Here is a 112,768-nt window from a genome sequence, read left to right on the forward strand (position 1 = left end):
GTGCGTCACCCACCGACGGGACACCGGAAGCCACCCTCGCATTGCTCGACCGCGAACTCCCCGGTGTGGCGGAGGCGATCCGGCAGCGCGGCACGGCGAAATTCCCGCTGGCGGCGCTGAGTCGCGGCGTGGCGGGGCTGGCCGGGCGCTCGGTGGTGGTGAATCTGCCGGGATCGCCGGGGGGCGTTCGCGACGGCATCGCGGTGCTGGAACCGCTGCTGGATCATCTGCTCGCACAAGTCGCCGGAGGTGGAAGTCATGACAACGGCTGAGGCCATGGTCCGGCTCGCCCGGATCAGCGACCAGCCGCTCGACCCGGCGGAGGTCGAGGAGGCGGTCAGCGGACCGCACTACGGCGGGGTCGTGGTGTTCACCGGGAAGGTCCGCGACCATGATGGCGGGCAGGCCGTCTCGGCCCTGGAATACTCCGCGCACCCGCAGGCGGAACGCTTCCTGCGCACCGTCTGCGCGGAACTGGCCGCCGCGCACGGTTTGCCGGTCGCGGCCGTGCATCGCGTCGGCTCGCTGGGCATCGGTGACCGCGCGATCGTCGTCGCGGTGGCGGCGGCGCATCGGGGCGCGGCGTTCGCGGCGTGCTCGGAACTGGTGGATCGGATCAAGCACGAAGTCCCGATCTGGAAACGCCAGTTGTTCGCCGACGGCCTGTCCGAATGGGTGAACGCCTGCGGTTGACCTGACCGTGACATGAATCTCATGACGAATCAACACGACCGGGATAGCGTGTCGGCGTGGGAACCGACCAGGTCTTGCTCCACCGGTTCGTCATCTCGCAGCTCACCGCGGCCGGCGTCGACCGCGACCGGCTGCTCCGGGAATCCGGGTTGCCGGAGTGGACCATGGCGGGCGACGACGTGCACCTGCCCAGCCAGACGTTCTCCCGGCTGTGGGAGATCGGTGAACACGAACTCGGCGATCCGGACGTCGCCCTGAACGTGGCGAGCCGCTACGAACTCACCTGCCTCGGTCTCTACGACTACCTGTTCTCCTCGGCCCCGACGCTGGGCGCCGGATTGGCGACCTGTGGGCCGTACGTCACGGCGGTGACCACCAACCATCGGTTCGACCTGGTCGCGGAGAACGACGACGAGGTCACCCTGTATCTCGACATGATCGACGGGGAAGGCCGGGGCCGGGATCTCACTCAACTGTGGGGCCTGTGCGCGGTGCTCAGCCGCGCGCGGCGCGTGGTGCGCGAACCGCTGGCCCCGTCGCGGGTTTCGCTGCGCCAGCGCGCGCCCGCCAAGACCGACACCTTCGTCGAGGTATTCGGCACCGCCGCGATCGAGTTCGACGCGCCGGTGGACGCGATGACCTTCCGCGCCTCGGATATGGATCTGCCGCTGACCACCAGTGATCCGGTGCTGGCCGGCATCCTGCGGCCGTTGGCCGCGGCCCTTCCGCCCCCGCCGCCGCTGGCCACCGCCTGGCCGGAGCGTGTCGCGGCCGCGCTGGCGGACTGTCTGGACGAGGGCGACGCGTCCCTCGAGCGGGTGGCGCGCAGGCTGGCCACCAGCCCCCGCACGCTCCAGCGGCGGTTGCGAGAAGCGGGCACCACTTGGCGCGCGGAACTGGATCGGGCACGCGGCACGCGGCTGATCGCCGCGACGGCCACCGGCCCGCTGAGCCCGTCGCGCCAGGCCGAGATTCTCGGCTACTCCGACCCGGGATCGATGCGGCGAGCGGCCCGGCGATGGTCGCTGGCCACCCCCGCGTATCGCGCCGAGTGGGTGGAGCGGACGTTCACGGCCTGATGAAACGCGCGGCGATCGACCAGAACGTCGCGTCCTCGATCGCACGGAAATCCCAGCTGTTGGCGATGGCGTGGGTCTCGGCGACGATCGCGGGAACGTCGAAGTCCTCGCGGCTGGCGGTGCCCTTGGCCTCCAGCGCCTCGATGACGTACGCGGTGGCGCTCTCCATGGAATCTGACACGGGTAACTCCCATCGGTCGCAGAACGATTCGGTCGGTCACGGATGGGCTGCCGAGCGGCGCCGCGGGCGGCAGTACGCTCCCAGTGCCCGCGGACCGGCGGACACGCATTCAGTCTCATGAAAAGACTGCTCTGTCACCAGCACCGAACGCGACATGTCGCGAACAAACGCGCCAATCTGGCGCGCGTTCAGTGCGGTGTATAGCGCCACACGCCGAGCATGCTCTGCGCGTCGAGTGGTTCGGCGTCGTCGTGCACGATGTCGTGCAGCCGCGCCAGGGCCGTGTCGGTGCGCAGGCCTGCCCCGATGAGCACCAGCTGCGCGCCCCGCGCTTCGCCGCGCGACCAGCCGCCCGGCTCGAAGATGATGTGGCGGCCGACCATGTGCAGGACGAACTTCCTGCGTTCGTCGGCCACCCCGAAGGCGGCGAACCCCTTGGCCCGGAACAATCCCGGCGGCGGGTCCTCCAAGAAGCCGATCAACTTGCGCGGGTCGAGCGCTCGTTCACTGGTGAACGACACGCTGGCGTAGTCGTCGTGCAGATGACGGTGCCCGGCGTGGTCGTCGTGGTCGTGCTCGACGAGCAGTTCGTCGAAACTCAGCTGCTCGGCCACCAGCGGTCGGGTGCGGTGCGGTTGGTCGAACAGCAGCCCGGGATCGATCCGGCCGTAGGTGGTCGCGTACACCGGCACCGAACCGACCAGCGCCGCGACGTCCTCGCGCAGCCGTTCGAGTTGCTCGGGCGCGACCCGGTCGGCCTTGTTGACCACGACCAGATCGGCCAGCCGCAGATGCGTGCGCAGCTCCGGGTGGCGGGTACTGCTGCGCGGGAACTCTTCGGCGTCGACCACCTCGACCAGGCCGCCGTAGCGCAGGCGGGGATTGTCGCTGCCGACCACCATCCGGATGAGGCTGCGCGGCTCGGCCAAGCCGCTGGCTTCCACGACGATCACGTCGATTCCGGCCTTCGGCTGTGTGAGCCGGGTGAACAGCTCGTCCAGCTCGGTGACGTCGACCGCGCAGCACACGCACCCGTTGCCGAGCGAGACCATGGCGTCCACCTGCCCGGCGACCAGCATCGAATCGATGTTGATCGCCCCGAAGTCGTTGACCACCACCCCGATCCGCGTCCCCCGGTTGTCCCGCAGCAAGTGATTGAGCAGCGTGGTCTTTCCGGAACCGAGAAACCCCGCGACGAGCACAACAGGAATCCGGTCAGCCATTCCGCTCACCCTAGTGCGCCGCGGGAAAGACCCGACGCCACCCTCGAGGTGGTGAGGATGGCGTCCGGCGGGTTCGGTGTGCGGACTATTTCGAGGAGCCCAGCAGCGTGCCCGCCAGGCTGTAGCCGAGGTTGATCAGCTCCGTGGTGATCGCGTTGTCGTCCAGGCCCAGCATCTTCGCCAACGGCATCAGCAACTCCATGATCGAAGCGTTGCCCCCGGCGGTCCCGGGTGACTGCTGCGCGTTCGGCGTGCCCGGCGACTGGGTTCCGGAGGTGCCCGGTGCATTCGGCGCCGCGGGCGTGCCCGATGACTGTGGTGTCGCGGTGCCGGGCGCGGGCTTCGGCGTCGAGGTGCTCGGAACGGACTGCGCCTGCGGCACCGCGGGGGCCGCCGGACTCTGCGGCACCGCCGGAATCGTCTGCGCTTGCGGCACCACCGGGTTCGTCTGCGCCTGGGGAGTACCCGGATCCGTCTGGCCCTGCGGCGTTCCCGGCGCCACCGCGGGACGGTCGAGCGACGTACCCTGCGGAGTGGTCTGGCTTGCCTGCTGATCCGGTGAGATACCCGGCTGCGGTGCGCCGAGCAGGTAACCGACCACTCCGGTGGTCAGCGCGATGGCGTGCTTGAGCTGCCCGTCGGGTGTTTCCAGCAGCGCCGCGTCCTCGGGATTGGCGCCGTTGCCCATCTCGAGGAAGACGAGCGGAACGGTGGTCAGCGCGGGCCCGGCGATGTCTCTGCGGGTCTGCAGACCGTCCACAACGCCGCCGTAGTCGGCGGGCGGGAAGCCCGCGTCGCGGTACGCGTCGCGCACCGACTTCGACGCGGTGAGGCCCGCTCCCGACTGGACCTGATCGACGATCGGATTCGGGATCGGCAACTCCGGAATGATCAGGTGGAATCCGCGATCCTGCGCGGGCGCGCTGTCGGCGTGGATGCTCACGGCGACGTCCGCGCCGGACTGGCTCGCCGCGCGGGCCCGGTCGTCGACGCAGCCGCCCCAGTTGATGTCGTCCTGGCGGCTCAGCACGACGTGCGCGCCGAGTGTCTCCAGCGACGTCTTGACGACCTGGGCGACGTTCCAGGTGATGGTGTGCTCGGGAACGCCGTTCATCGTGGTCATGCCGGTGGTCTGGCAGTCCTTGGTGCCGCCGCGGCCATCGCTGACCTGTCTTGCCAAATCTTGGGAATGGTTCGACCCCTGATGTCCTGGGTCGAGGTAAACGGTCTTGCCCGCGAGCTTTTGCGACATATCCAGCGCCGACGGAGCCGCCTGTGCGGTGACCGGGAGCAACCCGGACAGCGTCACCGTTACCGCGGCTGTGACGGCGGTACAGATCCCTGCCTTGATGATGCTTGGCTTCATAGTGCGGTCGGTGCTCCGGAACGGAGCACCCCTCCCTTCCCACTTGTAACACCAAACCCAGTAGTCAACTCTGGCAACGTGTGTATCAGCAAAGCAAGTTGCGTGATCGAAGTGTTACAGCATGCGCGACGCCCGGCCGTCCGGCTCGTTCGGCAGTTTGCGCAGAGGTAGCAGAGCGTAATGCATCCGGCTGTGCGCCACACCGAACGGCACGCGGAAATAGTCGGCGACTTGCTGAGAGCCATGGTCACGCTCGATCCGCTCGGTAATCCCCGCGCGATAGAGCGGAGGTGGACAGCGGGTAACCGCGCCCTCGGAAGATCGTCGGCCAGTCCGTCGGCGAAGCGGGACGGGACTCGACCCGTTCGTACCATCGCCCTACCGCGCCGCGACCGGGCGATCGAGACGACATTCCGCGCCGGATTACCGGATTCCATGCACACCGCTCGGTCGGTTCTGGTATTCCTTGCCGCGGAGATGCGGGGATCTCCCGATTCGGCCGCGGCCCGCGGGGAGCACGACGACCGTGGGCGCGGCGGTAGTACAAGTCAAGGAGAACCGGTATGCGTGCAAGCGCACTCCTCGCCGCGGGAGCCATGAGCTGCGCGGCGACTCTGCTCGCCGTGGGGACGGCGGCGGCCGAGCCCGCGAACACCATGACGCACGACGGCGTCTACTTGGTCGGCGTCGACATCGTGCCCGGAATCTGGGAGGCGCCCGGCACCCCCGATCCGGCCTACGCCTGCGATTGGCGCAGGCTGTGGAAGGTGGAGGGCGACAACACGAACATGCAGTACATCCTCGCGAACAACTACACCCGGCTCGGTCCCGTCCGGGTGCAGATCAAGCCGACCGACGTGGGGTTCAAGACCGAGAACTGCGGGCCGTGGCGGTTGCTGCCCACACCGCCGCCGACCGGCTCGTTCGGCGGCTGACCGCGCGGCGCATCCGGCCGGGCGGCGTATTGACTCGTGTTCAACAGAGGCTAGGGTCAGCCGCATGACGCGGAAGAGGATTCTGATCACCGGCGCGAGCGCGGGCCTCGGGGCCGCCATGGCGCGCGACTTCGCGGGCAAGGGCCGCGATCTCGCGCTGTGCGCCCGCAGGCAGGACGCACTCACGGCGCTGCGCGACGAGCTGGTCGCCGCGCACCCGGAAGTCACCGTCGCGGTACGCGCCCTCGACGTGGACGACCACGCCGCGGTGCCGATCGTCTTCGGCGAGCTGCGCGACGAACTCGGTGGCCTGGATCGTGTGATCGTCAACGCCGGTATCGGCAAGGGAGCGCCGATCGGCAGCGGACGGGCCGACGCGAACCTCGCGACGGCGACGACGAATTTCGTCAGCGCGCTGGCGCAGGCGGAGGCGGCGCTGGAGATCTTCCGCGCGCAGCAGGCCGGCCACCTGGTGCTCGTCGCATCGATGAGCGCGGTGCGCGGACTTCCGGGCAAGAAAGCGGCCTATTCGGCGAGCAAGGCGGGCCTCGCCACGCTGGGCGCCGCACTGGCCACCGAATTGGCGCGGTCACCGATCGCCGTGACCACGCTGTTGCCGGGTTTCATCGCCACCGACATGGCTGCCAAGGCGGGTGACGCGCGGATGGTCGCGCCCCTGGACAAAGGCGTCGCATCGATGGTGGCCGCCATCGAGAAGGAGCGACGACGAGCGTGTGTGCCCGGGTGGCCCTGGCGGCTGATCGATCTCGCGCTCCCCCACCTGCCCGACGCCCTGGTGGCACGACTGAGCTGACCCGGCCGACGCTCACTTGACCAGCGTGAACTGCATGACGTCGATGCGGCCGTCGCGGAATTGCCGCGCGCATCCGGTCAGATACTTCAGGTACCGCTGATAGACCTCTTCGGACGCGAGGGCGATCGCGCGGTCCCGGTGCGCCCGCAACGCCTCGGCCCAGCAGTCGAGGGTGCGCGCGTAGTGCGGCCGCAGCTCCTGGATCTTCTCCGTGCCCAGTCCAGCGCGGCCGGCCAGGCGCGTCACCTCGGCGGGGTGCGGCAGCTGTCCACCCGGGAAGATCTCCCGCTTGATGAAGATGTGGAACAGCGCGTCTTCCCGGGCTACGGGAATGCCCATGCGCCGCAGGTCTTTCAGCGTGTACGCGACGATGGTGTGCAGTAGCATCCTGCCGTCCGGCGGCAGCATCCGGTGGCATCGTTCGAAGAACGTCTCGTAGCGGGAACGCCGGAAGTGCTCGAAGGCGCCGATACTGACGATGCGATCGGCTTCGCCGTCGTACTCCTCCCAGCCTTGCAAAAGCACTTGCGCGCCCGCGATGCGCTCGCGTTCGATCTTGTCCGCGACGTACTCGTACTGGTTGCGGCTGAGCGTCAGCCCAACGACCTGCGCGCCGTAGGCGGTGGCGGCACGCAGCATGGTCGAGCCCCACCCGCATCCGACGTCCAGCAGGGTCATCCCCGGCCGCAGGTCGAGCTTGCCGAGCGCCAGATCGATCTTCGCGCGCTGCGCTTGCTCTAGCGTCATGTCGGGTCGCTCGAAGTAGGCGCAGCTGTAGGTCATGGTCGGGTCGAGGAACAGCGCGTAGAACTCGTCGGAGAGGTCGTAGTGGGCTTGCACTTGCCGATAGAACGGCTGGAGTCCGGTCATCGCGTTTCTCCTGTTCATCGGGTTCATGAGCTGATACCCGCCATCCGTCGCCGCGTTTCACCCGCCGCGGACCGATACGGAACCGATGCGCAGGTCTCCATCCGGCAACGGGGCAGGCCGGCGACTACCCGCGAAGTAATCGACTCCACGACCGGCGACGGGCAAGATCACCGCCATGATCGATGAGACCGGCACCAAGCTTTTCCACCAGACCATGCCGTTCACCGAACGCCTCGGCATCGAGGTGCTCGCCCACGGGCCCGAGCTGGTCCGCAGCCGCCTGGCCTGGGACGAATCGCTGTGCACGCTGGGCGGCATGCTGCACGGCGGGGTGCTGATGTCGCTCGCCGACGCCACCGGCGCGGTCTGCGCGTTCCTGAACCTGCCGGAAGGCAAGCAGGGCACCACCACGGTGGAATCGAAGACGAATTTCCTGCGCGCGGTTCGCTCCGGGCATGCCATCGCGTCGGCGGCGCCGTTGCATGCCGGACGCTCGTTCATCGTGGTGGAGACGGTGATCCGGGACGACGCGGACAAGCTGGTCGCGAAGGTCACCCAGACCCAAGCGGTGCTCTAGCCGACGGCCACCGGGACCCGCTCGCCCGCCGCCGCGCGGGCCGCGGGCCACACGCGGGCCAGTTCGAGCAGTTGCCGCAGCTCGGCGTCGAAATCCGCCGCGGGCACCGGAAGCCGGGCCGATGTCGATCCGATCGGCGCCGCGCCCACCTGTCGCGCGACCGCCGCGCACGCCAATTGCTGCGCGTAGTCGGTCATCGGGCATCCGGACTCGGCCGATGCACCGTGCGCCGGGGCGTAGCGGCCCAGATGCAGCAGCGCGTCCTGGATCTCCACCGTCATGCGCAACAGCTGGGTCCCCGGGTCGGCCTGCTCGCCCACGGCCGGCCGCAGCACGATCTCCGGGACGGCGGTGGTGAGATCCCGCCACAGCGGGCGCAACCTGCGGCACGATCGTCCTGCTCGATCGAGTTCCGCCGTGGCCAGCAGCGACCGGATCAGCGGAATGGCGATCACCGTCGCGTCGATCGCCAGACAGATGGTGACCGTCGCTTCGATCCGGATCAGATGCGTACCCCAGCGCTGCCATCCGGTGACGGCACGCACCGTCGACAGCACCAGGTTCACACCGAAAAGTGTTGCCGCCCAGATCATCATGGCGCACACGAGCTTCTCCGCCAGGCCGATGCCGCCCGCCCGCAGCTCACGGAGGCACATGCGGGCCAGCAGCGAGACGTTCACCAGCAGCGGGAGACCGAAGGCGGTCCAGACCACCAATCCCTCGGCATCCAGGGTCAGGTCGACGAGTCTGCCTTCCTGCCGGGCCGCACTGCCCGCCAGCAGGATCGCGCCGGTGGCCGCGGCCGCCAGCACGCAGCAGACGCGGTGCCTGCGCCGTACCGCCGCCGGGTCCACGTCGAAGGCCCAGATGCGGACGATCCCTTGCAGGCACATCGACGCCATCACCGTGCAGCCGAGCGAGAGCTGATGGGCGAGGCTCGCGATGCCGGGTGTCATGGTGCAGCGATACAGCAGCAGACTCAGCAAGCCCCACAAGAACAGCTGATTCAGCAGCTTGTCGACGATGGTGTCGCGTACCAGCAACCACCGGCCCGCGAGCACGGCGGCGACGAAACCGATAACCGGCCACGCGACGATTCCCGAGATCGATGACGACATCGGCCGGCCTCCCACCCATGAAACTGTCCCCGCCGAACGATACCGTTGCCGCGTGTTCATGACCGTGCGGATCGAGAATCGGCAGCAGCCCCATTTGTCCGCTTTGCGCATTGTCGCCGCGGCCAGAAGTTTGCCACTTCGATCGCCGGATGCCACAGTCGAGCGCCGCGCACCGAATGCGGAAACAACGCAGAACATTTGGCCGTTCGCCTGTGGACGTTACGCTGTATCACATAGAGTTTCGGTGACGATACCCACCTCCGACACGCACCTCCCGGCGAGTGCGCCTGCTCTTCGTAGCCCGCGAACGCGGCTCCCCCTCATGCTCTGCCCGCCCGTTCGTGCGGCAAGAACGGAGATTTCTGTGCGCGATGAACCACGATCAGCTTTCCGGACCGAGCGAATCGATGGTGCATCGATCGAAATAGACATCGCCGCCGCGGCACTGCCGAGGCACCGCCGACCATTCCGGCCGCGATCCACCGCCCCGAGACCGGGGGCCCGCGCGGCGACCGCGACCGGGGCGCCCTCGGTCGAGCGGCGGTACCGCCTTCCCGAAGACAGCGCACTAGCGGATCTATGCGTCACGGCGTGACCGTGCTGGGGAAACGGAAGCGATGAGCAAGCAAACTGCCGGAACAACTGAACTAGCCGTGCGCCCGGCCGGGACGGACACGATGAACACCGCGCTGCGCGATCGTCTGATCGACGCGACCGTCGAGGTGGTGTCGACCGAGGGTTTGCACGCACTCACCGTCCGCCGCGTGTCGCGCATGTGCGGGGTCTCCACGATGGCGGTGTATTCCAACTTCGGCGGCATGCCCGGGCTGATCCGGGCGGCGGGCTCCGCCGGATTCGCCCAGCTGGCCGAGCGGATGAACGCGGCCGGGGTGAGCGAGGAGCCGATCACCGATCTGCTCGTGCTCGGCCTGGTGTTCCGGGACGAGGCCCAGCGCAGGCCGGAGCTGTTCCAGCTGATGTTCGGCACCGGCACGCGCATCGACATGAAGATCAACCGCGGCAATGTGCTCGTGGCCGGGCACGATTCGGAGTTCGAGCACTACGCGGAGACCTTCGACCACGTGGTCGGCGCGGTGCAGCGCGCCCAGGACGCGGGACTGATCAACACTCCCGACGTCCGTTCGGCCGCGGCACAGCTGTGGATGGGACTGTTCGGCTTCGTCCAGCTGGAGATGGCCGGCCACCTGGGCGACGACGGCCTACTCGAAGTGCTGGTGCCCGCGATCGTGAATCTTCTCGTCGGTATGGGCGCCGAACTGGAGACCGTCGGCGCCTCGGTCCTACTCGCGGTGGAGCGCTTCGCCGAAAAGTTCGGCGACTGAACCCCGCGTAAATCGGGTACCGGTCAGAACGGCAGCCGGGACCGGAACCGCTGGGCGCGTGCCATCGCGCGCTCGGCGGCGCTTCCGCGCGGCGGCATCAGGCCCAGTTGCAGCAGCATCTCGGTCAGGTCCCAGGTGGCCTGGCTGCGCCAGATCAGCCCGGAGCGGAACTGCCACGCGTCGATGACCAGCAGGTCGATTCGCTTGCCGGTCGGGCCGAATCCGGGCGGGTCGATCGGGCCCAGATGGGTGCCGGTCATCCGCCACGGCACCAGGGCGATCCGGTTGTCCGCGGCGAGCGTCGGCGGGAACGGGTTGGCGTAGGCGACATCCGGGAACGAGCGCACCGTGTCGGTGACGAATTTCTCCACACCCGCCCGCCCGTGTGCCGGGGCGTCCAGCGAGGGGTCGTGCCAGATCGTGTCCTCGGTGACGCACTTCGCGACCGCCGCACCGTCCCCGCTGTTCCACCCGGCGATGTATCGCTCGGTGAACTCGAGCAGCCACGCCGGGCTCTCGATGGGTTCGGCCTCCGCTTCGATACGGAACTGCCCGGTGTTGTACGGATCCACGCCCATCGCCTTTCGCCGGTGCGTATTCGACGAGCCATCGTAGCCACGAATGAAGCACGTGCTCAACACTTCCGGCGATTCGGCGCCGAATTCTGCGGAATAACATCGGAATAACGATGTAATCCGGCGGGTCCAGCCGGGTCATAACTGTGTAATAACAGGAGAATAATATCGTCATACCCGCCCTGAACTGCATTGATGACGGGTCTGCCATTACCTACCGCGCAATGCTTTTCGGTCGGCGATCGCACGATTCGTTATTGACCTTCGCGAATCGGGCCTCCTACCATGGGTGGACACTGACCTCCTACCGCGGAACCACTTCACCTCCGGACGACGTCGTAGCCGAACAGGTATACCAGCGTCGCGATTCCGGTTGTCTCCACGCTGATTCGACGACGCCGACGTGAAAACGCCTGCGATTTCGAATACCTGAGCACCAGGGGATTTTGCATGCCCAATGTAGCAATTGTCGGTATCGGCTGCCGTTTTCCGGGCGGCATCGAGGGGCCGGACTCGTTCTGGGATCTCGTCGTTCGCAAGGGCGACGGGATCGTGGAGGTACCGGCGGATCGCTGGAATCTCGCGAAGTTCTACGATCCGGACCCGGACGCGCCGGGCCGGATGTACACCAGGCACGGCGGATTCCTGACCCAGTCGCTGTGGGAGTTCGACGCCGAATTCTTCGGCATCTCCCAGCGCGAGGCGTCGATCATGGATCCGCAGCAGCGGCTCCTGCTCGAAGTCGCCTGGGAGGCGCTCGACGACGCGGGGATGGCGGGCCGGGTCGGCGGTCGCGAGGTCGGCGTGTTCGTCGGCGGCTTCATGAACGACAACGCGCTGGTGCGCAGCGGTTCGGTGTCGCGGGCCTCGATCAACAGCCACAGCCCGACCAGCTCCTCGCACACGCTGCTGTCGGCCCGCATCGCGTTCCTGCTGGATCTGCTCGGACCGACCATGACCATCGACACCGCCTGCTCCTCCTCCCTGGTCGCACTGCACCAGGCGATGCTGGCGCTGGAGTCGGGTGAATGCGAGACGGCGATCGTCGGCGGCGCCAATGCGATGCTGCGGCCCGAGGCGTTCATCTCCATGTGCAAAGGCCGGTTCCTCGCGGTCGACGGCCGCTGCAAGTCCTTCGACGCGGCGGCCGACGGCTACGGCCGCGGCGAGGGCGCGGGCGCCGTGGTGCTGAAGCCGCTGGAGGCGGCGGTGCGCGATCGCGACCGGATCTACGCGGTGGTGCGCGGCAGCGGCGTCAACCAGGACGGCCGCACGCTGGCGATCCCGGTGCCCAACCCGGCCGCGCAGGAGGCCTTGGCCCGGCGGGTGCGCCGGTTGGCGGGCATCGACGCCCACGACATCCGCTACGTGGAGGCGCACGGCACCGGCACACCGGTCGGCGACCCGCTCGAGTTGGCCGCCTTGGGCGCGGTGTACGGCGCGGTCGACGGCCGCGACGAACCGTTGCCGGTCGGTTCGGTGAAGAACAACATCGGGCACACCGAGGCCGCCGCGGGCGTCGCGGGCGTCATCAAGGCCGCGCTGACGCTGCATCACGGCGTCATCGCTCCGCAACTGCGGCTGGACAACCCGAACCCCGAGATCGCGTTCGACGAACTGCGGGTACGCATTCCGCTGGAGACCGAGCCGCTGCCGAACGACGACGGCCGGGCCGCGGTGGCGGTCAACAGCTTCGGCTACGGCGGCACCAACGCCCATGCGATCCTCACCCGCGCGCCAGAAGCGCCCGCCGAGCAGTCCGCGCGCGGGCCGATCACCGTGTTGCCGCTGTCGGCCCGCAACGAGACCGCGCTGCGCACGATGGCCAACCAGCTGCACGACCTGACCGACACCGCCCCCGTCGACGCGGTGACCGAGGCGGCGTGGGTGCAGCGCGCGCACCACCCGCTGCGCGCCGCGTTCGCCTACCGCGACACCGACGATCTGCGTTCCCAGCTGGCGGATTTCGCCGTGGGCGCGGGCAAGCCGCCCGCCCGCGCGCTGACCGACGGATCCACCCAGCCGGTGTTCGTGTTCAGCGGCATGGGCCCGCAGTGGTGGGGTATGGCCCGTGGTCTGCTCGAGGCCGACGGGCATTTCGCCGCCGCGGCGCGGGCGATCGACGAGATGTTCCGCGAGATCGCGGGATGGTCGATCGTCGAAGAACTCCTGCGCCCGGAAGCGGAGTCGCGGATCACCGGGACCGCGTACGCGCAACCGGCCAACTTCCTGGTCCAAGCCGCGCTGGTGGCCGAACTCGCCGAACTCGGCATCCACCCCGCCGCGGTGGTCGGCCACAGCGTCGGCGAAGTCGCCTCGGCCTACGCGTCCGGCTCACTGTCGCTGCGCGACGCGCTGCTGGTGAGCTATCACCGCGCCCGGTTGCAGGCCACCACCGCGGGCACCGGCGGCATGCTGGCCGTCGGCCTGTCCGAAGAGCAACTGGACGAGCGCCTCGCGGGCGTGCCGGGCGTCTGCGTCGCGGCGATCAACAGCCACACGGCGGTGACGCTGTCCGGTGACCCGGCCGAATTGGACCGTATCCGAGCCGAACTCACCGAAGAGGGCGTCTTCGCCAAGGCGCTGCGCGTCGAGGTGCCCTACCACAGCCATCTGATGGACCCCATTCTCGGCGACCTCACCACGGTGCTGGCCGGCCTCGCGCCGCGACCAGCACAGGTGCCGATCTGGTCCACCGTCACCGGCGGTGAACTGTCCGGGCCCGAGTGGGACGCCGAGTACTGGTGCCGCAACGTGCGCGAGCCCGTGCGGTTCGGCGCGGCCGTGGACAGCCTGCTCGACGCGGGCCACCGGGTCTTCCTGGAGGTGGGGCCGCACCCGGTGCTCAGCGGCAATATCAAGGAGGCGTTCGTACGCCGCGGTCTCGACGGCGCGGCGATCAGCACCCTGTCGCGCAACGCCGACGACCACGACAACCTGCTGCGCGCGGTGGGCGAGCTGTACCAGGTGGGCGGGCTGGACATCACGCACGCGCCCGGCGCGGCGGAAACGCCTGCCGCGCATCTGGATCTGCCCCGCTATCCGTGGCAGCGCCGCACGCTGTGGACCGAGGACCCGGCGATCGAGGCGGACCGCGTCGGCGCCGTCGACGGCTACGTCATGCTCGGCCAGCGCACCGCGGCGTCCGCGCCGGAGTGGGAGGTCGAGCTGTCGGTGGCCGCGTTGCCGTGGTTGCCCGACCACGTCGTGGACGGATCGGTCGTGCTGCCCGGCGCGGCCTATCTGGACGCCGCGCTCAGCGCCGTCGCGGTGCGGACCGGTCATACCTCCTTCGGGCTGGAGTCGGTCCAGTTCGTCGCGCCCTTGGTGATCGGGCAGCACGACGTGCCGGTATTGCGTCTCACCGTCGAGGAGACCACCCACCGGTTCACCCTGCGCTCGCGCGCCGCCACCGCGACCACCTGGACGGTCAACGCGCACGGCAGGCTGATCGAAGCGGACGTCGACGCGCGCCGCATCGATCTCACGCCGGCGGCGGACGCGGTGGAGGTGAGCGCGGCGACGCTCTACGACGGCCTCGCCGCGCACGGCCTGGCCTACGGGCCGAGCTTCCGGCTGATCACCGACGCCCGCGTCGGCGCCGATTCCGTGCTGGCCCGGCTCGATCTCACGCCGCTGGCAGGTAGCGCGCCGAGCCTGCCGCACCTGGCCCATCCCGCCGCGGTCGATGCCGCGCTGCAGTGCTTCGCCGCCCTGTACGCCCAGACCGCGCGCGGCGCGAGCGTGGTGGTGCCGTCCTCGGTCGCCGGTGTCCGCTGGACCGGGCCGCTGCCCGAGCAGGCCGTGGTGCTGGTCCGCCGGGTGGACGGTGATCCGCTCTGCGCCGATATCACCGTCGCCGCACCGGAAGGCGCTGTGGCGCTGACGCTTTCCGGGGTGCGGTTCGCCAGTCTCGCGGCCGAGCCGGATCTGCACGAGCAGCTCGACGGCCTGTTCTACGAGCCGGTGTGGTCCATCGTCGACGACACCGCGACCGCCGACGAATCCGCGGGCGGCGAGGAGTTCCTGCTTGTGGTCAGCCTCGGCAGCACCGTCTCCCAGCGCGCGAAGGAAATCGCCAGCGCCCGCGCCTCCTCGGAGATCCTCACGCTGGAACCGGAGGAGGCCGGCGCCTCGGATCGCGTCCTCGCCGCCCTGCGCGCCGCTCATGAGCGGCCCGGCGTGACGCGGGGCAGGCTCGTGGTGGTGTCCGGCACCGAGCTGGACGCGGTGCCCAACGCCTACGGGCTCGCCCTCGTCGCGAAGGCGGTCGGCGAACTGGTGGTCGGCGAGGAGGACGACGCCACGGCGGTCGAAGTGCGCGCGGTGGTGGTCACCGAACAGGCGTTCTGCCTGCCGATCGACACATTCGCGCATCCCGCGCAGGCCGCGCTCACCGGCGCCCGGCGCACCCTGCGCAACGAGCAACCCGCGGTGCACTGGCGGTTGGTCGACACCGAACCGGCCACGCGTGCCGCGGACATTGTCGAGCAGGTGTTCGGCGACGGACGCGCCGACGAGGTCGCGTTGCGCGCGGGCGCGTGCTGGGCGCTGCACCTGCGCAAATCCCTGCGCGAGCACCTGGCGGTCTGGGACGAGGCCGCGCCGCTGACCGACCCGGAAGGTTCGTTCCGCTTGGAGATCGCGCGCTCGCGGCTGCTGTCGGATCTGGCGTGGCGCGCGGTCGACCGCGTGGCGCCGGGCCCCGGCGAGATCGAGATCCGGATGGACGCGGTGGGCCTCAATTACAAGGACGCGCTCAAGGCGCTCGGGGTGCTCACCGAAAAGGAGCTGGCCGGAACATACTTCGGCACCGAACTGGGCATGGACGGGTTCGGCGTGGTCGAGCGGGTCGGCCCCGGGGTGACCGAGGTCGCCGTCGGTGACCAGATGTCGGTGTGCGCGAGGGACCTGGTCCGGCGGCACGTCACCCTCCGGCCGGACGAGGGCGCCACGATGCCCCTCGACTATCCGGACACGGTGCTCGACCCGTGCCACTCCAGCTCGGTGCTGCCCTTCCTCACCGCCGAATTCGCCTTCGGCGACCTCGCGCACCTGCAACCGGGTGAGACGGTGCTGGTCCACGGCGCGGCGGGCGGCATGGGCATGGCCGCGGTCCAGGTGGCGGTGCGCCTCGGTGCGCGGGTGATCGCGACGGCGGGCTCGGACGAGCGCCGCGCGGTGGCCACGGCGGCGGGTGCGCACGAGGTGGTCAACTCGCGGTCGATCAGCTTCGTCGACGACGTGCTCGCGCTGACCGGGGGACGCGGCGTCGACGTGGTCTACAACTCCTCCCCCGGTGAGATCCTCCAGCAGAATTTGCGGGTGGCCGCCGAGTTCGGCCGGGTCGTCGAGATCGGCAAGGCCGACATCTACGGCGGCGGCGCGATCGACCTGCGCCCGTTCGACCGGAACCTGTCGTTCTTCGCCGTGGACATGGACCGCGCCCTGGCCGTGCGGCCCGAGTTGGTCCGCCGCGCGGCACGCCGGGCGATGGACGCCCTGAACGACGGCACCTACGACTACCTGCCCTACACCGCGTTCCCGCTCGCGTCGACCGCCGAGGCGTTCGAAACCGTGGTGCGATCCAAGCAGATCGGCCGGGTCGTGCTCGATCTGCGCGAACCGGAACCGACCGTGCTGGCCAAACGACCGAGTCTGCCGATCGACGCGCAGGCCAGCTACCTGGTCACCGGCGGTTTCGGCGCGTTCGGCCTGGCCACCGCGCGCTGGCTGGTCCGCAACGGCGCGCGCCGGCTGGTGCTGGCCGGGCGCAGCGGCGCCACCACGGACGCGGCCCGCGCCGCGATCGCCGAATTCGACGCCGCCGGTGCGGAAGTCGTCGAGGAACGCCTCGACATGTCCGACTACGACGCCGTCGCGGCGCTGGTCGAGCGCATCCAGGCGAGCGGGCGTCCGCTGCGCGGGGTGTTCCACGCGGCCGGTGTGGTGAACAACCTCGAGGTGCCGCAGATCACCGCCGGGTCGCTGGCGGAGATCTTCGGGCCCAAGGTCGCGGGCGCGGTCAACCTGGACACCGCCGTCACCGCCGCCGACATCGAACTCGACATGTTCGTGCTGTTCTCCTCGGCGAGCAGCATCGTCGGCATCTCGCCCCAATTCGGCTATGCGGCGGCCAATTCGGTGCTGGACATGATCGCCGCGGCCCGCCGCGCCCGTGGCGCCGCCGGGCTGGCGGTGAACTGGGGCTTCATGAGCGGGGGCGGCGGCATGGCCGACTACGAGGCGGTCAGCCGGTATGCGGAGATGACCGGCTACCGCTCGGTGGACATGGACGTGGCCACCGATCTGCTCGGCGAGTGCCTGCGGCTGGACCTGCCGCAGATCGTGCTGTTCGACGTGGACTGGAGCCAGTGGGCGCTGGCGCATCGCCCGTCCACCCGCACGCCGCGTTTCGCCGACCAGGTGGCGGCCGCGGGCGGCGGCGCGTCGGGCGCGGGTGCGCTGCGGGCGGAAATCCTCCAGCTGGGTCTGGAGCAGCGCGGCGAGGTGGTGGCCTACCTGCTCGCCGAACAGCTCGCCGCGGTGCTGGGCGTCGACGCCGAGACGGTGGACCTCAACACCCCGCTGCCCGAACTCGGCATGGACTCGCTGATGGGCATGGAGTTCGGCGCCCGCGTGGTGCAGGTGCTCGGCACCCAGCTGTCGGTGCTCGCCGTGATCGGACTGACGTTGCGCGGGCTCGGCGCGCGGATTGCCGAGCAGATTGCCCAAGAAGAAGAGCGCGCGGCGAGGAGCGAGGACGAATGACCGACAACAACCCGAGGGAGCTGGCCCGCGCATTGCTGGCCAGGCACGCGGGCGGCGAGACCGGCGCCGCCGCGCCCGCGACCGACGGCGCGCGGACCACGAACGGATCCGCGACCGCGACCACCGCCAACGGCCACAGCGCACCGCGCGGGGTCGCCCACACGTCCTTCCGCGACCACCCCGGCGTGCTCGAGGCCGGGCAGCGGTTCGGGCGGTTCGACGCCTGGGTCGAACAGGTCGGTCTGGTCAACCCGTACTACTTGCCGCACGAGGGCGTCAGCGGTGCGGTGACCAGGATGGCCGACCGGGATGTGGTGAACTTCAGCAGCTTCGGCTATCTGGACCTGGCCGCCGACCCGCGGGTGCGGCAGGCCGCCAAGGACGCGATCGATCAGTACGGCACCTCCGCCGCCGCGGTCCGCATCGTGGCGGGCGAGCTGCCGATCTATCGTTCGCTGGAAGCCGAGATCGCCCGCGTCTACGACACCGAGGCAGCCCTGGTGACCGCCAGCGGCTACCTCACCAATGCCGCCGCGGTCGGATTCCTGCTCGGCAAGCGCGATCTCGCGGTCTGCGACGCGCTGATCCACCACAGCGTGGTCTCCGGCACGGAGTGGTCGCGCTGCAAGCGGGTCTCGTTCCGGCACAACGATCCCGAGTCGCTCGAGACGATCCTCAAGATGTCCCGGCGCAGCTTCGACCGGGCCATGGTGATCATCGAGGGCCTCTACAGCATGGACGGCGACGTGGTCCGGCTGCCCGAGATCATCGAGGTTGCCCGGCGCTACGACTGCTCGATCATGATCGACGAAGCGCACTCGTTCGGCACGCTCGGCGCCACAGGGCACGGGGTGCGCGAGCTGTTCGACCTACCCGGCGACGCAGTGGACGTCTGGATGGGCACCCTGTCCAAAGCGCTCGGCAGCGTCGGCGGTTACCTCGCGGGCAACCGGGAACTGGTCGACGGATTCAAGTACGTCGCGGGCGGGCTGAGCATGTACACCGCCGCGCCCGCCCCCTCGGCCATCGGCGCCGCGCTGGCCGGGCTCGAGGTACTGCGCGACGAGCCGGAACGGGTGGCGCGGCTGCGGCACAACAGCGAGTACTTCCACCGGCGTGCGAAGGAATACGGGTTCGACATCGGCGTGTCGGAAGATTCCCCGATCATCCCCGTGATGACCGGCGCCGACGAACCGGCCGTGCTGGCGGCACTCGCCATGCTGCAACGCGGCTTCAGCGTGAACGCCATCACCCACCCGGTCGTCCCCGCCGGGGAAGCAAGGCTGCGGTTCTTCATCAACTGCAGGCACACCGAGCAGCACATGGACCAAGCGCTGGCCACGCTGCGCGAGGTGCTCGACGGACTCGCGGACACCGCGGGACAGCAATTCACTCTCGCCCATGAGGAGCAGCACTCGTGAAAATTCCCATCAACCGATCCCTCCTCCGAAAAGCGGTGGTCCCCGGGGTGGCCCTGCTGCTGATGGGCTCGCTGTTCATTCCCGCGCGGTCGGCGCTGCTGCCCACCTACGACGAGGCGGGCGGGCCGATCGCGAGCAAGTTCGACTTCACCGCGATGCCGATCGCGCTGCCCAAGGGCCTGCCGACCGACCGCAAGATCCGCGAGCTGCGGGAGCCGTACAAGCACCTGTCGGCCTGGATCTCCTCGGTCGGCGCGGCGATCGCGATGAACGACTTCGACGGCAACCGGCTGGCCGACGACCTGTGCGTGGTCGATCCCCGTTCGGATACGGCCTTCCTCACGCCGACGCCGGACAGCAACACCGGCCGGTACGAACCGTTCGTCCTCGACCCCGCGCCGCTGCCCGTCGACTCCTCCACCGTCCCGTCGGGCTGCATCCCGGGCGACTTCAACGGTGACGGCCGGATGGACGCGCTGGTGTCGTACTACGGCCGTACGCCGATCCTGTACCTGCAACGTGCCAACGCGACCCGACTGGATGCCAAGGCATTCCGCCCGGTCGACATCGTCGCATCCCCGAACACCCCGGACGGGCACTACGAGGGCGAGCGCTGGATCACCGCGGCGGTGTCGGTCTCCGACTTCGACGGCGACGGCAAGCCGGACATCTACCTGGGCCAGTACTTCAACGACATGGACGTGCTCTCCGAGGAGGGCCAGCTCGCGCTGTGGATGACCGACTCACTGTCCAACGCGCGCAACGGCGGTAAGGATCGGATCTTCACGCTGGCCTCCGCCACGTCGGGCAACGAACCGACCGCCGACTACCGCGAGGTGGCCAACCCGTTCCCGATCGGCATGGACACCGGATGGGCGCTGGCCGCCGCCGCCTCCGACCTGAACGGCGATCAGCTGCCGGAGCTGTACGTGGCCAACGACTTCGGGCGCGACCGCCTGTTCGTCAACCAGTCGACACCGGGCCGGATCCGCTTCGGTTTCGCCGAGGGCGAGCGCGGCATCACCGAGCCGAAGTCGTATGTGATGGGCCATGATTCGGACAAGGGCATGGCCGCTGACTTCGGCGACCTGAACGGCGACGGCATGCCGGACCTGTTCGTCAGCAACATCGCCGTGCGCTTCGCGCTGATGGAGGGCCACTTCGCCTTCTACAACACCGCAAAGGACACCGCCGACGCGGCGCGTCAGCTCGCCGAGGGCGTCGCCCCGTTCAAGAATCGCGCCACCGATGTCGGACTGGCCTGGGAGACCTGGGGCTGGGACGCCAAGATCGACGACTTCGACAACGACGGTCGCAACGAGGTGGTCCAGGCCACCGGCATGATCAAGGGCGACACCAACCGGTGGCCGCAGATCCAGGAACTCGGCACCATGAACGACAACCTGACCAAGTACCCGTGGTCCTGGCCGATCATCGGCGCGGGCGCCGATCTGGCGGGCAGCAATCCGGTCGGCTTCTTCAGCCGCGGCGACGACGGCAAATTCGCCAACCTCACCCATGCTCTCGGCATGGACACCCCCGTCCCCTCCCGCGGCATCGCAGTGGGCGACACCTCGGGCAACGGCGCACTGAGCTTCGCCGTCGCGCGCCAATGGGGTGATCCGACCTTCTACCACAACAACAAGGCAGGCAACGGCCGGTTCCTCGGCCTGAAGCTGTTCAAGCAGCCCTGGGACGGCACCGCGACCACGAACACCATCGCCGGGCTTCCCACACAGGGCGTTCCCGCGGTGGACGCCCAGGTCGAGGTCCGCACGGCGGACGGCCGGTTGCTCACCAGCCACCTCGACGGCGGCAGCGGGCACACCGGCAAGCGGGCCACCGAGGTGCACATCGGCCTCGGCGACGTCGACCCCGCCGCCCCGCTGAACGTCGTGCTCCGCTGGCGGGAGACCAACGGCACCCCGCACGACCAAACCCTCCAGCTCGCGCCGGGCTGGCACACCGTGAACCTCGCCTCGGACGCGCAGGAGGTCAAGCAGCGATGAGCGACAACGACAAGAAGGATCCGGGCGAGGCGAAAGCCGCGTCGAACGGTCATCACGAAACCCCGGCGGCCGACGGCAACGGCAGCGCCGCCCACGGCGGTCCCGAGGGCAACGGCGTGGCCACGGAGAACAATCCGGCCGCCACGGCGGGTAACGGCAACGGGACCAGCGTTACGGCAGCCGAACGCATCTCGGCCGTACAGCGCTCGGGCACCGAGTTCGCCAAGGAATGGGTGGAGAAGCCCGCGCCGACCAAAGACCCCCGTTACCTGGCACTGCGCAACTTCGCCATCTCGATCACGATCTTCAACCTGATCGGATTCCCGCTGCTCGGCTTCGAGCAACCGTTCCTCTGGCCGTTCATCGCGCTGGCCACCGCGTACTCCACCGAAATCGGGCTGGAAGTCCTCGCGGCATGGGCGTACAAGCGGCCGCCCGCCTTCCGGGGCCGTGGGCCGCGTGGGCTGTTCGAATTCCTGCTGCCCGCGCACATCACCGGTCTGGCGTTCAACTTCCTGACCTTCGCGCACGACAAGCTGTGGCCGGTGATCTTCGGCATCGTCGTCGCGGTCGGTACCAAGTGGGTGTTGCGCGCCAAGATCAACGGCAAGATGCGCCACTTCATGAACCCGTCGAACTTCGGTGTCGTGGTGTGCTTCCTGGTGTTCCCGATGATCGCGGTGGCGCCGCCGTACCACTTCACCGAATACATCACCGGCCCGGCGGACGCGCTCATCGTGCTCGGCCTGCTGATGTCCGGCACCATGCTCAACGCCAAGCTGACGCTGAAGATGCCGCTGATCATGGCGTGGGTGGGCGCGTTCGCGCTGCAAGCCATCGTGCGCGGGCTGATCGAACCGAACATCTCGATCCTCGGCGGCCTGAGTGTGATGACCGGCCTGGCGTTCGTGCTGTTCACCAATTACATGGTCACCGACCCGGGTACCACGCCGTCGGGCAAGAAGCAGCAGATCATGTTCGGCGCCTCGGTCGGCATCATGTACGGCGTGGTCACGGCGCTGCACATCTCCTACGGCCTGTTCATCGCGCTGGTCGTCGTCTGCGGCGCTCGCGGAGTCTACTGGTGGGTGCGCGGCATCGCCGAGTGGTGGGGGCAGCGCGGCGCGCCGCCCGCCGTGGAGCAGCCCGTGGTGGCCGACGACCTGGATGCCGACATCGCACGCGAACCCGAGCCCGCGAAGGAGGCGGCCCGCTCATGACCGGCAGCGCCGAGCCGCGCCGGCCCAAGACTCCTCCCCGACGATTGGAGAACTCCATGCCCTCGCCGTTGGGTCCGCTGCGCGCGGCCCTCTTCGTCCCCAGTCCGGCCAGCGTCCGCATGGTGCTCAGCGGATTCGAGCAGCCCGACCAGCACACCGCGCTGGAGCTCGAGCAGGTGACCATGCACCTGGTCGGCGGCATCGACTCCGCTGTCCGCAGCTCGGATAACGACGAACTGATCGCCGCGCTGCTCCAGGTGCCGCCGAAGTACCGCGGGTTCGCCTACGAAGGCGCGGCGGTCGGCCTCACCGCGATCGACTCGCTGTCCCCGGGCAGGCGCGCCGCCGATCTGATCGACGGCCCCGCCAGTGATTACGCCCTGACCATGTACGTGGGTGTCGGCCTCGCGATGGCCAGGATCCCGAAGCTCCGCTGGAAGAAGCTGTTTCCGCAGCACCCGCTGTTCCGCTGGCTGGCCATCGACGGGTACGGCTTCTACAAGGCGTTCTTCCAGATGCAGCGCTATGTGCGGGACAAGCACGTCGAGACCCGCTACCCCGGCTGGCTCGGTGACCGGGACAACTTGAAGCGCATCGCCGATCAGGGCATGGGCCGCGCGCTGTGGTTCATCGGCGGCGGCAATCCGGCCGGTGTCGTGCGCCTGATCGGCGAGTTCGACCCGAAGCGGCACGCCGATCTGTGGAGCGGCGTCGGCATCGCCGTCACGTTCGCGGGCGGCGTGGAACCGGCTGCCATGGCGGAACTCTGGGATGTGGCCGGTGAGTTCCGGCCGCAGCTGTCGCTGGGCTCGGCCATGGTCGCGCGCATCCGGCAGCAGACCAACAGCGTCAACGAGCACAGCGAGGCGGCGGCGCAGGTCTTCTGCGGGACCAGCGTCGCGAAGACCGACGCGTTGATCGAGAGTTCGCTCGACGACCTGCCCGACGACGGCACCTCCGGCACCTACCTGCTGTGGCGGGATCGGATCGCCGATATCGTCACCGCGAGCCGAGCCTGAGGGTCACGGGATGGCACGGGTCAGGGACTGGGTCGGCAAGCACGTCATCGTCACCGGCGGATCGGAAGGGATCGGCGCCGCGGTGGCGGAGGTCTTCGCGCGGCGTGGCGCGCAGGTCTCGATCATCGCGCGCCGGAAGCTTCCGCTGCGCGACACCGCGAAACGATTGGGTGCGGACTGGGCCGCCGCGGACGTGACGCGTCCGGACCAACTCGATTCGGCCATCGAGGAATTGGAGCAGCGCAACGGGGCGTGCGAGGTCATCGCCTGCTGCGCGGGACTCACACTGCCCGGACGGTTCCTCGAAGTGGACGCCGGGGAGTTCGAGGTGCAGATGTCGGCGAACTATCTCGGCGCGGTGCACGCGGTGCGCCGGGTGCTGCCGGGGATGGTGCAGCGGGGCGGCGGGAAGATCCTGCTGGTCAGCTCGACTTCGGCGTTTCTCGGGATCACCGGCTACACCGGTTATGGACCCACCAAGGCGAGCATCCGGCAGCTGGCGTTGTGCCTGCGCTACGAGGTCGAGCCGAAGGGTGTGGACGTCACGGTGATCTATCCGGCCGACACCGACACGCCGGGGCTGGCGATGGAGAACCAGCGAAAGCCGGTGGAGACCAAGGCGATCACCGGGTCGATCGAGCCGATGTCGGCCCAACGGGTCGCCGAGGCCGCGGTGCGAGGAATGGAACGCGGGCATCACCACATCGCCCTCGACCCTCTGACGCGGTTCTTCATGGCCTGGGCGAACCTGCCCGAGGATCTGGCGCGGCCGTTCATGCGCCGCACCATCGCGAAGGCACTGCGCGGCAACTGAACTCCGACCACGCGAAAGACCCGCTCACCCATCCGATCGGATGGGTGAGCGGGTCTTTCGCCATGTTCACCCGATGATGACGACCACGCAGGCCGCGATGAAGAGCACCTGAACCAGACCCCGCAGCGGCAGCGGCATGGTCTTGATGCCCAGTTCCGCGCGAGCGGCGCGGATGTTCGCGGGGAACAGGGCCAGCAGCAGGGCGATCAGGCAGGCCGCGGCCAGGTCGGCGGTCGCCGGGATCAGCACGCCGACCGCGCCCGCCAATTCCAGGACGCCGGTCAGCGTCACCAGCGCGGACGCGTTCGGCAGCCGCGGCGGCACCATGGCGATCAGGGCGTCGCGGCGTGGCTGGAGGAAGTGCGCGCTCGCCGTGAGGACGAGCATCGCGGCCAGCCCGAGCGCGGTCGCGTGCGCCCACGAATCGAGCCAGCCGTTGCCGGTCAGCCAGCCGATGAGCCGGGCGAGTGCGGTGACGGCGACGAGGACAACCAGCGGGGCCATCGGATCTCCTGTGCATCGAGAGCAAATCTTGACAGTGGAAAGATTAGGCGCGCCGCCGCAAACTTGTCAATGTCTAGATAATCGGTCACCATCGAGGGATGGCGAAGGACGGCTATCACCACGGAGATCTCCGGGCGGCGCTGCTGACCGCGGCCGCCGAGCGGATCGCCGCCGACGGCGTGGACGCGCTCTCGCTGCGCAACCTGGCCCGGCACGCGGGCGTCTCACACGCCGCGCCCGCCCACCACTTCGGCGATCGAGCCGGTCTGCTCACCGCGTTGGCCACCGAGGGTTTCGAGCTGCTGGCCGACCAGCTCGCCCGAGCAGGCGAGGACTTCCGCGAGGTCGCGGTGGCATACATCCGCTTCGCGCGCGAGCACCCCGGGCACTTCGACGTGATGTTCCGGCACAGCCTCTTGCACGCGGAGGACGCGGCTTTGCGCGCCGCGCGCGAACGGTCCGCGCTGGCGCTGCGCTCCGGCGTCGCGGACCTCCAACCGGGCCACCGTCACGACCGGCAGCAGGCGACCCAACTCGCCGCATGGTCACTGGTGCACGGCTTCGCTTCACTGTGGCGCGAAGGGGCACTGCATAATTCATCACTGGCCGCCGATTCCGATCCGGAGGCCGTGGCCCGCAAGATGTTGTCCACTATCCGGTTCGACTGACCGGAAACCGGCTTGCGCCGAGCCGCCACCGTGCTATCCAGAGACCCGGAAGGAGCAGGCGGCCACTCCCAGCTGCCATCGACACATGGACATCCACGCCTACCCGACCGAGGCGACCACACCGGTGGACCTGACCGAAGCACACCGGATCGCCGACCACCACTTGGCCAACGGCGACTATGCCGATCGCGGAATCAGCTACCACCTGACCGAGTTCGACACCTGCTTCGTCGCCGTCGCCACCTTCCCCCGCCCGCCGCAGGCCGATCCGGCCAGCCCGCCGGTGATCGTCGGCGGTTCGGTCTGCGTCATCGACAAGCCCACCGGCGCGATCTCCTACTGGCCGACCTACCCGGCCGACCTGGTGGCCGACCAGTACGCGACCGCGCTGCGAGACGGTCGCCTGGTCGTCGAGGACGACTGGCCGGACGACGACGAGCCGCCCTCGGCGTGACCGAGTCGTCCTGACCATGGATGACTTCCTGCGAAGTCCGCGAGAATTCTCCGCCGGGCGCCGAGACGCGCTGCGACAACGTCCCACAGGCCGGAATCGTTGCCGCCATTGACAATTGAAACCCGTCCTACAACCATGATCAACGGTGCCGGCCCGGACCGGACAAGCGTCAGGCGTTCGAACCGATCAGCCGCGGGAGGCGGATTTCTCCATGGGGGGCAACGAGTCCGACGAGGATACGCGCGAGACGGAACAACCTCGGCAGCAGGACTCCGGCCAGCGGAGAAGCTGGTTCCGGCGTCACTCCGGGACGATTCTCACCACACTGCTGTTCCCGATCGTTTCCGGGTTGATCGTCTTGGCGGTGGAGAAGTTCACCGATGACGACGACACCGCCGCTTCGACGTCGGCCCAGCAGACGACCCGCGGCGACAGCCCGGAGGACCGCTCGCCGGCTTCCACCACATCAGCCGCCCCGCCCACGTCGGCGACCGCATCGCCCAACGATGTCCGATGGTCCGGCACGATCAATCTGACCTACCTGGATCTGGACTCCGTCCCGCCCCGCGTCCTGCCGAGCAACAATGGCGCGAGCACCTGGGTCAGCTACGACCGCAACTCCTCCGGCGGATTCTCCGCAGCCACCCTCTACGGACTCGGCGGCGGATTCTTCACGACGAAGCCCACCATCGCCCTGTGGACCACCCCGGATCGGCCCACCCGCCAGCAGTGCTCGGACCTCGTCGCCACCCAAGGCGCCGAAACCCTGCCCCTCGCCACCGGCAGCGCCTACTGCGTCAAAACCGCGGCAGGCCGCACCGCTTTCATCACCGGACTGTCCGTCAGCAACGCCGTGCACGCCTACACGGCCTCGGTAACCGTCTGGTCCGCCACCCAGTAGAGACGTCCGCACTGATCTCGGCAGCGTGAGTACCAGGCCGCGCGGCGGCGCGTCCGGCGTGGTTCAGAACGCGGGCTGGGCGAGGAGGTCCGGGTCCGGGGTGGGTTCGCCCGCGTCGGGGACCTCGGTGCCGCGTAGCGAGGTGCCCGCGGTCTCGCGCAGGTAGTTCCAGGCGACCAGGCCGATCAGGGAGGCGCCGACCATGTAGAGGGCGGGGAACAGCGTCCAGCCGGTCGCCTCGATGACGGCCTCGTTGATCAGTGGGGCGGTGCCGCCGAAGACCGCGGTGGAGACGTTGTAGGCCAGCGCGAAGCCCGCGTACCGGACATGGGTCGGGAAGATCGCGGGGAAGGTGGAGCTGATGGTGGACAACTGCGGCACGTACAACAGTCCCAGCACGACGAAGCCGATGATGGCCCACGCGGTGCCCTGCCCCATCAGCCAGTACATCGGCACCGCGAGCACGGCGAGACCCATCAGGGAGAACAACCACATCGGGCGGCGGCCGACACTGTCGGACAGCCTGCCGAAGAACGGCAGCACCACCATCATCACCAGCTGCCCGAGCAGCATCATCGCGGTGGTGGCCGACTCCCCCATGCCGATGGTGTTCTGCAGATAGGTGGGCTGGTAGGTGAGCAGCGTGTAGTTCACCACGTTCAGCGCGACCACCAGTCCGGCCAGCGTGAGCGTCTCGCGCCGGTAGGTGGTCAGCACTTCGCGCAGGCCACCGGCCGGACGCTTGTGCTCGGCGACTTCGGTGAACACCGGGCTCTCCTCCAGCCTGGTACGCAGGTACCAGCCGGTCAGGCCGAGCGGGATGGCGATCAGGAACGGGATGCGCCAGCCCCATTCGTGCATGGTGTCCGAACCGAGCGCGAGCTGGAAGGCCAGCACGGTCGCGGAACCCCCGACGAAGCCCGCGAGCGTGCCGAACTCCAGAAAGCTGCCGAGGAAACCCCGTTTGCGGTCGGTCGCGCATTCGGCGAGATAGGTGGCGGCGCCGCCGTATTCGCCACCGGTCGAGAAGCCCTGCACCACGCGCAGCAGAATGAGCAGAACCGGGGCCAGTACACCGACGGACGCGTGGGTGGGCAGTACGCCGATGGCTCCGGTGGCGGCGGCCATGAGCAGGATCGTGGTGGCCAGCACGGCTTTTCGGCCGATCCGGTCGCCGAGCGGTCCCCACACCATGCCGCCGAGCGGCCGTAGGACGAACGAGATGGCGAAGCCGAGCATGGTGCCGAGCGTGCCCAATTCCCCCGGGAAGAAGGCATCGGTCAGGTAGGTCGCGGTGGCGGCGTAGACGCCGTAGTCGAACCATTCCGTCGCGTTGCCCATGGCGGAGGCCGCCACGGAACGCCGCAGCGGGAAACTCTCCGATGTCCGGTCGGTCACGTGCGCGTCCTCTCCAGTCCGTCCACGGACCTCGGTTCGTTCCACCTCGGGCTACGAGAACCGAAGGTGTGGCACGAAACAGACCGTTACCCAGGATCAACCCCCGGCAAACAGTCCCTGACCCGGGAAACACCCCGAAGCGGTCGCGCTGACCTGCGACTAAGCGGACAATTGTGATGTCAGTCACAGCAACTCGCAGCGGCCGCGACTATCGCCCGGCTCCGCGGCCGACACCGGCCGCCCGCCGATCAGCGGCGCGATCACTCCCGGCCGAGCATGGCGGCGATACCGGCCGCGACTTCACGCGCCAGCGCACCGTCGACGGGAGCGTGCCGACTCAACAGCCGATACCACATGGCTCCGAACGCGAAATCCACCACGAGATCCAACGGCACCACCTCGGTGAACTCCCCGTTGTCCACACCCCTTCGCAGCAGCGTACGCAGCGTGGCGCGCCGTGGCCCGATCACGGTCTCCTGCAATCGCTCGGAGAGCACGGGATCACGCTGCGCATCGGCCATCAGACCGACCAGCGCCTGCCCCGTCAGTTTGCGGGCGAGTTCGTAGGTCGCGGTGAGCAGACTTTCGACCTCCGCGAGCACGTCGGCGGACTCGGCGCGCACCAGCAACGCCGGGTTCTCCTCGGCGAGCTCGACGAGCGCCTCCATGAGCACCGAGGCCTTGTCCGGCCACCAGCGATACACCGTCTGCCTGCCCGCGCCCGCCGCGTCGGCGATCGCCTTGATCGTCAGGTCCTGATAGCCGTCGCGTGCGCACAGTTCCAAAGCGGCCCGCAGGATCGCGCGCCTGGCGTCCTCACTGCGCGGACGGCCACGGGTTCCGGTCATGCGGACACTTTACAAGACACCGTGACTCGATTATATTTCGAGACACAGAGCTTCGAAATTCAGGAGGATGTTGTGCGCAACCGAGTCGTCATCGTCGGCGGAACGTCGGGCATCGGCCTGGCCGCGGCGCGCAGGTTCGCGTCCGGAGGGCACGACGTGGTCGTCGCGGGTCGTGACGCGAGCAAGCTCGAGGCCGCGCTCGCCGAGCTCGGCGAGAACGTCACCGGCCGGACCGTCGACGCGCGTGACGAGGCCGAGCTGGCCCGGTTCTTCACCGAACTCGGGCCGATCGACCATGTGGTGGTCACCGTGACCGGACCGTCGGGCACGACGCCGTTCCGCGAACTCGCACTCGACCATCTGCGCGAGCACGTCGAGGGCAAACTCCTCGCGCACACCGCCGTGGTGCAGGCGGCGCTGCCCCATCTGGCGCAGCGCGGTTCGATCACGCTGGTGTCGGCGGCATCGGCGGGCGGCTCGATGCCGACCACAGCGGCGCTGGCCGCGGTGAATTCGGCGGTGGAAGCGATGGTTCCGGTGCTGGCCGTCGAACTGGCGCCCCTGCGTGTGAACGCGGTCTCCCCCGGCGTGATCGACACCGAATGGTGGAGCTTCCTGCCCGACGGGGCGCGCGCCGAGGTCTTCGACTCGATCGCCGCGACCACACCGGTCGGGCGCGTCGGCACCGCTGACGACGTGGCACAGGCGATCGAATTCCTGGTGGGGAATTCGTTCACCACCGGAATCGTGCTGCGCGTCGACGGCGGCGCGCGCTTGGGAGCGCCGAAATAGGTGCTACAGCGGCGTCACGTACGCGCCCGCGATGCCGCCGTCGACCAGGAACTGCGACGCGGTGATGAAGGAGGAGTCGTCGCTGGCGAGGAAGGCGACGGCGGCGGCGATCTCCTCCGGTTCGGCGAACCGGCCGAGCGGAACGTGTACCAGACGCCGTGCGGCGCGCTCGGGGTCCTTGGCGAACAGCTCTTGGAGAAGAGGGGTGTTCACCGGTCCCGGGCACAGCGCGTTCACCCGGATGCCGTTGCGGGCGAACTGCACTCCTAGTTCCCGGCTCATCGCCAGCACGCCGCCCTTGGAGGCGGTGTAGGAGATCTGCGAGGTCGCCGCGCCCATCACCGCGACGAAGGAGGCGGTGTTGATCACCGAGCCCTTGCCGCGCTCGAGCATGTGCCCGATGGCGTACTTACTACAGAGATACACGGAGGTGAGGTTGACCTCCTGAACGCGCCGCCACGCGTCGATGCCGGTGGTCAGGATCGAATCGTCCTCCGGCGGGGAGATGCCCGCGTTGTTGAACGCGATGTCCAACCCGCCGTAGGTGTCGACCGCGGTCTGGAACAGCGCCTCGACCTGCGCTTCCTCGGTGACGTCCACCTGGACGTACCGTCCGCCGACCTCCTCGGCGGCCGCTTCGCCGCTCCCGGCGTCGATATCCGCGACCACGACCTTCGCCCCCTCCGCCGCGAAGCGGCGGACCGTGGCCAGACCGATACCGCTCCCGCCGCCGGTGACGACGGCGACTCGATCCTGTAAGCGCTGCAACGTATCTCCTGTCGGATGGGCGGGTGTCACTGCGTGGCGAGGAAGACGTTCTTGGTCTCGGTGAAGGCCAGCGCCGCGTCCGGGCCGAGTTCGCGCCCGAGCCCGGACTGCTTGAAACCGCCGAACGGCGTCCAATACCGCACGGACGAATGCGAATTCACCGACAGGTTGCCCGCCTCCACACCGCGGGCCACGCGCAGCGCCCGCCCGACGTCCCGGGTCCAGATCGAGCCGGACAAGCCGTAATTCGTGTCGTTGGCGATGCGCAGCGCGTCGGCCTCGTCCTCGAACGGGAGCACCGCGACCACCGGGCCGAACACCTCCTCGGTGAGCACCCGGTCGGTCGGAGCCCCTGGCAGCACCACGGTCGGTGGATACCAGAATCCCGGTCCGTCGGGCGCGCTGCCGGTGAACGCGACTTCGGTGGACGGCTGCACGAACGCGGCGACGCGCTCGCGGTGCGCGGCCGAGATGAGCGGACCCATCTCGGTGGACTCGTCGGACGGGTCACCGACCCGCACACCGCGCACCGCGGGTTCCAGCAGTTCGAGGAAGCGGTCGAACACGCTGCGCTGCACCAGGATGCGGGATCGGGCACAACAGTCCTGCCCGGCGTTGTCGAAGACGCCGTAGGGCGCGGTCGCCGCCGCCTGCTCCAGATCGGCGTCGGCGAAGACGATGTTCGCGCTCTTGCCGCCCAACTCCAGCGTCACCCGCTTCACCTGCCGCGCGCAGCCCGCCATGATCTGCGTGCCGACCTCGGTGGAGCCGGTGAACACCACCTTGCGGACGGCCGGGTGGGTGACGAAGCGCTGCCCCACCACCGACCCCTTGCCGGGCAGCACCTGGAACACGCCCTCGGGCAGGCCCGCCTCGAGCGCGAGTTCGCCGAGCCGAAGGGCGGTCAGCGGGGTGACCTCGGCGGGTTTCAGCACGACGGTGTTGCCCGCGGCGAGCGCGGGCGCGAAGCCCCACGCCGCGATCGGCATCGGGAAGTTCCACGGCACGATCACCCCGACGACGCCGAGCGGTTCGTGGAAGGTGATGTCGACCCCGCCCGCCACCGGAATCTGGTTTCCCAGTAGACGTTCCGGCATCCCGGCCGCGTAGTGCAGGACATCGCGGACGTTGCCCGCTTCCCATCGCGCGTTGCCGATGGTGTGCCCGGAATTGACCACCTCGAGCCCGGCGAGGTGCTCCAGATCCGACTCGACCACCTCGGCGAACCGGCGCAGTAATCGCGCCCGGTCCCCCGGCGCCACCTCCCGCCACGCGGTCGCGGCCTGCTGCGCGCGGGCGATGGCGGCGTCGGTCTCCGCTTCCCCGGCGAGTTCCACGGTGGTGACCACCTGCTCGGTCGCCGGATTGACCACCTGCGCTGTCGTCACCGCTCGCGCTCCCTTCCATAAGTCTCCGCCGCTACCACCAGTGCCCGGACCAACCGGCGATCGGTGACGTCGGCCTCCGGGTGCCACTGCACACCGACCAGGTACGACCCGTCGGTGGATTCCACGGCCTCGATCGTGCCGTCGGCGGCGTAGGCGGTGGCGGTCAGGCCCTCGGCCAGCCGGTCGACGGCCTGGTGATGGTGGCAGTGCACCTTCAGCTCAGGACCGGCCAACCGGGCGACGCGGCTGCCCGCGATCGTCAGCACCCGGGTGGCGGTGTACCCGCCCTCGACGCCGGAGTGCTCCTCGTGACCGACGACATCGGGCAGGTGCGGGATCAATGTGCCGCCGAGCGCGACATTCGCCAGTTGCAGGCCGCGGCACACCGCGAGAATCGGCAGGCCCGCGGCCCTGGCCAGCTCGAACAGGCCGAACTCCGACTCGTCGCGGTCCGGCCTGGTGTAGCCGGGTATCCCCGCCGAAGAGACACCGTAGCGAGCGGGATCCACGTCCGCACCGCCGGTCAGCACCAATCCGTCCAGCCGCCCCACCAGCTCGGGACGCGCGACGCCCGCGGGCGGCAGCAACACCGGGATGCCGCCCGCGGCCACCACCATCTCGACGTAGGCGTGCGGCAGGACCGCGCTCGGCAGATCCCACGCGTTGAACCGGGTCCGCTCCACATAGGTGGGCAGGCCGATCACGGGACGGGCTCCCGCGACCTCAGAGTCGTTCGAAACCACGGATACGCTCCCAGTCGGTGACCGCGGCGTCGTAGGCGTCCAGTTCGACCCGCGCCGCGTTGCGGTAGTGCTCCACTACATCATCACCGAAGGCCGCGCGGGCCACCGTGCTGCCGGAGAACAGCTGGGCCGCTTCGCGCAGCGTCCGCGGCACCCGGGGGCGTTCGGAGTGGTAGGCGTTGCCGCGGAACTCCGGCTCCAGCGGCAGCCTGCGATCGATGCCGTGCAGTCCCGCCGCGATCAGGGCGGCCACGGCCAGGTACGGGTTCACGTCGCCGCCGGGCACCCGGTTCTCGAACCGCAGCGAATGGTCCTCGCCCACCACGCGGATGGCACAGGTGCGGTTGTCCCGCCCCCACGCGATCGCGGTGGGCGCGAAGCTACCGGCGGCGAACCGCTTGTAGGAGTTGATGTTCGGCGCCAGCAGGTAGGTGAACTCGCGCAGGCAGTCCAGCTGGCCCGCGATGAAATGCCGCATCAGCGGCGACATGCCGTCCGTCCCGTCACCCGCGAACACGGGCTTGCCCGCGTCGTCGCGCAGGCTGAGGTGGATGTGACAGGAATTGCCCTCGCGCTCATTGTATTTCGCCATGAACGTCAAGCTGCGCCGCTCCTGGGCCGCGATCTCTTTCGCGCCGGTCTTGTAGATGCTGTGGTTGTCGCAGGTGACCAGGGCTTCGTCGAATCGGAAGGCGATCTCGTGCTGGCCGGGATTGCATTCCCCCTTGGCCGACTCGACATACATTCCGGCGCCGTCCATCTCCTTGCGGATGCGGCGCAGCAACGGTTCGATCCGCCCGGTGCCCAGCATCGAGTAGTCCACGTTGTACTGGTTGGCCGGCGTCAGCCCGCGGTACCCGGCGTTCCAGGCCGCCTCGTAACTGTCGTCGAACACCAGGAACTCGAGTTCGGTCCCGACGAACGCGTGCAGGCCGCGCTCGGCCAGCCGCTCCAGCTGCTCGCGCAGCACCTGACGCGGCGAGGCGGGCACGGGCCGTCCCTGCGGCACCACGTGCTCGACGTCGCACAGCACCAGCGCCGTACCCGGCCACCACGGCGTCGTCCGCAACGTCCGCAGATCCGGTCGCAGCACGACGTCCCCGTACCCCGTCTCCCAAGACGACAGCGCGTAGCCGTCGACCGTCGTCATGTCGACGTCCACCGCGAGCAGGTACCCGCACGCCTCGGTGGCGTGCTCGACCACCTCGTCCAGGAAATAACGTGCCGCGCAGCGCTTTCCTTGCAGTCGCCCCTGCATATCGGTCATCGCGACCAGCACCGTGTCGATCTCGCCGGTGTCGACCCGGTCCCGCAATTGCGCCACACTCAGCATCCCGCTACGCATCCACGACCCCTCTCGGCACCAACCGTGCTCACGCTAGAGCAAAACGGACACCTTTGTGAGGCGACACCCGAATCTCGTCCGCACGGCGTACCGGTGCGGGATCAGGCCAGCTCAGCGGCACTCGCCCGCGCGAGCGGGGGTCAGGACAACGGCTTGCGGAGGGCGGCGGAGAGGACGGACGGGCGGCGCGCCATCACCGGCGGGCGCGCGCCACGGATCGGCCGTCCCAGCCACATGCGGGCGAGCAGGGCCGCGAAACTCAGGTGGCCGCTCAGCGCCGGACCGGCGAAGGCGAGCGACCACCGGGTCCACGTACCGGCCGGGGGCAGCTCACGGCCGGTGAAGCGACCGGCGAGCCAGTCGACCATCACCGGCAGCGCAAGGAACTGCAACAACAGATGGGTGCTGAGCCGATCGCGCAGGTAGCGCACGTGGACGCCCGCTTCGACGTAGCGCGCGACGTGGCCGTCGACGTCGGCGGCCGCGATCACCTCGTCGTGCACGCCTTGCAGCACGAGCATGGGCATGGCGGGCGCCCGGCGGCCGGGGTGGATGTCGTCGAGGATCCGCCGCAACCCGTCCTGCGCGATCATGGCGGCGAGGCCCGCGCCACTGTGTTTGTCGATGTCGCGCCGGGCGAAGCGATACAGCAGCGGGAACGTCGCGGTGGTCTCGGTCTCGGCCAGCCAGCCCAGATACCGCGCGTCCAGGTGGGCGCGCAGCATGCGGTCCAATTCGGGGTACCCGCGGCGCAGTCCTGCGGTGAAGACGGCCGCGAATCCCGCGAAGAGCGTGCCGTTGAGCCGGACGAACGCGGCCGCCGGATCACCCACCGGCGACCCGGCCACCGCGCCGACGACATTCAACTCGGGCGCGTACTCGGCGGCCGCCTCCGCGGCCCAGGCGGTGGCCAATCCCCCGCCCGAATATCCCCACAGCGCAACGGGTGTAGCCGGATCCAGACCCAACGGCAGGAAGGCGATGGCGGCGCGGACCGCGTCCAGCGCGCGATATCCCGGCTCCCTGGCCACCCCGAACCGGCCGGCCGTTCCGCCGTGATCCGGAACCGACACCGCCCAGCCGCGCGCCAGGGCGCTGACGATCAGCGGCAGTTCGAGCTGCGGAATCGAACCGGCCGCCCGCGCTCCGCGCCGAAGCGAATACGAGGGCAGGCATTTCGAGGCGACCGCGTCGATCGCGCACTGGAAGGAGACCAGCGGGCGCGGCTCGGCCGGATCCGCGCCCCACGGCAGCAGCACCGTGGTCACCGCGACCTCAGGCACTCCATGCAGATCACAGGTGCGATAGAGCAACTGCCAAGCCGAGATACGCTGCGGCACGAGACCGAAGAATCCGATCTCCACCGCGCGCGTGCGGACGATAGCGCCGGGGCGCAAGCGCCCGACCGCGGGCGGTGGGACGTAGAACGGATCGTCTTCGGGCAACATCGGCCGATGCGAGCACACCGCAGGCTCCGGCGGCACCGGGCCGCCGTCCCATTCGAGCTCCACACTCATCCGGTTTTCCTTTCCGACGGCACGGCCGTGATCGCGGGCGCCGCCGTGCCGACGACAGCGGGGTGGCCCGTATTCCACCCAACCAATGCGGCGGCCGGAAAAGAATTGGCTCGCACGCCAATCAAGCGCTCGCGAATTCTCGCGTCGATGCAGTGACAGCGTGGCTCACAAGCTGCCGTTGCCGCCGATCATCCACGGGTTGAAGGTGCATTCCAGCGACGGGTGCGCGACCGGATCCAGCGCGTGCAGCACGATCGAGGCCGCCCGCGGGGAATACATCATCGTCAGGTGGTCGGACATATCCTGCTCGCACCCGTCCTGCAGTGTGACGTTGTCCACCGTCGCGTCCGGACCGGCCTGCAGGAATGTCCATTGATAAGGGTTGGTGACCTCGTCGTGCCGGGAGCCGATCGCCGTGTACGCGACGCCGGGCACGGTGTCGCCCTGCGCGTTCAGGCCGGCGTAGAACGACGAGCCCACCGCCTGCTGGATATTGGCGATGCCGACCAGCGGCTCGTAGAACCCGAGGATATCGACGCCCAGGTTGTTGATGATCCGGCCCAGCGTCGCCATGCCCATGAGCGAGGTGCCGTGGTGGGTGGCGCCCAAGCTCACCAGCTTGCCCACTTTGCCCTGACCGCCTTCGAATTTCAGATAATGGTTGGCGACCGTGCCACCCTGCGAATGCCCGACGATGTCGACGGCTTGCGCGCCGGTCCCGCCCAGCACCCGATCGATGAAGTCCCGCAACTGCACCGCCGAATCCTCCATCCGCCCCACACCGAAGCGCCCGGGCAGGACCGGTCCGAGCCCGCCGCCCTGCATCAGGCCGGATCGCCCGAAGTTGAAGGCGAACACGCAGAATCCGGCGCGCGCCAGCCGCGGCGACAGGGAGGAGAAGGTGTCGTAGGCGTTCAACCAGGTGCCGTGCAGCAACACCACCGGCCGCGGGTGTTCGGCGGACGGCGCGCAGTTCCAGCGGTTGGCGCCGGGCGGAGCCGCGTCGGGATGAGTCAGCCCATAGCCGAAAGCGGCCAGATACGCCGACAGCTCCGGGCCTTCGCCGGACGCGTCGGACGCGACGCTGGTCGCCCATCCCGACGAACTGCCTGCGTCCACGATCGCGCGCGGCTGCCTGCCGTCCGGGGCGGGGTTCAGGCCCGCGCTGATGTAATCGGCGAGGGCCTGCTGGGTCGGTTCGATCTCCTCTTGCGCGTGCGCGATCCCGCCGCCGAGCGCGGTAGCCATTGTCACCCCTGCGATCACCGCGGCCCCGAGAATCGTCTGCCGAGCGTTGTGCATCATTGCCAACATCGAGTTCACTTCCATTCGCACCGAACGAACGCGACCCGGCGGTGCGTCGAGCACCGCCCCCGAATGTATCCCGCGCCACATTCGGAGGAAGATGTGATCGGGGCCATATCTACGAGCCGCTTTTCGAATGTAGGGCGCTCTCCGGGCCGGTGTCACTGCACCTGGAGGAGAACATTCCATCCGGAATATTGGCGCGCGAGCCAAAATTCGGGCGACCGCGCCCGTAGCCTTGCCGCCGTTTGTGTGGTCGGAAACAATCGGCCCATGTCCGTCGTGTTGTCCCCGGTGGCCGGAGACGCCCCGCTCGTCGCTCGGTTGCTGACTCGCTGGCCGCAGATCGCCGAGCGCACGCTCGACGCGGGTCTGGGCACCACCCCTCCGGCCGCCGACTTGCCGGAGGGGCACTTCACAGCCGAAGTGCTTCCGGCGATCTACGCCTGCGGCCGCGCAGTGCTTCAAGCGATCAGTGAGCAGCGCAGCTTCACCCAGGCCGAGGTCGCGACGTTCGTCGCGCCGGTGGCCGAGCGGCACGCCGAGGACCGATTCCCCTTGCCCGTGCTGATCGAGGCCATTCACGGTTCCGCGCAGTTGGTGCTCCAGGAGGCGGCCTCGCTGGCCTCCCGCGAAGAACTCGACGAACTGGTTTTGATCGTCAGCAGGCTGCTCGACCTGCTCATGCAGATCAACATCACGGTCGTGGAGGTCTACACGGAGGTCGAGCAGTCCATCTACAACGCCGAACGGGAGGCGCGCCGCGCGCTGTGCTCGGCGCTGCTGCACGGGCTGCCCGCCGCGGAGCTGGCGGCACGGGCGGACACCACGCTGGCCGAGCACTACACGGTGCTCGCGATCCACCTCCGGCCCGGCGACCAGCCGAGCACGGTCGCGACGCTCGTCGGGCGGCGGCGCATCCGCCTGCTGCACCGCGCGCTGGATGCCCTCGGGGGCACCACGACATTGGCCACTTTCGACGGCTGGACCGGAATCGCGTTGCTGCCCAGCGCTTCCGACGCCGAACTCGACGACACCCGCTACCACCGGCTGGCCGAGGAACTGACCGAACACTTCGGGGCGCCGGTGTTCCTCGCCGAATACGCGTCCGTGCCGCAGGACGCCATCGCCCGGACCGCGAAGGAAGCCACCGACCTCGCCGAACTGGCGCGGCTGCTCGGCAAGCCCGCGGGCGTCTACCGGCTCGACGACCTGCTGCTGGAATACCAGCTCACCAGACCGGGTACCGCGCGCGCACGGCTGGCCGAGCGCATCGCCCCCATTCTGGACAGTCCGCACCTGCTCGAGGCGCTCGACGCGCACCTGCGCCACGGCTCCGACCGTAAAGCCGCGGCGGCCGAGATTCACGTGCACCCCAACACCTTCAGCTATCGCTTGCGCCGCGTCGCCGAACTCACCGGCGTCGATCCCACCGATCCGCACGACTCGCGGTTACTGGCGGCCGCGCTGACGATTCAGCGCCTGTATCCCGTCCGGCCGACCGGTGAGGGCAGGTCCTAGCCGGAAACTCGCTCGCGCCCCGCGCCGGTCGTGGCTACCGTCCGAGGCATGGGAGACGAGCACGGGTCGATCGAGGAAGGCGGCTATCTGCTGACCGGTCGATCGCTGAGCGAATACCGGGCCATGTTCGCGCTCACCGGCGACGACCTGCGTGGCGAAATCCTCGACTGTCCCGGAGGCGCCGCGAGCTTCGCGGCGGAGGCGGCCGCGCTCGGCGCGCGGGTGGTCGCGGTGGATCCCGTCTATCGGCTGCCCGCCGCGGAGCTGACCGCTCTGGCTGCCGAGGAACTCGAGCACAGCACATCCCACACGACCGCCGCCGCCGACCGCTACGTCTGGGATTTCTACGGGGATCCCGACGGCCATCGGCTTGTGCGGGAAGCCGCCGCGGCCCGGTTCGCCGAGGATCTGCGGGCCAACCCGGGGCGCTACCGCTTCGGCCTCCTGCCCGCGCTCGATCTTCCCGATCGCGCCTTCGACCTGGTGCTGAGTTCGCATCTGCTGTTCACCTACGCCGACCGGCTCGATTTCGACTTCCACTTGGCGACGCTGCGGGAACTGGCGCGACTGAGCTGTGGCGAGGTCCGGGTGTTCCCACTCGTCGACCACGCGGGCGGGCCGCTGGACGACCTGCTCGATCGCCTCCGAAAGGCGTTGCACACCGGAGGAATTCGAACGGATATCGCCGAAGTGGATTTCGAGTTCCAGCGCGGGGCGCGCTCGATGCTGCGATTGACCGCGGCCTGACAGGGCCCGAGCACACCAAGTCGCCGCCGCGCTCCCGGGCGTCGACCGCGGCACCGCCATCACAGTCCTCACCGGCGCCGGGCTCATCACGCGCGGCCGCGTCGTCGCCGCGTTCGCGGTCCCATGTGAGCGCCACCCGACCTGGCCCGAGAGGGCGAACCTGTGTTAACTTCACTGTGAATGGCAGTTAACTTAGCTGATCGGAGAGGGCTATGAGGTCCGCCGTCATCGTCGATGTCGTCCGTACACCGTCCGGTAAGGGCAAGGCAGGCGGCGGCCTGTCGGAAGTGCATCCGGCCACCCTGCTGGCGGGGGTACTCGCCGAACTCGTCGCCCGCAACGACCTCGATCCCGCGCTGGTGGACGATGTGGTCGGCGGATGCGTCACGCAGAGCGGGGAGCAGGCGTTCAACATCAGCAGGACCGCCGCGCTGGCCGCCGGGTTCCCGGAGTCGGTGCCCGCCACCACGGTGGACCGGCAGTGCGGGTCCAGCCAGCAGGCGGCGCACTTCGCGGCGCAGGGTGTCATCGCGGGCGCCTACGACATCGCGATCGCCTGCGGTGTGGAGTCGATGAGCCGCGCGCCGATGTTCTCCAACGGCCAGGGCAAGGACGCCAACCGTGGCCCGCTCGCGCACCGGTACCCGGAGGGCTTGATCCAGCAGGGCATCGCGGCCGAGGTGATCAGCGCCCGGTGGAAGTTCGATCGCGCCGCGCTCGACGAGTTCGCGGCCCGCTCGCATCGGCTCGCGGCCGAGACCGCGGCGGCGGGCGGTTTCGACAACGAATTGGTCGCCGCGGGCACGCTGACGGCCGACGAGACCATCCGGCCCGCCACCACCGGCGAAAGCCTCGCGAAGCTGCGGCCGGCCTTCGTCGACGATCAGTACACAGCGCGCTTCCCCGAGATCGAGTGGTCGATCACCCCGGGCAACTCCTCGCCGCTGACCGACGGCGCCTCCGCCGCGCTGATCATGAGCGAGGAGGCGGCGGCGAAGCTCGGTTTGCGCCCGCGCGCCCGCTTCCACTCGTTCGCCGTGGTGGGCGACGATCCGCTGCTCATGCTCACGGCCGTCATCCCGGCCACGCGCAAGGTGCTGGATCGCGCCGGACTGAGCATCGACGACATCGACGCCTACGAGGTGAACGAAGCGTTCGCGCCTGTGCCGCTGGTCTGGCAGCAGGAGGTGAACGCCGATCCGGCCAAGCTGAACCCCCGTGGCGGCGCGATCGCCCTCGGCCACCCGCTGGGCGCCTCCGGCACCCGCATCCTGTCGACGCTGGTCAACCACCTGGAGCAGACCGGCGGCCGCTTCGGCCTGCAGACGATGTGCGAGGCGGGTGGTTTGGCCAACGCGACGATCATCGAACGCCTCGGATGAGCGCCCGCACGGCACTGGTCACCGGCGGGTCGCGCGGAATCGGCGCGGAGGTGGCGCGCCGCCTGGCGGGCGAGGGTTATCACCTGACGCTGGCCGCGCGCACGCCCGAAACCCTCGAGCAGACCGCGGCCCGCCTGCGCGAGGAGACGGGCGCCGAGGTGCACACCGTGGTCGCGCAGATGACCGACCTCGAGCAGGTGCGCGCTCTGGCACAAGCACACGAGGAACGCTTCGGTGGGATGAACGTGCTGGTCCTGAGCGCGGGCACCGGCACGGCGGGCGCCGTGGCCGACCTGCCCGCGAAGGCGTACGAGCGCATGCTCGACGTGAATTTCCGCGCGCCGTTGACACTGATCCAGGCGGCGCTCCCGCTGCTGCGCAAGAGCGCGAGCACCGACCGCGAGCGCGGCGCGAAGATCGTCGCGCTCGCGTCGATCACCGGCGTCGCGGGGGAAGCGGGCCTCGCCGCGTACGGCGCGACAAAGGCGGCGCTCATCTCGCTGTGCGAGACGGTTTCGCTGGAGGAGTCCGGGAACGGCGTCGGTGCGACGGCGGTGTCTCCCGGTTACGTCGACACCGACATGACCGCGTGGAAGCGGGAGGTGCTCGACCGGTCCGCGATGCTCACCACCGGTGACATCGCCGAGATGGTGCTGGCGATCACCCGGTTGTCCCGCAACGCGGTGGTGCCGAACATCGTGCTGTCCCGCGCCGGTGACCAGCTGTGGCGCGCTTGAGCACCGTTACCGGACAGCGACCGAAGTGCGGGTCCGTCACCGGAAGTAGCGCGCGAATCCGCGTTCGGTGAATTCCGATTCGTGCCGGACAATTCGACGCTGAATTGTCCGACACGATTGTGGCGATTACGCGTAATCGCCGCCCGGCATTTACCGCCGAGAATTAGCCCGGCGCCTACCGAAACCCAGCGGTAGGCGCCGGTGGCGCATCAGAGGTAGGCGCCGCACACGGGCCAGGCGCCCGGACCCTGGGTCGCGAGCACGTTCTCGGCGACGCGGATCTGCTCTTCGCGGCTGGCGCCGGAGGGGCTGCCGGAGCCGCCGTTGGCCTCCCAGGTGCTCTGGGTGAACTGCAGGCCGCCTGCGAAGCCGTTACCGGTGTTGGTGGACCAGTTGCCACTGCTCTCGCACTGCGCGACGGCGTCCCAGTTGTGGGCCGACGCGGTGGCGGTCGAGAGGCCGAACGGCACGGCGACGAAAGCGCCGATGGCCGCGGTGAAGCCGAGAACACGAGTGGTGAATTTACGGTTATGCGACATGAGATTTCCCGCCTGCGCCCACCGGCTCGGCGAATATCGCCGCGCCCCTGTCCCCAGGAAGGTTGTGGACACTCGAACCGCGGGACAGGGTTTCCGGCGTTCTGCGATTCGAGCTCGATCTCGGTGTTGCCCCGAGCCGTCACCGACGTTAGCGGAGATGTCGCGGCAGATCACGTTCGAATAACGCGCCGCTACGTTTGACCCCTGGTCGAGACTCCCCGCCATTCCCGCAGGTCGATCAGCGGAAAATACGCCATATCGAACGCGCGTAATGCTTCCGTTATGTGTTCGAGATCACGATTAGATCGTGAAACGAGTCGCATTTTCCCAGGTCCACGACTTGCGGTAGTAGGCAGACAACCGTCGCACGGGCCACCCAGGCGGCTTCAGCGACCGACCCGTTATCTTCCATATCGACCACTTTCCGCGCCGTGTCCGATGCGACGACGGCGCGGCGCGGAAGCGATCCGTGACCTGGGTACGGGGCCTCCACGCATGCATCGCACGATCGCGGACGCACTCACCCCAACCTCGCGAAAACGGCGCGGACCAGGCGTTATAGGCGTGGACCGCGGAGAAGAGAGCGTCTTCGCCTCCGCGGCCCCCGCCTAGGCACACACCGACGGTTCGCCACCCCGGCACGACAGCGGCTGGAACCACTGCCGTAGGTAACGACTCGGACTACTTTCCGTGCGCCCGCAACTGGTAGAGCCCCTCGGTCTCCGCGACGACCACACCGTCGGCGTCGGTCACCACCGCACGCAATGTGAAGTCGGATTTGCCGTTCGCGGCCGCCTCTTCGCCGATGCGCGCGATCTCCTCCTCCGTCAGCGTCGCCTCCGCGCGCACGTCGGTCTTGGCCGGCTTGCGGAAGAAGATGCGCAGGTCCTTCACCAGCGGATAGAACGCCGAGTTGTCGAAGGTCGCGACCGCGATCGCGCCGCCGAGGATCTCGGCGACGGTGAACAGCACACCGGCGTACATCACGCCGAAGTGGTTGCCGTTGCCCTCGGCGGGCACCGAGGTCGCCGCGAAACCGCGGCGCACCTCCACCGCTTGCACGCCCATCTTGTGCGCGATCGGGATGGTGAATTCCAGTGCCCCGTTGACGATGTCCTTGAACGGAGGAGTTTCGACGTCGCTCATCGCAATCGTCCCTTCACGCCGGAGGCGGCCAGCACCTCGTTGTCTCTGCCACGGCCACCTGGGTGGACCTCACCGAAGCGTATGCCCCCCGGTCCGCGCACCGACAAGGTGTTGGCGCTGCGCCAACACCGTCGGTCACCCCGATCAGAGGCTACGGGCGATGATCTCCTTCATGATCTCGTTGGTGCCGCCGTAGATCTTCTGCACCCGGCTGTCGGTCCACATCCGGGAGATCGGATATTCGGTCATGTAGCCGTAGCCGCCGTGCAGCTGGAGGCAGTCGTCGGCCACCGACATGGCGCGGTCGGTAGTCCACCACTTGGCCATGGCGACGGTCGGGATGTCCAGTTCCCCGCGCAGATGCCGCGCGATGCAGTCGTCCAGGAAGACGCGGGCCACCCGGGTCTCGGTGGCCGCCTCGGCGAGGGTGAACTTGGTGTTCTGGAACGCGAACAGCGGCTTGCCGAAGGCGTGCCGCTCCTTCGTGTAGCGCAGCGTCACCTCCAGCGCGGCCTCCATCCCGGCCACCGACCCGACGGCGATGATCAGCCGCTCCTGCGGGAGCTGCTGCATCAGCTGGACGAAGCCCTGGCCTTCCTGCGTGCCGAGCAGGTTCGACACCGGAACCCGGACGTCCTCGAAGAACAGCTCGGAGGTGTCCTGCCCCTTCTGACCCACCTTGTCCAGCACCCGGCCGCGCCGGAAGCCCGGCCGGTCGGCCTCGACCAGAACCAGCGAGATGCCGCCCGCGCCCTCGCTGGTGTCGGTCTTGGCGACCACGATGATGAGGTCGGCCTGGCTGCCGTTGGTGATGAAGGTCTTGGAGCCGTTCACCACATACTCGTCGCCATCGCGGATCGCCTTGGTCTTCACGTTCTGCAAATCCGACCCCGTGCCGGGCTCGGTCATGGCGATCGCGCCGACGACCTCACCGCTGGCCATCTTCGGCAGCCACTGCCGCTTCTGCTCTTCGGTGCCGTAGTGCAGCAGGTAGTGCGCGACGATGCCGCTGTGCAGCGTGGCGCCCCACGAGGTGTCGAACGCCTTGGCCTGCTCTTCGATGAGCACGGCCTCGTGCGCGAAGGTGCCGCCGCCCCCGCCGTACTCCTCCGGGATCGACGCGCACAGTAGGCCGAGCGCGCCCGCCTTGGTCCAGAAGTCACGGTCGACGTGGTGCTGCTCGATGAACTTGTCGATGTTCGGCGTCAACTCCTTCGCGAAGAACGAGCGGGCGAGCTCGCGCAGGGCGTCCAGGTCGTCGTCGAGCCAGGCGGACCGGTAGGTCGTCATCGGGTGTGTCCTCGCGAAAGTCTGATACTGACAGTTACGGGTACAGTGTGTACCAATCGACTGCCGGGTACAAGGTGTACCACTCGATCGGACGGCGGATACGCTGAGCCGCGTGGCACGACAACCCTGGGTGGACACCGCCGACGCACGACGGTCCACCAGCAACCGGCCAGGCCGGGACGAGCGTCGCCGCGCCATCGTGCGAGCCGCGATCGCGGCGATCGAGGAGGACGGCCCGCACGCGCTCACAGGCCGGATCGCCGATCGGGCCGGATTGGCCCGCACGCACGTCTACCGGCACTTCGCCAGCAAAGAGGAACTCGACCTCGCGGTCGCCCGGCACGCGCACCGGGATCTCACCGAACGAATTCGCGCGCAACTGGCCGTGGACGGCACACCGCTGGACATCATCCGCGCGCCTTTGGCCCAGCACGTGCGGTGGGCCGCCGAGCATCCCAATCTCTATCGCTTCCTCGTCGGACGCGACTACCGGCGCGGCCGCAACGAGCCGCGCGTCGGCGGAAGCGCTTTCGCCGCCGAGATCTCCGCGGCGGCGGCACGCTACCTGCCGGATTTCGGGGCCGACCCGCTGGCCGCGGACCGGGTGGTGGTCGCACTGCTCGGCTTGGTCGACGCCTCGGTGCGCTGGTGGCTGGAGCACCACGACACCACCGAGACCGCCCTCGTCGACCGCCTGACCACCGAGTGCTGGTTGCTCATCGACAACCGCCTGCGCGACCTCGGCATCGCGATCGACCCGCGAAAACCACTGCCGGGCAACTGAACCGGAACGTCGCGAGATCGTCCGGTCACCGTGCGGCAGGGACCACTTCGCGCGTGATGGCGTGCACGAAATCGGGGAGATCACCCGGGTTACGCGAGGTGAGCAGCGTCCACCCGCCCTCGGTGGAGCGCACCGCCGCTTCGTCGACCCAGTCGGCGCCCGCGTTGACGATGTCGGCACGAAGCGAGAAGTACGAGGTCAGTGTCTTACCCGGCACCAGCTCGGCGTTCACCAGCAGCCAGGGGCCGTGACAGATCGCGGCGATCGGCTTGCCCGCGCCAGCGAACTCCTTGGCCAATTCGATCGCCCGGTCGGTGACCCGCAACTTGTCCGCGTTCACCGTGCCGCCGGGCACGACGAGCACGTCGAAATCGTCCACCGACACTTCGTGTAACGACGTATCCGGTTGCACGACGGCGTCTTTCTCCGTGTCGTGCTGATACGTCTGCACCTCTTCCCGCTTCGGCGCGGCATGGGTGACCCGCGCGCCGCGCTTGCGCAGTTCGTCGCGCGGCACCAGCAGTTCGTCCCGCTCCACCCCCGTGTTCGAGGTGATGATCAGCACGCGCGTTCCATCCAACTGACCGGTCATGAGCGACTCTCCTTTCGACTCGGGTCGGTCCTCTTTCCGGCATGCCGCGCGAAGGCCGGGCTAAACCTCGCCGGCGGCGCGGTCCGCGTCGTCTTCCGGCGGCAGCAGCGTGCTGGAGAGATGCTCCTGCGCCAGCCTGCGCAGCGCGGCGAGCAGGGTGTCGCCCAGAATCGTTCCGACGATGGCGGTTTCGGTCATCCGTTCCAGGCCGGGTTGGTTGCGGACCAGGGCGATATCCGTGGCGGCGATGGCTTCGCCCGCGCCCGCGTAGTCGTCCATCGCGGCGACCACGTCGTCGTGGCCGAGCATGCGCAGGGCGGCGCAGACGTCCACGAGGGTGCCGCGCGCCGGGCTGTCGTCATGGATCCGCCAGCCGCGCCGGTCCAGCAGTGCCGCGACGTCCTCCGCGGCGGCCTCCCGCTGCTCGTCACCGACCTGCGACCTGCGCCCGCCCAGCGCATACTGCACATGGCCGAGCGACTCCCGCGCCGACAGGCTGCCGCTGTCGAGCGCCGCGAGCAGTTCCTTCGCCGCTTCGATGGACACACCGCCGATGTCCACCAGCGCCCGGATCAGCCGCAGCCTGCTGACGTGGGCATCGCTGTATTCGGCCTGATTGCGATGGGTTCGCACACCGGAGGGCAAGAGCCCCTCGCGCACGTAGTACTTGATCGTCGCGGAGGGGACGCCGCTGGCGCGGCTGAGCTCGGCGATCCGCATCGGACTCCTCGGACTGGGTCGGCTTGTTGACAGCTGATAGTACAGCTATCCATAATTGTTACTGATAGTAGAACTATCGATAGTTTGAGTTCCTGAAAGGTCTACGTGTCGTGACCGCCCTCTTACAGCGTTTCCCCGCACTCTCCTGGCATCGGCCGCTGATGCTGCTCGCCGTGGCGATGGCGCTGCTGGTCGTCTGGTCGATCGGGGGAATGATCATCGACGACCGCACCCTGACCGGGTTGCCGATCTGGGCCAAATCCGCCAAGTTCGCCCTTTCGGTGCTGATCTACGCCGTGACCTGGGCGTGGTTGTTCGCCCAGCTCACTCGATGGCGGCGCATCGCATGGTGGGCGGGGACGGTGGCGGCGCTCGGCCTGGCCGTGGAACTGATCGTCATCACCACCCAGATCGTGCGGGGGACGACCAGCCACTTCAATTTCACGACGCCGTTGAACGCGGCGCTGTGGAACGTCATGGGTTCGTCCATCGTGGTGGTCTGGATCGCCACCCTCATCGCGTCGGCGGCGTTGTTCGCCGACCCGGCTGCCGACCCGGCCCGCAACGCGGCGATTCGGTGCGGCGCCGCGCTCTCGCTCGCGGGCGCCGCATTGGGGGTGCTGATGGTGCGGGCCACGCCCGAGCAGCGAGCGGCGGGCGGTTCGATCAGCGGCGCCCACACCGTCGGGCTTGCCGACGGCGGCCCCGGACTGCCCCCGCTCGGCTGGAGCACGGCGGGCGGTGATCTGCGTATCCCCCATTTTCTCGGAATGCACGCCTTGCAGGTGATTCCGCTGGTGCTGCTCGCCCTCGAGTACGGTTCGCGGCGGATCCCGGCCTTGCGCCCGGCGCGGACCAGGCGAACGCTCGTCGTAACCGCCGCGGCGACCTACGCGGCGGTGCTCACGGTGCTGACCTGGCAGGCGCTGCGCGGGCAGTCGGTGGTCCATCCCGACGCGGCCACCCTGGCGGCTTTCGCTGCGACCGCTCTCGGTGCGACGGCGTTCACGGCCACCGCGCTGCGACCGAAACAAATTGCGGCGCAAAGCTTTCCGGCAGGTGCGAACCGATGACGGAACTGCTCTTCGATCTCACCTTCTGGTTCGCGGCGCCGTTCTGGGCACTGATGATCCTCGCGCCGACATGGCGGAGGACCGCCGCGCTCGTCGCCTCGCCGCTCATCTGCCTCCCGCCCCTGATCATCTACGCGGCCCTGGTCGTGCCCGAGTTCGGCGCGTTCGCCATGGCGCTGATCCGTCCGGAGCTGTCCGGCCTGCGGGCGGTACTCGGGGAAAGTTCCGGGGCAGCGGCGGCATGGGCGCACTTCGTGGCCTTCGACCTGTTCCTCGGGCGCTGGATCTTCTCCGACAGCCGCACCCGCGGCCTGCCATCGCTGCTGATCAGCCCGCTGCTCGTGCTCACCATCCTCTTCGCGCCGCTCGGCGTCCTGCTCTACCTGCTCATCCGATTCACCACGACCCCGGCGCCCGGCCGGACCGTCCCCATGGAGGCATGATGGAAACCCTCATCGTTCTGCTGACCACCCTGCTCGCGTTGCGCACGGCGGGGGCCCTCGGGGCGCGCCGGTTCGCCGCCTGGCCCACCTGCGCCGCCTACGCCCTCGGCGTGATGCTGATCATGACCGGCACAACGCATTTCCTGCCGGAGGCGTTCGCCGACTCTCCCGTTCCCACCCACGGCGATCTGCTCCCGATGGTGCCGCCGGTCGTGCCGTTCCCCGGCGCGATGGTCTACCTGACCGGCGTCCTGGAACTGCTCGGCGCGGCGGCCCTGTTCCGCACCCGCACCCGCCGGGCCGCGGGGCTGGGGCTCACGGCCCTGTTCGTCGTGATGCTGCCCGCCAACATCTACGCAGCCGTCTCCGACATCCCGTTCAACGGCGCACCCGCGACACCGCTGTGGGCACGCATTCCGGAGCAGGCGCTGTACATCGGCGCGGCGCTGTGGGCGGCCGGTGCCCTGCGGTCCAGCCGGCGAGGTGACCGTGACCACGGCCTTTCCGCAGGGAGCGCTCCGGAGAACACGGTGGCCTGACGGCACAGCGCCATACCTAGCGGGAGGCACCATCGATTGACGCGTCATCGAAAAGCATTGCCTTGGTGACGTTTCGACTCCCGGATGAGCGAGAGACGTTACGGCGCAATGAATGCCGTGGCCGCGGATGGGTACAACAAACTAGTGAGTGCTTCTAAGTATTTGGGCGTGCTCGTCAGCGCGCTGGCGACCGCTGTCGCAGTGTCCGTCTTCGCCGTACAGCCCGCCGCAGCCGAGGCGGCGCGCGCGCACGTGGTCGGGCAGGTTCCGCTCGGCGGCGCGGTATCGCAGATCGATGTCTATTCGCCGTCCATGGATCGGGTGGTCACCAATCGGGTGATCCGTGCGGCGGGGGGCGGTCCGGCGCCCACGCTGTATCTGCTCACCGGTATCGGCGGTGGGGTGGACGGGATCTCGTGGTGGGACGACACGGACGTGCGTGAGTTCTTCGCCGACAAGCGAGTCAATGTGGTGATGCCGGTCGGTGGCGCGTTCAGCATGTACACCGACTGGCGCGCCGACGATCCGGCGGTCGGACGAAACCGGTGGCAGACCTATCTGACCCGGGAACTTCCGCCGACCCTCGACGCCGAACTCGGGACGACCGGACGCAACGCGATCGCCGGGGTGTCGATGAGCGCAGGCTCCGCGATCGACCTCGCGATCCAGGCGCCCGAGGTGTACGACGCCGTCGCGGCCTACAGCGGGTGCCCGTGGGCCGCGGACGCCGCGGGCGCGGCGATGGTCACCGCGCAGGTCATCCGTGGCGGGGGCAACCCGGGCAACATGTGGGGATCGCCGGGCGACGCGCTCTGGCAGGCACACGACGCTTTCGCCAATGCGAGTGCGCTGGCCGGGAAAACCATCTTCTTGTCCGCCGCTTCGGGCACTCCGGGCGCGATAGATCGCGGCCTGCCCTTCCCCCCGATCGAGGCGATCGCGAGTTCCTGCACGGCGGCCTTCGCCGACCGTCTCGAGGAACTCGGGCTACCGGCGATTCACGTCAACCGCTCGGAGGGCTCGCACACTTGGGGACAATTCGAGACCGACCTGCACGACTCCTGGCCGCACCTGGCCCCCGCACTGGGCGCATAGGGATTCTCTCGAGCCGTCGAGCGCTCCCCCTGCTACCCACAGGGCGGAGCCCCGACGACGCCCGTCTTGCCGGACAGCACGCGAGGCCGAACCCCGTCACGCCCGGAATCCGAGGGCGGGCAACATCGTCCGACAGCGTTATTCGCGGCGGTCTCGATGCCCGCCGTCGAGCCTTCCGGCGTCCGAGGGCCGACGAGGGCTGCGCATCCGGACCGCCAGAACCATCGCCAGACCGCAGGTGACGAGAAGCGCCGCGACGGCGAAGGTCCACTGCGTACCACGTGCCACCTGCTCCGGCGCGGCGACGGTGACATCGCTCGCGCCGACCGCGAAGGCGAAGACCGCTCCCATGACCGAGGCTCCGGTGATGAGGCCCAGGTTGCGGGAAAGGTTCAGCATGCCCGACACCAGGCCGCGCTGGTGCGGCGCGACGTCGTTCATGACCAACGTGTTGTTGGCCGCCTGGAACAGCGCGTAGCCGCAGGTCGTGATCATCAGCGGCAGCACGTATCCGATGACCCCGGCGGTGGTGGGCAGCATCGCGAGCGAGGTCGTGCCGCCGATCACGGCGCCGAGCCCGAGCACCACCATCGGCCCGGCGCCGAAGCGATCGGTGGCGCGCCCCGCGGGCACACCGGTGAGGGCGGACACCGCCGGACCGGCCGACATCACCAACCCGACAACGGCGGGAGCGAGATGCAGGGCACGGGCGAGATGAAAGGGGCCCAGGACAAGGGTGGTCATGACGACGGTCGAGACCAAGGCGCTCGTCGCCAGACCGGCGGAGAGGACGGGGTCGCGGAACAGGCCGAAGGTGAGCAGCGGGGCGTCGGCCCGGCGCTCGGCCACGACGAACAGACCGAGGCACACCGCGCACGCACCGAGCAACCCGATACCGAGCGGGCCGAACCTCCCGTCGATCGTCATGGCCGTGGCGTAGGCGCCCAGGGTGAGAGCCAGCAACAACGTGCCCAGGATGTCGAAACGCGACCGCCCCGGTTTCTTCTCCGGCGCGGACACGGTCAGCGCGCGGTTCGACAGGGTGATCGTGAGCAGCCCGAGCGGCACGATGACCAGGAAGATGGCGCGCCAGCCGAAGGCGGCGACGAGGATTCCGCCGAGCGAGGGACCCAGCGCGGTGCCCACCGCCGACATCGTCCCGAGCAGACCCATGGCGCGGCCGGTGCGGTCCTTCGGGACGGTTTCGCCGACGAGGGCCATGGTCAGCGCCATCATGCACGCGGCGCCGACTCCTTGCAGCGCCCGAGCCGCGACCAGGACGGCCAGGGTCGGGGCGAGACCGCACAGCAGCGTCGCGCCGGTGAACACGCCGATGCCGACGAGCAGCAGCCGTCGTCTACCTGTGATGTCACCGAGCCTGCCCGCGCCGACGATCAGCGACGTGGTGGCCAGCAGATAGGCGATCACCACCCACTGCACCTGGTGGAAGGAAGCGCCGAACGCCACCGCCATGGTGGGCAGCGCGACATTGGCGATGCTGATGCTCAGCGACGGCAGCAGCATCGACAGCGAAAGCGCGAGCAGCGGCCGGGGCGCAGGCTGAACGGGCGATGTCCGCACGGGTGGTTGCGCTGGTTTCACGACGATGACCTCTTCGATCGGGGGTGTCCCCTTGGACGCTAGGTCCCGCCCTCACCTGGCGGAAGGCGCACAAATGGAAAGCCGATTGTGCACCGAGCGCCATGTCACGAACGAGCTTGTGCGATCGTGTGCGCATGGCTCGGCCCGATCTGAACTTGCTGATCACTCTGGATGTCCTGCTCGAGGAGGGCAGCGTCACCCGGGCGGGCGAACGGCTCGCGCTCAGCCCGTCGGCGATGAGCCGCCAGCTGGCGCGGTTGCGCCGGGCCACCGGTGACCCGCTGCTCGTGCGGTCGGGTCGCGGGCTCACGCCCACACCGCGCGCGGTGGAACTGCGCGACCGCGTGCGTGACCTGGTTCGGGAGGCCGAACAGGTGCTGCGACCGGCCGGCGCGCTGGATCTGGCCGGGCTGGCCAGGACCTTCACGGTGCGGAGCAGCGACGGCTTCGTGGAGCGGTTCGGCCCCGAATTGGTGGCCGAGATCGGCCGCGCCGCCCCGGGCGTTCGGCTGCGCTTCGTGCAGAAGACGAAGAAGGACACCGGTCCCTTGCGCGATGGCAACGTCGACCTGGAGGTCGGAGTGATCGAGCGCGCGCTGCCTCCGGATATCGCGAGCACTTTCCTGTTCGCCGACCGGTTCATCGGGGTGGTGCGCAGCGAGCATCCGTTGCGCACGGGGGTGATCACGACGGCCCGCTATGCCTCCGCGCGGCACGTGCACGTCTCACGGCGCGGCCTGGACGAGGGCTTGGTCGACGAGGCTCTGCACCCCACCGGACACCGGCGGGAGGTCGTGACGGTCGTGGACGGTTTCGGCGCCGCTTTGGCGCTGGCGAGATCCTCGGATCTGGTCGCGACGGTTCCGGAGCGCCACACCACGGTCCTGCGGCGCGGGATGCACTCGTTCGCCCTGCCCTTTCGCGCTCCCGAGGTGACGGTGTCGTTGCTGTGGCACGTCCGGTTCGAGGCGGACGCGGCGCACCGCTGGCTGCGCGGCCGTGTGCTCGAGGTGTGCCGGCGACCGGACGGCACGGGAGTGGAGAACGCGGTGCGCGAGGAATCCTCGTCCTGATCGTCGTCACAGACCTTCGTCGCGGGGGTATCGCGGGGCGAGCCCGGCCCGGTCGCCGAGACCGAAGTTCATGACGAGATCGTCGGCGACCCGGACCAGCACATCGCGCCCCTCGACCGCGGCCGCCCACTCCATCGGCAGTCCCGAGACGCCGTGCACTGCGCCGATCAGATTGCCCGCCACGGCGCCGGTGGAATCGGAGTCGCCGGAGTGGTTCACCGACAGCAGCAGCGCCGCGCGCACATCGCCGGTCCTGGCCGCGTGCAGAGCGCAATACACCGCGATGGCCAGGCACTCCTCCGCGATCCACCCCTCGCCGACCTGCTCCACCCGTTCGGCGGAGACCGCCCCGTCGGACAACTCGACCGCCCGGGTCAGTGCTTCCACGGTTTCCGCGCTCGCGGGATGGGCCCGAAGCTGGTCGACCGTCTCGCGCACCGCGATCGGCAACTCGATACCGGTCACCACGCGATCGATCAGTGCGGCGAACGCGCCCGCGGCCAGATATCCGGTGGGATGTCCGTGGGTCAGCTGCGCGGCCCGTGCCGCTGTGCTGAACGCCTGGTCCGGCCCCACACCGGCCAGCCCGAACGGCGCGGACCGCATCACCGTGCCGCAGCCCTTGGAATGCGCGTTCACCGGACCGGGTTCGCCCAGCGGCGCCGGCGCGAGGTATCCCCGCGCTTGCTGGTTCAGACCGGACATACACGCGTTCCCCGGTGCGCGCGTCGCGTACAGGAAGGGCAGACTCGCCAGCCACCCGTCGACGTGCGGCGCCGGCTCCTTTTGACGCTGGGTCTGCAACCAGCGCAGATACGCTCGGCGCAGCGCGGGCACCGGATCGGCGCCCGGCTGCGACCGCAGCAATCCCTCCGCGGTGAACAGCGTCATCTGGGTGTCGTCGGTGATCTGCTGCGGTGCGTCCACGGCGTGCTGCGGCAGGAAGCCCGTCACCCCGTCGTCGCCGTAGCGTTGCCGGATCTGCTCCAGCCGCAGGAATTCGATGGGCCACCCCAGCGCGTCCCCCACTGCTCCGCCCAGCAGAGAACCGCGGACCCGATCGAAGATCGTCGTGTAATCCACCACGAGACATCATCTTCGCGCATGCGGAGCGCGGTCCACCACCGGTGCGGCTTATTCTCGAACGCTCATCGGATCCGCGCGACGTGCCGCGAAGATCCGCCGTCCGAGCACGCCTTGCCGGGGTGCGAACAGGTACACGGCCGTGAAGAACAGTCCCTGGACCACCACGACCATGCCGCCGGGAGCCGTATCCAGGTGGTAGCTCAGGTACAGACCCGCCACCGCACAGGTCACCGAGACGGTGGGGGCGATGATCAGCATCCGGCCGAAGCGGTCGGTGAGCAGGTAGGCCGTCGCGCCCGGGATGATCAGCATGGCGACCACGAGGACGACGCCGACCGCTTGCAGGGCGACCACGGCGGTGAGGGCCAGCAGGCCGAGCAGTGCCGTGCCGAGCAGCCGGGGGCTGAGGCCGATGGCGTGCGCGTGCGTGGGGTCGAAGGCGTACAGGGTGAAGTCACGGCGTTTGAGGACGAGCGCGGCGAGGGTGATCGCGGCCAGGATCACCACCTGGATCAGCTCGGCGCGGCTCACACCCAGCAGATTGCCGAACACGATGTGGTTCAGGTCGGTCTGGCTCGGCGTCACCGAGACGAGCACCAAGCCGAACGCGAACAGCGTCGTGAAGACGATGCCGATGGCGGCGTCCTCCTTGATCCGGCTGGTGTCGCGCACCACGCCGATCAACGCCACCGCCAGGAACCCGAACACGATCGCGCCCACCGCGAACGGCAGCCCGAGGATGTAGGCCAGCACCACCCCGGGCAGCACGGCATGCGAGACGGCGTCCCCCATCAGCGACCACCCGATCAGCACCAGCCAGCAGGACAGCACCGCGCACACCAGCGCCGCTGTCACGGTGGTGGCCAGCGCACGCACCATGAACTCGTAACGCAAAGGGTCGATGAATATTTCGGTCCAGCTCATGCGTCCGTCCCACACTCGGCCGGGCTCACACCCGGTTCATCACATCCAGGCCGAACGCCCTGGCCAGGTTCTCCGGGCGCAGCACCGCATCGGGGCTGCCCTGAGCGAGCACCGTCCGCATCAGCAGCACCGCCTCGTCGGCGAGGCCGGGCAGGGCGTGCAGATCGTGCGTCGACACCAGGATGGTGGCGCCGTCGGCGGCGAGCTCGCGCAGCAGCGCGGTGATCGTGGCCTCCGAACGCTTGTCGACGCCCGCGAACGGCTCGTCGAGCAGCAGGACCGTCGCGCCCTGCGCCAGCCCGCGCGCGACGAAGGCGCGCTTGCGCTGCCCGCCGGACAACCGGCCGATCTGCCGGTCGGCGAGATCGGTCAGTTCCACCCGGTCCAGCGCCTGCGCGACGGCTTCCCGATCGGCCCTGCGCGCCCGACGGGTGATACCGAGCCGCCCGTACCGCCCGGTCATCACCACATCCCGCACCGAAAGCGGGAAAGTCCAATCGACGTCCTCGCTCTGCGGGACGTAACCGAGAATCCCCGCACGGCGCGCCGTCACGGGGGCGCCGCCGTCGATCCGCACCGTCCCCCGGTCGGGCCGGGCAAGACCCATGATCGTCTTGAACAAGGTGGATTTGCCGGAACCGTTCATCCCGATGAGACCGCACACCCGCCCGGCATCGACGGTCAGGTCCACATTCTCGAGCGCGGGGACCTCGCCGTAGCGGACGGTGACGCCGCGCACCTCGATCGCGGGCGTGCTCATGGGCGGTGGCCCGTCAGCGCGGAACCGATAGTCTGCGCGTCGTGCCTGATCAGCGCCAGGTAGGTCGGCACGGGCCCGTCTGCCTCCGACAGCGAATCGACGTACAGCACGCCACCGAACGCCGCGCCGGTGGCTTCGACCACCCGGCGCATCGGCGCGTCCGACACCGTGGACTCACAGAACACCGCAGGCACCCGCTGACCTCGGACGAAGTCGATGGCCGACGTGATCTGCTGGGGCGTGGCCTGCTGCTCGGCATTGACCGCCCAGATGTACTTCTCGGTGAGTCCGGCGTCGCGGGCCAGGTAGGAGAAGGCGCCCTCGCACGTGACCAGAGCGCGCTCGTTCGGCGGTAGGGCGTTCAAGGTGCCGGTCAATTCGTCGTGCACCTTGCGCAGCTCGGACTTGTACCGCTCCGCGTTGGCGCGGAAATATGCCGCGTGAGCAGGTGCGAGTTCACCGAACGCGCGAACCATGTTGTCGACGTAGATCTGGGCGTTGTGCGGCGACATCCACGCGTGCGGGTTCGGTTTGCCCTGGTAGGCGTCCTCGCGGATCGGCAGCGCGGCGACGCCCTCGCTCACCACGACGTGCTTCACCCGCAGGTCGGAGACGAACTGGGCGAACCACGCCTCCAGATTCAATCCGTTGTCCAGGATGAGATCCGCTTTGGACGCCTTCTTGATGTCGCCCGGTGTCGGCTCGTAGCCGTGGATCTCCGCACCCGCCTTGGTGATCGACTCCACGGTCAAGTGCTCGCCCGCCACGTTCCTGGCGATGTCCGCGAGCACCGTGAACGTGGTGAGCACCACCGGCCGGTCGTCGGCGTCCGCCTCCGGCGCGGCGCAGCCGGTGAGGGCGCCTGCCATGGCGCCCGCCGCCATTGCCGCCACCCATCGACGCGGAGACCGAGCGAGCACGCTGCGGAGCCGAACCTTCATGCACAGAGATGATAAGTTCGGCGAGCCTAACTTACAAGTTCGAGCGAATGAAACACCTCGCGCTCGCCGCGTCCGGTGGTTGCCCACGGCTCACAGCAGCGGCAACGGCGGAGACTCCGGGAAGACGATCGGCAGAGCGGTCAGCGCTCGATGGAACGGGCCCGGCCGCCAGGTCAGTTCACCGGGCTCTACCGCGAGGCGGATCTCCGGCAGGGCGTCGAGCAGTTGATCGATCGCGTCCTGGGCGATCAGGTAGGCCAGCGAATTCGCCGGACACGCGTGCGGACCCCCGCCGAACGCGAGATGGGCACGATTGCCCGCGAATTGTCCGGCGCGGATCGCGGGATCGGTGTTGCAGGCGGCGATGCTGATCACGACCGGTTGATGAGCGGGCAACCAGACGTCGTCGATGAGGATCGGCTGCTTCGGGAAGCTGAAGCAGAAGTTCGCCATCGGCGGATCGTTGAACAGCACCTCGTCCAGAGCATCCCGGGTGGACAGGCTGCCGCCGAGCACACTGCCGCCGAACCGCTCGTCGGTGAGGATCAGCAGCAGCGTGTTGACGATCAGATTCTGCTGGGGCTCGATGCCCGCGCCGTACAGCGTGCCCAGCTGGTGCACCATTTCGGTGTCGCTGAGCCCGGACGGGTGCCGGAGCATGCGCGTGGTGATGTCGTCCCCGGGTTCGGCCCGTTTCAGCAGGGTCAGCTCCCCCAGCGAATCGATGAGCATCTTGTTCCCCCGCTCGGCATCGACACCCTCGAAGATCGCGGCCATGCCGGTGGCGGCGCGCTCGGCGATCTCGGCCGGGCAGCCCAGCATGGCGTTCAGCACCGCGAAGGAGAGCGGAAAAGCATACTGGCGCACCACATCCGCGGACCCGTCCGCACAGAACGAGTTGATCAGCGGCGTCGCCAGCTGCGCGACCGTGTCGCGCAAGCCGTACATGTCGATCTTCTCCAGCCCCGCGACGTTGGCCTGCCGGTAGCGGGCGTGCTCGGCCCCGGCATTCCGCAACGCGTTCGGCCGCCACTGCATCATCGGCAGCACCGGGCAGTCGGCGGCGATGTCCTGCTGCCACGCGCGGGGGTCGGCCGGAAAGTGTTCCGGGTCGTTCACGATCCGCACGGCGGCGTGATAGCCGATCACCAAGGTCGCCGGTAAATCAGGCGCCAGTTCCACCGGCGCCAGCGAGCCGTATCGAGCCCTCATCTCGCGATACGCAGCGTGCGGATCCGCGGCGAATTCGGCGGAGTACAAAGGGATCCGCGGGCCGTCGGTATCGATCGGCGAACCATGCGGCGCGTGGCTGTGCGCGGAGGACGGGGACATCGTCATCGAAAGGGCTCCAGGCGGTCGGACAACAAGATCCGAAGCGTAGGCAGCTTGCCGAGCGTCCGTACGGCAAATGGCGAGAGATGACCGGCCAGTGCAATTTGCTATAGAATTGCCCGAGATTCGACGCGTAGACCTGATCGAAGGCGAATGCACCCGCTGTGCTGAGAGCTCCGGTCGAGCGCAGATGACACGGCGGCCGTGCGCGCTACTGCGACACGAGGACGGCACGCCATGACAGACGTCGACTTTTGCGTAATCGGCGGGGGATTCGCGGGACTGACGGCCGCGCTGCGGCTGAAACAAACGGGCCGATCGGTGGCGCTGCTGGAAGCGCGCGACCGGCTCGGGGGGCGCACGTTCACCCGGGTGCGCGACGACGGATCGTGGATCGATCTCGGCGGCGCCTGGATCGGGCCGGGTCAAGACCGCGTCCGGGCGCTGATGACCGAGTACGGGGTACCGAGCTACAAGCAGTACACCGACGGCGAGGCCATGATGGTCGTCGACGGAAAGCAGCACCGGTACACCGGCACCATCCCGTGGACCATGAGCCCGTGGGCGGCGATGAACCTCGGGGCGGTGTTCCTCGAACTGGGGCATATGTGCAAGTCGGTTCCCCTGGAAGCGCCGTGGTCCGCGAAGAAGGCCGACAAATGGGATCAGGTGAGCTTGGCGCACTGGCTGGAAGGCAATGTGCTGTCCAAGCCCGCGCACGATCTGCTCGAGACGGCCATAGCCGGCTGCTACACGTCGGCGGCCTCGGAGGTGTCGTTGCTTTTCGTGCTGTACCAGATGGCATCCGGCGGCGGTCCCAGCTTCGTGCTCGGCGTCAAGGACGCGGCGCAGGACGCGCGGCCGGTCGGTGGCATGGGCGCGATATACCGGCCGATGGCGGCCGAACTCGGCGATTCGATCCACCTGTCGCAGCCGGTGCGCTGCATCCATCAGGACGACGAGGGAGTCATGGTCCGCGCGACCGATATGACGGTGCGCGCGCGCCGGGCGATCGTGGCCGTCCCTCTCGCGATCGCAAGCCAGATCTCCTACCGGCCGATGTTGCCGGTAGACCGATCGTTCCTGCATCAGCGCATGCCGAGCGGCTCGATCATCAAGGTCTCCGCCGTGTACGACGAACCGTTCTGGCGCGACGACGGCCTGTCGGGACAGTCGGTCGCCCCGGGCTCGCCCGCCACGGTCACCATCGACGCGTGCACGGACACCGGACGCCCCGGGGTGCTGTGCGTGATCATCGAGGGGCCCATCGCACGACAGGTGGGCCGACTCGACGAAACCGAACGAAGAAGCGCGGTACTCGGCGCACTCGTCGAGCGGTTCGGCCGTAAGGCGGGATCCCCCGTCGACTACATCGAGCAGAACTGGAGCGCCGAGCGGTACTCCGGCGGCGGGATGCTCAGCCACGCGCCGACCGGCGTGCTCACGCAATTCGGCCATGCGCTGCGCGAGCCGTGCGGACGCATCCACTGGGCGGGCACGGAGAGTTCCGCGGTGATGTGCGGCTGGATCGACGGAGCCATCCGCTCCGGCGAACGGGCGGCCAGCGAAGTCATGGAACACGAGACCGCCGTGGTGGGCTGACAGGAAGTGGGTGCGGTATGCGAACCGATGGAGACGTCTGGGACATCGTCAGTAGCGTCGGGCTCACCGCCTTGGGTGTGGCGACGTTCCGTGCGCTGGAGGCGGCCTCTCCCGATCCCTTGATCCAGGACGATTACGCGCCGCTGTTCGTGGCGGCCGCGGGTCATCCGCATTTCACCGGTCTGCTGGCCGATCCCTCCCCGCTCGCGGACACGCCGCTGGTCCCCGGCTTCATGGGCTTCCGCACCAAGTTCTTCGACGAGTTCTTCCTGTCGGCCGTCGCGGACGGCGTTCGGCAAGCCGTGATCGTCGCGGCGGGATTGGACGCGCGAGCGCATCGTCTCGACTGGCCCCCGGCGACCACGGTATTCGAGATCGATCAGCCCAAAGTCCTGGATTTCAAGGAGAAGGTTCTCACCGAGAACGGCGCACGACCGAAGGCCCGGCGGCGCACGGTGCCGGTGGACCTGCGCGAGGACTGGCCGGCCGCCCTGCGCGGCGCGGGCTTCCACCCCGATGAGCCCACCGCATGGTCGGCCGAGGGGCTGCTGCCCTATCTGCCCGGCGCGGCGCAGGACAGATTGTTCGAGCACATCGACGAGCTGTCCGCGCCCGGCAGCCACCTCGCCGTGGAGAGCTTCGTGACGGGCGTCGACGTCAAACGCTTCGCGAGCATCGAGACGAAGTATTTCGATCGCTACAACCCGTTCGGGGACATCGACCCGGCCGAACTGTTCTACGACGACGAACGGGCCGATCCCGCGCAGTGGCTGTCCGGCCACGGCTGGTCGGTGCGCTGCTTCAGTCCGAGCGAGCTGGCCGCGTCCTACGGGCGATCGGTCCCCGACCTCCCCGAGGAACTCGACAACCTGTGGCGGCAGCCCCGGCTGCTGACCGCGGTGCGTTGACCGGCCCTACATCTTGGCGCTGCGGGCCATGACGAAGCTGTAGAGCCCGTAGGTGATGATGCCCAACCCGGCGATGAGGAGCAGGGCCACGCCGAAGGGTTGCGCGCCGAGCGTCTTCAAGGCTCCGTCCAGCCCGGCGGACTTGTTCGGATCGTCTTTCGTCGCGGCGAGGATGACGAGCAACCCGACCGCGGCCACGGCGAGTCCCTTCGCGATGTATCCCACGGTGCCGAGCCGCCGCACGAAGGCGCCCTGGGTCCCTCGGAGGTCGTCGAGGAAGTTCCGGCTCGCTCCCTTGTACACGTGGTAGCCGCCCACGCCGATGATGATCAGCCCGCCCACGACCAGCGCGACCGTGCCCGCCGTGTGCTGCATCAGACGCGCGGTGAGCCCGACGCTCTGACTGCTGCTGGACTGTCCGCTGCCCTGCGCGAAGCGGAAAGCGGTGATCGCGAACGCCAGGTAGACCACCGACAGCGAGAGCGCCTTGACCCGGTCGAACGCCTCGGACTTCAAGCTGCCGGAGCCCGGCTCGGACGCTTTGCCGAAGACCGCCTCCGCCAGCCGCCACAGCGCCATCAGCACGAACGCGACCACGCCGATCCACAGGGTGACCACCCCACCCGGTTTATCGGCCAGTTCGGCCATCGCCCCCGACTGATCGGCACTGCCCCCGCCCCCGAGCGCGAGCCTGATGGCGATGTAACCGATCAGCAGATGAACAAGGCCCGACATGACGTAGCCCGCGCGGGCGAACCGCGCGAACGTGTCGTTCTGGGCGATCCGACCCGCGGTGGACGAGGCGTGCGAGAGATTCGTTTCAGTCATGATGCTTCTCCAACGGATGCTGCGGTACGGGGGCCGGTCACAGAACATCGACCGGTTACCCAGATCCGCCGGGAAAGCACACGGCGGAATCGCACCCGCGAACACCGTGAAACGAGAAAGGCTCATGCCCTGGGGTGAGCACGAGCCTTCGAGAAGAAAAGTGGAGCTAAGGGGACTCGAACCCCTGACCCCCACACTGCCAGTGTGGTGCGCTACCAGCTGCGCCATAGCCCCTGGTTGGTTGCGCTCCGGCTTCCCGGCCGCGCTTGAATGAAGTTACACCAACGGTATGTCGGCGACCAAATCGCCTCGATTCGGGGGGTGACAGAGGGGGCGAATCGGCTTAGTATCGAACATGTGTTCGAATCGAGTTCGATCAGGGCGTAGGGCACTAGCCGGTTGGACGCTCGGAACGGCCAGAGCAGATGGGGTTGCTGGTTTGTTCGTTTCGAGTGTCCGGCTCCCCGACCGGAGTCGGAGCGGATGTGAGACACCTCGAGGTGCGGTCTAGGGACAGGGGGCCGGATCGCGCTGTCGAGTGCGCGGGCCGGGCAGCGGCAGGTGGAGCCGCTGCCCGGCCCCAGGCCAACTGAAAACTCGGCGAGCGGCGATCTCGGGGGCTGGGGATGTCGGGTCGTGCCGTCGAGTGGGCCGGGGCGTCGATTTGGTGGAGTCGGCGTTCCGGCCCTCCAGCCCTGCTCAACCGGCGAGTGAAACCACCCAGTTCTCGTCGTTGGTGTCGACCTTCGTCGTGCCGTCGAACACCGCGGGGGTGGCCGCGGAGCCGCCCAGCGCTTCGCCGAGCGCCGCGGTCTGCGCCATCGCGGTGCTGCGCGCGGAGTCGACCTTCGCACCGGTCGCGATGCATTGCCGCACGGGCTCGGCGGCTCCGGCGTCGCCCGCGATCGCGGCGAGTTCCTCGTTGCTCAGGTCGGCGCCGCCTTCGCTGGGACGCTTCGCGGTGAACAGTTCGGTGTGGAACTTGGCGTAGACCGGCCCCGAACCCGCTTCGGCCACACACTGGTTCGCGGCGACGGCGCGCGTCGAGTAGTCCTTGCTGCGGGAGCGGCCGTCGAGGAAGTTCACCAGGCGATAGCGCACGGCCAGCGCGCCCGCATCGATCTGCTGCGCGATCTCTTGGCCGTAGATGCGCTCCAGGCTGCCGCAGCCGGGGCACAGCGGATCCTCGAAGATGTCGATGGTCTTCTTCGCGTCCGGGCGGCCGAGCAGGATCGAACCGTTCTGCTCGAGCATCGAGTGCACCGCGGGGTCCCGCACCGAACCGTAGCCGTCGTTGCGGACGGCGGCGTCGTCTCGCCCCCAGCGGATCGCCGCGATGACGATGAGCACGATCAGCACGAGAGCGACCGCACCGAGCGCGTAGGTGGTCGCACTGGACATCGGCCGTGGAGTGTAGTTCGAACGCGATTCGCTCACATTGACACTTTGCCGCAACGAACCACCGTTCCCCCCGCCGGGCCACTGATCCGATGGCCGCGCGCACACCGAGCGGAGCCCACGGCAAGTCCCCCGCCCGGGCCACCCAACGGTTCTGGCCCCGGGCTCCGCGACGCGCGGACGGACAGCGCCGCCGATCACCTCGCGCTACGCCCCGGCGGCGCCCGGCCCGCAGCGCCACCCGTCTGGACTACAGTGCTCAGCGCTTGCGGCGGGTACGCCGCTCCGGTCGCCGACGTTTGCCGCGAGACATCGGGCGCCCCGGCGGATATTCCGCCTCGTCGGAGTCTGCGACCGCGGTGGCCGGCGCGGTCCGCACGGGTCTGGTGTCGGCTACCGCACCGCGGTGATCGCCGATCCCGGCCGGGGGGCGGCCCGACGGTCCGTCGGACTCCGCCCCCTTCCGGACACCATCTGTCACCGGCTCCCGCCGGTCAACCACGACTTGCGGATCCGCCGAGCCCTCTCCGGGAACCGCCATAGGCTCGGCCACCACGGGCACCGGACTGTCGGCGACCGGCGCGGCGGACACTTCGTTCAGCGCACGGTCGATCCGCGCCGATTGCCGCCCGGCGTCGTCCGCTCCTGCGGAGCGTTCGGACGGCATCTCCGAGTGAGCGGGAGTCCCCCGGCGCAGCGGTTCGGGCACGACAGTCCAGACGAGCGCCGCAACCGCCAGCAGGGCGCCGGTCACGCCGAGCGCGAGCCCGTAGGACACCTGCTGGGCCAGGGCTCCGACCGCGACCGGCCCGATGACGGTGCCGAGGTCGGCGGCCATCTGGAAACCGGCCAGCACCGGCCCGCCGCGCGCCTTGGGGCCGATGATGTCGGCGACGGCTGCCTGCTGGGTGGGGGTGAACATGCCGGAACCGAGCCCGGCCAGGAACGAGGTGGCGAGCAGCCAGGGCAGGTCGGTGGCCAGGCCGAGCCCCGCCGTGCCGACCGCGCACACCAGCGAGCCGCTGATCACGAACGGTTTCCGTCCCCACCGGTCGGACAGCCGCCCCGCGGCGAACAGCACCGTGACGTTGCCCGCGGCGAACACCGTCAACGCGACACCGGCCATACCCGGCGCTTGGTGCAGCACCTCGACGACGAGCAGCGGCACCAGAGCCATCCGGACACCGAACACGGCGGCTCCGTTGGCGAAGTTCGACAGCAGCACCGCCCGGTACTCAGGCCGCGCCCAGCCCTCGCGGAAGGACATCATGCGGGCGCCGCCGACCGGCTCCGGCGCGGCCAACTCCGAATTGCGCAGGCTGAAGTACACCACGACGCTGACGACGAACAACGCCACGGCGTAGATGACGAACGGCCAGCGCAGCCCGAGCCCGGACAACCCGCCGCCCACCAGCGGCCCGCTCACCGAGCCGACCAGGAAGCTGGTCGACCACAGTCCCGAGACCCGGCCGCGCTGTTCGGGCGGCGACATCCGGATGACCAGCGCCAGCGACGACACGGTGAACATGGTCGAGCCGATGCCGCCGAGCGATCGCAGCACCATGAGCTGCCAATAGCTTTGGGCCAGGGCGCTCGCGCCGGTGGACGCCGCGACGATCAGCAGCCCGCCGAGGTAGACCGAGCGCTCCCCCAGCCGCTGCACCAGCCGCCCGCTCACGGGTGCGAACAGCAACCGCATCAGGGCGAACGCGGAGACGATGGCGGAGGCGGCCGCCACGCCGACGCCGAATCCGCGCGCGAACTGCGGCAGCACCGGGGCGACCAGGCCGAACCCGATGGCGATGACGAACGCGCCCCCGACCAGCACCCAGATCTCGCTGGGCAGGGGCTTGGATCTACCGGTCACCGGACAGCGCCTGCCCCACCAATTCCTCCGCGGCTGTCTGCACCTCGGCGAGGTGCTCGGGTCCGTGGAACGACTCCGCGTAGATCTTGTACTTGTCCTCGGTGCCGGAGGGGCGCGCGGCGAACCACGCGTTCTCGGTGGTCACCTTCAGGCCTCCCAGTGGCGCGCCGTTGCCCCGCGCCCTGGTGAGCACGGCGGTGACGGGCTCCCCGGCGATCTCCTTCGTCGTGATCATGTCCGGAGTCAACTTCGCGAGCAGCTCTTTCTGTTCCACGGTGGCGGGTGCGTCGATCCGCGCGTAGGCGGGGCTGCCGTAGCGGCGCTCGAGTTCGACGTAGCGCGCCGACGGGCTCTGGCCGGTGACCGCGGCGATCTCGCCGGCCAGCAGCGCGAGCAGGATGCCGTCCTTGTCGGTGGTCCAGACCGTGCCGTCCATCCGCAGGAACGACGCGCCGGCGCTCTCCTCGCCGCCGAATGCCAGGCTGCCGCTGAACAATCCGGGAACGAAGAACTTGAATCCGACGGGCACCTCGTGCACGTCGCGCCCGAGCACGGAGACGACCCGGTCGATCATCGACGAGGTCACCGCGGTCTTGCCGATCTTGGTCAGCGCATCCCACCCCATCCGGTTGGCGACCAGGTATTCGATGGCCACCGCGAGGAAGTGGTTCGGATTCATCAACCCGCCGTCGGGCGTGACGATGCCGTGCCGGTCGGCGTCGGCGTCGTTGCCGGTGGAGATGTCGTAGTCGTCCTTGATCCCGATCAGCGAGGCCATCGCGTAGCGGGAGGACGGGTCCATCCGGATCTTGCCGTCGCTGTCGAGGGTCATGAACCGCCAGGTGGGATCCACGAACGGATTGACCACCTCGAGCTCGAGATCGTAGCGCTGGCCGATCTCCTCCCAGTAGTCGACGCTGGCGCCGCCCATCGGGTCGGCGCCGAGCCGGATGCCCGCGCCGCGGATCGCGTCCAGGTTCAGCACGTTGGGCAGGTCGTCGATGTAGTTGTCGAGGTAGTCGTAGCGTTCCACGCCGTCGGCCAGCGCGCGCTGCAGCGTGGTGCGCTTGACCCCGGTGAGCCCGTCGCGCAGCAGTTCGTTCGCGCGCGCGGCGATGGCGTCGGTGGCCGTGTTGTCCGCCGGGCCGCCGTGCGGCGGGTTGTATTTGAAGCCGCCGTCGCGAGGCGGGTTGTGCGACGGGGTGACCACGATGCCGTCGGCCTGATGCTTGGCGCCGCCCCGATTGTGGCGCAGCACAGCGTGACTCAGTGCGGGCGTGGGGGTGTAGCGGTCGCGCGCATCGATCACCGCGGTGACGTCGTTGGCGGCGAGCACCTCGAGCGCGGTGGTCCAGGCGGGCTCGGACAGGGCGTGGGTATCCCTCGCGAGATAGACCGGCCCGGTGATGCCCCGGGTGGCGCGGTATTCCACGATCGACTGCGTGATCGCCAGGATGTGCGCCTCGTTGAAGGCGCCGTCCAGGCTGGAACCGCGATGTCCCGACGTTCCGAACGCCACCCGCTGGGCCGGATCCGCCGCGTCCGGAACACGGCTGTAGTACGCCGTCACCAGATGCGCGATGTCTTCCAGATCGGTGGGACGTGCGGAACGCCCGGCTCGATCGTGGGCCATGCTCGGGTCTCCCTTCCGTATCGGCTGCGCCCGGCTCGTCATGAGGATCATGTCCACGACCGCCCGGCCACCGCCGACCCCACAGCCACGTCGTTCACGTCGGCCACCCGCCGGAACCTCTCGTAGCCGTACATGTTGAACGTGGTCGGCACGGTGCGGAAGCCCGCTTCCGCGGCGGCGAGCGGCCGATGGCCCGCCGACGCGCCGCTCAGATCGCCGAGCCGCGCCGAACCGACAATGGTAACGGCCGCCGCGTCCGACAGCGGCGGCGAGGTGAAACCCGCTGCGGCCACAGGGGCTACCGCGGATCCGGCGGGCCTGCCGCGTCTGGTCATCGCTCACCTTCCTGCCACTGGTCCACCGGCACCAAGGTGACGTTGACCGAAGCGAACAGCTCGGCATTCCGCTCGACGAAGGCACGCAGGCGTTCCGGCTCGTCGACCAGCATCAGCAATAACGGAAGGTGGTCGGCGACGTCGAGGATCCGGGTGGTGTGCACGTGCGAGGACGCACCGTAGCCCTCGATGCCACGCCACACGCTGGCTCCCGCCAGGCCGGTATCTCTGGCCCGGCGCACGATCTCGTGATACAGGGGCGTGTGCCGCCACTTGTCGTCCTCGTCGAGCAGCACGGTGAGCCGTGCGGCGGGCCGCCATCGTCCCGCCGTGGCAGCGCCCGTTTGCGAACCACTCATTGCCTGCCCCCTTCCGTCGTGCCGTTCCCGTCGATCGCCGAGCCGAACCAGGTAACCACCGTGCCATGTCCGCCGGGCTCCGCCGTCCCGGCCGCACCACCGCCACTCCCCGAGGCGGCCGAGCGCGGGGAGCGCCGCGCCCGGTCCGAGGAGTCTACGAACCCCGCGGGTGGGGTGGAGAGGGTGGTGCGACCGCCGGGTGCGCCGATGCCGAGAAGGGTGCGCAGCAGTCTCTTGGCTACCCACACATGAGCGGCCGGAACCCTCGCGGATTCCGATGTGCAGAGCATCCCATGATATTTCCGCGCAGGTCGGAAAAGGGACCGCTCACGGCACAGGCCGCCGCATCTACTCACGTTGTATTTTGCACCGATAACGGTGATTCTGGAGCACTTTGCTTGCGCGGCGGACGGGCGGCGTGAGTCCGCGAGACGCCGAGCGGCCCCTGATTCGGACAGCGGTAGCGGACGGAAGGGTTCATCCTCGACACGGCACTCGCACGCCGGGAGCGGCCGATTGGCAATCGCGGAGCACAGATTCGGCCCGGGTACGATGCGTGCATCTCGCCGCGCTCACCGACGAAGCGGATCGCGCGCCGTGCGGTTCGACGACGACGGCCGCCACCCCTGCGACGAGGTCGCGGGAGCGGCGGCCGTGCGGTACGGAACCGGATAGGCGGTGGCGCACTCGGATCAGTGCGCGAGTACCGGTTCTCCCTCGGCGGGCTCCGGCACCGTGCTCGGCATCAGCACCGCGGTGAGGATGCCGCCCGCCACGAAGATCGCCGTGGCCCACCAGAAACTGGTGGTGTAGCTCTCGATCGCGGACTGGGCGATGGACAGCGGATCCGGCGTGCGGGTGGACAGGTAGTCGGTGGCCGCGGACGCCGCGATCGTGCTCAGCAACGCCGTGCCGATCGAGCCGCCGACCTGCTGGCTGGTGTTGATCATGGCCGAGGCCACACCCGCGTCCTCGTGCTGCACACCCGAGGTGGCGCCCTGGAAGGCGACCGCCATCGCGCCGCCGAGGCCGAGACCCAGCAGGATCAGGGCGGGCAGGATGTGGCTGGCGTAGCCGGTGTCCAAGCCGATCCGGGTCAGCCAGGCCATGCCCGCCGCCGCGATCAGGAAGCCGCCGCTGACCACGATCTTCGGGCCGAGCTTCGGCAGCAGCAGCGACGGCGCGGTGGTCGAGGAGGCCACCATGGCGGCGACCATCGGCAGGAACGCGACGCCGGTCATGATCGGCGAGTAGCCCAGGGTGAGCTGCATGTAATAGGTGAGGAACAGGAAGATCGCGAACATCCCGATGCCCATGACGAACACCGTCAGGTAGGAGGTGCCGCGCATCCGGTCGAGCACGATCCGCATCGGAAGCAGCGGGTGCGCGACCCGGGTCTCCAGCCAGGCGAACACCGCGATCAGCGCCGCGCCGCCGAGCAGGAACGCGAGGGTGACGCCGTTGGTCCATCCGTCCGACTCCGCGTGCGAGAACCCGTAGACGATGCCGAACAGACCGGCGGTGACCACGAGCGTGCCGGGGATGTCGAGCTTGGGCCGCTCGGTGCTCGCGTGCTTGGCCAGCAGCAGCACCGCGCCGACCAGAGCGACGGCCGCGAAGGCCAGGTTGACGAACATCACCCAGCGCCATGAGGCCCATTCGGTGAGCGCGCCGCCGAGCAGCAGCCCGATCGCGCCGCCGGTGCCCGCGACGGCACCGAAGATGCCGAACGCCTTCGCCCGCTCGGACGGCTCGGTGAAGGTCACCGTGAGCAGCGAGAGAGCGGCGGGCGCCAGCAGCGCGCCGAAGACACCCTGCCCGACCCGGGCGGCGACCAGCATCTCGAAGCTGGTGGCCGCGCCACCGATGGCGGAGGCGACCGCGAAGCCGACCAGGCCGATGATGAAGGTGTTGCGCCTGCCGAACAGGTCGCTGAGGCGTCCGCCGAGCAACAGCAGGCTGCCGAATGCCAGCGCGTAGCCGGTGACCACCCACGAGCGGTCGCCGTCGCTGAAGCCGAGATCCGCCTGCGCGGCGGGCAACGCGATGTTCACCACGGTCGCGTCGAGCACGACCATCAGCTGGGCGACACCGAGGACGGCGAGCACCCACCAGCGCAGGGCGTGCGAGCCGCGCCGCTCGCTTCCCGTCTGCTCAGGGGCGGGGGCCCCACGGTCGATGGCGGTAGTCATGTGTCCCCTTTGTCTCTAGCCTTGATCCGGAGGAAGAACCTCCGCTTACCTGAAGAAGTTATCACGATAACGGAGACAACGCCTCCGGTTAATCCCCGAGGTTGGTAGAATGACGGTGTGAATCACGCCACGGTCGCCTCTCCACCCCGGCGTCTGCGGGCCGATGCCGCACGCAATCAGCAGCGCATCATCGCAGCGGCACGGGAACTGTTCGCCGACCACGGACTCGAGATCACGCTCGACGACGTGGCCGAACGCGCGGGCGTGGGTGTCGGTACGGTCTATCGCCGCTTCGCGAACAAGAAGGAACTGATCGTCGAGGTCTTCGACCAGAACCTGAACGATTTCGCCGACGCGGCCGACGCCGCCTACCGACATCCCGACCCCTGGTTCGGACTCGTCGAATTCTTCGAGTACGCGTGCAGGCACATGGCCACCAACCGAGGCTTCAGCGAGGTCATGCTCGAACTCGAGGACGACGAGACCGACCGGTTCGCGGTCGTGCGCGATCGCATCAAGCCCACCGTGACCGCCATCTGCGCTCGCGCGCGCGACGCGGGCGTGCTCGCCGATGGCATCGAGCCCTCGGACTTCTTCGCGCTCGTGCACATGGTCGACGGGCTCGCCGAGTTCGCCAAGCCGGTCAATCCCGATGTCTGGCAGCGGTATATGGCCATCATGTTGAACGGCCTGCGGGGCGACGGCACACCGCGCAGGCATCTCGACGTCCCCCCGCTGACCGACGCCGAGGTCGAGCACGCCAAGCAGCATCTGACCTGCGGCTGGCGCAAGCGGTAGCGGAATCGCACCGTAAGTAGCGCACGTCACGTTCGCTCCCGTAAAGTTGGTCACATGACCAACTCGTGGGTGAACTGGGCAGGCGATCAACAGTGTGCGCCCGCGATCATCGCCACACCGCGCTCCGTCGAGGAAGTGGCCGACCTGCTCGCCGACGCCGAAGCCGCCGGCCGGACCGTGCGGGTCGCCGGCGCCGGTCATTCGTTCACCGAGGCCGTCCTGACCGACGGCACGCTGCTGAGCCTGGCGAAGCTGAACCGCGTCCTCGATGTCGACCGGGCGAGCGGCCTGGTGCGGGTGGAAGCGGGCATCAGCCTGAACGCGGCCAGCACCGCCCTGCACGAGCACGGCCTCGCCTTCCCGAACCTGGGCGACATCGATGTGCAGACCGTCGCGGGCGCCATCGCCACCGCCACTCACGGCACCGGCGCCACCTTGCAGAACCTCTCCGCCGCGGTGCATTCGCTGGAATTGATGCAGGCGGACGGCACCCGGGTGGAACTGAACGAGCACACCGACCCCGACGGCTGGCGGGCTGCGCGAGTCGGCATCGGAGCGCTGGGTGTCGTCACCGCCGTGACCCTGCGGATGGCGCCGTCGTTCGTGCTGGAGGGCGTCGAACGGCCGATCCCGGTGGAGGAGGTGCTGGCGGACCTGGATTCGTTCGTCGACGGCAACGACCATTTCGAGTTCTACATGTTCGCCCACAGTCCGCTGGCCATGACCAAGCGCAACAACCGCGTGACCCTGCCCGAGCAGCCGCGCCCCAAGGCGGTGGACTGGTTCGCCGACATCCTGATGTCCAATCACCTGTTCGACGCGCTGTGCAGATTGAGCCGCAGGCAACCGCGCCTGGTCCCCTTCATCCAGCGCAGCGCGGCCTACGCGGGCAGCTACCGGCGTCAGGTGGACCGCTCCTACCGGGTGTTCGCCTCGCCCCGCCTGATCCGCTTCACCGAGATGGAGTACGCCATCCCGCGCGCGCATTCCGCCGACGCGATCCGCGAGATCAAGGAACTGACCACGCGTTTCGACACCCCGATGCCCATCGAGGTGCGGTGGGTCGCACCCGACGACGCGTTCCTGTCCCCGGCGGGCGGCCGCGACACCTGCTACATCGCGGTGCACCAGTACCGGGGCATGGACTTCGAGCCGTACTTCCGCGCCTGCGAAGCGGTGTTCGACCGCTACCAGGGCCGCCCGCACTGGGGCAAACGCCACTTCCAGACCGCGGCGACCCTGCGGGACCGTTACCCCGCCTGGGATCGGTTCGCCGAGGTGCGGCGGCGCTTCGACCCGAAGGGGCGTTTCGCCAATCCCTACCTCGACCGGGTGCTCGGGCCGGTCGGCTGAATCCGGCTCACCGCACGCACACCGCCGCGGTCACGCGGCGAGAATTTCCGCGACCAGGCGGGGCACGGCCGTGCCGATGGGTTCGCGGATGATCTCGGTGGCCATATCGTCGTAAGGCGTCGGCTCGGCGTTCACGATGACCAGATCCGCGCCGCTCTCCACCGCGATGGAGCACATCGACGCGGCGGGCTCGACCTGCAACGAAGTTCCGATCGCCAGGAAGACGTCGCTCGTCTGCGCGGTGAGCGCGGCCTTGGTCATGGTGCGGCGGTCCATCTGCTGACCGAACATCACGGTGGCCGACTTGAGGATGCCGCCGCAGCCGGGACACGGCGGGTCGGGCTCACCCGCGGCCACCCGTTCCAAGGTGGCGGACATCGAGGTCTGGTAATCACAGTCGATGCAGACCACCTCGAACATGTTGCCGTGGATCTCGATCACCCGCTCCGGCGAAGACCCCGCCCGCTGATGCAGGCGATCGATGTTCTGGGTGATGATGGTGACCGCCCGCCCGGACCGCTCCAGATCGGCGAGGGCGTTGTGCGCGGCGTTGGGTACGGCCTGCCAGGCCGGATTGTCCCGTCTGGCGAGCCACGCGCGTTCCCGCAAGCCGGGGTCGGCGACATAGTTCTGATAGGTCGACAGCAACTCGGCGATCGGATCCTTCGTCCACACCCCGCGCGGGCCGCGGAAATCCGGGATGCCGGAATCGGTGGAGATGCCCGCGCCCGTGAGCACCCCGATCCGGCCGCCACGACTGCGCCACTCGGTCGTCATATCCGCACAGCCTAAGGGCAGCGCCGCGATCGCCGATCATGGATAGACGATGAGAGACTTGTAGGGTTATCATCTCATTGTATTGAGTTCGGCCGATCAAGGGAGATCACGATGACCGCGTCCGTCGCACGCGAATCCACCGGCGCGCGAACGCTGCCGCCCCGCCGCCCGATCGAACCGGGGACACAGATGTGGGAGCAGACCGGTCTGGTCACCTTCTCCCTCACCGCGGGCTCGGCCTTCCTGCTGCAGACCATGGAGCCGACCATCTCCGCGGTGGTGGACGAGTACTCCACCTTCCGCACCGATCCGATGGGCCGCGCGATGCGCAGCCTGGCGTCGGTGATGATGTGGGTCTACGGCGGCGAGGAAGCGCTGGCCGAGGCCGACCGCCTGCGCGAACTGCACGCGTCGCTGAACACCACCGACGCCGATGGCGTCCGGCACACCGCGCTGTCCAGCGCCCCGTGGGCCTGGGTGCTGCACACCGGAACCTTCGCCTTCACCGAGAGCGCCAAGTACTTCGCGAAGCGCCCGCTCACCGCGGCGGACAAGGAGGCGTACTTCCAGGAGACGTTGCAGCTGTTGCGCAATTTCTCGGTGGCGCCCAAGGAGATCCCCGCGAACTACACCGAATTCGAGAAGTTCTTCGAAGACACCGTCGCCAACCACCTGGTCGCCACCGACACCGCGCGCGATTACCTGCGGGTGATCCGCTCCGTCGCTCCGCCGAAGCAGCTGCCGCGCGCGCTGCATCCCGTCTGGAAGGCGGCGGTGGCGCCGATCGGCTGGCTCCAGTACTTCGTGACGGTCGGCACCACCCCCGAGGTCGCGCGGCGCAAGCTCGGGCTGACCTGGACCGCGGCCGACGAACGCAAGCTGCGCGTGCTCGGCTGGCTGATCGCGCGACTGGTCCCGCTGCTGCCGGAGCGCCTGCGCTACTTCCCGATCGCCTACGAAGCACGCCGCCTGGAACGCGACCGGCAGCGGCTGCGCAAGATGATCGACCTGCGCCCGATCTGACCCGTTCCCGGAAAACCGCTTCCGGGTGACCACGGCCGGTGGGCCGGGGCGACCCGATCCCATTCGCCGACACTGTCCGTACCCCGGTCGACCTTCGTCGACCGGGGTACGCGTGTTGGCGGCGCGCCTTCCGGTCACGCCTTGCCGTACGTCCTCGTCGCACTACCGTCCAGTCCACTACCTTGCTCCGGCAACCCGAGGCGCCGCAAAAGCTGCGTGATAACGGATTCGGGCCTGTGACCTGCGGTCGCCGTACGCGCGCACCCGCGAGAGCACGTCGCGCCGTAACGCTTCGCGGCGCGCTGGTATACGTATCTCGTACGCTAGGAAAGCGTTTCGGTTCACCGCGGCCGGACGGCCAGCACACTTATGCTCCACCTTGCACCTCGAAAGGCGTTCCCATGTCCCACAAGCCCAGTGTGCTGTTCGTCTGCGAGCACAACGCGGGCCGCTCGCAGATGGCTGCCGGGTTCCTCACCGCCCTCGCGGGTGACCGGTTCGACGTGCGATCGGCGGGCAGCGCGCCGGCCGAGGCCCTGAACGCCACGGTGGTGGACGCCATGGCCGAGATCGGCATCGACATCTCCGGCCACGCCCCCAAGCCGCTCACGATGGACGCGATCGGTATCTCCGACGTGGTGGTCACCATGGGCGCGGGCGACGCCTGCCCGTTCTTCCCCGGCATCAGCTACCGCGACTGGATGCTGCCGGACCCCGCGGACCAGTCCCTCGACGTGGTGCGAACCATCCGCGACCACATCCGCATCCTGGTGGAGAACCTGATCGCCGAATTGGTCCCCGCGCCCGCACGCTAGGCGCTTGTCCGATTCGTTCAAGACGCGCCCGCACGCCGCTGCCTACGCTGCCGGTATGACACCACAACTCGACGTAATCGGCATCGTCGTCAGCGATATGGCCGCCTCGGTGGCCTTCTACCGCCGCCTCGGGCTCGCCTTCCCGGAGGGCTCCGAGCAGGAAGGACATGCCGAGGCGGCGCTGCCCAGCGGCATGCGGCTCACACTGGACACCGAAGCCGTCATCGAGTCGTTCCACACCGGGTGGCGGCCCCCGACCGGCGCGGGCCGTCTCGCAGTCGCTTTTCGCTGCGCCGATCCCACGGAAGTCGACGCCGTGTACGCCGAACTCGTGGATGCCGGGTACCACGGCGAGCTGAAACCGTGGGACGCGTTCTGGGGGCAGCGTTACGCGGTGGTGCAGGATCCGGATGGCAACGGCGTCGACCTGTACGCCGCTCTTCCGGCCGCGAGCAGCTGAACCACATCCACCCGCACGGCGCGAGACGGAGCCGGACACGTTTCCCGACGAAATCCGCCGCATGCGCTGTCTCGACCGGTCCGATGCGTCCCGGGACAGCGACCAGCCTGCGCGCGCATCGACGTGGTCACGAGAGCAGGCCACCCAACGGCATTCCCGCCAGCGCGCGCACTTCGCGGGAGAGGTGCGCTTGGTCGGCGAATCCGGCCCGCATCGCGGTGTCGGCGAGCGGCACGCCGCTGCGCGCCGCTGCCAGCGCGCGTTGCAGACGCAATACCCTCGCGAGGGTTTTCGGGCCGTAGCCGAAGGCATCCAGGGAACGGCGGTGCAAAGTCCGTTCCCCCAGTCCGGCCGCGTCGGCGACCGCCGCCACCGGCCATCCGGCGTCGAGCGCGCCGACCACCTTCCGGATGAGCGGATCGGCCGGCTCGGTCTCGGCCGCGCGCCACTGCACGACGCGTTCCAGCGCTGCCGCCTGATCGTCGGCGGCCGCGATCCGATCGACCAGCGGCCGGACCACAGCCGATGGCCACAGCTGAGCCAGCTCGACCCGCCGGTTCCGCAACTCGCGCGCCGGAACGCCCAGCCACGCGGGTGCGGTACCCGGAAAGAACCGGATGCCGACGTACCGATCACCCGGGATTCCACCGGGGTGGTGGGCGCGGGTGTCCGGCCCCGCGACGACCAACCTGCCGTCCATCCAGATCAGATCCATGCAGCCGTCGGGTAGCACCGGCAGCGCCGCGCCACCGCCATCGACGGTCTTGATCCACAGCACGGCGCCGTCGTACCGCGATGGCCGCTCGCGGTAGGCGGCATCGTTCATGTCACCGACGCTACCCTCCGGACCACCGACCACGTCCGCGCGGCGTCTCAAAAATATCGTCTCAAAATAAGCAACTATTTGAGATAGCGATAGAGCGTCGCCCGGGAGACACCCAGCTCCCTGGCGATTTCGGCGACGCCGCGCCCCTCCACGTCGTGCCGCCGCCGCGCGAGTTCGACCTGCTGCGGGGTCAGTGCCACCGGCCGCCCCCTGGACGCGGCGGCGGGCGGCGTCCGGTCCGTGGGCGCCAACAACAGACGCACCCCTTCCAGCACCTCCGAACGCAACTGGTCGACCGGAGCCTCGGCGTACAGCACCACCGGGTCGCTGAGCCCCGCCACCGCCTGGGTGGCGCGAACGCGCTCGGCGAAGCTGGCGTCCGGGCCCGCGACCAGGATGTTCGCCTGCATCATGACCTTGCTGAACCGCTCGAAGATACTCCCGGGAGCGGCCAGCGCCAGATCGCGGACGTTGAGCCGCAGCAGGTAGCGATGGGTGAGGAAGACGTCGAGCAACCCTTCGACCACCCGGCGGCGCGCCTCGCACGGATCGGGATCGCCCGCCTCGGCGACCGTGCGCTCCATCGCCGCGAGGAACGGCTCCGCCAAGCCCGCGAGGATGTCGTACTTGCTCGGATAGTGATAGAGCACACCCGCCTTGGAAATGCCCAGTTGCTCGGCGATCGCGCGCACCGAGGTGCGGTGATAACCATGCGTCCCGAACAGGTCCATGGCCACCTCGAGGATGCGCGCGCGGGTCGTCGTCTCGTCGCTCACGCCTCGAATACTACCCGTTGACTGACCGGTGGTCAGTGTCTTACATTCGTGACTGACCAACGGTCAGTCGATACAACGGAGGCACCCATGGCGCACGACCCCCGCATTCTCATCTCCGGCGCGAGCATCGCCGGACCGACGCTCGCGTACTGGCTGGTGCGCAACGGCTTCCGGCCCACCGTGGTCGAGCGCAGCCCCGCACTGCGCCCAGGCGGCAACGGCGTCGACATCCGGGGAACCTCGGTACGGATCGCGGAGCGGATGGGCGTACTGCCGCGGTTGCGCGAACGGGCCACCGACATCCGCGAGCTGACGTTCGTCGACGCGGCCGATCGCCGCGTTGCCGGGATGAGCACGCGCGTCTTCAACGCCGACGGTGACATCGAGATCATGCGCGGCGACCTGGCCCAGGTGCTGTACGAGGCGACCGCCGACGACGTCGAGTTCACCTTCGGCGATTCGATCGCCGCGATCACCCAGCGCCCGGACGCCGCGGAGGTGACCTTCGACAGCGGCAAACAGGCCGAGTTCGACCTGGTCATCGGCGCCGACGGATTGCATTCGCGGACCAGGAATCTGGCCGTCACGCCGGAGGCCGACGCGCTGCATCACCTCGGCGTGTACTTCGCCACCGCCCGCGTCGACGCCGGTCTCGGACGCCCGCACGCGGTGACGCTCTACAACACGCCCGGAAAGGTGGCGGGCGTCTACCGATCGGGGGCGCACGACGGCGCCACGGCGTTCTTCGCCTTCCGGGAGGCTCGCGTGCTCGATGTCGACCACCGCGACGAGAACGCCCAGAAAGCCCTGCTCGGCGCGTATTTCGACGACCGAGCCTGGCAGGTGCCCGCGTTGCTCGAGCAGGCCATCGCCGACGACGGCTTCTACTTCGACGCGGTGAGCCAGGTCCGCCTGCCCGCCTGGTCGAGCGGACGGGTCGCGCTGGTCGGTGACGCCGGGTACTGCGCAACCCTGCTGTCCGGCGCGGGCGCGGCACTGGCCATCGAAGGCGCACACCTGCTCGCGACGGAACTCGCCGCAGCGAGCGGCGACCACCGGATCGCCTTCCACCGCTATGAACAAGCCCTGCGGCCCACGGTACTGCGGGCACAGCGCTCGGTACGGGCGAGCAGTTCCATGCTGATTCCGGCCACGGGCGGCCACATCTGGTTGCGCAACCAGCTGACCCGCCTGATGGTGCTCCAGACCCTGGCGTCCCGGGTCTACCGGCCGGTCGCCGTGCGCGCCGCCTGAGCGGGGCGACCCGCGGGATCAGCGCTGCGGCGGAGCGATCGGGACGATCACGCGCGGGACGACCCGCAGGTACGGCTCACGATGGTCCGCGGCGATCTTCGATTCCGGGTCCCGGCAGCCCACGGTGACGTCGCCGTTCGGCACGGAGGAGAACGTCCACACCGTCACCCACTCCGTACCGCCGAACGTCTCGGTCTTCTTCGCGTCCGACGAGCGCAGGTCTTCATTCCGCCCGGAACTGTCGGTCACCGTGCAGCGAATCCCGTTGGCAGCCTGCCCCCATGCGGCAGGCGCTCGAATATCGAGCACCACATCGGGGGGCACCGGAACTTTCTTCGATTCGCCCAGCAATATCCGTATACCGCTGTCCGCTACTTCCTCGTCGCGCGCCCCGGTCGTCGTAGCCGGAACACTCGGGGCGGCGACAGAACTCGTCGCGGTCGCCGCATCACTCGCCGAAGTGTCGTCGGAACATCCGGACACAGCGGCGGCGACCAGCGCGGGAATCACCATCCAGCTCAGTTTCACAGTCGGACCTCTCGTCGCGCCCACTGATCAGGCGGTTGGTTCGGAGCAGCCAGGCACTGAGCATGACAACGGGAAAGAGGAAAAGCTCGGATACACGCCGATAAATTGGCAATTCGACCGCAAATGTCCGAAAGCGCCCGGCGGAGAAGGAAATAGGGGTTGAATTTAAGATTCTCCGCCATGGACCCCTGCCGCCATTCGGGCAACCGGAGCGCATACGAGGTACGCGCTCTTGGTTCGTTCACTCGCACCACTGGCCGCGATCGTCTACCGCATGGGCGGACCGCGGCGATCTTCGGCGGCCGGACGTCGCGGCAGCGATCCGACCGCGTCACCGCGCGACGGACAGCGCCGCGGAACCGTTCAGGAATAAAACAAGATTCATCCGATGTTTGCCGTGGGGCGCCGTTGGTCTGTGATGCCTTGGTTCGTGCCGCCTACCGGCTGGTTTCGAAAAGGTGTTTCCCCTGGACCAGGGGGGCCGCATAGTGTGTTCGGTAGGCGATCATGTGGAGGACCACCATGGCGAAGCTGTCGTGGGTAACGGAGCGCGAGGGTAGGGCGGAGTTCGATCGTGCCTGACGGTCAGGGAACCTCCAGCTCGCGCACGCTGCGCGCCACCACACTCGGCGGCTACCGGGCAGCCGCCTTCACCACCACTCCCGGCACGCGCGCCGCACTGATCACGATGGCGCTGCTGATCGCGGTGATCCTGGCCTACGAGTCGAACATGACCTCGCAAGAGGGCGCCGACCACGGCTGGTTCGTGGGGCTCGCGCTGTCCGGGGTGTTCGTCGCGCGCGGACTGCACCTGCGCAGGCCGATCACGCTTCCGCACGTCACCGCCGCGGTGCTGGTGCTCGCCGTCGCGCATCTCGCCTACCGCGCCGAGCATGCCGGCGCCGGATTCGTCCTGCTGGCCGCCACCGGATTCGTCGTGGTGCTGCCGCGCACCGGCAGACCGCAGCCAGGCGAGGTGTATCGGGTGGCCGAACTGGTCGGCCGCACCGAGGGCGACCCGCTGGCCCCCTTCGCCCTGCACTCGTCCAAAACCTATTTCTTCAACACGTCCTCCACCGCCGCCATCGGCTACCGCACCCGCTTCGGCATCGCCGTCGTCGCGGGCGACCCGATCGGCGATCGCGCGGCATTCCCCGAACTGGTCGCGGCGTTCTCCGACTTCGCGGTCAACCATGGCTGGCGCGTCGCCGTGCTGGGCGCGAGCCCGGAACTGGCCGAGCTGTGGCAGGTGTGGGCACTGGAGCATCGCGGGCTGCGCGCGGTGCCGATCGGCCGCGACGTGGCGATCGACGTGGAGGAGTTCAACCTGGTCGGACGCAAGTACCGCAACCTGCGCCAAGCCGTGAGCCGCACCAGGAATTTCGGCGTCACGACCGAGGTGGTGTACGAGTCCGCCCTCACCCCCGCGCGGCGCGAGGAATTGCTGGCCATCGTCGACGAATGGCGCCGCGGCAGGCAGACCCGTGGCTTCTCGATGATCCTGGACCATCTGCTCGACGGGCGGAATCCGAACATGCTGGTGGTCATCGCCAACGACGCGGACGGCAGTCCCGTCGGCTTCCAGCGCTACGGCATTTCCGGGCGCGGGCGGGAACTGAGCCTGGACGTGCCGTGGCGGCGCAAAGACGCGCCCAACGGCCTGGATGAACGCATGATCGTCGACTTGGTCGACTACGCCGCGGCGCATGACATCCAGCGGATCTCCCTGGCCTTCGCGCCGTTTCCGGAATTGTTCGCCGAAAAGGACAAATCGCGCACGGCCACCCTGTTCTATGTGCTGGCACACCTGGCCGATCCGCTGATCCGGCTGGAGTCGCTCTACCGCTTCCTGCGGAAGTTCCACGCGCTGTCACATCAGCGCTACGTCCTGGTCCGCTGGCGGGAGGTGGTGATCGCGGCCGCCGCCCTGCTCACCCTGGAGTTCGTCCCGCATCGCCGCGAGTACTGAGCGGCGGCGCACGATCATGTCCCGAGGAGCCGCGTGGAACTGACCCACAGCGACGTGAAGGCCGCCGCCGAACGGGTGGGCGGACTGGTCAGGCCGGTGGCGGTGGCGCAGGCCGATCAGGCGGGCGAACTGTGGTTCGCACTGGAGTTCCTCCAGCACACCGGGAGCTTCAAGGCCCGCGGCGCGCTCAACTTCTTGCTCGCGCATCGCGAGAACGGCACGCTCCCGCGGGTGGGCGTGACGATCGCCTCGGGCGGCAACGCCGGACTCGCCTGTGCGTGGGCGGCCCGCAGTCAGGGGATTCCGGCCACGGTGTTCCTGCCGACCACCGCCCCGCGGGTCAAGGTGGACCGGCTCGACTCCTACGGCGCCGACGTCCGTCTGGTGGGGACGCAATACGCCGACGCGCTCGCGGCCAGTCGCGAATTCGCCGACACCACCGGGGCCCTGCTCTCCCATGCCTACGACCACCCGCTCATCGCCGCAGGCGCGGGCACGCTGATGACGGAGATCCGCGAGCGGATCCCGGATCTCGGGGCCGTCGTGGTCGCCGTCGGCGGCGGCGGGCTGTTCTCGGGTGTGGCCACCGCCGCCGATCACTACGGTGTCCGGACCGTCGCCGTGGAGCCCGCCCGTTGCCGCGCACTGCATGCCGCGATCGCGGCCGGGACGGTCGTCGACGTGGAGGTCGACTCGGTGGCCGCCGACTCGCTCGGCGCCCGCCGGGCCTCGGAACTGGCGCTGGCGGCCGCGCGGCACTACGACGTGGCGTCGGTGCTCGTGGAGGACGCCGCGATCGTCGCAGCGCGCCGCGAACTGTGGGAGGAGCGCCGCATCGCCGTCGAGCACGGTGCGGCGACCGCCGTGGCGGCGATCCTCGGCGACGAGCCCGCGTACCGGCCTCGTCCGGGCCAACGCATATGCGTAGTGCTGTGCGGAGCGAACACCGATCCGTCCGATCTGGCCGGTTCGGACGGCCGCCACGCCGACTGACGGCTCAGCGGCGTATTTCCGACGAATCGGACGACACGGGGTTAGGCTCCCGCTGTCCTCTGCGATCCCGACGGAAGGCACACCATGGCGCATACCTCACACATGGTCCCCATCGGCACAGCGCTACCCGACTTCTCGCTTCCCGACCTCGACCAGCGGATCTACTCCCGGGACGATTTCGCGGACGGCCCCGGACTGCTGGTCGTCTTCGCGTGTAATCACTGCCCCTACGTCAAGCACATCGAGGCGGCGCTCGGCGAATTAGTCGATTCCCTGCCGTCCATGCCCACCGTGGCGATCTGCACCAACGACGCGTCCGCCTACCCGGACGACGCACCGCTGCGGCTGCGCGACCAAGCGATCCGCGCGGGCTGGACCTTCCCCTATCTCGTCGACGAGCAGCAGCACGTGGGCCGGGCCTTTCGCGCCGCGTGCACTCCCGACTTCTTCCTCTACGACGCGAACCTCCGGCTCGCCTACCGCGGCGCCTTCGACGAATCGACGCCCGGAAACGGGAAGCCGCTGACCGGGAACGACTTGCGCACTGCCGTCGAAGCCGTGCTGGCAGGCGGGCCCGCCCCCGAACCACACCGGCCGAGCATGGGTTGCTCGATCAAGTGGCGGGACGCCTGAGCACCTTCCCGCGTGCGCGCACCCGACGGATCGCGCTGCGCCACGCCAGCTGCGGCACGGCGGCCGAAAACATCACGGTCCGGGCCTGCTGGGCGGTGGCGGCAAGTCGCACGGCGCGCGATGCTTTGCCGACGTGACCCGCGTCGTACGGCGGCTGCGGGTCGTACTCGATGATCGATTGGGCGGTTTGCGCCTGCTCGGCACCGAAGACTTCCCCGACCAGCCACAGCGCCAGATCGATACCCGCGGAGACCCCCGCGGCGGTGGCGATACTTCCGTCCCGCACGATCCGTTCGTCCGGCCGAGCGTCCGCTCCGAGTGCGCGCAATATCGGCTGCGCAAGCCAATGGGTCGTGGCGGGCCGTCCGTCCAGCAGTCCGGCCGCGGCCAGCACTCGGGATCCAGTCCCCACAACACTCGATCACCGAACGTGTGCCGTTCGGTCTCGCCAATTCGATTGCGCCACTCGACAAGCGATTCACGCGCGGCACCGCCTCGAAGGACCCGTGCTGACGAGAAGGCCGGAATGAGGGACACTGTTCGGCGACACCGGGGACGGAAGGGGTGGGGACATTGGCGACGATCGTCCTTGTACACGGCATCGCGCAGGAACAGGAATCGGCCGACACCTTGGAGGCGCGCTGGTTACCCGGACTCGCGGGAGGCGTCCGCAACCACGGCGCCCCGGAGCTGGCGGACCGCTTGTGGCGCAACGGTTCTCCCGGCGACTTGTCGACCCGGATGGCCTTCTACGGCAATCGTTTCCTGGTCGAGGGCGCGCAGGGCGCGGGGATCGAACCCGACGACGCCCAGCTCGACCTGATGGAACAGCTCGCCGCCGAGTGGCTGGCGACGGCCGCCGCGCACGCGGGCGACGAGCGTGATCGGGCGACGGCCCGCCGCCTCGGCACTCCCCCGCCGCCGGACGCGGTGGCGCAGGGAGCGCAGGCGAGACTGCGGCCCGCGCTCAACGCGCTGATGCGGTTGCGCTGGTTCGCGCCGTTCGGTTTCGGATTGGCGCAGAAGTTCGTCATCCGCGCCCTGTCCCAGGTCGCCCGGTACTTCACCGACGACGACGTGCGGGAATATGCCCAGCAGCAGGTGCTCGACCAGGTCGGTCCCGACACCCGCCTGGTCATCGCGCACTCGCTGGGCAGCGTGGTGGCCTACGAGGCGCTGCACCGCACCGACCATCCGGTGACCCTGCTGACCATGGGGTCGCCGCTCGGGTTGCGCTCGGTCGTGTACGACCGGCTGCGCCCCCAGCCGAGCACCGTGCCGAAATCGGTGACGGAATGGCACAACTTGGTCGACGAGGACGACCTCGTGGCGGCACACCTCGACCTCACTTCGTTCTTTCCGCCGTACCCCGGCAGCGCCGTCATCCCGGTCACCGAACAGCATTTCGACAACGGCGCGTCGCCACACGACTCGACCAGCTATCTCATCAAAGCCGTCACGGGGGGCATCGTCGCGAAAGCGCTGGGGCACTAGGGCTTCACCACGACCGGCCGACCGGACGGCGACGACGCCTACCGAACGCCCTGCGACAGGTGGGTTTTCGCGTCGTCGTAGGACGCGGTGGACGCGGCCTCGTCGCGGGTGTAGACCAGATGCAGCACGCCGGTGGGGAAGGTCTCCGAGGACAGCAGGCGCAGCGGGACGGTGGCCGCGCCGTCCTGGAACAGGCGATCGCCCTTCCCGACCGCGATCGGGTGCACCAGCAGGTGCAACTCGTCGAGCAGACCGGCGGCCAGGAGCTGACGGACCACCGAGACCGAGCCGCTCATGCCGATGTCGCCGCCGGGCTCGTTCTTCAGCGCCGTCACCGCGTCGATCAGATCGCCGTCGATCACTTCGGAGTTGCGCCAGGTGAAGTCGAGATCCTGCCGGGTAACCACGATCTTGCGCGCGTCGCCCAATTTCTTCGCGAACGCCGCGTCCGGGCCGCCCGCCGCTTCGCGCTCCGGCCACGCGCCCGCGAAGCTGTCGTAGGTCTTGCGGCCGAGCAACAGGGTGTCGGCGGCACCGAGCTGGGCGTCGACCACCGCGCCCATGGCGTCGTCGAAGTAGGGGAAGTGCCAGTCCTGCGGGTCCTCGATGACGCCGTCGAGGGCGATGAACAGGCCGGCGGTGATTTTCCTCATGTGCGTTGCTCCTGGATCGGTGTTGCGATGTCGCTTGATCCGACGGGACGACGCGCGAGAACTCATCGGTCGGCGCGGCCGCCGTCGCCGCGGACCATCCGGCATGCCCCCGCGCTAGCCGGACAGGTTCGCATCGGAGCCGTGAAATGCCGCGCGATAGTTGTGCGGACTCGTCCCGACCACCCGCTTGAAGCGGTCGCGGAACGCGGTGGGCGAGCCGAAACCGACCTGGCCCGCGATCCGGTCGACCGGGTGGCTGGTGGCCTCGAGCAGATGCTGGGCCTGTCGGATTCGCGCGCGCAGCAGCCACTGTAGGGGCGTGGTACCGGTGTGCTCGCGGAACCGCCGGTTGAGCGTGCGGGTGCTCATCCCGGCCTGGGCGGCGATGTCGTCGAGGGTGAGATCCCGCGCGGAGTTGTCCTGGATCCACCGCAGCACCGGCTCCAGCGCCGAGCCGCGCGGCGTCGGCGGCTGGTCGTGCACGATGAACTGCGCCTGCCCCCCTTCCCGCTCCAGCGGGACGACCGACTTCCTGGCCGCGTCGGCCGCGACCGCCGAGCCGTAGTCCCGGCGGATCATGTGCAGGCACAAATCGATTCCGGCCGCGGCGCCCGCCGAGGTGAGCAGCGAGCCGTTGTCCACGTACAGCACGTCGGGGTCCACGTCGATGTCCGGGTAGCGGGCCGCGAGGGCCGCGGCGGCGAGCCAGTGCGTGGTCGCGCGGTGCCCGTTCAGCAATCCGGTCGCCGCCAGGATGAAGGCGCCGGAACAGATCGACGCGAGACGGGTGCCCGCGGCCGCGGCGCGGCGCAGCGCCTCGAGCACCTCGTCCGGCACCGGAAGGGCCGGGTCGGCGCAGCCGGGCAGCACGATCGTGTCGGCTTCGCCCAGCGCGTCGAGCCCACGCGGGGCTCGCATCGTGAACAGCCCCGCGTCGACCGTCGGGGTGCCCGCGCAGACCAGCACGCGATAGGCGGGCCTGCCATCGGGGAGACAGCTACGCCCGAACACTTCCACCGGCGTGGCCAGATCGAACGCGATCACCTGGTCCAGCGCGAGGACGACCACGGTGTGCATGGCGATAGTTTAGGCGTCCGGCTGATTCCAGCCAATGCGCCGAACTGGCTCCTGCCGAATATCCGCATCTCACCGCCCTTGGCGAGAATCGAGCGGTATATGGCACTTTCGCCAATTTCGCCCGCACCAGATCCTGGCTAGTGTCGACCGCCGTGACGAAGTTCCTGCTCTCGGTCCACGTGCTCGCCGTGATCATCGCCGTCGGGCCGGTGACGGTGGCGGCCAGCATGTTTCCCGCCACCACCCGCCGCGCCCTCGCCGCCACCGCGACCGGGCACGACCCGGCCGTCCTCGGCACGCTGCATCGCATCTGCCGCGTCTATGCCCTGCTCGGCGTGGCGGTCCCGGCCTTCGGCGTGCTCACCGCGCTCGCTCTCGGCGTGCTCGGCGACACCTGGCTGGTGGTGTCGATCGGATTGACCGCGGCCGCGGCGGGCGTGCTCGCACTGCTCGTGCTGCCCGGGCAGCAGAAGGTCCTCGCCGACCTCACCGGCACCACTCCGGCGCTGATCCGCCGTCTCGCCATGGACACGGGAGTGTTCAACCTGCTGTGGGCGGCGGTCACAGTTCTGATGATCGTGCGGCCGGGCTCGACGACCGGAGTGTGACGCTCAGTCGGGCAGGTAGCGGACCGCCATCGAGACGTCGCGAACGATCATGATGGGGCACGCCACCGACAGCAGCAGTGCCTGACTGGTCGAACCGAACAGCATGCCGGCGAACCCGCCTCGACCGCGGCTGCCCACCACGAGCAACTGGGCCTGCCCGGAGCGTTCCAGCAGGCAGCGCTCTGGCCGGTCGGTCACGATCTCGCGCCGGATCTCGACATCGGGAAAACGCTCCTGCCACCCGGCGAGGCTTTCCGCCAGCACGATCTGCTTCTCGGTATCCACCGCGAGTTCAGCGCTCACCGACGGCAGTTCGACGCCCGTCCACACATGCAGGGCCAGCAGGGGCACATCCCGCGCCGAGGCCTCGTGCAGCGCCGCTTCGATAGCGGGTTCGCTGATCTCGGTGCCGTCTACGCCGACGACGATCAGCTTCGTCCTGGCTTCCGCGGTGAGCGGGGCGCCCTCCCGGACCACGACCACCGGGCAGCGCGCCCGTCGCGCCAGCGCCGCACTGATCGATCCCAGCAGAGCACGCTGTACGGTCCCGCGACCGCGGGTGCCGACCACCATCATCCGCGCTCCGCCGGTGCGGTCGAGCAGCGCCGGACCGACCGGCTCGTGCACCAGCTCGGTGCTGATCTCGATGTCGTGCAGCGCCCGGACCGCGATGCGCGCCTCCTCGGCCGCGGTGTCCAGCACCCAGCGACCGTGCCCCACCAATCGGGCGTAGTCGGTGCTGGTGAGCGGTTCGGTGACACCGGGCCCGTAGTCGGCGACCGGATCCACCACGTGCGTAAGACGCAACGGCGCCCGATGCTGGGCGGCGGCCTGCGCTCCCCACGCGACCGCCACCGCAGACCCGGCGGACCCGTCCACACCGACGATGATCGGCCCGTTGCTTCGCATGCTCATTTCCTTCCCGCCGGAGAGATCGAGCTCGGACCGCCGATCACCGGCGCGGCGGACGTCGCCGTCAACCGCCGCGAACGACGCACGCGTAGCCCAGGTGGATGCCTTCGCCGACCGGGAGGTCGATACTCGCCACATACGGCACGTCCGGCTCCTGCACGGCGCTGATGGTGTGCGGTCCCTGCGTGGCGGGCACCCAGTCGATCAACGCGACGCCGCCGGAAGGCCGGACCACACCGAACGGAACGCCGTTGTCGTAGAACACCACCGGTGCGACGACGTCGGTCACGGTGGCTCGCGCGGTATAGGTGCAGCCCGTCCCATAATTGGTCACCAACCCGAAATTGAGGCCGGGATACATCCCGACCTGGGTCACCGTGGCTCCGGCCGAGGGCGGGTCGGCCATCGTGACCGCCGCGACGGCTCCGAGCGCCGCCGCTGTCGCACCGATTCGTCTTCGCATTCGGGTGGTCCTATCGGTCGTGAGTGGCTCCTCGTCGAACGGACGCCGGCCGCGCGCACCGACGCGATTACTAGATCCTCACTCCCGCACGGCTTCGACGGGGTGTGAACCGCGGAATTCGGCTCGCACCGGCGCACCGAGATCCGTCGGAGCGTGTGCTCATCGGTCGCTCGCTCGGACAAATCTGTTCCGTCGTGTCCGACGCGGGACGACAACGACCGCGCCGCAGCCGCTCACCCCACCGGCGGCGTGCGTCCCGGCCCGGCGACGGGATCTCGTGCCGCCTGACGATCGTGTCGCCCCCTCGTGGTTGTGTGTCCGAGGGTCTTCCCGTGGAGCGACGGAGGTGCTGGTGTGGTAGCGATCGACTTCGAGCGGATGGTGCGCGGCGCGAGGCCGTTGTCGGTGCGGCGCAGGGTCGCCGCGCAGGGGCTCGGTGGCGTGCCGCCGACGGCGCTGGTGCTGGCGGGCATCGTCAGCGTGCAGGTGGGCGCGGCAGTGGCCACGCAGCTGTTCGCGGCGACCGGTGCGGCTGGAGCGGTCATGCTGCGGCTGGTCTTCGCCGGGATCGTCCTGCTGGTGATCTGGCGTTCGTCGCTACGGGTGGGGCGTGGTGCGCTGCCGGTCGTGCTCGGGTACGGGGCGGTGCTCGCGCTGATGAACCTCTCGTTCTACGAGGCGATCGACCGGATCCCCCTCGGCATGGCGGTGACCATCGAGTTCCTGGGACCGCTCACCGTCGCGCTGGCCGGATCGCGGCGCTGGATCGACCCGCTGTGGGCGGTGCTGGCCGGGGCCGGGGTGCTGCTGCTGACCCGGGCGGACGGGGACGTGGACTGGGTAGGGGTGATGTTCGCGCTGGCCGCGGCGGCGTGCTGGGCGGGTTACATCTTGCTCAGCGCCGCGCTCGGCGAACGGACCAGCGGCGGGGGCGGGCTGGCGCTCGCCATGGCATTCGGTGGGCTGGTGATGCTGCCGGTCGGCGTGATCGATGCGGGCGCCGCGCTGTTGCAGCCCGCCGTGCTCGCCGCGGGATTCGCGGTCGCGATGTTGTCATCGGTGTTGCCGTATTCGGTGGAGCTGGAAGCGCTGCGGCGGATTCCGCCCCGCGTTTTCGGCGTGCTGATGAGCTTGGAGCCCGCGGTCGCGGCTATCGCGGGCTTGGTCGTCCTCGGTCAGGTCATGAACCTCGGACAGTGGGCGGGCGTCGGGTGTGTGGTGGCGGCGTCGGCGGGGGCGACACGGACCGAAACGAAGGATTGACTCGGCCTATCTGCGCCGGACTCGCTCAGCGCTGTGGCCGAGACGCACCGGCGTCGCGGCGCTCGGCACCGGTCGTTTTCCCGTCATCCGCGATCAAACTGCCGAGCAGGGCCAGCGATCGCTCCGAGGGCGATCCTGGTTCCGCGTGGTAGGCGATGAGTATCTGGCCCGGCGCGCCGTTGACGCTGAGCGTCTCGTAGGACAACGTGAGGTCCCCGACCATGGGGTTTCGGAAGTGTTTGACGCCCGCGGTCTTCACCCGGACGTCGTGGCGCGCCCACAGTTGCCGGAATTCCTCGCTCTTCAGCGAAAGCTCCCCGACCAGCTCGGTCAATCGCGGATCGTCCAGGTCCGCACCCGCGGTCGCCCGCAGGCTGGCCACCGTATCGGCCGCGATGGTCGGCCAGTCACCGTAGAGATCGCGCGCCTCGGGATCGAGAAAGACCATGCGTACCTGATTAACGCCCGGCACCGAGCACGAATTGACGGCCGCGGCCAGCGGATTCGCCGCCAGGACGTCCAGGTATCTGCCGAGCACCACCGCGGGCGTATGCGGCCACGCCTCCATCAGGCGCAGTAGCCCCGGTGCCACCCGTTCGGGCCGTCGCGGCGGCCGCGATCGCGCGGCCGTCGGCCGCGCCAACGCCCGCAGATGTGCCGTGCCCTCCTCGTCCAGCGCGAACACGCGCGCCAGCGCCGCGATGACCTGTTCGGAGGGATGCCGGTCGCGTCCCTGCTCCAGCCGTACGTAATAGTCGGCGCTCACCCCCGCGAGCAGGGCGATCTCCTCCCGGCGCAGTCCGGCGACCCGCCGCTGACCACCACCGGACATCCCGAAATCCTCCGGCCGCACCAGCTCGCGGCGCGCACGCAGGAAAGCGCCCAGTCGATTGTCGGAGTCCATGATCCGAGCCTAGGTGAGCCGACATCAGCCTGGGTGGCCCCGCGACTACCAGGAAGACCGCAGCCTGTCAGGCGGCCGCACGGACGCGCAACGTTGTGGACATGACGAACAACATCACCGGCCGCGTCGCGGTCGTCACCGGAGCATCCAGTGGAATCGGCGCGGCGACCGCGCGGCAGCTCGCGCGGGGCGGCGCGAAGGTCGCCCTGCTGGGCAGGCGCAAGGATCGCATCGAGGACCTCGCCGCTGAGATCGGCGGGGACGCGCTCGCGGTGGTCGCCGACGTCGCCGATCAGCAGTCCATGCGAGACGCCGCGGCAACCGTGCGGGCGGCATTCGGTTCCGTCGACCTGGTCGTCGCGAACGCGGGCGTCATGCTCGCCGCGCCGTTCGAGTCCGCGCTCACAGACGAGTGGGACCAGATGGTCGGCACCAACATCACGGGTCTGCTCTACACCGCGAGAGCGTTCATCGACGGCCTGCTCGCGGCCGCGGAACGGGGCGGGCAAGCGGATCTGGTGCTGGTCGGCTCGATCGGCGGCCACACTGTCTTCCCCAACTACGCCGTGTACACCGCTACCAAGGCCGCGGTCGCGCACCTGACCCGCAACTTGCGCGCCGAATTCGGGCCGCGCGGCGTGCGGGTCAAGAACATCGAACCCGGCTTCGTCGGCACCGAACTCGGCGCGGGGATGCAGGACGAACACCAGCGCGCCGGGCTCGAGCAGTGGCGCACGGCGATCGAGATCCTGGAACCCCGCGACATCGCCGACGCGATCGCCTATGCGGTCGGCGTACCGCGGCACGTCAATATCGCCGAACTCGTCGTCGTCCCGACTCAGCAAGGCTGATCACCGAACCATCGCTACCGTCCGGCGGCGTGGCCCCGGTACCACGTCGCGCCCGGCCGAGGACGCCTCGGCGATCGCCGAGAAGGGGTCTCGGCCGGGTACTGCGCGCAGCTGGGCTACGTCCCCGAGATCCCTGCCTGCCATCCGTTCGGCGGCCAGCGGCCTATTCGAGGTCCGCCCACTCGGGCCACGGCCGCATGCCCGAGTCGCCGCGGATGCAGGCGAGGCGGCGCATCGCCTGCCGCTGATAGGCGGGATCGACAGCGGCGGCGCGAATCGACTGCAAGGCCATCCGGAACTCCTGGATGTCGCGAAGCAGGTAGAAGCCGTCCCAGCGCATCACGTCGCGGCCGTACGCGGCGCAGAATTCGGCGTACTCCGATGCGGAGAGTTTGCGCGCGGTCCAGCACTCGATCGCCGTGTGCACCAGGTCCCACTCGGGCGGGCCGATCATCGCCTGCCCCAAGCCGACCAGGATGACGTCGCCGTCGTCGCCGACCACCACGCCGTCCTCCCAGCCGCCGCCCTGGACCACCGACCAAGGCAGGCCCTTCGGCAGCGCCTTCCAGCGGCCGCGCAGTTCCTCCAAGTGTTTGCCCAGCCAGCGCCGGTCGTCCTCGGTCACCGTGTGCCCGGCGGCGATCTCCTCCTCCACCCGGGCCAGGGGCGACATCCTGCGTAGTTCGAACCCCGGCAGTGGTAGCCGGTGCAACTGTCCCAGCGCCCTGGCGACCTCACCGGGCGTGCCTGGGTGATGCGGCGGCAGCTCCTGCCAGAAGGTCACCGGGCGTCCGTCGACCACAACCGGCTGCGGAATGTCCGCGACGACGCGCGCGGCGGACACCCCGCAGGTCTCCAGCCATCGAGCGACCGCGACTTCCCGCCCGGTCGCGAATTTCTGTCCCCGCTCGCCGATCCGCACGACGAGCCCGCCGCGCAACCGGTAGACCCCTTGCGACCCCACCGGTTCGGCATCGCTCGCATCTATCCCGACGCTCACACAGGCGGCACGCAGGATCGACCGCATCCCGTTACCCGCGATTCCCGCAGTCATGTCAGCCTCCCAAGCCCCCCGCTCCCATCTCGGGAGAAGTTGCGAATCTCGGCTTCGAGCTTCATGGCAGCCATCCAGATACCGGGGGGCAAACACCCCATTTTCCCTGCTCAGTGGACATTACCCCGGCAATTCCACCGCAGTCAGCAACCAAACAGAATCCGCCCGTTTTCCCCGATTTGCCGTTTTCCGGCCGCGACCCACCCCGGCACCTTTCCTGCCTTCACCCCGCAACGATGCCGGGCTCATACATGCCGAGGATGTACCCCGAGGCCGGATCATGACCGGGATCGGTAGAGCCGACTCCGATCGAGGCCGTAGTCGCGAAGGGCTCGCGAGCCTTCCTCACGGCAAGGCGGCCCAGCTCGAGTCGAGGGATCACATGACCGAAGGGGCGGCGGCAAAAGTCCGCGGGATGCGGGTGCGAGTCCCGGGCGAGAGGAAGTAGCCGGTCACCGATGAGTTCTGCGAGCGGGCCGGGTCTACACCTACAGCCCTCGAGCTATGAACCCGGACAGGGAGGACCCTATGAGCCCGCAAGCACTGCCGCCCGTCGTCGACGCCGATACCTGGCAGCGCGAACTCGAAGCGCTGCGCGTCCGGGAGAAGGCCGCGACCAGGGAACTCGATGCGATCGCCGCTCAGCGCCGCCGCCTGCCGATGGTCGAGATGCCCGGCTACACCCTCGAGGGCGAGGAGGGACCGGTCCGGCTGGTCGACCTCTTCGGCGGTATGTCGCAACTGATCGTCTACAACCACATGTGGTTTCCGGGCGAGCAATGGCAGTGCGGCGGCTGCACCGGATTCACCTCGCAGTTCACTCGGTTGGAGTTCCTGAACAATTACGACGCCCGGTTCGTCATCGTCACCCAAGGCCCGATTCAGGAGGCGCTCGCCTACAAGCGGCGGGTCGGAAACAAGATGGCCTGGTATTCCACCGCGAACAGCTCCTTCGGCGCCGACGTCGGCGCACCGCCCGGCGCAGGGTTCGCGGTCAACGTATTCCTCCGCGACGGCGACACCGTCTACCGCACCTGGCACACCAACGGCCGCGGCACCGAACAGCTCAGCCACTCCTTCGCCCTGATCGACCTACTGCCCTACGGCAGGCAGGAGGAATGGCAGGACTCCCCCGACGGCTGGCCACAGTCGCCCACCTACAGCCGCTGGAGCAGTTCCCAGGACATCGCCGCAGCCTACGGCGAGCCGAATGCGTGAATCCAGCGGTGACCAACGGAATCACCTGACGCGCCCACCGGCACGGGAATCCTCTTCAGAAGCCCGCAGGCCGGGAAAGATCACTGCACCACGACCGGGCGACCCATCCACGGACGCGGGGCGGAGTCCCGGGCGAGGAACGTCAGCCGAGGTATGGCGCGGACCGCCCTTCCAGGTAGTGAGTCAGCCGGAGTCGCTGCGTATGGTGCATGTCGAGGCTGTCCAGTTCGGCGGGGGCTACGAACCGTAGTTCGATGGACTCATCGGATATGGCGAGGTCGCCACCAATGACATGGGCCAGGAAGCACACATTGAACTGGCGTCGGACCTCGCCATCGCTGTAGGCGATGACGTGGCGCGGATCGGTGTAGGTGCCGACGAGTCCGGTGATTTCGATATCCAGCCCGGTTTCTTCCTTGACCTCTCGCACCGCACAGCCGGGAAGGCTGTCGGTCATCTCCATGCCACCACCGGGCAACGCCCATAGGCCGCTGTCGGCGCGCCGCTGCAACAGGATACGGCCCTTGTCGTCGCACACCACGGCGGAAGCCGCGACGACGAGACTGTTCGGCTCTGGTGCGGCTGGTCGTCGTAGAACTCGGTGCGCGCCATTGGCTCACCCTTCCACCGGTCGGGCCGATCGCCAGACCGCGTCGAAACTGTCGGTATAGGTGTCGAACAGACCACCGCCGAGAGTACGGCGCAGATGCCAGACAGGCGCACCGTAAGCATTCACTCCCCACACGTGGGCATTGACCAGCATTTCCTCGTCGGCGCGGAAAATGCTGTTGTAGAGCGTCGTGGCGTGAGTCCGGAGCTCGATGCCCGGCGTTCCTTCCAGCGTCCGGTAGTGCATCAAGGCGAGACGGCAGCGGGACTCGATGCCGTGCCCGAATTTCTCTTCCCTACCCCGTTGTCGGACGTTGGCGCTGTCGGCGTCACCCACGGCTATCCGTATCGAACAGCCCGCCTCGGCCCGTTCGATCAACAGATGCGTCTACCTGCGGTAATACGTCCGTCGAATCTCATCGAACCACGACAAATCTCGGTAGGTCGTGGGCAAAATATGGGCACGGTGGGCACCGATGCCCTCAGCTGTACTGAGGTCATAGCACCGTTCCCAGCCAGGACGCGAATCCCACCAGGCCCTCACTCTGCCGTCGCTGGGCCGCGGCGATCCCGTGCACCGTCTCCCGCACTCCGGGGTGCAAGCGGGTCTGCTGCGGTGCGACTGCACGAGCCTTGCTCAAGGCCACCAGCGCCTTGTCCGGCTTACCCGCCATCAACCATGCGCGGGCGTTGTCTTGCCAATGGTGACCGGCACGCGGCGAGGCCATTTCCGCGGGCAGAGTCAGCGCTGCACCGTCGCGGGCCGCTTTACCTGGGTCGCCTGCCTCGAGTTCTACCGCGCATGCATGAACCGCCACGTTCCCGGGGCCGAAATCAGTGGTGTAGAGAGTGCTCTCGCGCAGCATCGGCGCGGCGATGACCGCTGCCTGGTCGATATGGTCACGCGCCATTTCGAGGCGTAGCCCACGGGCAGCGACCATCGCTCCGCGCAGGTGCCCATATCCCCGGAGCACACGCTCGGACTCGGTCTCACCGGGGACAAGTTCGAGGCCGCGACCGACCAGCGACATAGCCGAATCGGTGGAACCATGGGCCATCAACAGGCGTGCCCGCTTCATCAATGCCCGCACCGCATACGCCGGATCACCGGTGTGGGCGGCAGCTTGGTCGAGCCGGTCCAGCACAAGCGCAGTGAGCGACGAATACCCCAAGCGGACGCACACACCTTCGGCTGCGATGTATGCCGAGCACAGCATCGCGTAGCTCTCCATGCGGACGACATCGCTGTCGGCGAACTCGATCGCACCGTGCAACTGCCGGATCAGTCGCGGCAGCTTGATCAGCGCATGCCGCGTGCGATCGGTGTGCATGGCCTTGTCGACAGCGGCTAGATCAGCGAGCAGCACGTCACGGGCAGGTGGTTGCTCGGCACGCACGTAGCCACCTTCAGCCAGTAGCAGCCGCAGTTCTTCCAGCCCGGCAAGGGGCCCGTCTTCGGCGAGGGTCTCCACATAGGGCGTGCCCTGCAACCGGTCCGGGTCGATACCGAGGGCTTTCGCGACGGCGGCCACAAACCCAGCCGATGCGGCTTCCCGGCCCTGCTCGACGGCCTTGACCATCGACAGCGAGTAGCCGGCCCGCTTCGCGAGCGCAACTTGACTCAATCCGGCCAGCTTGCGCTCGGATGCAAGGGCTTTCCCGATGTGTCCGCTCATCCTGCGAGGGTAAATCGATTTTCCCGGGCTGTCCCCTGTCTGTCCCTCGGCGAGCTTGCCGCAAGCGAACGTTTCTGGCAGGCCCCGACGCCGGGTGAGTCCCCGAACTCCCCGGCGTCGGGTGCTACCCAACCACACCACAATGCCGAGGGGTCACCGAATGCCCGCAGAGCTCGCAACCGTCCTGATCGTCATCGCCGCTGTCTGCGGTCTGCTGATCCTGCTGTTCTGGGTCCTGCCGTGGCTACTCGAGCTGGGCGACGATCCCGACGAACAGGTCCCCTTCCGTGAGGTCATGGACCGCATCGAGAGCGAGGACAAGCGATGACGACTCGGCGTTCGTGGATCGAAGACTACTGCGAGGACGACAACGAGCCCGCGGACGAGCAGCACGCGCAAGGTCTGACGAAGTTGCACGCGAGCTGCACACCGCCGTGCCCGCGGAAGCTCGTCGCCGAGCGGCACCTCCGTGAGCGATGCGCAGGCAGTAAGCCGGACAGTACGGCGATCGACGGGTAAGTTGCGCCCAACGGGTCACGTCGCGCGACGACCGGACGGCGACCGTTACAGATGTTGCGGTCTCCCAGCTCCCACCCCGGCGTAGCGGCATGAAAAAGGCCCCTCACCTGCGATGCAAGTGAGGGGCCTTGTCGTGGACATGGCGGGAACTTACTCGAAACGGGCTGACTTGCTCCAGCGCCTCTCCGAGCTGAGTAAACGCCTCCAGGGAAGCGGACCGCGACCCTCAGCGCCTCCGAAAAGCGAGCATCCGGCGGACCGAAGAAGCGCTTGACGCCCGAGGAGGCTGCCGATCGTGGCTAAGTACGAGGCCGGCGCCCTCCATGCCCCAGTTGAAAGCTGAGCACCACATGGCCAAGCGCACGGTAGCGAAGGTACTCCGGCACGCGGGTGTGACGATCAGGCCGGGGGGCAGACGTGTAGGTCAACGACCGCCTGATCAGTGACCCCAATGTCACACTGAGTAGCTCTCTATACCCGCAGATCTGAAGGCCCCCTGTAGCTCAGCTCAACAACATTCGTCACGGAGGTGCCGGTGACAGTGAGCAAGCCGAGCCGACCCGGATTCAGCACCTCATGAAGTAGGCCAGCAGGTTGTGCGTCAGGGGTCTCGAGGAGAGTCTCGCCGTCCGGAAGTGAAACGGCGCGGTATGGAAGTCCGCTGTTCGGCTCATAGCCGTCGAGCCATGCCACCTGTGCAGATTCGACCGTGTGTGCCCATGGCTCACTACGGCCTGCACCGCTCCGGTCCGTAAACGCGACCCACAGATCGTGTGAAGACGAAGTTGGCCAGTCATTGTCCTGCGCCAGCTCACGTATTTCATCGGACCGCAGCCACTCACGAAGTTCACTCATTGTCGTGAAACGCGCGTCCGACAAGATAACCGCCGAAATCGCTCCCGACCGTGAAGAGAAGCCAGCTCGCATAAGCATCGCCGCCGACCTATTGAGAGTCCCTGCCTCAACCGCAGCTACGGCGTGTCCCTCCGTCGGCGTGACTACTGTCCATAAATCATCGGTGCTATCCGCCGCTGATGCCTGCACGCGCGCAGCCTCCATTGCCCACGGCAACCCGTAGGCCAGCGAGTCTTCAATGAATTCAAGCACTTCGCCATCATCGTCCGGAGCGATTTCCGACATCGGCTTGCCTTGCAACCAACCCCTCAGAACTGCCTGCCAGCCTACCGGGCGCTTCCTAGGCGCGAAAGGATAGATACTCAGAGCAATTGACGCGAAGGAGGTTATAGCTTCGATCGCGCTCTCGTCATCTCCTTCAACAATGCCCCGATCTGCCAGGTATAGATACTGCAAGAGTACCGCCAAGTTTTCGTCCAGCTCACGCCCGGTTGTTAGTCCCACACCGGCAAGAAAAAAGCCGCGCCGTTGAGATGAAGTCGAGTTACTCCAGAGAAACCTAGCCCGCGATGTCAATCCGGCCGTGAGAGCCCGCTGGGCATCCTCGTGGCGACGCGACATACTCCGCGTCCACAGCGAGGAGGCTAGCGCCGTATCGAGCGCCGATCCGATACTATTGTCCTCACCAACGCCCCCATCGCTCAACAAGCCAAATAGAGCACAATCCAGACTAGCCAACTGTGCCTGCCACTTACGTTCAGCGGCGCCGACATCTTCCTCGGTCGAGTCTGATAGTTCCGGGACTTGATCTCCCCCTTCAACAACTCAATTGGTCCAGATATGGGCGTACGAATCCCGATGATGTCATCCCCCCGCATAGCCATGTTTGGGTGATCCTTCCACCGAAAGCGCGCGATCGTCCGATATCCAAGCTCCTGCTCGGCGTACTGCACCCCGAGGATCTCGCCCACGTCGCCGGATCGAGCCTTCATATCTGTTGGCAGCTTGTTTCTGAGGTACCTCGCGGCAGCTGGCTTACCCAAATTCTCCAGAATCCCCGCGACCCGACTCGGGGAAGCATACCGTTCTGGTAACACTCCGGCCGCCCATGCGATGCCCGTCGCTGCGCCGCTGGTCGACGCGACCATGTGGACTACCTGATGCTCCCCCACCGCCTCATGGACTGGTGGCGCCCACGAACCGATAGCAACCATGCCGTGAGTCTCCCAGAGGACTCCGTGCGGCAATCATCGAGGCTCCTACTGAGCCACGGTGGACCTGGCCGCTGAAGTTACTCTGCCGTAGGGAATTACGTGCCTGCCAAAGCCGCACGAAGCCCGAATGTGCAAGCGATCCACCCGTTCCGCGTCGAGGTCGACGAGTATGCCCATTCGCTCGCCACGAGGTGCCACCCCCTTGCCGCATGTCGTTGACGACATATACTGTGGGTGACGTGGGTGAACTGTTCACCATCGAAATCGAGCCAGAGGTGCGAGATTGGCTGGAAGCACTGCCAGCCAGGCACTTCCTCAAGATCGATGAATACGTCGGCCTACTCGCCGAACACGCAGAGTCCCTCACCGAGCCTTACGCTCGGCATCTCGGCGACGGCGTCCGCGAACTCCGGCCAACTGTGGATGGCGCCGCCATCCGCATCACCTACTGGCTCGCACCTGGACGGCGGGTGATCCTACTGACAGTGTTCCGCAAGACTCGGATGCGAGAAGATGCCGAAGTCAAACGCGCGAAGCTCGCCCAACAAGTCTGCCAGGCCGAACACGCACCCGCCCACCAAGAATTCGTTCGCACAGTCGAGAGAGGAGAACTGGACCGATGAGTCACGCACGCTGGAAGACCCTCCGGGAGCGCAAACTCGCTGAGGGCTACACCGAACCCGACGATGTCACCGAGGCCCGCCGCGAAATCCGGCTCTCCATGGCACTGGCTCGAGCCGTATACGACCGCCGCACCGAACTCGGACTCACCCAAGCCGACCTCGCTGAACGCGCCGGACTCACCCAAGCCAAAATCTCGCGCATCGAAGGCTCCGACACCATGCCGACCCTCCCCCTGCTCGCCAAACTCGCCGACGCCCTCGACGCCACCCTGAATATCGCCCTCGACGCCGATGACACCCGAGTCAACTTCACCAGCCACCACACCGACGCAGCCTGAGCATCAAACGGTGGCCGCGGAACCTACCTGCGCTGAATCGCTCCTGACGCGAACCACTGGACGAGCCGCACAGCAAAGGGACCTGCCATTTGCGCCGCCTGCTCCGTGCTCGGCAGTGCTGGAGCATCGCCTTCGTGCCAGCCTGTCCGCCCTCTCGCAACATCTGTTCGAGACCGGTGAAGCGGCACATGAAAAAGGCCCCTCACCTGCGATGCAGGTGAGGGGCCTTGTCGTGGAGCTGCCGGGAATCGAACCCGGGTCCTCCGCCGCGTCTCCAGGGCTTCTCCGTGTGCAGTCCGCTGTGCCTCTACTCGGATCTCCGGGTCCCGCGAACAAGCCCGGATGACGATCCCAGTCGCTGTTCGATGTCCCGTCCTACTCCGCGACCGAGTAGGACGGTTAGCCCTCTAGCTGATGCCGGCACCGGAGCCGAGGGCATGCCCCGGGCCGACAGAGACGCTTCGCAGCTTAGGCGGCGAGAGCGTACTCGCGCTGATGAGAATCGGCGCTTAATTGGTTGCAACGACGCTTACGGTGGTCTCTTGCCTGCACCGACACGCTTCCCCTAGATCTACGTACGCAGTCGAAACCGTTCAGCCCCGTACGCCCCGGCGTCTTGCCGGGCTGTTCATGTTAACACCGGCGAGAGGCCGGATCATCCCGATATCCGGTCGTGGTGGACCCCACACCGGCAGCGTCGGCCGGGGCCACTGACGCGGGTGAGGTAAGGGGCCCCGCGGGTCGGAGGAGACCTTCTGAGTCGCCACCGTCCCGGACCGGAATCTCCGAACTCTCCCCTCGGGCGGTGTCGAGAACGCACCGTGTTCTCTGTTCCTCCGATATGGTCCGGGGGCACGGCACGCAGCTCAACCGGATCCCCGTCACCGCCCGTTCGAACACCCCATCCTTCCCGGATGCTGGTAGCCGGTTCTCCGGGCCCGGCGAGGAACTCGACTTACACTGCACGAGCCGTACGATCGGCTCTGAGCAGCGGATCTCGATTTCAGACTAAGGAAACACTTTGGCAGTTCGCACCATTGGGGACAGGTTGCTGCGCCTGTCCGCCCTCACCGCCATCGCCGGACTCGTCCTGACCGGGTGCTCTGCGCTGGGCGACAAGTCGGCCGCCGCGTCCGAACCCGGGGTCACCTCCGACCCTTGTCCGAACGCGGTCGACTCCCGCAAGGGGTGTATCTACCTGGGCGTGCTGTCCGATCTCACCAGCGGGCCGTTCGCCGCGCTGGGCAAGGACATTCACAACGGCCAGCTGGCGTTCTGGAAGGCGGTGAACGAAGCGGGCGGCATCGGCGGCAAATACGAGGTGGACATCGCCACCTACACCGAGGACACGAACTACGATCTGCAGAAGCACGCCGAGGCGTACCGGCGAATCGAGCCGCACGTCCTCGCGCTCTCCATGAGCTTCGGCACCGTGCAGACGCAGAAGGTACTTCCCGAGATGGACGCGGCGAACATGATCGCCATTGCCGGAACCCTGTGGTCGGGTTGGCAATTCGAGAACAGCGACAAGGGTCTGTTGCTGGAGTCCGGCTACTCCTATTGTTCCGAGGCGATCATCGCCCTGGACTGGATCGCCGAGCACCAAGCGAAGCCGTCTTCGATCGCCACGGTCAGCTATCAGGGCGACTACGGCGGCGACTACGCCACCGGCGCCAAGAAATGGGCCTCCGCCAACCGCGTCGACATGGTGGCGCAGATCGACACCGAGCCGAACACCCAGATCGGCAACCAGGATGCCGCCGTCGCCAAGATCCTCAATGCCAGAGCGGATCTCGTGCTCCTGGCCACCGGTCCCGCGGAGGCGGGCGAGATCATGGGCAAGGCGGCGCTGGCCGGTTATCCGGGCAGGTTTCTCGGCTCGGGCCCGACCTGGAACGGCGGCCTGTTGAAAAGCCCTGCGGCGTCCGCGATCACGACGCGCTACAACATGACCTCGCCGCTGGACGGCTGGGACGGCGTCAGCGCCGGCGCCAAGAAGGCCAGGGCCTCGGCGACTCGCGAGCCCTCCACCTGGGGTTACAGCGCCGGGTGGATGTTCTCCTATCCGATGAAGGCGCTGCTCACCCGAGCGGTCAACGAAGGCAAGCTGACCCGCAAGGGCGTCCGTCAAGCCGTGCACGGCCTGCGCGTCGACTACGAGGGCGCGATACCCGAATACACTTACGGCGCGGCGAAACCCGACCTCACCCGGCAGCGAGCGGTCATCGAAGCGCCGGAGCAGACCGCGCCGCTGGGCGCGAAGACCCTGGCGACCGACTATCACGGCCCGACCCAGGACCGCGTCACCCTCACCGAGCCCTGCGTGCAGCCGTAAGCGAGAAAGACATGCCTTTCCACCGTAATCTCCGTCGGCTGCTGCGTCTCGTGGCCGCCCCCCTCGCGCTCGGGCTCGTCCTGACCGGCGGCTGTTCGGCTTCCGAGTCCGCGGCTGCCCCGGGCGTGACCCGAGAAGCGTGCCCGCACGCGATCCACCGCGACAAGGGCTGTATCTATCTGGGTGTTCTGTCGGACCTGAACAACGGCCCCTTCGCTCCGCTCGGAAAGTCGTTGCAGGACGGGCAGCTCGCGTTCTGGAACGAGGTGAACAAGCAGGGCGGTATCGGCGGATACGAGATCGACATCGCGACCTACACGCGTGACACCGCCTACGATCCGCGCAGGCACGTCGCGGAATTCGAGAACATAGCCCCCCATGTGCTGGCCCTCGCGATGAGCTTCGGAACCGCGCAGACCCTGGCCGTCCTGGGCGAGATGGACGACGCGGACCTGGTCACCGGGGCAGGCACCCTCTGGTCCGGCTGGCAGTACCGCGCCACCGACCGAGATTTGGTGCTGGACGACGGCTTCTCGTACTGCACGGAAGCCGTGCTGGGTCTGGACTGGTTCGCGCAGAACCACTACCAGCCGCGCACGCTCGGCGTGGTCGCCTACCGCGGCAACTACGGCGGTGACTACGCCAGCGGGGCGCTCAAGTGGGCACTGGACAACGGCGCGACCATCACCGCTCGGGTCGACACCGGGCCCAACCCCGAAGTCGGCAACCAGGATTACCCGGTCGCCGAGATCATGGCCGATCCGCCCGACGTGGTCCTGCTGGCCACCGGACCGGCCGAAGCCGCCGAGATCGTCGGCAAACTGGCGAAATCCGGTTACACGGGCCGGTTCCTCGGATCGACACCGACCTGGAACAGCGCGCTGCTCAAGACCCCCGCCGCGCCCGCGCTGATGTCGCTCTACAACTACACCTCTCCGTTCGACGGTTGGGACGGCATGAGCCTCGGTGCCCAACGGGCCAGGAACGCCGCGCCGAGCGAACCGACGAATTTCGGCTACAACCTGGGCTGGGCGATCTCCTATCCGATGAAGGCGCTGCTCACCAAGGCAGCCGAGACCGGAGGACTGGACCGGCCGACCCTGCGCAAGACCCTTGCCGGGCTCACCGTCGACTCCGAGGGAATGGCGGCGCAGCAGATCTACGGGCGGGACGAACCCGACGTCGCGGCGCAGCGCGCGGTGGTCAACGTGCCCGATCCGTCCACGTCGTTGGGGTCGCGCACCGTGGTCGCCGACTACCGCAGTCCGACCTTGAAACGGATATCGCTGCGCGAACCGTGCACGCGTTGAGCCGCGCGACCGACGTGCCGTAGAGAGGAATTCGGGTTCCGGGAGGCGGACACTCGCAATCCGCGTTCTCTCACTCGGGCGGCGGGCGTCCTTCGATCAGCCGCCGCCCGAGTCAGCCCTGCCCGGGCCGGAGTCGGCTTGGCGGTCGAACGTGTGCGGCCGCTCGGTGGACTCAGGCCGCGGCGATGAGCGCGACCGAGGCCAACGCAAGGACCAGGCCTGCCTGCTGCAGCCGATGGACCCGCTCGCCGAGCAGAACCATCGCCAGCAGCACGGTCACGGCCGGATAGAGCGAGCCGATGACGCTCACCAGCGACAGCAGCGAGCCGTGAAAGGCATACAGCAGCGCGGCGTTGCTGATGACGTCCAGCACGCTGATATAGCAGGCCAGTCGCAGGGGCTCGCCCCGCAGCCGTCCGACATCGCGGGCGGTCAGCGCGGTGAGCCACACCACCGCGGTGGCCGCGAGGCGCTGCATGAGCAGCGGCCACAGTCCGGACTGCGCCGATGTCTCGTGCAGGAATACGAAGGCGAAACCGTACGCGACGCCTGATCCGATGGTCAGCGCGGCGACCTTGCGGGTGAACCGCAGTTCGCGTCCCCCGGTGATCTCCTCCGTCACCTCGTCCGGCGACTCCCGGCTCACCAGAAGGACCGCGACCAGCGCGAACACGATGCCCGCGAAGGCGAGCGGGCCGGGGCGCTCGCCGGTCACCAGCCCGGCGAGTACCGGAATGCCGGCGACCAGCACCGCCGTCAGGGGGGAGACCACTGCCATCGGACCATCGGCCAGCGCGGCGTAGAACCACCACACCGCGACGCCACTGGCGACACCCGCCGCCGCGCCCCACCACAGCGAGGCGGCGTCCGCGCTCCCGGACACGAACGGAAGCAGCGCGAGCACCAGCAGCACCGAGAACGGATAGGAATAGATGACGACGCGCAGTGCGGTCACCCGCCGCGACGCCACGCCGCCGTAGAAATCGCTCACGCCGTAGCCCACCGCGGCTACCAGCGCGAGCAGGACGGCGGTCACCGCATGCCTTTGACCCGCCGTCCTAGTTCACGGGTGACCTCTCGCTCGGCCGTGCGCCGGGCCAAGTCCTGGCGCTTGTCGTAGTCCTGCTTACCCTTGGCCAGCGCCAGCTCGACCTTCACCTTGCCGTCGGAGAAGTACATCGACAGCGGGACCAGCGTCTGGTTGCCCTCCCGCGACTTGCCGACCAACCGCTCGATCTCACGCTTGTGCAGCAGCAGCTTGCGCACCCGGCGCGGCGCGTGATTGGTCCAGGTGCCGTGGCTGAACTCGGGGATGTGCAGCCCACGCAGCCACACTTCGCCGTTGTCCACCGTCGCGAACGCGTCCACCAGCGAGGCCTTGCCCTCGCGCAGGCTCTTCACCTCGGTGCCGACCAGCGCGATTCCGGCCTCGTAGATGTCCAGAATCGTGTAGTTGTGCCGCGCCCGGCGGTTGGTCGCGATGACCTTGCGCCCCTTCTCCTTCATAACGGTCCACTCTAAGTGACCCGGCAACCGGTTTATTCCCGCAGGTCGCGCAGGCCCTAACCCCCCTGGTGCAGCACCACGTAGAGCGTGAGGACGGCGAGGAACGCGGCGAGCAGCGCCACCGTCGACATTCGCGGCAGGCCGGGGCGCGGTGGCGGTGGTCGGCGCCGCAGCCATACGTTCTCCACCGCCGGATCGGTTCTGCTCCGGACGTACGGCGGCGCATCCGGAGTCTCACCGCCCATCGAGACGGTAGAAATGTCGTCGCCCGCGTCACTGGGACCCTCACCCGGTGCCATAGCCAGAACGGTAGCCGCCACGACGGCGACCCGCCGCAATTCCCGCGCGGCGCAACCCAGTTGGAACTCAGGCCAGGCGTCGCCGGAACGCCTCGGCGGACGCGCCGGTCGTCAGGTCGACGGTGTGGACGCCCAGTTCGACTCCGTCCTCGGTGAGCTCGAGCACCATGAAGCCCAGCTCGTGATAGTTCTCGTACAGCGCACTGTGGCCCGCGCTCGCGGTGAGCCGCGGCTCGGCCCCGACCGTCTTGGCGGCCGCGCCGGACACGATCTGCCTGGTTCCCTTCGTTGCCGACGTGGGTTCGAGCACCTGGAGCGAGTGGTCGTGCCCGGACAGGATGAACTGGCAGCGGCCGATCACATGGTCTTCGATGAACCGCTTCACGTGCACGCCGTTGATCGGCTCCAGCGACAAGCCCTCGTAGCGGCCCGCGTCCCCGTGCGGGCCGTTGTTCAGATACGGGTGGTGGGTGCAGGCGATTTTCCAAGTGGCGGGCGATTCGGTGAGAGCGCGATCGAGCCAATCGCGCTGCTCGTTCATGAACTGTCCGTCGACCGCCCAATAGGGTGTGAAGACCGGCGGCAGGTAGGCGGCGAGCGGGTTGACGTCGAGGACGAAGAATTCGACGACGGGGTTCTCCGCGGGAATGCGCACCGAGTAGTAGCGGCTCGGCATCCACCAGCGCCTCGAGCCGGCGTGGTATTCCACCTCGGCGTTGCCGCGCAGCAGCCACCCGCCGTCACCGCCGAGCACCGAGCTGTTGTCGTGGTTGCCCAACACCATCAGCCAAGGGAAATCCAAGCCGGTGTTGGGATTTTCGAACTTGTCGGCGAACTGTTGGTCGGCGGCGCCGTCGGGTCCGTGTTCGTAGATGTTGTCGCCGAGGCCGAGTGCCAGCGAGACGGGTTCGCGACCGTGCAGCGCGCGCATGGCGTCGGCGACCGCCCACTGGGTGCGGGTACCGGTGCCCGCGTCGCCGGTCACCAGCACCCGCACCCGGCGCTCGGCCGGGAAGGGAAACTTGGTGACCCCCTCGGCGACGGGTACCGCGTGCGCCGGAGTGCGGCCGACCAACGTGGCCCCGGCCGCGAGAGTGGCCGCACCGGCCAGGAACTCCCGGCGCCCGATCGTCTCGCTCCGACTCACGCTGCCCTCCACAGTCCTCGACGGTCTCGCCCGGTGGCCATTCTCACCGTCGTGTCCCGCGTGACGGTAGCGACTCATTCGGCGCCGAGCACTTCGAGCACCTGTTCGCCGTACTTGGCGAGTTTGTTCTCACCGACGCCGTTGACGCCGCCGAGCTGCGCGAGGCTGGCGGGTTTGCGTGCCGCTATCTCGCGCAAGGTGGCGTCGTGGAAGACGACGTAGGCGGGCACGCCCTGCTCCTTCGCGGTGGCCGCGCGCCATTCGCGCAGCTTCTCGAACAGCGGCAGGTCTGTGGGCGGCAGCTCGGCCGAGGCCGCTTTGGCGGCCTTCGCGGCCCGCGCGGGCTTGGTCGCGCGTTCGGGCTCGCGGCGCAACGGTACTCGCCGTCCGTCGAACAGCACCTCGCTGCTGGCCTCGGTCAACGTCAGCACCCCGTAGTCTCCGTGGACGGCCAGCAGCCCGTGGGCCAGCAATTGCCGTACCACTCCGCGCCACTCCGTATCGCGCAAGTCGGTGCCGACGCCGAACACCTTCAGCTCGTGGTGGTCGTACTGCAGAACCTTCGGGTTCTTCTTGCCGAGCAGGATGTCGACGATGTGACCGGCGCCGAAGCGCTGTCCACGTTCCCGCTCGAGCCGCAGGACCGTGGACAGCAGCTTCTGCGCCGCCACCGTGCCGTCCCAGGATTGCGGTGGGGACAGGCAGGTGTCGCAGTTGCCGCAGGGCAATCCGGGCTCGCCGAAGTAGGCCAGCAATTGGGTACGCCTGCAGCCGACCGTCTCGCACAGCGCGAGCATCGCGTCCAGGTGCAGCTGGAGCTGGCGACGGTGGGCGGCGTCGCCCTCGGAGGAGTCGATCAGCTTGCGCTGCTGCACCACGTCGTTGAGGCCGTAGACCATCCACGCCGTCGAGGGCAGGCCGTCCCGGCCGGCGCGCCCGGTCTCCTGGTAGTACCCCTCGACCGATTTCGGCAGGTCGAGATGGGCGACGAAGCGCACATCGGGCTTGTCGATGCCCATGCCGAAGGCGATGGTCGCCACGACGACCAGTCCGTCTTCGCGCAGGAAGCGCGACTGGTTCGCCGCGCGGATGCGATTGTCCAGGCCCGCGTGGTAGGGCACCGCGCTGACGCCGTTCTCGGTGAGGAACGCCGCGGTCTTCTCCACCGAGTTGCGGGACAGGCAGTAGACGATGCCCGCGTCTCCCGCGTGCTCGTTGCGGATGAATTCCAGCAACTGACGCTCGGGGCGGTTCTTCGGCTCGATCCGGTACTGGATGTTGGGACGGTCGAAGCTGGACACGAACCGGCGGGCGGCGCCGAGGTCGAGACGCTGGATGATCTCGTCGCGCGTCTTCTCGGTGGCGGTCGCGGTCAGCGCGATCCGCGGTACGTCCGGCCAGCGCTCGTGCAGCATGGAAAGACCGAGATAGTCGGGCCGGAAGTCGTGACCCCACTGGGAGACACAGTGCGCCTCGTCGATGGCGAACAGCGCGACCTTGCCGCGATCCAGCAGCTGCCCGGTGGAGTCGAGGCGCAACCGCTCCGGCGCCAGGTACAGCAGATCGAGTTCGCCCGCGACGAATTGCGCCTCGACGGTCCGCCGCTCGTCGGGGTACTGCGTGGAGTTGAGGAAGCCGGCGCGCACGCCCAGTGCGCTGAGCGCGTCCACCTGATCCTGCATGAGGGCGATCAGCGGGGAGACCACCACCCCGACGCCGGGGCGCACCAGTGCGGGGACCTGATAGCAGAGCGACTTGCCTCCGCCGGTCGGCATGAGCACCAGCGCGTCGCCACCGTCGATCACGTGCTGGACGATCGCCTGCTGATCGCCGCGGAAGCTGTCGTAACCGAAGACTCGGCGTAGGACCTGTTGCGCCGCAACGGATCCGGCGTCCGATCCGGACGCGACACCGGTCGCTACAGCCGCGAAATCATCGGGGGAAGTCACCCGGCCCATCCTACGAGCGCCAGGGCGGGCCGGTACCGGCACGGTTCAGCGTTCACCCTGGTGGGCGCCTGAGTTGTGCACATGTGGACAACCCGGATCCGGAGCTTCCGCCGCGGCGCACCGACCTCGGGTTTTCTCCGCTTCGGCGGAAATCTCGAGGCTTACCGCTCGGTTCGGCGCTGTTATGTTGTCGCTCATGGCAAAAGGGACAGGGATCCGGGTGCGCGCCGCGGTACTGAGCGCCGTCGCCGTGGTCGCCGGGCTCACCACGGCGATGCCGGCAGCACAGGCGGAGACATTTCCCGCCATGTGCTCGGACGGCTGGGAGACCACGACCGTCGTCGAAGGAGTCGGCAATCTGGAGAATCTCGATTCCGACGGACGCGGCGGTTTCTACGTCACCGGTCTGATGGACGGTTACCTGGCGCACGTCGACGGCGCCGGGCGAATGACGAAGCTGGTCACCGACCTGCACCGTCCAGCGGGCGTGCGCGTCGCCGGGCGCTACGTCTACTTCCTCACCGGGGACGGCCTCAGCGAACCGCCGGGCACGCTCCAGCGCTACGACATCGAGACCGGCGCGGTGCACGTCCTGCTGACCGGTCTGAACGGGCCGAACGGCCTGTTGCTGCTGCCGGATGGCAGCCTGCTGTTCACCACCATCGGCCTGAGCGGTCCGAGCGGCATCTCCCGCTACTGGCCCGAGACGAGCGAGTACGAGCGGGATTGGTCGGCGCTGCCGCCGTCCAACGGCCTCGCGCTGGCCGCCGATGGAGAATCGATCTTCGTCGACACCATGACGCTGCAGATCCTGCGCGTACGGCTCGACGATCCGGCGCATCCCACCGTCGTCTCCGGCATTCCGGACCTGGTCTCGCTGCCCGACGATATGGAGGCCACCCGGGCGGGCGCGCTTTTCGTCGCCGATCACATACTCGGCGCCGTCTACCGGGTGGATACGACGACCGGCGCCACCTGCGCGATCATCACGGGCCTGATCAAGCCAGGCCCGTTGCGCAATCCGCCGGACGGCGCCACGTCGGTGCGCATCGACCGGGACGGCAATGCGTGGGCGCTCTACGTCACGAGCATGGACGGCACCCTGCGCCGCCTGCGCCCACCGTCGGGGATCGATCTCACCCCGGCGAACCCGGCGCGGGCCGGATAGTTCGAGAGACTTCGGGCATGCGGAGGTCGCCGCGTTGTCCACATCCGAGGGGAGGGAAGCCGTGGTCGAAGTGGCATTCAGAACAACTCAGCCGCGCAGGCAGTCGAGGACCTTCTCGTGCAGCAGGCCGTTGGTGGCGATCGCGTCGCCACCGTGCGGACCGGGTTCGCCGTCCAGCGCGGAGAAACGCCCGCCCGCTTCGCGGACGAGGATGTCCAGGGCGGCCAGGTCCCACAGCGAGACCTCCGGTTCGGTGGCGATGTCGACGGCGCCTTCGGCGAGCAGGCAGTAGCTGAGGAAATCGCCGTAGCCGCGCACGCGCCACACGTCGTCGGTCAGGGTGAGGAACTGTTCGCGCAGGCCGCGCTCGCGCCAGCCGGACAGACTGGAGAACGCCAGGCTGGCCGAACCCAGCTCGCCGACGGCGGAGACCGAGATCGGCTCGGCCGCCTGCCCGTCGAAGCTCGACCACGCGCCCGATCCCGCGGCCGCCCACCAGCGCCGTACCAGGGACGGCGCGCTCACCACGCCGACAACCGGTTCGCCGTCATCCAGCAGCGCGATCAGCGTCGCCCAGATGGGCACCCCGCGCACGAAGTTCTTCGTGCCGTCGATCGGGTCGATCACCCATTGCCTTCCGCTGAATTCGGCGTCGCCACCGAACTCCTCGCCCAGCACCGCGTCGTCCGGTCGCTGCTCGGACAACACCTGCCGGATCGCCTGCTCCACGGCCAGATCGGCGTCCGACACCGGCGTCAGATCCGGCTTCGCGTCGACCTTCAGGTCCAGCGCGCCGAAGCGAGCCCGGGTGATCGCGTCGGCGGCGTCGGCCAGCCGCAGGGCGAGTTCGAGATCGGAGGAGTACACAGCCACGCTCCGCACCCTATCGGTCCGCCCGGCTGCCGCCGTTCCCGTCCGGCCCTCACCCCACCGGCTCCAGCGACCGTGCCGCGGCCAACGCGCTCGCCCACCAGTGCAGCTGGTCGAGCATCGCCGTCGCGACGGCCGCGGGCTCTTCCGGCTCCCGCAACCGTCCCTCGTCGTCGAACAGCAGGTAGTAGCGCGGGAAGGACACGTAGTGACGAACGGTGTGCGCGTTGAGTTCGTTGAAGATCTGCCGCAGGTGTTCGATGGCTAGCAGGCCGCCGGAGGCTCCGCTGTAGCCGACGAAGCCGATCGCCTTCGCGTCCCACTGGGTGAAGTGCCAATCGATGACGGCCTTGAGGGAGGCGGGGATGCTGCGGTTGTAGTCGGGCGTGACGATGACGAAGGCGTCGGCTGCCGCGAGCCTGCGCGTGAGGTCGGTCATCCCTTCGGGCCGCTGCGGATTCGGGTCCATCGCCGGAGGCACCGCGGGCAACTCCAGGGGAATGTGCGCCTCCGCCAGGTCGATGACGTCCACCTCGAACCCACCGTGCCGCCGCGCCTGCTCGCTGAACCATGTGGCCACCACCGGCCCGAAGCGGCCTTCCCGGACGCTGCCGATGATCACCGCGAGCTTCAAGGGAGCGTTGGACATGCTGTTCCTCCTCGGTTCACGAAGCGGCCCGGCTCGGGCCGCCCACTCAATCTGCTGCCCGGCGCGCGGAGCAGGGAGACCGCCGTAAGAGTGGTAGTGACAGGGACACCCTCCGGGCGGCGCGCCTTGTTAGCTTCGAGAGGTGAGCGACAACGAACTCGGGCTCTTCCTGCGCAGCCGCCGTGAAGCGGTGACGCCCGCGCAGGTCGGCCTGCCCACCGGCCCGCGGCGGCGCACCCCGGGCTTGCGGCGCGCCGAGCTGGCCACCTCGGCCGGGGTCAGCGTGGAGTACGTCACGCGCCTCGAGCAGGGGCGTGACCGGCATCCGTCGCCCCCGGTGCTGTCCGCGCTCGCGGACGCGTTGCGGTTGAGCCCCGCCGAGCGCATCCACCTGCACCGATTGAGCAAGTCGGTGGACAGCGGGTTCACCTGCATGGGCGACGCGCAGCCGCTGCGCGAGGTGCGGCCGACGGTGCGCGCGATCCTGGATCGGCTCGAACCCGCGCCCGCCGTCGTGCTCAACCGCCTCACCGAAGTGCTCGCCTACACCGGCGGTTACCACCGGCTGATGGCGCCGACCGGACTGTTCGACGGCCCGCACACCCCACCCAACCTGGCGCGTTTCGTCTTCTGCCTGCCCGACGCCCGGAACCTCTACCCGGACTGGGAGCACATCGCCGACGCGACGGTCGCCACGTTGAAACAGGGACCGTTCCGAGCCGACCCGCATATCGCCGCCCTCGCCGACGAACTCACCGTCACCGTGGGCCCGGCGTTCGCCGACCGGGTCGAGACGGTGCCGAGCCTGGCCGCCGCCACCGGCATCACCCGTCTCGCCCACCCCGAGGCCGGTTCGCTGCGCCTGGCCTACGAATCCCTCGAGCTCTCCGCCGACGACGACCAGCGGGTGATCGTCTACCTGCCCGCCGACGACGCCACCGCCGCCGCCCTCGACGCGCTCAACGGCCGCCGTCCCGGCGGACTGCACGCGGTCTCGGGCTGAGCGATCGGTATCGCGGCGTGGCCGGTCACCCACAGGCGGAAGGAATCAGTGGAGTTCGACACACCGCCCGGCCGGGCCCGGTCCGGCGGTCCGACAAGACGAACGATCGGCCGCAACGGCATCTCACCGCGCGACAGAACGGTCATCAACCCCACGAATTCCAATCACCAACTGCGCCAAGCGCGGTCGCCGTTTAGGGTGGAAACCCATGAGGCGTCCGGCACAGCGCACCCGTCCCGCGGGGAGCCGGGAACGTGCGTGTGACGTCGCGGCGACCCGACCGGCCGGCCCGCGCACGACGGCGCCCACCCCCGGCGACGCCGTCCCCGGCCATCCCGCGCGCACTCGTGTGCTGCCGTCACAGAGGGGCAGCTAGGCTTGACGATCGTGCATCCTGACGTTTCCGCTGATCTCGCCGAACTCGACGCCACCCTGAAGACGGTCGAATCGGTCCTCGACATCGACGAGCTGCGCCGTCGTATCGACGAGCTCGAGCATCAGGCCGCCGACCCCGACCTGTGGAACGACCAGGACCACGCCCAGCAGGTCACCAGTGAACTGTCGCACGCCCAGGGCGAACTGCGCCGGGTGGAGGAGCTGCGTCAGCGGCTCGACGATCTGCCGGTGCTCTACGAACTGGCCGAGGAGGAAGAGGGCGAGGCCAGGACCAGCGCGCTCGCCGAGGCCGACGCCGAGCGGGTCGCGCTGCACAGCGACGTCGAGGCGATGGAGGTCCGCACGCTGCTGTCGGGCGAGTACGACAAGCGCGACGCGCTGGTGAACATCCGCTCCGGCGCCGGTGGCGTGGACGCGGCCGACTGGGCCGAGATGCTGATGCGCATGTACATCCGTTGGGCCGACCGGCACAAGTACGGGGTCGAGGTCTACGACACCTCCTACGCCGAGGAAGCGGGCATCAAGAGCGCCACCTTCGCGGTGAAGACGCCCTATGCCTACGGCACGCTGTCGGTGGAGATGGGCACCCACCGGCTGGTTCGGATCAGCCCGTTCGACAACCAGGGTCGCCGCCAGACCTCCTTCGCCGAGGTCGAGGTGCTCCCCGTGGTCGAGACCACCGACCACATCGAGGTGCCGGAGACGGAGATCCGCGTCGACGTGTACCGCTCGTCGGGCCCGGGTGGCCAGAGCGTCAACACCACCGACTCCGCGGTCCGCATCACCCACCTGCCCACCGGCATCGTGGTCACCTGCCAGAACGAGAAATCGCAGCTGCAGAACAAGATCTCGGCCATGCGCGTGCTACAGGCCAAGCTCCTGGAGCGCAAGCGGCAGGAAGAGCGCGCCGAGATGGACGCGCTGAAGACCAACGAGGGTGCGTCCTGGGGCAATCAGATGCGCTCCTACGTGCTGCACCCCTACCAGATGGTCAAGGACCTGCGGACGAACTACGAGGTCAACAATCCGTCGGCGGTGCTCGACGGCGACATCGACGGGTTCATCGAGTCGGGTATCCGCTGGCGAATGCGAGAGCAGGCAAGCTAGATGAATGTCGCGGGCATCCAGGCGATCGCTTCCACCGGTTTCACCACGTGGCTACGCGGCGCGGGCCTGGAGATCGTGCTGCTCATCCTCGGTGCCATCCTGTTCAGCCGGTTCGCCACCTACCTGAGGGACCGGGTCACCCGCCGGATCGACGCCGGATTCCACAGCAGCGACGCCCTGGTGCGCACCGAGGCGGCCAAGCATCGGCACGCGCTGGCCCAGGTGATCACCTGGGTCGTGCTGACCATCGTCTACGTGCTGATCACCATGGAGGTGCTGCGGCGGCTCGGCTTCGCCGTCACCGGATTGGTCGCGCCCGCCGCGGTGCTCGGTGCCGCGCTCGGTTTCGGCGCCCAGCGCATCGTGCAGGACATCCTCGCCGGATTCTTCCTGATCACCGAGCGGCAGTACGGGTTCGGCGATGTGGTCCGCATCGCGGTGACTGGAGCCGCGGAGCAGGCGGAAGGTACGGTCGAGGACGTCACGCTGCGGATCACCACGTTGCGCAACGCCGACGGTGAAGTGATCACGGTGCCCAACGGCCAGATCGTGAAGGTCACGAACCTGTCGAAGGACTGGGCACGCGCCGCGATCGACGTGCCGGTGGCCGCCAGCGCTGACATCACCAGGGTCAACGAGATCCTGCACGAGGTCGGTACAAAGGCGTACGAAGACGCTCGTCTGAAGCCGTTGCTGCTCGACGAGCCCACCGTCATGGGTGTGGAAGACCTCACCGTCGACCAGATGAACATCCGAATGGTTGCCCGGACGTTGCCGGGCAAACAGTTCGAAGTCGGACGCGAGCTGCGGGTGCGAGTCGCCGCGGCGCTGCGCCGGGAGGGAATCAGTGAGACCACGTAGATCCACGGCGATCCTGATGGCAACCTGGGTCGCCACGTTCGTGCTGTACGTCTTCGTCAAACCCGACGAAACCACCACCCCTCCGGCCACCCTGGTCAACGCTGTTCCAGCAGCGGTGATCACGGAACCGCCGGGCCGCTGAGCCGAGCGCGACGGCCCGCCGCCACGCTGTCACCCATGGTTGACGACGCAGGCCGCGACCGGTTGCTGGTTACACTGGCTCCCCGTGATCACCATGCGGAACGTGACCAAGTCGTACAAGACCTCGACGCGACCCGCGCTGGACGACATCACCGTCGATGTGGGCAAGGGCGAGTTCGTCTTCATCATCGGACCGTCCGGCTCGGGCAAATCGACCTTCATGCGATTGCTGCTGAAGGAGGAGGCGCCGACGGCGGGCGAGATCAGAGTCGCCGATTTCCGGGTCGACCGGTTACCCGGCCGCAAGGTGCCCAAGTTGCGCCAGCGCATCGGGTGCGTGTTCCAGGACTTCCGGCTGCTGCAGCAGAAGACGGTGTACCAGAACGTCGCGTTCGCGCTGGAGGTGATCGGCAAGCGGCGCCAGTTCATCGACCGCACCGTTCCCGAGGTGCTCGACATGGTGGGGCTCGGCGGCAAGGCCGACCGGCTGCCGACCGAGCTCTCCGGCGGTGAACAGCAGCGCGTCGCGATCGCGCGGGCGTTCGTTAACCGGCCGCTGGTCCTGCTGGCCGACGAACCGACCGGCAATCTCGATCCCGACACCAGCGCCGACATCATGATGCTGCTGGAGCGGATCAACCGCGTCGGCACCACGGTGGTGATGGCCACCCACGACAACCACATCGTCGACGCGATGCGCAGGCGGGTGGTCGAGCTCGACCACGGACGCTTGGTGCGAGACGAGGCCACGGGCGTGTACGGGGTGGGCCGGTAATGCGCGCGAGCTTCCTGTTCGGCGAGGTCTTCGCGGGCCTGCGCCGCAACGTCACGATGACCATCGCGATGATCCTGACCACGGCGGTCTCGCTCACCATGCTCGGCGGCGGTCTGCTCGCGGTGCGCATCGCGGACAAGACCGAGCAGTACTTCCTGGACCGGCTGGAGGTGCGGCTGTACCTCACCGAGGACGTCTCGGCCAACGACCCGGACTGCTCGCAGGACCCGTGCCGGTCGCTCATGGCGGATCTGAAGGCCACCGGCGGCGTGGAGTCGGTCCAGTTCCTCAATCGGGAGGAGGCCGTCCGCGAGGCCAAGGAGAAGACCTTCAAGGACCAGCCCGAGCTGGCCAAATACGTCAGCGAGACTCCGCTGCCCGCGTCACTGCGGGTGAAAATGGAGGACGCGGAGCTCTACCCCACGATCTACGAGAAGTTCTACGATCGCCCCGGCGTCGGCATGGTGCGCAACGACAAGGACATCGTGGACCGGCTGGTCAGCCTGTTCGACGGGTTGCGCAACGCGGCCTTCGGTCTGGCCGTGCTGCAAGCGCTGGCCGCGGTGATGCTGATCGCCAACATGGTGCAGATCGCCGCGTTCACCCGGC

General features: G+C 68.5%; 108 protein-coding genes, 1 tRNA gene, 1 other RNA gene and 2 pseudogenes (2 of these 112 running past the window's edge). 55 read left to right on the forward strand and 57 right to left on the reverse strand.

All coding sequences use genetic code 11. From position 1 onward, the window contains the following. The 3 genes in view from moaCB to ABZ420_RS03450 are tightly spaced (at most 56 nt apart) and all read left to right on the forward strand, a layout consistent with a single transcriptional unit that may run on beyond the window. Positions 1-272, forward strand: partial view of a bifunctional molybdenum cofactor biosynthesis protein MoaC/MoaB gene (moaCB, locus tag ABZ420_RS03440; protein ID WP_357116648.1) — the 3' portion only. 784 nt of this gene lie to the left of the window's left edge; 272 of the gene's 1,056 nt are visible here — the last part of the coding sequence; its start codon lies beyond the left edge, outside the window; it ends in the stop codon at positions 270-272. Then, on the forward strand, positions 259-693 hold the full coding sequence (locus tag ABZ420_RS03445) for a molybdenum cofactor biosynthesis protein MoaE (RefSeq protein WP_357116650.1): 435 nt from the start codon (positions 259-261) through the stop codon (positions 691-693). The genes moaCB and ABZ420_RS03445 overlap by 14 nt, the downstream gene beginning before the upstream one ends. Before the next feature lie 56 nt (positions 694-749). Beyond that, positions 750-1,772, forward strand: coding sequence for an AraC family transcriptional regulator ligand-binding domain-containing protein (locus ABZ420_RS03450; protein WP_357116652.1), 1,023 nt, complete (start codon positions 750-752; stop codon positions 1,770-1,772). Here ABZ420_RS03450 and ABZ420_RS03455 read toward each other — a convergent pair. The 3 genes from ABZ420_RS03455 to ABZ420_RS03465 form a co-directional block, all read right to left on the reverse strand. Continuing rightward, positions 1,762-1,953, reverse strand: a complete 192-nt coding sequence (locus tag ABZ420_RS03455) for a hypothetical protein (protein ID WP_357116654.1) — start codon at positions 1,951-1,953, stop codon at positions 1,762-1,764. The two genes, ABZ420_RS03450 and ABZ420_RS03455, sit on opposite strands and share 11 nt — an antisense overlap. 188 nt (positions 1,954-2,141) lie before the next feature. Beyond that, a complete protein-coding gene (locus tag ABZ420_RS03460) occupies positions 2,142-3,176 on the reverse strand; it encodes a CobW family GTP-binding protein (RefSeq protein WP_357116656.1) in 1,035 nt (344 codons plus the stop codon). Positions 3,177-3,261: 85 nt separating this feature from the next. Beyond that, positions 3,262-4,542 (reverse strand): N-acetylmuramoyl-L-alanine amidase, encoded by a 1,281-nt coding sequence (locus ABZ420_RS03465; RefSeq protein ID WP_357116658.1) that lies wholly within the window; start codon positions 4,540-4,542, stop codon positions 3,262-3,264. A gap of 563 nt (positions 4,543-5,105) precedes the next feature. Between ABZ420_RS03465 and ABZ420_RS03470 the strand changes: the two genes are divergently transcribed. Both ABZ420_RS03470 and ABZ420_RS03475 read left to right on the forward strand, forming a co-directional pair. Continuing rightward, a complete protein-coding gene (locus ABZ420_RS03470) occupies positions 5,106-5,477 on the forward strand; it encodes a hypothetical protein (RefSeq protein ID WP_357116660.1) in 372 nt (123 codons plus the stop codon). Positions 5,478-5,541: 64 nt separating this feature from the next. Then, positions 5,542-6,291: an SDR family oxidoreductase gene (locus ABZ420_RS03475; protein WP_357116662.1), complete on the forward strand. Its 750-nt coding sequence runs from the start codon at positions 5,542-5,544 to the stop codon at positions 6,289-6,291. A 12-nt stretch (positions 6,292-6,303) separates the two neighbouring features. Here the strand turns inward: ABZ420_RS03475 and ABZ420_RS03480 are convergent, their stop codons facing one another. Beyond that, entirely contained in the window at positions 6,304-7,161 is an 858-nt protein-coding gene (locus ABZ420_RS03480; RefSeq protein ID WP_357116664.1) for a cyclopropane mycolic acid synthase family methyltransferase, read from the reverse strand. A gap of 175 nt (positions 7,162-7,336) precedes the next feature. Here ABZ420_RS03480 and ABZ420_RS03485 point away from each other — a divergent pair, with 175 nt between their 5' ends. Further along, positions 7,337-7,738, forward strand: coding sequence for a PaaI family thioesterase (locus ABZ420_RS03485; RefSeq protein ID WP_357116666.1), 402 nt, complete (start codon positions 7,337-7,339; stop codon positions 7,736-7,738). On the opposite strand, the gene ABZ420_RS03490 is transcribed toward ABZ420_RS03485, so the two are convergent. Beyond that, positions 7,735-8,856 (reverse strand): MAB_1171c family putative transporter, encoded by a 1,122-nt coding sequence (locus tag ABZ420_RS03490; protein ID WP_357116668.1) that lies wholly within the window; start codon positions 8,854-8,856, stop codon positions 7,735-7,737. The genes ABZ420_RS03485 and ABZ420_RS03490 overlap by 4 nt on opposite strands. Positions 8,857-9,473: 617 nt before the next feature. On the opposite strand from ABZ420_RS03490, the gene ABZ420_RS03495 reads away from it, so the two are divergent. Beyond that, complete coding sequence (locus tag ABZ420_RS03495) at positions 9,474-10,199, forward strand: TetR/AcrR family transcriptional regulator (protein ID WP_083863931.1); 726 nt, start codon at positions 9,474-9,476, stop codon at positions 10,197-10,199. A gap of 23 nt (positions 10,200-10,222) precedes the next feature. Here the strand turns inward: ABZ420_RS03495 and ABZ420_RS03500 are convergent, their stop codons facing one another. After that, positions 10,223-10,771, reverse strand: a complete 549-nt coding sequence (locus tag ABZ420_RS03500) for a nuclear transport factor 2 family protein (protein ID WP_357116670.1) — start codon at positions 10,769-10,771, stop codon at positions 10,223-10,225. A gap of 453 nt (positions 10,772-11,224) precedes the next feature. Between ABZ420_RS03500 and ABZ420_RS03505 the strand changes: the two genes are divergently transcribed. The 6 genes from ABZ420_RS03505 to ABZ420_RS03530 are packed head-to-tail and all read left to right on the forward strand — an operon-like array spanning position 11,225 to position 24,028. Next, positions 11,225-17,545: an SDR family NAD(P)-dependent oxidoreductase gene (locus ABZ420_RS03505; protein WP_357116672.1), complete on the forward strand. Its 6,321-nt coding sequence runs from the start codon at positions 11,225-11,227 to the stop codon at positions 17,543-17,545. Beyond that, positions 17,542-18,966: an aminotransferase class I/II-fold pyridoxal phosphate-dependent enzyme gene (locus ABZ420_RS03510; RefSeq protein ID WP_357116674.1), complete on the forward strand. Its 1,425-nt coding sequence runs from the start codon at positions 17,542-17,544 to the stop codon at positions 18,964-18,966. Before ABZ420_RS03505 ends, ABZ420_RS03510 begins: the two co-directional genes overlap by 4 nt. Next, positions 18,963-20,975 (forward strand): CRTAC1 family protein, encoded by a 2,013-nt coding sequence (locus ABZ420_RS03515; protein WP_357116676.1) that lies wholly within the window; start codon positions 18,963-18,965, stop codon positions 20,973-20,975. Before ABZ420_RS03510 ends, ABZ420_RS03515 begins: the two co-directional genes overlap by 4 nt. Then, on the forward strand, positions 20,972-22,195 hold the full coding sequence (locus tag ABZ420_RS03520) for an enediyne biosynthesis protein (RefSeq protein ID WP_357116678.1): 1,224 nt from the start codon (positions 20,972-20,974) through the stop codon (positions 22,193-22,195). The genes ABZ420_RS03515 and ABZ420_RS03520 overlap by 4 nt, the downstream gene beginning before the upstream one ends. Positions 22,196-22,251: 56 nt before the next feature. Continuing rightward, a complete protein-coding gene (locus ABZ420_RS03525) occupies positions 22,252-23,214 on the forward strand; it encodes a DUF1702 family protein (RefSeq protein WP_357116680.1) in 963 nt (320 codons plus the stop codon). Positions 23,215-23,224: 10 nt separating this feature from the next. Then, positions 23,225-24,028, forward strand: a complete 804-nt coding sequence (locus tag ABZ420_RS03530; RefSeq protein WP_357116682.1) for an SDR family oxidoreductase — start codon at positions 23,225-23,227, stop codon at positions 24,026-24,028. 66 nt (positions 24,029-24,094) lie between these two features. On the opposite strand, the gene ABZ420_RS03535 is transcribed toward ABZ420_RS03530, so the two are convergent. Then, complete coding sequence (locus ABZ420_RS03535; protein WP_357116684.1) at positions 24,095-24,532, reverse strand: hypothetical protein; 438 nt, start codon at positions 24,530-24,532, stop codon at positions 24,095-24,097. A 98-nt stretch (positions 24,533-24,630) separates the two neighbouring features. Here ABZ420_RS03535 and ABZ420_RS03540 point away from each other — a divergent pair, with 98 nt between their 5' ends. The 3 genes from ABZ420_RS03540 to ABZ420_RS03550 all read left to right on the forward strand — a co-directional run bounded on the left by ABZ420_RS03540 (position 24,631) and on the right by ABZ420_RS03550 (position 26,555). After that, a complete protein-coding gene (locus ABZ420_RS03540) occupies positions 24,631-25,200 on the forward strand; it encodes a WHG domain-containing protein (RefSeq protein WP_357116686.1) in 570 nt (189 codons plus the stop codon). An 85-nt stretch (positions 25,201-25,285) separates the two neighbouring features. Next, complete coding sequence (locus ABZ420_RS03545) at positions 25,286-25,654, forward strand: hypothetical protein (RefSeq protein WP_357116688.1); 369 nt, start codon at positions 25,286-25,288, stop codon at positions 25,652-25,654. A gap of 211 nt (positions 25,655-25,865) precedes the next feature. Then, entirely contained in the window at positions 25,866-26,555 is a 690-nt protein-coding gene (locus tag ABZ420_RS03550; RefSeq protein ID WP_357116690.1) for a hypothetical protein, read from the forward strand. Positions 26,556-26,618: 63 nt separating this feature from the next. Here the strand turns inward: ABZ420_RS03550 and ABZ420_RS03555 are convergent, their stop codons facing one another. Together ABZ420_RS03555 and ABZ420_RS03560 are read right to left on the reverse strand one after the other, a co-directional pair. Next, complete coding sequence (locus ABZ420_RS03555) at positions 26,619-27,896, reverse strand: MFS transporter (RefSeq protein WP_357116981.1); 1,278 nt, start codon at positions 27,894-27,896, stop codon at positions 26,619-26,621. Between the two features lie 317 nt (positions 27,897-28,213). Then, the gene (locus ABZ420_RS03560) at positions 28,214-28,801 is read right to left on the reverse strand and encodes a TetR/AcrR family transcriptional regulator (protein WP_357116692.1); all 588 of its coding nucleotides are present in this window, start codon (positions 28,799-28,801) and stop codon (positions 28,214-28,216) included. A 72-nt stretch (positions 28,802-28,873) separates the two neighbouring features. On the opposite strand from ABZ420_RS03560, the gene ABZ420_RS03565 reads away from it, so the two are divergent. Then, positions 28,874-29,593 carry an SDR family oxidoreductase gene (locus ABZ420_RS03565; RefSeq protein WP_357116694.1) on the forward strand — a complete coding sequence of 240 codons (720 nt, stop codon included), beginning with the start codon at positions 28,874-28,876 and terminating at the stop codon, positions 29,591-29,593. Between the two features lie 3 nt (positions 29,594-29,596). Here ABZ420_RS03565 and ABZ420_RS03570 read toward each other — a convergent pair whose 3' ends face one another. From ABZ420_RS03570 to ABZ420_RS03595, 6 genes are all read right to left on the reverse strand, one after another. After that, on the reverse strand, positions 29,597-30,361 hold the full coding sequence (locus ABZ420_RS03570; protein ID WP_062969513.1) for a 3-oxoacyl-ACP reductase: 765 nt from the start codon (positions 30,359-30,361) through the stop codon (positions 29,597-29,599). Between the two features lie 26 nt (positions 30,362-30,387). Then, complete coding sequence (locus ABZ420_RS03575; protein WP_357116696.1) at positions 30,388-31,749, reverse strand: aldehyde dehydrogenase family protein; 1,362 nt, start codon at positions 31,747-31,749, stop codon at positions 30,388-30,390. After that, the gene (locus ABZ420_RS03580) at positions 31,746-32,492 is read right to left on the reverse strand and encodes a gamma-glutamyl-gamma-aminobutyrate hydrolase family protein (protein ID WP_357116698.1); all 747 of its coding nucleotides are present in this window, start codon (positions 32,490-32,492) and stop codon (positions 31,746-31,748) included. Before ABZ420_RS03580 ends, ABZ420_RS03575 begins: the two co-directional genes overlap by 4 nt. Beyond that, the gene (locus ABZ420_RS03585) at positions 32,473-33,837 is read right to left on the reverse strand and encodes a glutamine synthetase family protein (protein WP_357116700.1); all 1,365 of its coding nucleotides are present in this window, start codon (positions 33,835-33,837) and stop codon (positions 32,473-32,475) included. Before ABZ420_RS03585 ends, ABZ420_RS03580 begins: the two co-directional genes overlap by 20 nt. A 140-nt stretch (positions 33,838-33,977) precedes the next feature. Next, positions 33,978-35,354, reverse strand: a complete 1,377-nt coding sequence (locus ABZ420_RS03590; RefSeq protein ID WP_357116703.1) for a lipase family protein — start codon at positions 35,352-35,354, stop codon at positions 33,978-33,980. Between the two features lie 165 nt (positions 35,355-35,519). Continuing rightward, positions 35,520-36,659 carry an alpha/beta fold hydrolase gene (locus ABZ420_RS03595; RefSeq protein WP_357116704.1) on the reverse strand — a complete coding sequence of 380 codons (1,140 nt, stop codon included), beginning with the start codon at positions 36,657-36,659 and terminating at the stop codon, positions 35,520-35,522. 273 nt (positions 36,660-36,932) lie between these two features. Here ABZ420_RS03595 and ABZ420_RS03600 point away from each other — a divergent pair, with 273 nt between their 5' ends. The 4 genes from ABZ420_RS03600 (at position 36,933) to ABZ420_RS03615 (ending at position 41,046) form a co-directional block, all read left to right on the forward strand. Next, complete coding sequence (locus ABZ420_RS03600; protein WP_357116706.1) at positions 36,933-38,180, forward strand: helix-turn-helix domain-containing protein; 1,248 nt, start codon at positions 36,933-36,935, stop codon at positions 38,178-38,180. A gap of 48 nt (positions 38,181-38,228) precedes the next feature. Continuing rightward, positions 38,229-38,927, forward strand: a complete 699-nt coding sequence (locus ABZ420_RS03605) for a hypothetical protein (protein WP_357116708.1) — start codon at positions 38,229-38,231, stop codon at positions 38,925-38,927. Positions 38,928-39,139: 212 nt separating this feature from the next. After that, positions 39,140-40,309 (forward strand): thiolase family protein, encoded by a 1,170-nt coding sequence (locus ABZ420_RS03610; RefSeq protein WP_357116710.1) that lies wholly within the window; start codon positions 39,140-39,142, stop codon positions 40,307-40,309. Then, positions 40,306-41,046 (forward strand): SDR family oxidoreductase, encoded by a 741-nt coding sequence (locus ABZ420_RS03615; protein ID WP_357116712.1) that lies wholly within the window; start codon positions 40,306-40,308, stop codon positions 41,044-41,046. The genes ABZ420_RS03610 and ABZ420_RS03615 overlap by 4 nt, the downstream gene beginning before the upstream one ends. 209 nt (positions 41,047-41,255) lie before the next feature. On the opposite strand, the gene ABZ420_RS03620 is transcribed toward ABZ420_RS03615, so the two are convergent. The 3 genes from ABZ420_RS03620 to ABZ420_RS03630 all read right to left on the reverse strand — a co-directional run bounded on the left by ABZ420_RS03620 (position 41,256) and on the right by ABZ420_RS03630 (position 44,021). After that, on the reverse strand, positions 41,256-41,585 hold the full coding sequence (locus ABZ420_RS03620) for a transglycosylase family protein (protein ID WP_040868784.1): 330 nt from the start codon (positions 41,583-41,585) through the stop codon (positions 41,256-41,258). Positions 41,586-42,266: 681 nt separating this feature from the next. Next, positions 42,267-42,731, reverse strand: a complete 465-nt coding sequence (locus tag ABZ420_RS03625; RefSeq protein WP_357116714.1) for a YiiD C-terminal domain-containing protein — start codon at positions 42,729-42,731, stop codon at positions 42,267-42,269. A gap of 144 nt (positions 42,732-42,875) precedes the next feature. Then, entirely contained in the window at positions 42,876-44,021 is a 1,146-nt protein-coding gene (locus tag ABZ420_RS03630) for an acyl-CoA dehydrogenase family protein (protein WP_357116715.1), read from the reverse strand. Between the two features lie 112 nt (positions 44,022-44,133). Between ABZ420_RS03630 and ABZ420_RS03635 the strand changes: the two genes are divergently transcribed. After that, entirely contained in the window at positions 44,134-44,805 is a 672-nt protein-coding gene (locus ABZ420_RS03635) for a TetR/AcrR family transcriptional regulator (RefSeq protein WP_357116717.1), read from the forward strand. Positions 44,806-44,830: 25 nt separating this feature from the next. Here the strand turns inward: ABZ420_RS03635 and ABZ420_RS03640 are convergent, their stop codons facing one another. Both ABZ420_RS03640 and ABZ420_RS03645 read right to left on the reverse strand, forming a co-directional pair. Next, positions 44,831-45,397 (reverse strand): type 1 glutamine amidotransferase domain-containing protein, encoded by a 567-nt coding sequence (locus tag ABZ420_RS03640; protein WP_357116719.1) that lies wholly within the window; start codon positions 45,395-45,397, stop codon positions 44,831-44,833. A 60-nt stretch (positions 45,398-45,457) separates the two neighbouring features. Then, complete coding sequence (locus tag ABZ420_RS03645; RefSeq protein WP_357116721.1) at positions 45,458-46,117, reverse strand: MerR family transcriptional regulator; 660 nt, start codon at positions 46,115-46,117, stop codon at positions 45,458-45,460. Positions 46,118-46,227: 110 nt separating this feature from the next. Here ABZ420_RS03645 and ABZ420_RS03650 point away from each other — a divergent pair, with 110 nt between their 5' ends. The 4 genes from ABZ420_RS03650 (at position 46,228) to ABZ420_RS03665 (ending at position 49,267) form a co-directional block, all read left to right on the forward strand. Further along, positions 46,228-47,190 (forward strand): hypothetical protein, encoded by a 963-nt coding sequence (locus tag ABZ420_RS03650; RefSeq protein ID WP_357116723.1) that lies wholly within the window; start codon positions 46,228-46,230, stop codon positions 47,188-47,190. Next, entirely contained in the window at positions 47,187-47,633 is a 447-nt protein-coding gene (locus tag ABZ420_RS03655) for an ABA4-like family protein (RefSeq protein WP_357116725.1), read from the forward strand. The genes ABZ420_RS03650 and ABZ420_RS03655 overlap by 4 nt, the downstream gene beginning before the upstream one ends. Further along, complete coding sequence (locus tag ABZ420_RS03660) at positions 47,630-48,172, forward strand: hypothetical protein (protein ID WP_357116727.1); 543 nt, start codon at positions 47,630-47,632, stop codon at positions 48,170-48,172. The genes ABZ420_RS03655 and ABZ420_RS03660 overlap by 4 nt, the downstream gene beginning before the upstream one ends. Positions 48,173-48,316: 144 nt before the next feature. After that, complete coding sequence (locus tag ABZ420_RS03665; protein ID WP_357116729.1) at positions 48,317-49,267, forward strand: alpha/beta hydrolase family protein; 951 nt, start codon at positions 48,317-48,319, stop codon at positions 49,265-49,267. 138 nt (positions 49,268-49,405) lie between these two features. Here ABZ420_RS03665 and ABZ420_RS03670 read toward each other — a convergent pair whose 3' ends face one another. Further along, positions 49,406-50,869: an MFS transporter gene (locus tag ABZ420_RS03670; RefSeq protein WP_357116731.1), complete on the reverse strand. Its 1,464-nt coding sequence runs from the start codon at positions 50,867-50,869 to the stop codon at positions 49,406-49,408. Between the two features lie 134 nt (positions 50,870-51,003). On the opposite strand from ABZ420_RS03670, the gene ABZ420_RS03675 reads away from it, so the two are divergent. Continuing rightward, the gene (locus ABZ420_RS03675; protein WP_357116733.1) at positions 51,004-51,942 is read left to right on the forward strand and encodes a LysR family transcriptional regulator; all 939 of its coding nucleotides are present in this window, start codon (positions 51,004-51,006) and stop codon (positions 51,940-51,942) included. A gap of 6 nt (positions 51,943-51,948) precedes the next feature. On the opposite strand, the gene ABZ420_RS03680 is transcribed toward ABZ420_RS03675, so the two are convergent. The 5 genes from ABZ420_RS03680 to ABZ420_RS03700 all read right to left on the reverse strand — a co-directional run bounded on the left by ABZ420_RS03680 (position 51,949) and on the right by ABZ420_RS03700 (position 56,991). Then, positions 51,949-53,028 carry an ADP-ribosylglycohydrolase family protein gene (locus ABZ420_RS03680; RefSeq protein WP_357116735.1) on the reverse strand — a complete coding sequence of 360 codons (1,080 nt, stop codon included), beginning with the start codon at positions 53,026-53,028 and terminating at the stop codon, positions 51,949-51,951. Positions 53,029-53,076: 48 nt separating this feature from the next. Next, positions 53,077-53,952: a metal ABC transporter permease gene (locus ABZ420_RS03685; RefSeq protein WP_357116737.1), complete on the reverse strand. Its 876-nt coding sequence runs from the start codon at positions 53,950-53,952 to the stop codon at positions 53,077-53,079. 25 nt (positions 53,953-53,977) lie between these two features. Next, the gene (locus tag ABZ420_RS03690) at positions 53,978-54,712 is read right to left on the reverse strand and encodes a metal ABC transporter ATP-binding protein (protein ID WP_357116739.1); all 735 of its coding nucleotides are present in this window, start codon (positions 54,710-54,712) and stop codon (positions 53,978-53,980) included. Continuing rightward, positions 54,709-55,581: a metal ABC transporter substrate-binding protein gene (locus ABZ420_RS03695; protein WP_357116983.1), complete on the reverse strand. Its 873-nt coding sequence runs from the start codon at positions 55,579-55,581 to the stop codon at positions 54,709-54,711. The genes ABZ420_RS03690 and ABZ420_RS03695 overlap by 4 nt, the downstream gene beginning before the upstream one ends. 162 nt (positions 55,582-55,743) lie before the next feature. After that, positions 55,744-56,991 carry a cytochrome P450 gene (locus tag ABZ420_RS03700; RefSeq protein ID WP_357116741.1) on the reverse strand — a complete coding sequence of 416 codons (1,248 nt, stop codon included), beginning with the start codon at positions 56,989-56,991 and terminating at the stop codon, positions 55,744-55,746. Positions 56,992-57,222: 231 nt separating this feature from the next. Here ABZ420_RS03700 and ABZ420_RS03705 point away from each other — a divergent pair, with 231 nt between their 5' ends. Further along, positions 57,223-58,587, forward strand: a complete 1,365-nt coding sequence (locus tag ABZ420_RS03705) for an FAD-dependent oxidoreductase (protein ID WP_357116743.1) — start codon at positions 57,223-57,225, stop codon at positions 58,585-58,587. A gap of 17 nt (positions 58,588-58,604) precedes the next feature. Then, positions 58,605-59,495, forward strand: a complete 891-nt coding sequence (locus ABZ420_RS03710; protein WP_357116745.1) for a class I SAM-dependent methyltransferase — start codon at positions 58,605-58,607, stop codon at positions 59,493-59,495. A gap of 6 nt (positions 59,496-59,501) precedes the next feature. Here the strand turns inward: ABZ420_RS03710 and ABZ420_RS03715 are convergent, their stop codons facing one another. The 8 genes and pseudogenes from ABZ420_RS03715 to ABZ420_RS03750 form a co-directional block, all read right to left on the reverse strand. Continuing rightward, a complete protein-coding gene (locus ABZ420_RS03715; protein WP_357116747.1) occupies positions 59,502-60,323 on the reverse strand; it encodes a DUF1206 domain-containing protein in 822 nt (273 codons plus the stop codon). Between the two features lie 161 nt (positions 60,324-60,484). Then, a tRNA-Ala gene (locus tag ABZ420_RS03720) sits at positions 60,485-60,557 on the reverse strand. A gap of 465 nt (positions 60,558-61,022) precedes the next feature. After that, on the reverse strand, positions 61,023-61,724 hold the full coding sequence (locus ABZ420_RS03725) for a thioredoxin domain-containing protein (protein ID WP_357116749.1): 702 nt from the start codon (positions 61,722-61,724) through the stop codon (positions 61,023-61,025). A 673-nt stretch (positions 61,725-62,397) separates the two neighbouring features. Then, positions 62,398-63,588, reverse strand: a pseudogene (locus ABZ420_RS03730) (MFS transporter); the annotation flags it as partial. Further along, positions 63,578-65,221 carry a phosphoglucomutase (alpha-D-glucose-1,6-bisphosphate-dependent) gene (gene pgm / locus ABZ420_RS03735; protein ID WP_062969484.1) on the reverse strand — a complete coding sequence of 548 codons (1,644 nt, stop codon included), beginning with the start codon at positions 65,219-65,221 and terminating at the stop codon, positions 63,578-63,580. The pseudogene ABZ420_RS03730 and the gene pgm, both read right to left, overlap by 11 nt. 47 nt (positions 65,222-65,268) lie before the next feature. Continuing rightward, positions 65,269-65,556, reverse strand: coding sequence for a hypothetical protein (locus ABZ420_RS03740; protein ID WP_357116751.1), 288 nt, complete (start codon positions 65,554-65,556; stop codon positions 65,269-65,271). Next, positions 65,553-65,915: a DUF190 domain-containing protein gene (locus ABZ420_RS03745; RefSeq protein WP_357116753.1), complete on the reverse strand. Its 363-nt coding sequence runs from the start codon at positions 65,913-65,915 to the stop codon at positions 65,553-65,555. Before ABZ420_RS03745 ends, ABZ420_RS03740 begins: the two co-directional genes overlap by 4 nt. Before the next feature lie 692 nt (positions 65,916-66,607). Then, positions 66,608-68,107, reverse strand: coding sequence for an MFS transporter (locus ABZ420_RS03750; protein WP_357116755.1), 1,500 nt, complete (start codon positions 68,105-68,107; stop codon positions 66,608-66,610). 117 nt (positions 68,108-68,224) lie between these two features. Between ABZ420_RS03750 and ABZ420_RS03755 the strand changes: the two genes are divergently transcribed. Both ABZ420_RS03755 and ABZ420_RS03760 read left to right on the forward strand, forming a co-directional pair. Next, positions 68,225-68,905, forward strand: coding sequence for a TetR/AcrR family transcriptional regulator (locus ABZ420_RS03755; RefSeq protein ID WP_357116757.1), 681 nt, complete (start codon positions 68,225-68,227; stop codon positions 68,903-68,905). 54 nt (positions 68,906-68,959) lie between these two features. Continuing rightward, positions 68,960-70,258: a D-arabinono-1,4-lactone oxidase gene (locus tag ABZ420_RS03760; protein WP_357116759.1), complete on the forward strand. Its 1,299-nt coding sequence runs from the start codon at positions 68,960-68,962 to the stop codon at positions 70,256-70,258. 30 nt (positions 70,259-70,288) lie between these two features. Here ABZ420_RS03760 and ABZ420_RS03765 read toward each other — a convergent pair whose 3' ends face one another. Continuing rightward, the gene (locus ABZ420_RS03765) at positions 70,289-71,035 is read right to left on the reverse strand and encodes a Sir2 family NAD-dependent protein deacetylase (RefSeq protein WP_357116761.1); all 747 of its coding nucleotides are present in this window, start codon (positions 71,033-71,035) and stop codon (positions 70,289-70,291) included. A gap of 111 nt (positions 71,036-71,146) precedes the next feature. Here ABZ420_RS03765 and ABZ420_RS03770 point away from each other — a divergent pair, with 111 nt between their 5' ends. The 3 genes from ABZ420_RS03770 to ABZ420_RS03780 all read left to right on the forward strand — a co-directional run bounded on the left by ABZ420_RS03770 (position 71,147) and on the right by ABZ420_RS03780 (position 73,333). Continuing rightward, entirely contained in the window at positions 71,147-72,058 is a 912-nt protein-coding gene (locus ABZ420_RS03770) for an oxygenase MpaB family protein (RefSeq protein WP_357116763.1), read from the forward strand. Between the two features lie 401 nt (positions 72,059-72,459). Beyond that, positions 72,460-72,873, forward strand: coding sequence for an arsenate reductase ArsC (locus ABZ420_RS03775; protein ID WP_040868829.1), 414 nt, complete (start codon positions 72,460-72,462; stop codon positions 72,871-72,873). A 55-nt stretch (positions 72,874-72,928) separates the two neighbouring features. Then, positions 72,929-73,333: a VOC family protein gene (locus tag ABZ420_RS03780; protein ID WP_357116765.1), complete on the forward strand. Its 405-nt coding sequence runs from the start codon at positions 72,929-72,931 to the stop codon at positions 73,331-73,333. A gap of 127 nt (positions 73,334-73,460) precedes the next feature. Here the strand turns inward: ABZ420_RS03780 and ABZ420_RS03785 are convergent, their stop codons facing one another. Both ABZ420_RS03785 and ABZ420_RS03790 read right to left on the reverse strand, forming a co-directional pair. Next, entirely contained in the window at positions 73,461-74,159 is a 699-nt protein-coding gene (locus tag ABZ420_RS03785; RefSeq protein ID WP_357116767.1) for a helix-turn-helix transcriptional regulator, read from the reverse strand. Positions 74,160-74,233: 74 nt separating this feature from the next. Beyond that, entirely contained in the window at positions 74,234-74,935 is a 702-nt protein-coding gene (locus ABZ420_RS03790) for a TetR family transcriptional regulator (RefSeq protein WP_357116769.1), read from the reverse strand. 87 nt (positions 74,936-75,022) lie between these two features. On the opposite strand from ABZ420_RS03790, the gene ABZ420_RS03795 reads away from it, so the two are divergent. After that, entirely contained in the window at positions 75,023-76,189 is a 1,167-nt protein-coding gene (locus tag ABZ420_RS03795) for an FAD-dependent monooxygenase (RefSeq protein ID WP_357116771.1), read from the forward strand. 18 nt (positions 76,190-76,207) lie between these two features. On the opposite strand, the gene ABZ420_RS03800 is transcribed toward ABZ420_RS03795, so the two are convergent. Continuing rightward, positions 76,208-76,717: a hypothetical protein gene (locus tag ABZ420_RS03800; RefSeq protein ID WP_357116773.1), complete on the reverse strand. Its 510-nt coding sequence runs from the start codon at positions 76,715-76,717 to the stop codon at positions 76,208-76,210. A gap of 574 nt (positions 76,718-77,291) precedes the next feature. On the opposite strand from ABZ420_RS03800, the gene ABZ420_RS03805 reads away from it, so the two are divergent. The 3 genes from ABZ420_RS03805 (at position 77,292) to ABZ420_RS03815 (ending at position 80,312) form a co-directional block, all read left to right on the forward strand. After that, positions 77,292-78,686 carry a phosphatidylglycerol lysyltransferase domain-containing protein gene (locus ABZ420_RS03805; RefSeq protein ID WP_357116775.1) on the forward strand — a complete coding sequence of 465 codons (1,395 nt, stop codon included), beginning with the start codon at positions 77,292-77,294 and terminating at the stop codon, positions 78,684-78,686. Positions 78,687-78,719: 33 nt separating this feature from the next. Next, complete coding sequence (locus ABZ420_RS03810; RefSeq protein ID WP_357116777.1) at positions 78,720-79,679, forward strand: threonine/serine dehydratase; 960 nt, start codon at positions 78,720-78,722, stop codon at positions 79,677-79,679. Between the two features lie 84 nt (positions 79,680-79,763). Further along, a complete protein-coding gene (locus ABZ420_RS03815; RefSeq protein ID WP_357116779.1) occupies positions 79,764-80,312 on the forward strand; it encodes a thioredoxin family protein in 549 nt (182 codons plus the stop codon). Here the strand turns inward: ABZ420_RS03815 and ABZ420_RS03820 are convergent. Then, on the reverse strand, positions 80,293-80,724 hold the full coding sequence (locus ABZ420_RS03820) for a DJ-1/PfpI family protein (RefSeq protein WP_357116781.1): 432 nt from the start codon (positions 80,722-80,724) through the stop codon (positions 80,293-80,295). The two genes, ABZ420_RS03815 and ABZ420_RS03820, sit on opposite strands and share 20 nt — an antisense overlap. Before the next feature lie 152 nt (positions 80,725-80,876). On the opposite strand from ABZ420_RS03820, the gene ABZ420_RS03825 reads away from it, so the two are divergent. Further along, positions 80,877-81,806: a hypothetical protein gene (locus tag ABZ420_RS03825; RefSeq protein WP_357116783.1), complete on the forward strand. Its 930-nt coding sequence runs from the start codon at positions 80,877-80,879 to the stop codon at positions 81,804-81,806. 38 nt (positions 81,807-81,844) lie between these two features. On the opposite strand, the gene ABZ420_RS03830 is transcribed toward ABZ420_RS03825, so the two are convergent. After that, positions 81,845-82,459 carry a dihydrofolate reductase family protein gene (locus tag ABZ420_RS03830; RefSeq protein ID WP_357116785.1) on the reverse strand — a complete coding sequence of 205 codons (615 nt, stop codon included), beginning with the start codon at positions 82,457-82,459 and terminating at the stop codon, positions 81,845-81,847. Between the two features lie 114 nt (positions 82,460-82,573). Continuing rightward, positions 82,574-83,536: a helix-turn-helix domain-containing protein gene (locus ABZ420_RS03835; protein ID WP_357116787.1), complete on the reverse strand. Its 963-nt coding sequence runs from the start codon at positions 83,534-83,536 to the stop codon at positions 82,574-82,576. Positions 83,537-83,688: 152 nt separating this feature from the next. Between ABZ420_RS03835 and ABZ420_RS03840 the strand changes: the two genes are divergently transcribed. Then, positions 83,689-84,144: a hypothetical protein gene (locus tag ABZ420_RS03840; RefSeq protein ID WP_357033133.1), complete on the forward strand. Its 456-nt coding sequence runs from the start codon at positions 83,689-83,691 to the stop codon at positions 84,142-84,144. 3 nt (positions 84,145-84,147) lie between these two features. Here the strand turns inward: ABZ420_RS03840 and ABZ420_RS03845 are convergent, their stop codons facing one another. Continuing rightward, entirely contained in the window at positions 84,148-85,053 is a 906-nt protein-coding gene (locus ABZ420_RS03845; RefSeq protein ID WP_357116789.1) for a universal stress protein, read from the reverse strand. Positions 85,054-85,120: 67 nt separating this feature from the next. Then, the gene (locus ABZ420_RS03850) at positions 85,121-85,519 is read right to left on the reverse strand and encodes a hypothetical protein (RefSeq protein ID WP_357116791.1); all 399 of its coding nucleotides are present in this window, start codon (positions 85,517-85,519) and stop codon (positions 85,121-85,123) included. Positions 85,520-85,873: 354 nt separating this feature from the next. On the opposite strand from ABZ420_RS03850, the gene ABZ420_RS03855 reads away from it, so the two are divergent. Further along, on the forward strand, positions 85,874-86,782 hold the full coding sequence (locus tag ABZ420_RS03855; RefSeq protein ID WP_357116793.1) for an EamA family transporter: 909 nt from the start codon (positions 85,874-85,876) through the stop codon (positions 86,780-86,782). Between the two features lie 25 nt (positions 86,783-86,807). Here the strand turns inward: ABZ420_RS03855 and ABZ420_RS03860 are convergent, their stop codons facing one another. After that, positions 86,808-87,686, reverse strand: coding sequence for a helix-turn-helix transcriptional regulator (locus ABZ420_RS03860; protein ID WP_357116795.1), 879 nt, complete (start codon positions 87,684-87,686; stop codon positions 86,808-86,810). Positions 87,687-87,787: 101 nt separating this feature from the next. Here ABZ420_RS03860 and ABZ420_RS03865 point away from each other — a divergent pair, with 101 nt between their 5' ends. Then, the gene (locus tag ABZ420_RS03865) at positions 87,788-88,537 is read left to right on the forward strand and encodes an SDR family oxidoreductase (protein WP_357116797.1); all 750 of its coding nucleotides are present in this window, start codon (positions 87,788-87,790) and stop codon (positions 88,535-88,537) included. A gap of 163 nt (positions 88,538-88,700) precedes the next feature. On the opposite strand, the gene ABZ420_RS03870 is transcribed toward ABZ420_RS03865, so the two are convergent. Beyond that, positions 88,701-89,591, reverse strand: a complete 891-nt coding sequence (locus ABZ420_RS03870; RefSeq protein WP_357116799.1) for a phosphotransferase — start codon at positions 89,589-89,591, stop codon at positions 88,701-88,703. A 528-nt stretch (positions 89,592-90,119) separates the two neighbouring features. On the opposite strand from ABZ420_RS03870, the gene ABZ420_RS03875 reads away from it, so the two are divergent. After that, a complete protein-coding gene (locus tag ABZ420_RS03875; protein ID WP_357116801.1) occupies positions 90,120-90,809 on the forward strand; it encodes a DUF899 family protein in 690 nt (229 codons plus the stop codon). A 142-nt stretch (positions 90,810-90,951) separates the two neighbouring features. On the opposite strand, the pseudogene ABZ420_RS03880 reads toward ABZ420_RS03875, so the two are convergent. The 3 genes and pseudogenes from ABZ420_RS03880 to ABZ420_RS03890 all read right to left on the reverse strand — a co-directional run bounded on the left by ABZ420_RS03880 (position 90,952) and on the right by ABZ420_RS03890 (position 93,226). After that, a pseudogene (locus ABZ420_RS03880) lies at positions 90,952-91,421 on the reverse strand (NUDIX domain-containing protein). A gap of 4 nt (positions 91,422-91,425) precedes the next feature. Continuing rightward, on the reverse strand, positions 91,426-91,755 hold the full coding sequence (locus tag ABZ420_RS03885; RefSeq protein ID WP_357116803.1) for a hypothetical protein: 330 nt from the start codon (positions 91,753-91,755) through the stop codon (positions 91,426-91,428). A 160-nt stretch (positions 91,756-91,915) separates the two neighbouring features. Then, complete coding sequence (locus ABZ420_RS03890; RefSeq protein ID WP_357116805.1) at positions 91,916-93,226, reverse strand: helix-turn-helix transcriptional regulator; 1,311 nt, start codon at positions 93,224-93,226, stop codon at positions 91,916-91,918. A 28-nt stretch (positions 93,227-93,254) separates the two neighbouring features. On the opposite strand from ABZ420_RS03890, the gene ABZ420_RS03895 reads away from it, so the two are divergent. Next, positions 93,255-93,422, forward strand: a complete 168-nt coding sequence (locus tag ABZ420_RS03895) for a hypothetical protein (protein WP_357116807.1) — start codon at positions 93,255-93,257, stop codon at positions 93,420-93,422. A gap of 662 nt (positions 93,423-94,084) precedes the next feature. Here ABZ420_RS03895 and ABZ420_RS03900 read toward each other — a convergent pair. Further along, positions 94,085-94,753 carry a hypothetical protein gene (locus tag ABZ420_RS03900; RefSeq protein ID WP_357116809.1) on the reverse strand — a complete coding sequence of 223 codons (669 nt, stop codon included), beginning with the start codon at positions 94,751-94,753 and terminating at the stop codon, positions 94,085-94,087. Positions 94,754-95,921: 1,168 nt separating this feature from the next. Between ABZ420_RS03900 and ABZ420_RS03905 the strand changes: the two genes are divergently transcribed. Further along, positions 95,922-96,305, forward strand: a complete 384-nt coding sequence (locus tag ABZ420_RS03905) for a type II toxin-antitoxin system RelE/ParE family toxin (protein ID WP_357116811.1) — start codon at positions 95,922-95,924, stop codon at positions 96,303-96,305. Further along, a complete protein-coding gene (locus ABZ420_RS03910; protein ID WP_357116813.1) occupies positions 96,302-96,643 on the forward strand; it encodes a helix-turn-helix transcriptional regulator in 342 nt (113 codons plus the stop codon). Before ABZ420_RS03905 ends, ABZ420_RS03910 begins: the two co-directional genes overlap by 4 nt. Before the next feature lie 230 nt (positions 96,644-96,873). Here the strand turns inward: ABZ420_RS03910 and ssrA are convergent. Further along, positions 96,874-97,244, reverse strand: a transfer-messenger RNA (tmRNA) gene (gene ssrA, locus ABZ420_RS03915). Between the two features lie 420 nt (positions 97,245-97,664). Between ssrA and ABZ420_RS03920 the strand changes: the two genes are divergently transcribed. Together ABZ420_RS03920 and ABZ420_RS03925 are read left to right on the forward strand one after the other, a co-directional pair. Beyond that, the gene (locus tag ABZ420_RS03920; RefSeq protein WP_357116816.1) at positions 97,665-98,978 is read left to right on the forward strand and encodes an ABC transporter substrate-binding protein; all 1,314 of its coding nucleotides are present in this window, start codon (positions 97,665-97,667) and stop codon (positions 98,976-98,978) included. A gap of 11 nt (positions 98,979-98,989) precedes the next feature. Continuing rightward, the gene (locus ABZ420_RS03925; RefSeq protein WP_357116818.1) at positions 98,990-100,288 is read left to right on the forward strand and encodes an ABC transporter substrate-binding protein; all 1,299 of its coding nucleotides are present in this window, start codon (positions 98,990-98,992) and stop codon (positions 100,286-100,288) included. A gap of 172 nt (positions 100,289-100,460) precedes the next feature. Here ABZ420_RS03925 and ABZ420_RS03930 read toward each other — a convergent pair whose 3' ends face one another. The 5 genes from ABZ420_RS03930 to recQ form a co-directional block, all read right to left on the reverse strand. After that, positions 100,461-101,324: a DMT family transporter gene (locus ABZ420_RS03930; RefSeq protein WP_357116820.1), complete on the reverse strand. Its 864-nt coding sequence runs from the start codon at positions 101,322-101,324 to the stop codon at positions 100,461-100,463. Continuing rightward, positions 101,321-101,794: an SsrA-binding protein SmpB gene (gene smpB / locus ABZ420_RS03935; RefSeq protein WP_062969387.1), complete on the reverse strand. Its 474-nt coding sequence runs from the start codon at positions 101,792-101,794 to the stop codon at positions 101,321-101,323. Before smpB ends, ABZ420_RS03930 begins: the two co-directional genes overlap by 4 nt. A gap of 56 nt (positions 101,795-101,850) precedes the next feature. Further along, the gene (locus ABZ420_RS03940; protein WP_357116822.1) at positions 101,851-102,093 is read right to left on the reverse strand and encodes a hypothetical protein; all 243 of its coding nucleotides are present in this window, start codon (positions 102,091-102,093) and stop codon (positions 101,851-101,853) included. Between the two features lie 67 nt (positions 102,094-102,160). After that, positions 102,161-103,240 carry a metallophosphoesterase gene (locus ABZ420_RS03945; RefSeq protein WP_357116824.1) on the reverse strand — a complete coding sequence of 360 codons (1,080 nt, stop codon included), beginning with the start codon at positions 103,238-103,240 and terminating at the stop codon, positions 102,161-102,163. A 74-nt stretch (positions 103,241-103,314) separates the two neighbouring features. Continuing rightward, positions 103,315-105,189, reverse strand: coding sequence for a DNA helicase RecQ (gene recQ / locus ABZ420_RS03950; protein ID WP_357116826.1), 1,875 nt, complete (start codon positions 105,187-105,189; stop codon positions 103,315-103,317). A 196-nt stretch (positions 105,190-105,385) separates the two neighbouring features. On the opposite strand from recQ, the gene ABZ420_RS03955 reads away from it, so the two are divergent. Then, entirely contained in the window at positions 105,386-106,357 is a 972-nt protein-coding gene (locus ABZ420_RS03955; protein ID WP_357116828.1) for a hypothetical protein, read from the forward strand. A gap of 87 nt (positions 106,358-106,444) precedes the next feature. Here ABZ420_RS03955 and hisN read toward each other — a convergent pair whose 3' ends face one another. Continuing rightward, on the reverse strand, positions 106,445-107,230 hold the full coding sequence (gene hisN / locus ABZ420_RS03960; RefSeq protein ID WP_357116830.1) for a histidinol-phosphatase: 786 nt from the start codon (positions 107,228-107,230) through the stop codon (positions 106,445-106,447). 49 nt (positions 107,231-107,279) lie between these two features. Continuing rightward, positions 107,280-107,876 carry an NAD(P)H-dependent oxidoreductase gene (locus ABZ420_RS03965; RefSeq protein WP_357116832.1) on the reverse strand — a complete coding sequence of 199 codons (597 nt, stop codon included), beginning with the start codon at positions 107,874-107,876 and terminating at the stop codon, positions 107,280-107,282. A gap of 142 nt (positions 107,877-108,018) precedes the next feature. Here ABZ420_RS03965 and ABZ420_RS03970 point away from each other — a divergent pair, with 142 nt between their 5' ends. The 6 genes from ABZ420_RS03970 to ftsX form a co-directional block, all read left to right on the forward strand. Further along, complete coding sequence (locus tag ABZ420_RS03970) at positions 108,019-108,879, forward strand: helix-turn-helix transcriptional regulator (protein ID WP_357116834.1); 861 nt, start codon at positions 108,019-108,021, stop codon at positions 108,877-108,879. Positions 108,880-109,266: 387 nt separating this feature from the next. Beyond that, positions 109,267-110,382 (forward strand): peptide chain release factor 2, encoded by a 1,116-nt coding sequence (prfB, locus tag ABZ420_RS03975; RefSeq protein WP_062969587.1) that lies wholly within the window; start codon positions 109,267-109,269, stop codon positions 110,380-110,382. After that, entirely contained in the window at positions 110,383-111,243 is an 861-nt protein-coding gene (locus tag ABZ420_RS03980) for a mechanosensitive ion channel family protein (RefSeq protein WP_062969381.1), read from the forward strand. It abuts the gene before it with no gap. Between the two features lie 16 nt (positions 111,244-111,259). After that, the gene (locus tag ABZ420_RS03985; protein ID WP_281032555.1) at positions 111,260-111,385 is read left to right on the forward strand and encodes a hypothetical protein; all 126 of its coding nucleotides are present in this window, start codon (positions 111,260-111,262) and stop codon (positions 111,383-111,385) included. A gap of 84 nt (positions 111,386-111,469) precedes the next feature. Continuing rightward, complete coding sequence (gene ftsE / locus ABZ420_RS03990) at positions 111,470-112,159, forward strand: cell division ATP-binding protein FtsE (protein WP_040868868.1); 690 nt, start codon at positions 111,470-111,472, stop codon at positions 112,157-112,159. Further along, positions 112,159-112,768: the 5' portion of a permease-like cell division protein FtsX gene (gene ftsX / locus ABZ420_RS03995; protein ID WP_062969379.1), read on the forward strand. The gene runs 296 nt beyond the window's last position; the window shows 610 of its 906 coding nt (coding positions 1-610); its start codon is at positions 112,159-112,161; its stop codon lies beyond the right edge, outside the window. Before ftsE ends, ftsX begins: the two co-directional genes overlap by 1 nt.

This window comes from Nocardia sp. NPDC005745, from assembly GCF_040630775.1.
Taxonomy (GTDB): domain Bacteria; phylum Actinomycetota; class Actinomycetes; order Mycobacteriales; family Mycobacteriaceae; genus Nocardia.

Bases quoted from the DNA above. Each gene is read 5' to 3' on its own strand.
- ABZ420_RS03445 (WP_357116650.1), top strand. From the start codon at position 259: ATGACAACGGCTGAGGCCATGGTCCGGCTCGCCCGGATCAGCGACCAG.
- ABZ420_RS03460 (WP_357116656.1), bottom strand. From the start codon at position 3,176: ATGGCTGACCGGATTCCTGTTGTGCTCGTCGCGGGGTTTCTCGGTTCC.
- ABZ420_RS03465 (WP_357116658.1), bottom strand. From the start codon at position 4,542: ATGAAGCCAAGCATCATCAAGGCAGGGATCTGTACCGCCGTCACAGCC.
- ABZ420_RS03470 (WP_357116660.1), top strand. From the start codon at position 5,106: ATGCGTGCAAGCGCACTCCTCGCCGCGGGAGCCATGAGCTGCGCGGCG.
- ABZ420_RS03475 (WP_357116662.1), top strand. From the start codon at position 5,542: ATGACGCGGAAGAGGATTCTGATCACCGGCGCGAGCGCGGGCCTCGGG.
- ABZ420_RS03480 (WP_357116664.1), bottom strand. From the start codon at position 7,161: ATGACCGGACTCCAGCCGTTCTATCGGCAAGTGCAAGCCCACTACGAC.
- ABZ420_RS03485 (WP_357116666.1), top strand. From the start codon at position 7,337: ATGATCGATGAGACCGGCACCAAGCTTTTCCACCAGACCATGCCGTTC.
- ABZ420_RS03490 (WP_357116668.1), bottom strand. From the start codon at position 8,856: ATGTCGTCATCGATCTCGGGAATCGTCGCGTGGCCGGTTATCGGTTTC.
- ABZ420_RS03495 (WP_083863931.1), top strand. From the start codon at position 9,474: ATGAGCAAGCAAACTGCCGGAACAACTGAACTAGCCGTGCGCCCGGCC.
- ABZ420_RS03505 (WP_357116672.1), top strand. From the start codon at position 11,225: ATGCCCAATGTAGCAATTGTCGGTATCGGCTGCCGTTTTCCGGGCGGC.
- ABZ420_RS03510 (WP_357116674.1), top strand. From the start codon at position 17,542: ATGACCGACAACAACCCGAGGGAGCTGGCCCGCGCATTGCTGGCCAGG.
- ABZ420_RS03520 (WP_357116678.1), top strand. From the start codon at position 20,972: ATGAGCGACAACGACAAGAAGGATCCGGGCGAGGCGAAAGCCGCGTCG.
- ABZ420_RS03525 (WP_357116680.1), top strand. From the start codon at position 22,252: ATGCCCTCGCCGTTGGGTCCGCTGCGCGCGGCCCTCTTCGTCCCCAGT.
- ABZ420_RS03530 (WP_357116682.1), top strand. From the start codon at position 23,225: ATGGCACGGGTCAGGGACTGGGTCGGCAAGCACGTCATCGTCACCGGC.
- ABZ420_RS03535 (WP_357116684.1), bottom strand. From the start codon at position 24,532: ATGGCCCCGCTGGTTGTCCTCGTCGCCGTCACCGCACTCGCCCGGCTC.
- ABZ420_RS03540 (WP_357116686.1), top strand. From the start codon at position 24,631: ATGGCGAAGGACGGCTATCACCACGGAGATCTCCGGGCGGCGCTGCTG.
- ABZ420_RS03545 (WP_357116688.1), top strand. From the start codon at position 25,286: ATGGACATCCACGCCTACCCGACCGAGGCGACCACACCGGTGGACCTG.
- ABZ420_RS03550 (WP_357116690.1), top strand. From the start codon at position 25,866: ATGGGGGGCAACGAGTCCGACGAGGATACGCGCGAGACGGAACAACCT.
- ABZ420_RS03555 (WP_357116981.1), bottom strand. From the start codon at position 27,896: ATGGGCAACGCGACGGAATGGTTCGACTACGGCGTCTACGCCGCCACC.
- ABZ420_RS03560 (WP_357116692.1), bottom strand. From the start codon at position 28,801: ATGACCGGAACCCGTGGCCGTCCGCGCAGTGAGGACGCCAGGCGCGCG.
- ABZ420_RS03585 (WP_357116700.1), bottom strand. From the start codon at position 33,837: ATGCGTAGCGGGATGCTGAGTGTGGCGCAATTGCGGGACCGGGTCGAC.
- ABZ420_RS03590 (WP_357116703.1), bottom strand. From the start codon at position 35,354: ATGAGTGTGGAGCTCGAATGGGACGGCGGCCCGGTGCCGCCGGAGCCT.
- ABZ420_RS03595 (WP_357116704.1), bottom strand. From the start codon at position 36,659: ATGATGCACAACGCTCGGCAGACGATTCTCGGGGCCGCGGTGATCGCA.
- ABZ420_RS03600 (WP_357116706.1), top strand. From the start codon at position 36,933: ATGTCCGTCGTGTTGTCCCCGGTGGCCGGAGACGCCCCGCTCGTCGCT.
- ABZ420_RS03605 (WP_357116708.1), top strand. From the start codon at position 38,229: ATGGGAGACGAGCACGGGTCGATCGAGGAAGGCGGCTATCTGCTGACC.
- ABZ420_RS03610 (WP_357116710.1), top strand. From the start codon at position 39,140: ATGAGGTCCGCCGTCATCGTCGATGTCGTCCGTACACCGTCCGGTAAG.
- ABZ420_RS03615 (WP_357116712.1), top strand. From the start codon at position 40,306: ATGAGCGCCCGCACGGCACTGGTCACCGGCGGGTCGCGCGGAATCGGC.
- ABZ420_RS03620 (WP_040868784.1), bottom strand. From the start codon at position 41,585: ATGTCGCATAACCGTAAATTCACCACTCGTGTTCTCGGCTTCACCGCG.
- ABZ420_RS03625 (WP_357116714.1), bottom strand. From the start codon at position 42,731: ATGAGCGACGTCGAAACTCCTCCGTTCAAGGACATCGTCAACGGGGCA.
- ABZ420_RS03630 (WP_357116715.1), bottom strand. From the start codon at position 44,021: ATGACGACCTACCGGTCCGCCTGGCTCGACGACGACCTGGACGCCCTG.
- ABZ420_RS03640 (WP_357116719.1), bottom strand. From the start codon at position 45,397: ATGACCGGTCAGTTGGATGGAACGCGCGTGCTGATCATCACCTCGAAC.
- ABZ420_RS03645 (WP_357116721.1), bottom strand. From the start codon at position 46,117: ATGCGGATCGCCGAGCTCAGCCGCGCCAGCGGCGTCCCCTCCGCGACG.
- ABZ420_RS03655 (WP_357116725.1), top strand. From the start codon at position 47,187: ATGACGGAACTGCTCTTCGATCTCACCTTCTGGTTCGCGGCGCCGTTC.
- ABZ420_RS03660 (WP_357116727.1), top strand. From the start codon at position 47,630: ATGATGGAAACCCTCATCGTTCTGCTGACCACCCTGCTCGCGTTGCGC.
- ABZ420_RS03675 (WP_357116733.1), top strand. From the start codon at position 51,004: ATGGCTCGGCCCGATCTGAACTTGCTGATCACTCTGGATGTCCTGCTC.
- ABZ420_RS03685 (WP_357116737.1), bottom strand. From the start codon at position 53,952: ATGAGCTGGACCGAAATATTCATCGACCCTTTGCGTTACGAGTTCATG.
- ABZ420_RS03690 (WP_357116739.1), bottom strand. From the start codon at position 54,712: ATGAGCACGCCCGCGATCGAGGTGCGCGGCGTCACCGTCCGCTACGGC.
- ABZ420_RS03695 (WP_357116983.1), bottom strand. From the start codon at position 55,581: ATGGCAGGCGCCCTCACCGGCTGCGCCGCGCCGGAGGCGGACGCCGAC.
- ABZ420_RS03700 (WP_357116741.1), bottom strand. From the start codon at position 56,991: ATGACGATGTCCCCGTCCTCCGCGCACAGCCACGCGCCGCATGGTTCG.
- ABZ420_RS03705 (WP_357116743.1), top strand. From the start codon at position 57,223: ATGACAGACGTCGACTTTTGCGTAATCGGCGGGGGATTCGCGGGACTG.
- ABZ420_RS03710 (WP_357116745.1), top strand. From the start codon at position 58,605: ATGCGAACCGATGGAGACGTCTGGGACATCGTCAGTAGCGTCGGGCTC.
- ABZ420_RS03715 (WP_357116747.1), bottom strand. From the start codon at position 60,323: ATGACTGAAACGAATCTCTCGCACGCCTCGTCCACCGCGGGTCGGATC.
- ABZ420_RS03725 (WP_357116749.1), bottom strand. From the start codon at position 61,724: ATGTCCAGTGCGACCACCTACGCGCTCGGTGCGGTCGCTCTCGTGCTG.
- pgm (WP_062969484.1), bottom strand. From the start codon at position 65,221: ATGGCCCACGATCGAGCCGGGCGTTCCGCACGTCCCACCGATCTGGAA.
- ABZ420_RS03740 (WP_357116751.1), bottom strand. From the start codon at position 65,556: ATGACCAGACGCGGCAGGCCCGCCGGATCCGCGGTAGCCCCTGTGGCC.
- ABZ420_RS03745 (WP_357116753.1), bottom strand. From the start codon at position 65,915: ATGAGTGGTTCGCAAACGGGCGCTGCCACGGCGGGACGATGGCGGCCC.
- ABZ420_RS03750 (WP_357116755.1), bottom strand. From the start codon at position 68,107: ATGACTACCGCCATCGACCGTGGGGCCCCCGCCCCTGAGCAGACGGGA.
- ABZ420_RS03760 (WP_357116759.1), top strand. From the start codon at position 68,960: ATGACCAACTCGTGGGTGAACTGGGCAGGCGATCAACAGTGTGCGCCC.
- ABZ420_RS03765 (WP_357116761.1), bottom strand. From the start codon at position 71,035: ATGACGACCGAGTGGCGCAGTCGTGGCGGCCGGATCGGGGTGCTCACG.
- ABZ420_RS03770 (WP_357116763.1), top strand. From the start codon at position 71,147: ATGACCGCGTCCGTCGCACGCGAATCCACCGGCGCGCGAACGCTGCCG.
- ABZ420_RS03775 (WP_040868829.1), top strand. From the start codon at position 72,460: ATGTCCCACAAGCCCAGTGTGCTGTTCGTCTGCGAGCACAACGCGGGC.
- ABZ420_RS03780 (WP_357116765.1), top strand. From the start codon at position 72,929: ATGACACCACAACTCGACGTAATCGGCATCGTCGTCAGCGATATGGCC.
- ABZ420_RS03785 (WP_357116767.1), bottom strand. From the start codon at position 74,159: ATGAACGATGCCGCCTACCGCGAGCGGCCATCGCGGTACGACGGCGCC.
- ABZ420_RS03795 (WP_357116771.1), top strand. From the start codon at position 75,023: ATGGCGCACGACCCCCGCATTCTCATCTCCGGCGCGAGCATCGCCGGA.
- ABZ420_RS03815 (WP_357116779.1), top strand. From the start codon at position 79,764: ATGGCGCATACCTCACACATGGTCCCCATCGGCACAGCGCTACCCGAC.
- ABZ420_RS03830 (WP_357116785.1), bottom strand. From the start codon at position 82,459: ATGAGGAAAATCACCGCCGGCCTGTTCATCGCCCTCGACGGCGTCATC.
- ABZ420_RS03835 (WP_357116787.1), bottom strand. From the start codon at position 83,536: ATGCACACCGTGGTCGTCCTCGCGCTGGACCAGGTGATCGCGTTCGAT.
- ABZ420_RS03845 (WP_357116789.1), bottom strand. From the start codon at position 85,053: ATGCGAAGCAACGGGCCGATCATCGTCGGTGTGGACGGGTCCGCCGGG.
- ABZ420_RS03850 (WP_357116791.1), bottom strand. From the start codon at position 85,519: ATGCGAAGACGAATCGGTGCGACAGCGGCGGCGCTCGGAGCCGTCGCG.
- ABZ420_RS03860 (WP_357116795.1), bottom strand. From the start codon at position 87,686: ATGGACTCCGACAATCGACTGGGCGCTTTCCTGCGTGCGCGCCGCGAG.
- ABZ420_RS03865 (WP_357116797.1), top strand. From the start codon at position 87,788: ATGACGAACAACATCACCGGCCGCGTCGCGGTCGTCACCGGAGCATCC.
- ABZ420_RS03870 (WP_357116799.1), bottom strand. From the start codon at position 89,591: ATGACTGCGGGAATCGCGGGTAACGGGATGCGGTCGATCCTGCGTGCC.
- ABZ420_RS03875 (WP_357116801.1), top strand. From the start codon at position 90,120: ATGAGCCCGCAAGCACTGCCGCCCGTCGTCGACGCCGATACCTGGCAG.
- ABZ420_RS03895 (WP_357116807.1), top strand. From the start codon at position 93,255: ATGCCCGCAGAGCTCGCAACCGTCCTGATCGTCATCGCCGCTGTCTGC.
- ABZ420_RS03900 (WP_357116809.1), bottom strand. From the start codon at position 94,753: ATGTCGGAAATCGCTCCGGACGATGATGGCGAAGTGCTTGAATTCATT.
- ABZ420_RS03910 (WP_357116813.1), top strand. From the start codon at position 96,302: ATGAGTCACGCACGCTGGAAGACCCTCCGGGAGCGCAAACTCGCTGAG.
- ABZ420_RS03925 (WP_357116818.1), top strand. From the start codon at position 98,990: ATGCCTTTCCACCGTAATCTCCGTCGGCTGCTGCGTCTCGTGGCCGCC.
- smpB (WP_062969387.1), bottom strand. From the start codon at position 101,794: ATGAAGGAGAAGGGGCGCAAGGTCATCGCGACCAACCGCCGGGCGCGG.
- ABZ420_RS03940 (WP_357116822.1), bottom strand. From the start codon at position 102,093: ATGGCACCGGGTGAGGGTCCCAGTGACGCGGGCGACGACATTTCTACC.
- ABZ420_RS03955 (WP_357116828.1), top strand. From the start codon at position 105,386: ATGGCAAAAGGGACAGGGATCCGGGTGCGCGCCGCGGTACTGAGCGCC.
- ABZ420_RS03965 (WP_357116832.1), bottom strand. From the start codon at position 107,876: ATGTCCAACGCTCCCTTGAAGCTCGCGGTGATCATCGGCAGCGTCCGG.
- ABZ420_RS03980 (WP_062969381.1), top strand. From the start codon at position 110,383: ATGAATGTCGCGGGCATCCAGGCGATCGCTTCCACCGGTTTCACCACG.
- ABZ420_RS03985 (WP_281032555.1), top strand. From the start codon at position 111,260: ATGGCAACCTGGGTCGCCACGTTCGTGCTGTACGTCTTCGTCAAACCC.